Source organism: Ruminococcus sp. OA3 (genome assembly GCF_022440845.1).
Lineage (GTDB): Bacteria > Bacillota > Clostridia > Lachnospirales > Lachnospiraceae > Ruminococcus_G.
This window is the reverse complement of the sequence record NZ_JAKNTO010000001.1, coordinates 633,749-749,091: the sequence shown is the minus strand read 5'-3', so window position 1 is coordinate 749,091 and position 115,343 is coordinate 633,749. Positions and strand designations below refer to the sequence as shown.

The 115,343-nt window shown below is 43.1% G+C and carries 94 protein-coding genes, 9 tRNA genes and 3 rRNA genes (2 of these 106 running past the window's edge); 48 read left to right on the top strand and 58 right to left on the bottom strand.

Features of this window, described 5'->3' with window-relative positions; genetic code table 11:
• On the top strand, positions 1 to 112 hold the 3' end of the coding sequence (locus tag MCG98_RS03490) for an AraC family transcriptional regulator (RefSeq protein ID WP_240300448.1). It extends 746 nt beyond the left edge of the window; only the last 112 of its 858 coding nucleotides appear in the window; its start codon lies beyond the left edge, outside the window; its stop codon occupies positions 110 to 112.
• 74 nt (positions 113 to 186) lie between these two features.
• On the opposite strand, the gene MCG98_RS03485 is transcribed toward MCG98_RS03490, so the two are convergent.
• The 5 genes from MCG98_RS03485 to MCG98_RS03465 all read right to left on the bottom strand — a co-directional run bounded on the left by MCG98_RS03485 (position 187) and on the right by MCG98_RS03465 (position 6,542).
• Positions 187 to 1,494, bottom strand: coding sequence for a hypothetical protein (locus MCG98_RS03485; RefSeq protein ID WP_240300447.1), 1,308 nt, complete (start codon positions 1,492 to 1,494; stop codon positions 187 to 189).
• Positions 1,495 to 1,844: 350 nt separating this feature from the next.
• A complete protein-coding gene (locus tag MCG98_RS03480) occupies positions 1,845 to 3,359 on the bottom strand; it encodes a sugar ABC transporter ATP-binding protein (protein WP_240300446.1) in 1,515 nt (504 codons plus the stop codon).
• Between the two features lie 111 nt (positions 3,360 to 3,470).
• Positions 3,471 to 4,532 carry a sugar ABC transporter substrate-binding protein gene (locus MCG98_RS03475; RefSeq protein WP_240300445.1) on the bottom strand — a complete coding sequence of 354 codons (1,062 nt, stop codon included), beginning with the start codon at positions 4,530 to 4,532 and terminating at the stop codon, positions 3,471 to 3,473.
• Between the two features lie 75 nt (positions 4,533 to 4,607).
• Positions 4,608 to 5,582: an ABC transporter permease gene (locus MCG98_RS03470; protein WP_240300444.1), complete on the bottom strand. Its 975-nt coding sequence runs from the start codon at positions 5,580 to 5,582 to the stop codon at positions 4,608 to 4,610.
• Positions 5,583 to 6,542, bottom strand: coding sequence for an ABC transporter permease (locus MCG98_RS03465; RefSeq protein ID WP_240300443.1), 960 nt, complete (start codon positions 6,540 to 6,542; stop codon positions 5,583 to 5,585).
• 401 nt (positions 6,543 to 6,943) lie between these two features.
• Here MCG98_RS03465 and MCG98_RS03460 point away from each other — a divergent pair, with 401 nt between their 5' ends.
• From MCG98_RS03460 to MCG98_RS03450, 3 genes are all read left to right on the top strand, one after another.
• Positions 6,944 to 7,783 carry an AraC family transcriptional regulator gene (locus tag MCG98_RS03460; RefSeq protein ID WP_240300442.1) on the top strand — a complete coding sequence of 280 codons (840 nt, stop codon included), beginning with the start codon at positions 6,944 to 6,946 and terminating at the stop codon, positions 7,781 to 7,783.
• Positions 7,784 to 7,981: 198 nt separating this feature from the next.
• On the top strand, positions 7,982 to 8,956 hold the full coding sequence (locus MCG98_RS03455; protein ID WP_240300441.1) for a 2-hydroxyacid dehydrogenase: 975 nt from the start codon (positions 7,982 to 7,984) through the stop codon (positions 8,954 to 8,956).
• Positions 8,957 to 9,010: 54 nt separating this feature from the next.
• Positions 9,011 to 9,544, top strand: a complete 534-nt coding sequence (locus MCG98_RS03450) for a cob(I)yrinic acid a,c-diamide adenosyltransferase (RefSeq protein WP_240300440.1) — start codon at positions 9,011 to 9,013, stop codon at positions 9,542 to 9,544.
• Between the two features lie 101 nt (positions 9,545 to 9,645).
• Here MCG98_RS03450 and MCG98_RS03445 read toward each other — a convergent pair whose 3' ends face one another.
• The 5 genes from MCG98_RS03445 to MCG98_RS03425 all read right to left on the bottom strand — a co-directional run bounded on the left by MCG98_RS03445 (position 9,646) and on the right by MCG98_RS03425 (position 12,922).
• Positions 9,646 to 9,903: a GIY-YIG nuclease family protein gene (locus MCG98_RS03445; RefSeq protein WP_240300439.1), complete on the bottom strand. Its 258-nt coding sequence runs from the start codon at positions 9,901 to 9,903 to the stop codon at positions 9,646 to 9,648.
• Positions 9,904 to 10,094: 191 nt separating this feature from the next.
• On the bottom strand, positions 10,095 to 10,880 hold the full coding sequence (locus MCG98_RS03440; protein WP_240300438.1) for a M23 family metallopeptidase: 786 nt from the start codon (positions 10,878 to 10,880) through the stop codon (positions 10,095 to 10,097).
• Between the two features lie 62 nt (positions 10,881 to 10,942).
• The gene (locus MCG98_RS03435) at positions 10,943 to 11,818 is read right to left on the bottom strand and encodes a SpoIID/LytB domain-containing protein (protein WP_240300437.1); all 876 of its coding nucleotides are present in this window, start codon (positions 11,816 to 11,818) and stop codon (positions 10,943 to 10,945) included.
• A gap of 85 nt (positions 11,819 to 11,903) precedes the next feature.
• Positions 11,904 to 12,230, bottom strand: coding sequence for an AzlD domain-containing protein (locus MCG98_RS03430; protein ID WP_240300436.1), 327 nt, complete (start codon positions 12,228 to 12,230; stop codon positions 11,904 to 11,906).
• Entirely contained in the window at positions 12,227 to 12,922 is a 696-nt protein-coding gene (locus tag MCG98_RS03425; protein ID WP_240300435.1) for an AzlC family ABC transporter permease, read from the bottom strand. Before MCG98_RS03425 ends, MCG98_RS03430 begins: the two co-directional genes overlap by 4 nt.
• Positions 12,923 to 13,116: 194 nt before the next feature.
• Between MCG98_RS03425 and MCG98_RS18935 the strand changes: the two genes are divergently transcribed.
• From MCG98_RS18935 to MCG98_RS03405, 3 genes are read left to right on the top strand one after another with little or no spacing between them, the layout of a single operon-like run.
• The gene (locus MCG98_RS18935; protein WP_345891616.1) at positions 13,117 to 14,499 is read left to right on the top strand and encodes a GNAT family N-acetyltransferase; all 1,383 of its coding nucleotides are present in this window, start codon (positions 13,117 to 13,119) and stop codon (positions 14,497 to 14,499) included.
• Positions 14,496 to 15,530 carry a beta-eliminating lyase-related protein gene (locus tag MCG98_RS03410; RefSeq protein ID WP_240300434.1) on the top strand — a complete coding sequence of 345 codons (1,035 nt, stop codon included), beginning with the start codon at positions 14,496 to 14,498 and terminating at the stop codon, positions 15,528 to 15,530. The genes MCG98_RS18935 and MCG98_RS03410 overlap by 4 nt, the downstream gene beginning before the upstream one ends.
• Positions 15,531 to 15,559: 29 nt before the next feature.
• Entirely contained in the window at positions 15,560 to 16,510 is a 951-nt protein-coding gene (locus MCG98_RS03405; RefSeq protein WP_240300433.1) for a prepilin-type N-terminal cleavage/methylation domain-containing protein, read from the top strand.
• Between the two features lie 153 nt (positions 16,511 to 16,663).
• On the opposite strand, the gene MCG98_RS03400 is transcribed toward MCG98_RS03405, so the two are convergent.
• The 9 genes from MCG98_RS03400 to MCG98_RS03360 all read right to left on the bottom strand — a co-directional run bounded on the left by MCG98_RS03400 (position 16,664) and on the right by MCG98_RS03360 (position 29,575).
• Complete coding sequence (locus tag MCG98_RS03400) at positions 16,664 to 17,761, bottom strand: glycerol dehydrogenase (RefSeq protein ID WP_240300432.1); 1,098 nt, start codon at positions 17,759 to 17,761, stop codon at positions 16,664 to 16,666.
• Between the two features lie 120 nt (positions 17,762 to 17,881).
• Complete coding sequence (locus MCG98_RS03395) at positions 17,882 to 18,580, bottom strand: response regulator transcription factor (RefSeq protein WP_240300431.1); 699 nt, start codon at positions 18,578 to 18,580, stop codon at positions 17,882 to 17,884.
• Positions 18,573 to 21,272, bottom strand: coding sequence for a sensor histidine kinase KdpD (locus MCG98_RS03390; RefSeq protein ID WP_240300430.1), 2,700 nt, complete (start codon positions 21,270 to 21,272; stop codon positions 18,573 to 18,575). Before MCG98_RS03390 ends, MCG98_RS03395 begins: the two co-directional genes overlap by 8 nt.
• Complete coding sequence (locus tag MCG98_RS03385; protein WP_240300429.1) at positions 21,265 to 22,170, bottom strand: hypothetical protein; 906 nt, start codon at positions 22,168 to 22,170, stop codon at positions 21,265 to 21,267. The genes MCG98_RS03390 and MCG98_RS03385 overlap by 8 nt, the downstream gene beginning before the upstream one ends.
• A gap of 20 nt (positions 22,171 to 22,190) precedes the next feature.
• A complete protein-coding gene (gene kdpC / locus MCG98_RS03380) occupies positions 22,191 to 22,796 on the bottom strand; it encodes a potassium-transporting ATPase subunit KdpC (RefSeq protein WP_240300428.1) in 606 nt (201 codons plus the stop codon).
• A gap of 16 nt (positions 22,797 to 22,812) precedes the next feature.
• Positions 22,813 to 24,882, bottom strand: a complete 2,070-nt coding sequence (gene kdpB, locus MCG98_RS03375) for a potassium-transporting ATPase subunit KdpB (protein ID WP_240300427.1) — start codon at positions 24,880 to 24,882, stop codon at positions 22,813 to 22,815.
• Between the two features lie 13 nt (positions 24,883 to 24,895).
• Positions 24,896 to 26,716 carry a potassium-transporting ATPase subunit KdpA gene (gene kdpA / locus MCG98_RS03370; RefSeq protein WP_240300426.1) on the bottom strand — a complete coding sequence of 607 codons (1,821 nt, stop codon included), beginning with the start codon at positions 26,714 to 26,716 and terminating at the stop codon, positions 24,896 to 24,898.
• Between the two features lie 239 nt (positions 26,717 to 26,955).
• A complete protein-coding gene (locus MCG98_RS03365) occupies positions 26,956 to 28,353 on the bottom strand; it encodes an SLC13 family permease (protein ID WP_240300425.1) in 1,398 nt (465 codons plus the stop codon).
• 19 nt (positions 28,354 to 28,372) lie between these two features.
• Positions 28,373 to 29,575, bottom strand: coding sequence for an MFS transporter (locus tag MCG98_RS03360; RefSeq protein WP_240300424.1), 1,203 nt, complete (start codon positions 29,573 to 29,575; stop codon positions 28,373 to 28,375).
• Between the two features lie 389 nt (positions 29,576 to 29,964).
• Between MCG98_RS03360 and MCG98_RS03355 the strand changes: the two genes are divergently transcribed.
• Both MCG98_RS03355 and MCG98_RS03350 read left to right on the top strand, forming a co-directional pair.
• Positions 29,965 to 31,020: a uroporphyrinogen decarboxylase family protein gene (locus MCG98_RS03355; protein WP_240300423.1), complete on the top strand. Its 1,056-nt coding sequence runs from the start codon at positions 29,965 to 29,967 to the stop codon at positions 31,018 to 31,020.
• A gap of 39 nt (positions 31,021 to 31,059) precedes the next feature.
• Entirely contained in the window at positions 31,060 to 32,613 is a 1,554-nt protein-coding gene (locus tag MCG98_RS03350; protein ID WP_240300422.1) for a PucR family transcriptional regulator, read from the top strand.
• Between the two features lie 77 nt (positions 32,614 to 32,690).
• Here the strand turns inward: MCG98_RS03350 and MCG98_RS03345 are convergent, their stop codons facing one another.
• The 3 genes from MCG98_RS03345 to dapA all read right to left on the bottom strand — a co-directional run bounded on the left by MCG98_RS03345 (position 32,691) and on the right by dapA (position 37,222).
• On the bottom strand, positions 32,691 to 35,084 hold the full coding sequence (locus MCG98_RS03345; protein WP_240300421.1) for an ATP-binding protein: 2,394 nt from the start codon (positions 35,082 to 35,084) through the stop codon (positions 32,691 to 32,693).
• A gap of 110 nt (positions 35,085 to 35,194) precedes the next feature.
• Positions 35,195 to 36,115, bottom strand: coding sequence for a CorA family divalent cation transporter (locus MCG98_RS03340; protein WP_240300420.1), 921 nt, complete (start codon positions 36,113 to 36,115; stop codon positions 35,195 to 35,197).
• Between the two features lie 144 nt (positions 36,116 to 36,259).
• Entirely contained in the window at positions 36,260 to 37,222 is a 963-nt protein-coding gene (gene dapA / locus MCG98_RS03335) for a 4-hydroxy-tetrahydrodipicolinate synthase (protein ID WP_240300419.1), read from the bottom strand.
• Positions 37,223 to 37,335: 113 nt separating this feature from the next.
• On the opposite strand from dapA, the gene MCG98_RS03330 reads away from it, so the two are divergent.
• Complete coding sequence (locus MCG98_RS03330) at positions 37,336 to 38,262, top strand: tRNA-dihydrouridine synthase family protein (RefSeq protein WP_240300418.1); 927 nt, start codon at positions 37,336 to 37,338, stop codon at positions 38,260 to 38,262.
• Positions 38,263 to 38,409: 147 nt separating this feature from the next.
• On the opposite strand, the gene MCG98_RS03325 is transcribed toward MCG98_RS03330, so the two are convergent.
• Positions 38,410 to 38,682: a DUF6506 family protein gene (locus MCG98_RS03325; protein ID WP_240300417.1), complete on the bottom strand. Its 273-nt coding sequence runs from the start codon at positions 38,680 to 38,682 to the stop codon at positions 38,410 to 38,412.
• A 100-nt stretch (positions 38,683 to 38,782) separates the two neighbouring features.
• Between MCG98_RS03325 and MCG98_RS03320 the strand changes: the two genes are divergently transcribed.
• Positions 38,783 to 39,460, top strand: coding sequence for a Crp/Fnr family transcriptional regulator (locus MCG98_RS03320; RefSeq protein ID WP_240300416.1), 678 nt, complete (start codon positions 38,783 to 38,785; stop codon positions 39,458 to 39,460).
• On the opposite strand, the gene MCG98_RS03315 is transcribed toward MCG98_RS03320, so the two are convergent.
• Positions 39,453 to 40,373, bottom strand: a complete 921-nt coding sequence (locus MCG98_RS03315; RefSeq protein ID WP_240300415.1) for an AraC family transcriptional regulator — start codon at positions 40,371 to 40,373, stop codon at positions 39,453 to 39,455. The two genes, MCG98_RS03320 and MCG98_RS03315, sit on opposite strands and share 8 nt — an antisense overlap.
• A gap of 128 nt (positions 40,374 to 40,501) precedes the next feature.
• On the opposite strand from MCG98_RS03315, the gene MCG98_RS03310 reads away from it, so the two are divergent.
• On the top strand, positions 40,502 to 41,869 hold the full coding sequence (locus MCG98_RS03310) for an MATE family efflux transporter (RefSeq protein ID WP_240300414.1): 1,368 nt from the start codon (positions 40,502 to 40,504) through the stop codon (positions 41,867 to 41,869).
• Positions 41,870 to 41,924: 55 nt separating this feature from the next.
• Here MCG98_RS03310 and trxA read toward each other — a convergent pair whose 3' ends face one another.
• The 9 genes from trxA to MCG98_RS03265 all read right to left on the bottom strand — a co-directional run bounded on the left by trxA (position 41,925) and on the right by MCG98_RS03265 (position 50,776).
• Positions 41,925 to 42,236: a thioredoxin gene (gene trxA / locus MCG98_RS03305; RefSeq protein ID WP_240300413.1), complete on the bottom strand. Its 312-nt coding sequence runs from the start codon at positions 42,234 to 42,236 to the stop codon at positions 41,925 to 41,927.
• On the bottom strand, positions 42,208 to 42,819 hold the full coding sequence (locus MCG98_RS03300) for a 4Fe-4S binding protein (protein ID WP_240300412.1): 612 nt from the start codon (positions 42,817 to 42,819) through the stop codon (positions 42,208 to 42,210). Before MCG98_RS03300 ends, trxA begins: the two co-directional genes overlap by 29 nt.
• On the bottom strand, positions 42,816 to 43,034 hold the full coding sequence (locus tag MCG98_RS03295; protein WP_240300411.1) for a 4Fe-4S binding protein: 219 nt from the start codon (positions 43,032 to 43,034) through the stop codon (positions 42,816 to 42,818). The genes MCG98_RS03300 and MCG98_RS03295 overlap by 4 nt, the downstream gene beginning before the upstream one ends.
• Before the next feature lie 83 nt (positions 43,035 to 43,117).
• Positions 43,118 to 44,683, bottom strand: a complete 1,566-nt coding sequence (locus MCG98_RS03290; RefSeq protein ID WP_240300410.1) for a response regulator — start codon at positions 44,681 to 44,683, stop codon at positions 43,118 to 43,120.
• Between the two features lie 15 nt (positions 44,684 to 44,698).
• On the bottom strand, positions 44,699 to 46,441 hold the full coding sequence (locus MCG98_RS03285) for a sensor histidine kinase (RefSeq protein WP_240300409.1): 1,743 nt from the start codon (positions 46,439 to 46,441) through the stop codon (positions 44,699 to 44,701).
• 74 nt (positions 46,442 to 46,515) lie between these two features.
• Complete coding sequence (locus MCG98_RS03280; RefSeq protein ID WP_240300408.1) at positions 46,516 to 47,364, bottom strand: carbohydrate ABC transporter permease; 849 nt, start codon at positions 47,362 to 47,364, stop codon at positions 46,516 to 46,518.
• Between the two features lie 2 nt (positions 47,365 to 47,366).
• Positions 47,367 to 48,269 (bottom strand): sugar ABC transporter permease, encoded by a 903-nt coding sequence (locus MCG98_RS03275; RefSeq protein WP_240300407.1) that lies wholly within the window; start codon positions 48,267 to 48,269, stop codon positions 47,367 to 47,369.
• 13 nt (positions 48,270 to 48,282) lie between these two features.
• A complete protein-coding gene (locus MCG98_RS03270; protein ID WP_240300406.1) occupies positions 48,283 to 49,359 on the bottom strand; it encodes a hypothetical protein in 1,077 nt (358 codons plus the stop codon).
• Positions 49,360 to 49,417: 58 nt separating this feature from the next.
• On the bottom strand, positions 49,418 to 50,776 hold the full coding sequence (locus tag MCG98_RS03265) for an extracellular solute-binding protein (RefSeq protein ID WP_240300405.1): 1,359 nt from the start codon (positions 50,774 to 50,776) through the stop codon (positions 49,418 to 49,420).
• A 245-nt stretch (positions 50,777 to 51,021) separates the two neighbouring features.
• Between MCG98_RS03265 and ugpC the strand changes: the two genes are divergently transcribed.
• Both ugpC and MCG98_RS03255 read left to right on the top strand, forming a co-directional pair.
• Positions 51,022 to 52,134 carry a sn-glycerol-3-phosphate ABC transporter ATP-binding protein UgpC gene (gene ugpC / locus MCG98_RS03260; RefSeq protein ID WP_240300404.1) on the top strand — a complete coding sequence of 371 codons (1,113 nt, stop codon included), beginning with the start codon at positions 51,022 to 51,024 and terminating at the stop codon, positions 52,132 to 52,134.
• A 110-nt stretch (positions 52,135 to 52,244) separates the two neighbouring features.
• Complete coding sequence (locus tag MCG98_RS03255) at positions 52,245 to 53,120, top strand: hypothetical protein (RefSeq protein WP_240300403.1); 876 nt, start codon at positions 52,245 to 52,247, stop codon at positions 53,118 to 53,120.
• A gap of 180 nt (positions 53,121 to 53,300) precedes the next feature.
• Here MCG98_RS03255 and MCG98_RS03250 read toward each other — a convergent pair.
• The 20 genes from MCG98_RS03250 to dnaA form a co-directional block, all read right to left on the bottom strand.
• Positions 53,301 to 53,373 (bottom strand) — tRNA-Lys (locus MCG98_RS03250).
• A gap of 25 nt (positions 53,374 to 53,398) precedes the next feature.
• Positions 53,399 to 53,471, bottom strand: a tRNA-Phe gene (locus tag MCG98_RS03245).
• Between the two features lie 45 nt (positions 53,472 to 53,516).
• Positions 53,517 to 53,590 (bottom strand) — tRNA-Met (locus tag MCG98_RS03240).
• A 192-nt stretch (positions 53,591 to 53,782) separates the two neighbouring features.
• Positions 53,783 to 53,864: transfer RNA gene (locus MCG98_RS03235), tRNA-Tyr, on the bottom strand.
• Between the two features lie 30 nt (positions 53,865 to 53,894).
• Positions 53,895 to 53,967: transfer RNA gene (locus MCG98_RS03230), tRNA-Thr, on the bottom strand.
• 25 nt (positions 53,968 to 53,992) lie between these two features.
• Positions 53,993 to 54,065: transfer RNA gene (locus tag MCG98_RS03225), tRNA-Val, on the bottom strand.
• A 34-nt stretch (positions 54,066 to 54,099) separates the two neighbouring features.
• Positions 54,100 to 54,173: transfer RNA gene (locus tag MCG98_RS03220), tRNA-Asp, on the bottom strand.
• 200 nt (positions 54,174 to 54,373) lie between these two features.
• Positions 54,374 to 57,267 (bottom strand): 23S ribosomal RNA (locus MCG98_RS03215).
• 536 nt (positions 57,268 to 57,803) lie between these two features.
• Positions 57,804 to 57,921, bottom strand: a 5S ribosomal RNA gene (rrf, locus tag MCG98_RS03210).
• Between the two features lie 289 nt (positions 57,922 to 58,210).
• Positions 58,211 to 59,744, bottom strand: a 16S ribosomal RNA gene (locus tag MCG98_RS03205).
• Together the 16S, 23S and 5S rRNA genes with 8 tRNA genes alongside form the textbook arrangement of a ribosomal RNA operon.
• Before the next feature lie 250 nt (positions 59,745 to 59,994).
• Positions 59,995 to 60,082 (bottom strand) — tRNA-Ser (locus MCG98_RS03200).
• A gap of 93 nt (positions 60,083 to 60,175) precedes the next feature.
• Positions 60,176 to 60,886, bottom strand: coding sequence for a lysophospholipid acyltransferase family protein (locus tag MCG98_RS03195; RefSeq protein WP_275891219.1), 711 nt, complete (start codon positions 60,884 to 60,886; stop codon positions 60,176 to 60,178).
• A gap of 35 nt (positions 60,887 to 60,921) precedes the next feature.
• Positions 60,922 to 61,473, bottom strand: a complete 552-nt coding sequence (locus tag MCG98_RS03190) for a Fe-S-containing hydro-lyase (RefSeq protein WP_240288983.1) — start codon at positions 61,471 to 61,473, stop codon at positions 60,922 to 60,924.
• A 17-nt stretch (positions 61,474 to 61,490) separates the two neighbouring features.
• Positions 61,491 to 62,336: a fumarate hydratase gene (locus MCG98_RS03185; protein WP_240300402.1), complete on the bottom strand. Its 846-nt coding sequence runs from the start codon at positions 62,334 to 62,336 to the stop codon at positions 61,491 to 61,493.
• A gap of 265 nt (positions 62,337 to 62,601) precedes the next feature.
• On the bottom strand, positions 62,602 to 65,049 hold the full coding sequence (gene gyrA, locus MCG98_RS03180; RefSeq protein ID WP_240300401.1) for a DNA gyrase subunit A: 2,448 nt from the start codon (positions 65,047 to 65,049) through the stop codon (positions 62,602 to 62,604).
• A 72-nt stretch (positions 65,050 to 65,121) separates the two neighbouring features.
• The gene (gyrB, locus tag MCG98_RS03175; protein ID WP_240300400.1) at positions 65,122 to 67,038 is read right to left on the bottom strand and encodes a DNA topoisomerase (ATP-hydrolyzing) subunit B; all 1,917 of its coding nucleotides are present in this window, start codon (positions 67,036 to 67,038) and stop codon (positions 65,122 to 65,124) included.
• 47 nt (positions 67,039 to 67,085) lie between these two features.
• Entirely contained in the window at positions 67,086 to 68,171 is a 1,086-nt protein-coding gene (recF, locus tag MCG98_RS03170) for a DNA replication/repair protein RecF (RefSeq protein ID WP_240300399.1), read from the bottom strand.
• A 12-nt stretch (positions 68,172 to 68,183) separates the two neighbouring features.
• Entirely contained in the window at positions 68,184 to 68,393 is a 210-nt protein-coding gene (locus tag MCG98_RS03165) for an RNA-binding S4 domain-containing protein (RefSeq protein WP_240300398.1), read from the bottom strand.
• A gap of 14 nt (positions 68,394 to 68,407) precedes the next feature.
• On the bottom strand, positions 68,408 to 69,517 hold the full coding sequence (dnaN, locus tag MCG98_RS03160) for a DNA polymerase III subunit beta (protein WP_240300397.1): 1,110 nt from the start codon (positions 69,515 to 69,517) through the stop codon (positions 68,408 to 68,410).
• Between the two features lie 263 nt (positions 69,518 to 69,780).
• A complete protein-coding gene (gene dnaA / locus MCG98_RS03155; RefSeq protein ID WP_240300396.1) occupies positions 69,781 to 71,121 on the bottom strand; it encodes a chromosomal replication initiator protein DnaA in 1,341 nt (446 codons plus the stop codon).
• Between the two features lie 539 nt (positions 71,122 to 71,660).
• Here dnaA and rpmH point away from each other — a divergent pair.
• The 12 genes from rpmH to MCG98_RS03095 all read left to right on the top strand — a co-directional run bounded on the left by rpmH (position 71,661) and on the right by MCG98_RS03095 (position 83,645).
• Entirely contained in the window at positions 71,661 to 71,795 is a 135-nt protein-coding gene (gene rpmH, locus MCG98_RS03150) for a 50S ribosomal protein L34 (RefSeq protein ID WP_028528243.1), read from the top strand.
• Between the two features lie 62 nt (positions 71,796 to 71,857).
• Complete coding sequence (rnpA, locus tag MCG98_RS03145) at positions 71,858 to 72,214, top strand: ribonuclease P protein component (RefSeq protein ID WP_240300395.1); 357 nt, start codon at positions 71,858 to 71,860, stop codon at positions 72,212 to 72,214.
• Positions 72,195 to 72,404: a membrane protein insertion efficiency factor YidD gene (gene yidD, locus MCG98_RS03140; RefSeq protein WP_240300394.1), complete on the top strand. Its 210-nt coding sequence runs from the start codon at positions 72,195 to 72,197 to the stop codon at positions 72,402 to 72,404. The genes rnpA and yidD overlap by 20 nt, the downstream gene beginning before the upstream one ends.
• 21 nt (positions 72,405 to 72,425) lie before the next feature.
• Positions 72,426 to 73,712, top strand: coding sequence for a membrane protein insertase YidC (gene yidC / locus MCG98_RS03135; RefSeq protein ID WP_240300393.1), 1,287 nt, complete (start codon positions 72,426 to 72,428; stop codon positions 73,710 to 73,712).
• Between the two features lie 11 nt (positions 73,713 to 73,723).
• Entirely contained in the window at positions 73,724 to 74,569 is an 846-nt protein-coding gene (gene jag / locus MCG98_RS03130; RefSeq protein ID WP_240300392.1) for an RNA-binding cell elongation regulator Jag/EloR, read from the top strand.
• A 95-nt stretch (positions 74,570 to 74,664) separates the two neighbouring features.
• The gene (mnmE, locus tag MCG98_RS03125; RefSeq protein WP_345891615.1) at positions 74,665 to 76,062 is read left to right on the top strand and encodes a tRNA uridine-5-carboxymethylaminomethyl(34) synthesis GTPase MnmE; all 1,398 of its coding nucleotides are present in this window, start codon (positions 74,665 to 74,667) and stop codon (positions 76,060 to 76,062) included.
• Positions 76,063 to 76,074: 12 nt separating this feature from the next.
• Entirely contained in the window at positions 76,075 to 77,958 is a 1,884-nt protein-coding gene (mnmG, locus tag MCG98_RS03120) for a tRNA uridine-5-carboxymethylaminomethyl(34) synthesis enzyme MnmG (RefSeq protein WP_240300390.1), read from the top strand.
• Between the two features lie 26 nt (positions 77,959 to 77,984).
• Complete coding sequence (gene rsmG / locus MCG98_RS03115; protein WP_240289007.1) at positions 77,985 to 78,710, top strand: 16S rRNA (guanine(527)-N(7))-methyltransferase RsmG; 726 nt, start codon at positions 77,985 to 77,987, stop codon at positions 78,708 to 78,710.
• A 209-nt stretch (positions 78,711 to 78,919) separates the two neighbouring features.
• Complete coding sequence (locus MCG98_RS03110) at positions 78,920 to 79,912, top strand: ABC transporter ATP-binding protein (protein WP_240289006.1); 993 nt, start codon at positions 78,920 to 78,922, stop codon at positions 79,910 to 79,912.
• Positions 79,896 to 80,759, top strand: a complete 864-nt coding sequence (locus tag MCG98_RS03105; RefSeq protein ID WP_240289005.1) for an ABC transporter permease — start codon at positions 79,896 to 79,898, stop codon at positions 80,757 to 80,759. The genes MCG98_RS03110 and MCG98_RS03105 overlap by 17 nt, the downstream gene beginning before the upstream one ends.
• A 7-nt stretch (positions 80,760 to 80,766) precedes the next feature.
• Positions 80,767 to 82,233: a GldG family protein gene (locus MCG98_RS03100; RefSeq protein ID WP_240300389.1), complete on the top strand. Its 1,467-nt coding sequence runs from the start codon at positions 80,767 to 80,769 to the stop codon at positions 82,231 to 82,233.
• Positions 82,233 to 83,645 carry a DUF4340 domain-containing protein gene (locus tag MCG98_RS03095; protein ID WP_240289003.1) on the top strand — a complete coding sequence of 471 codons (1,413 nt, stop codon included), beginning with the start codon at positions 82,233 to 82,235 and terminating at the stop codon, positions 83,643 to 83,645. The genes MCG98_RS03100 and MCG98_RS03095 overlap by 1 nt, the downstream gene beginning before the upstream one ends.
• 49 nt (positions 83,646 to 83,694) lie before the next feature.
• On the opposite strand, the gene MCG98_RS03090 is transcribed toward MCG98_RS03095, so the two are convergent.
• On the bottom strand, positions 83,695 to 84,258 hold the full coding sequence (locus tag MCG98_RS03090) for a manganese efflux pump MntP family protein (protein WP_240289002.1): 564 nt from the start codon (positions 84,256 to 84,258) through the stop codon (positions 83,695 to 83,697).
• Positions 84,259 to 84,462: 204 nt separating this feature from the next.
• Positions 84,463 to 85,428 carry an alpha/beta fold hydrolase gene (locus tag MCG98_RS03085; protein ID WP_240300388.1) on the bottom strand — a complete coding sequence of 322 codons (966 nt, stop codon included), beginning with the start codon at positions 85,426 to 85,428 and terminating at the stop codon, positions 84,463 to 84,465.
• A gap of 333 nt (positions 85,429 to 85,761) precedes the next feature.
• Between MCG98_RS03085 and MCG98_RS03080 the strand changes: the two genes are divergently transcribed.
• From MCG98_RS03080 to MCG98_RS03020, 13 genes are all read left to right on the top strand, one after another.
• Positions 85,762 to 86,538 carry an AAA family ATPase gene (locus MCG98_RS03080; RefSeq protein WP_240300387.1) on the top strand — a complete coding sequence of 259 codons (777 nt, stop codon included), beginning with the start codon at positions 85,762 to 85,764 and terminating at the stop codon, positions 86,536 to 86,538.
• Positions 86,529 to 87,455: a ParB/RepB/Spo0J family partition protein gene (locus MCG98_RS03075; protein WP_240300386.1), complete on the top strand. Its 927-nt coding sequence runs from the start codon at positions 86,529 to 86,531 to the stop codon at positions 87,453 to 87,455. Before MCG98_RS03080 ends, MCG98_RS03075 begins: the two co-directional genes overlap by 10 nt.
• 16 nt (positions 87,456 to 87,471) lie before the next feature.
• On the top strand, positions 87,472 to 87,987 hold the full coding sequence (locus MCG98_RS03070; protein WP_240300385.1) for a DUF4446 family protein: 516 nt from the start codon (positions 87,472 to 87,474) through the stop codon (positions 87,985 to 87,987).
• Between the two features lie 112 nt (positions 87,988 to 88,099).
• Entirely contained in the window at positions 88,100 to 89,389 is a 1,290-nt protein-coding gene (serS, locus tag MCG98_RS03065) for a serine--tRNA ligase (protein WP_240300384.1), read from the top strand.
• A gap of 38 nt (positions 89,390 to 89,427) precedes the next feature.
• The gene (locus tag MCG98_RS03060) at positions 89,428 to 90,303 is read left to right on the top strand and encodes a DUF3881 family protein (protein ID WP_240300383.1); all 876 of its coding nucleotides are present in this window, start codon (positions 89,428 to 89,430) and stop codon (positions 90,301 to 90,303) included.
• 9 nt (positions 90,304 to 90,312) lie between these two features.
• A complete protein-coding gene (locus tag MCG98_RS03055) occupies positions 90,313 to 91,485 on the top strand; it encodes a phosphopentomutase (RefSeq protein ID WP_240300382.1) in 1,173 nt (390 codons plus the stop codon).
• A 14-nt stretch (positions 91,486 to 91,499) separates the two neighbouring features.
• Positions 91,500 to 92,153 carry a deoxyribose-phosphate aldolase gene (gene deoC, locus MCG98_RS03050; protein WP_240300381.1) on the top strand — a complete coding sequence of 218 codons (654 nt, stop codon included), beginning with the start codon at positions 91,500 to 91,502 and terminating at the stop codon, positions 92,151 to 92,153.
• Between the two features lie 97 nt (positions 92,154 to 92,250).
• Positions 92,251 to 92,880: a DUF305 domain-containing protein gene (locus MCG98_RS03045; RefSeq protein WP_240300380.1), complete on the top strand. Its 630-nt coding sequence runs from the start codon at positions 92,251 to 92,253 to the stop codon at positions 92,878 to 92,880.
• Between the two features lie 103 nt (positions 92,881 to 92,983).
• A tRNA-Arg gene (locus tag MCG98_RS03040) sits at positions 92,984 to 93,057 on the top strand.
• Between the two features lie 242 nt (positions 93,058 to 93,299).
• Entirely contained in the window at positions 93,300 to 94,379 is a 1,080-nt protein-coding gene (locus tag MCG98_RS03035; protein ID WP_240300379.1) for a sugar ABC transporter substrate-binding protein, read from the top strand.
• Positions 94,380 to 94,412: 33 nt separating this feature from the next.
• Positions 94,413 to 95,399, top strand: coding sequence for an ABC transporter permease (locus MCG98_RS03030; protein WP_240300378.1), 987 nt, complete (start codon positions 94,413 to 94,415; stop codon positions 95,397 to 95,399).
• A gap of 11 nt (positions 95,400 to 95,410) precedes the next feature.
• Positions 95,411 to 96,919 (top strand): sugar ABC transporter ATP-binding protein, encoded by a 1,509-nt coding sequence (locus MCG98_RS03025; protein ID WP_240300377.1) that lies wholly within the window; start codon positions 95,411 to 95,413, stop codon positions 96,917 to 96,919.
• Positions 96,912 to 97,889, top strand: coding sequence for an ABC transporter permease (locus MCG98_RS03020; protein ID WP_240300376.1), 978 nt, complete (start codon positions 96,912 to 96,914; stop codon positions 97,887 to 97,889). The genes MCG98_RS03025 and MCG98_RS03020 overlap by 8 nt, the downstream gene beginning before the upstream one ends.
• A gap of 57 nt (positions 97,890 to 97,946) precedes the next feature.
• On the opposite strand, the gene MCG98_RS03015 is transcribed toward MCG98_RS03020, so the two are convergent.
• Together MCG98_RS03015 and MCG98_RS18930 are read right to left on the bottom strand one after the other, a co-directional pair.
• Positions 97,947 to 98,972, bottom strand: coding sequence for a LacI family DNA-binding transcriptional regulator (locus MCG98_RS03015; protein WP_240300375.1), 1,026 nt, complete (start codon positions 98,970 to 98,972; stop codon positions 97,947 to 97,949).
• Positions 98,973 to 98,982: 10 nt separating this feature from the next.
• Positions 98,983 to 99,981, bottom strand: coding sequence for a LacI family DNA-binding transcriptional regulator (locus tag MCG98_RS18930; RefSeq protein ID WP_345891707.1), 999 nt, complete (start codon positions 99,979 to 99,981; stop codon positions 98,983 to 98,985).
• A gap of 309 nt (positions 99,982 to 100,290) precedes the next feature.
• On the opposite strand from MCG98_RS18930, the gene MCG98_RS03005 reads away from it, so the two are divergent.
• The 4 genes from MCG98_RS03005 (at position 100,291) to MCG98_RS02990 (ending at position 106,405) form a co-directional block, all read left to right on the top strand.
• The gene (locus tag MCG98_RS03005) at positions 100,291 to 102,213 is read left to right on the top strand and encodes a flavin reductase (protein ID WP_240300373.1); all 1,923 of its coding nucleotides are present in this window, start codon (positions 100,291 to 100,293) and stop codon (positions 102,211 to 102,213) included.
• A gap of 225 nt (positions 102,214 to 102,438) precedes the next feature.
• A complete protein-coding gene (locus MCG98_RS03000; RefSeq protein ID WP_240300372.1) occupies positions 102,439 to 104,064 on the top strand; it encodes a response regulator in 1,626 nt (541 codons plus the stop codon).
• A gap of 11 nt (positions 104,065 to 104,075) precedes the next feature.
• On the top strand, positions 104,076 to 105,071 hold the full coding sequence (locus tag MCG98_RS02995) for a histidine kinase (protein WP_240300371.1): 996 nt from the start codon (positions 104,076 to 104,078) through the stop codon (positions 105,069 to 105,071).
• 116 nt (positions 105,072 to 105,187) lie between these two features.
• Positions 105,188 to 106,405 carry a hypothetical protein gene (locus MCG98_RS02990; protein WP_345891614.1) on the top strand — a complete coding sequence of 406 codons (1,218 nt, stop codon included), beginning with the start codon at positions 105,188 to 105,190 and terminating at the stop codon, positions 106,403 to 106,405.
• Positions 106,406 to 106,415: 10 nt separating this feature from the next.
• On the opposite strand, the gene MCG98_RS02985 is transcribed toward MCG98_RS02990, so the two are convergent.
• Positions 106,416 to 107,309 (bottom strand): LysR family transcriptional regulator, encoded by an 894-nt coding sequence (locus tag MCG98_RS02985; protein ID WP_240300369.1) that lies wholly within the window; start codon positions 107,307 to 107,309, stop codon positions 106,416 to 106,418.
• A 195-nt stretch (positions 107,310 to 107,504) separates the two neighbouring features.
• On the opposite strand from MCG98_RS02985, the gene MCG98_RS02980 reads away from it, so the two are divergent.
• From MCG98_RS02980 to ileS, 5 genes are all read left to right on the top strand, one after another.
• A complete protein-coding gene (locus MCG98_RS02980; protein WP_240300368.1) occupies positions 107,505 to 109,268 on the top strand; it encodes an ABC transporter ATP-binding protein in 1,764 nt (587 codons plus the stop codon).
• Positions 109,265 to 111,136 carry an ABC transporter ATP-binding protein gene (locus MCG98_RS02975; protein ID WP_240300367.1) on the top strand — a complete coding sequence of 624 codons (1,872 nt, stop codon included), beginning with the start codon at positions 109,265 to 109,267 and terminating at the stop codon, positions 111,134 to 111,136. The genes MCG98_RS02980 and MCG98_RS02975 overlap by 4 nt, the downstream gene beginning before the upstream one ends.
• Positions 111,137 to 111,234: 98 nt before the next feature.
• Positions 111,235 to 112,728, top strand: coding sequence for a methyltransferase (locus tag MCG98_RS02970; RefSeq protein WP_240300366.1), 1,494 nt, complete (start codon positions 111,235 to 111,237; stop codon positions 112,726 to 112,728).
• A 129-nt stretch (positions 112,729 to 112,857) separates the two neighbouring features.
• Positions 112,858 to 113,835, top strand: coding sequence for a 3'-5' exonuclease (locus tag MCG98_RS02965; protein WP_240300365.1), 978 nt, complete (start codon positions 112,858 to 112,860; stop codon positions 113,833 to 113,835).
• 346 nt (positions 113,836 to 114,181) lie between these two features.
• A protein-coding gene (gene ileS / locus MCG98_RS02960; RefSeq protein ID WP_240300364.1) for an isoleucine--tRNA ligase crosses the window boundary here: on the top strand, positions 114,182 to 115,343 show its beginning. It continues 1,994 nt past the right edge of the window; the window shows 1,162 of its 3,156 coding nt (coding positions 1-1,162); its start codon is at positions 114,182 to 114,184; its stop codon lies beyond the right edge, outside the window.

Below are 115,343 nucleotides of genomic sequence, written 5' to 3'. Positions count from 1 at the left end.
CATAAAGGAAATTGCCGATGAATTGGGTTATGCCCACAGTGCCAGCTTTACCAGTGTTTTTACCGAAAAAACCGGCTGTTCACCCAGACAGTACCGTAAATTGATGAATTAAAGCCTTCGGCGGACATGAGGAGAGGCCGCTGCAAAAAGCAGCGGCCTTTTATTTAAGAAGAGTATTTATACTTATTAGCGTGTTTCTTCAATCCATCTGCGGACATCTTTAACCCATGCATTGAATCTCATTGGATCGTTCTGGCATGTATGTGTATCTTTCAGTACGATCTCCACGCAGTTCTTGTCTTTTGTAACATTCAGCATGTTCTTTACGTAGCCTTCCATGAACTCTGTCTTATCTGGCATGTAGTTGTTCAGGTAGTAAGATGGGTTTGGTTTCCAGGAGTATACATAATCCTTACCCATTCTGTCAGAACACTTCTGAATATCTGCCCACGGAGACACAGAAATTCTTCTCAGGCAGTCAAACTGTTTGATATACTGCAGCTTGTCTTCAATCGGCTCACAGCATCCATAAGCTGTCAGTCCGAATCTGTCTGCGACTTTTTTCTCATGTTTCTGTACAAATTCCCAGTGCTGTTCCGGTCCTACCATAGTGAACTCCTGGGATTCTGTCATACCGAAGAAGTTCTTCAGGTCTGTACATACGCTGTCATCGTTTGGAATTTCATGTGTATATGTCTGTCCGCCTGATCCGCTGTATGCCTGATTACCATTACATGTAAGCAGACCCTGCTCCAGATACTGATCCAGAAGTCCGTTATAGCCCTCTTCCATGATTGCCATGGCTTCATGCAGCATTTCCGGTTCTTCATAGATATCGTACATAACCTGCTCAAGGCCACGGAAGTCAGAATATGTTTCCATCATCGCAATGTAAAGGAATTTAAGACCTACAAGACGTACATCCAGGATATCTCCAAGTACGTCCTGATGCAGTTTCAGTTTTTCCATCGTTTCTTTTTCGTGATAAATGACTTCCGGTGTGCCCAGTCTTGACAGCTGATCCGGTTCGTCGATGATCGGTTCAAAGTGTTTCGCACCGGCATCAAAATTAAAGTCATTTCTCCATGCCAGCGGCACATCACCGAGGCAGTTATCACGGAAACTTACATTAGCAAATGCTGCATTCTTGTGATTCGGATTTAATTTATCCCAGCCTGTATCGGTAATAATTTTTCTTACTTCCCAGATATCATGCACGGGTACATCATCGTTGATCACATTGGCGCGGAACAGCTTTGCACGCAGGAACCATTCCATCTCTCTAGCCTCGTCACATTCGCACTGCAGAGATTCCGGTGTGATGATCTCTCTCCAGGACATCTCCGGGAATACTGCAACTACAGGATCTGTCGTTTTCAGTTCATTGTGGTTGTACCACAGTTCTTCTCTTGTTTTCATCTCCGGTCTCTGGGAAACTTCTTTTACCTGTTTTGCCAGCTCACGGATAATCTCTCTCTCTTTTGATGTAATCATCTTGCTTTTCCTCCTTTAATTTCCTCTCTGCCTTTTATGTAATTCTCATTCACATTTCAAGGAATTTGCTCTTAGTTCTTCCTTGAATCTGATGTCATTGTACTCTATTATTCATTCCGTTAAAATACTATGTCTTGCCAAATCATGCACTAATCTTGCTTTTCACAGTGCCCCACTTCATTTCCCGATTATAACTTGTTTTCTGGTAATTACATATTTTTTATATTGCATTGATAATAACTGCTTTTACGGTTTCTTGCTTTATAACAAAAAACGATCATACGCCGTTATGCCTTCCGGCAATACCGGCGAATGATCGCTTTTCATATATTTTATTTCTAGTAGGAAAGTTATGCCTGTTGCGTGGAATCCGTGATAAGAATTGCTCTCATCAGTGTTTCCTCTGTGATCTCATCACCCACGAGTTCTCCTGTCAGATTACCCTGTGCGATCGTCAGTACCCGGTTGCTGATTCCCATGACCTCCGGCATCTCCGAGGAAATGATGATGACCGCCAGCCCTTCTTTCTCCGCCAGCTCTGCGATCAGTCTGTATATCTCTGATTTCGACCCTACATCGATACCACGCGTCGGCTCATCCAGAATCAGCAGTTTCGGACCGATCGTCATCCATTTCCCCAGTACTACCTTCTGCTGGTTTCCCCCGGATAGATTTCCAACCGGCTGCTCGGAACTCGGTGAGCTGATCTGCAGCTTGTCATGATATTCTTTATAAATCTCATACGATGCCTTCATATCCACAAAGCCCGCCTTTGAGATCATCGGCAGTTTCGCCAGCGCCATGTTGTCACGGCACGACTGCTCCAGCACCAGGCCCTGTTCCTTACGGTTCTCCGTAACAAACCCGATCTTTGCCTTTACCGCATCCACACTGGACCGGATCTTCTGCTCCTTGCCTTCCAGGTAGATCTTTCCCGAATCCGCCTTGCGGATACCGAAGATTGTCTCCATGATCTCTGTACGTCCCGCTCCTACCAGGCCGTAGAATCCCACAACCTCCCCGGCATGGACGTTAAAGGAAATATCCTTAAAATATCCCTTCAGGGACAGGTTTTCTACCCGCAGCACTTCTTCCTTCGGGTTCCATTTACATTTATAGTAGTAATTGTCGAGGGAACGGCCGATCATACTGTTTACGATGTCGTCCAGCTCGATGTCTTTGGTCACAAATTCACCGGTCGGTTTTCCATCCCTCATCACCAGCACACGGTCGCTGATCTCGAAGATCTCATCCATCTTGTGGCTGATATATACCATACCAACACCCTGGGTTTTCAGTTTGTTGACAATCTTAAACAGAGAATTCTTTTCTTTTTCTGTCAGGGAAGACGTCGGCTCATCCAGCACGAGGATCTTTGCGCCCAGGGCGATTCCACGGGCGATCTCCACCATCTGCTGCTGTGCGATCGGCAGTGCCGAGATCGTGTCCGTCGGTTTTGCCGGGCACTCCAGTTCATCCAGAACCTTCTGTGCATCCGCATTCATCTTCTTCCAGTCAATCCTGCCGCCTTTTTTCGGCAGGCTGCCCAGATACAGGTTCTCTGCTACGGTTAAATCCATTACTAAGGATAATTCCTGGAAAATTAAGACAACACCATCATTTTTCGCCTCAATAGGACTATTGTAGCGAACAGGTTTCCCCTGGTAAATGATCTCACCCGAACCCTCATCAGCGTGGTATACTCCGGAAAGCACTTTCATCAGTGTTGACTTTCCCGCACCGTTCTCTCCGCACAGTGCCAGTACCTCGCCGTATTTCAGATTCAAATGAGCATGATCCAATGCCTTAACACCGGGAAAAGTTTTACTGATATCTTTCATTTCAAGAACATATTCATTGCTCATTTACATTTCCTCCGGTTTTACATTCAAAATGAATATCTCTTTGCCGGAGCCGCTTACACGGCTCGGCAAAGTAATTATTAGCTTTTACTACAATTTAAGGAGTGCCCAATTCTACCATTCTTCCAGTCCGAGAGAATCCACGTTATCCGGTGTTGCTACCGGTGTTTCAATGTAGTTATAGAATTCTTCCGGTTCTTCGCCTGCTGCCAGCTTCACTGCCATATCCAGTGCTGCTTTTGCATCAAAATGCGGTGACTGCATAGCTGTAGCCTGAATTTTTCCATCTTTTACATACTGTACAGTTTCGTAGCTTCCAGCTGCTGCTGCAAAGATCTTAACATCATCCTGACGTCCTGCTGCTTCGATTGCATTCCATGCACCGAATGCCGCATTGTCATCGAATGTGAAGACTGCATCAAGCTCACCCTTGCCATATTTAACAAGGTAGTTTTCCATTACCTGCTGGCATTTTTCACGGTTACCTTCACCTGTCTGGCTGTCAAGTACCTGGATATTTGTTCCTTCGATACCTTCTTTCAGACCCTGAGAACGTTCCAGAGATGTTGTGTATCCTGCAGGTCCTGCAATTTCAACGATCTTAGCATCATTTCCAAGAGCTTCAACCATAGCCTGTGCAGACTGCTTTCCTTCTTCTACATTTGAAGGTCCAACGTAGCATTTGATGAATTCTTCACCGGATTCAGCAACATTTGTGTTTGCTGTCAGACACGGGATACCAGCTTTATTGATTGCTCTTACAGAAGCAACAGCTGTCTCACCGTTAACCGGCCATACGATGATAACATCGCATTTCATGTTGATCAGGTCCTGAATCTGGTTAGCCTGTGTTGTAGCATCACCCTTCGGGTCAAGGATCTGAAGGTCAACGCCTTTTTCTTTCGCATAGGAATTCATTGTGTCGTAGTAAGAAGTCTGGTATGGGTCCTGTCCGGAGTTGTTTACAACCATACCGATTTTTGCGCTGCTTGCATCGCCAGAAGCTGCCGCATCATCTTTGGACGCGTCATCTGCTGCTGCATCATCCTTGGATGCGTCGTCTGTTGTCGCTGCATCATTTGTTGCTGCTGAATCTTTGCTGCTGCCGCCGCATCCGGTCAGGAGCATAGATGCTACCAACGCTGCGCTGATTACTGCTAATAATTTTTTCTTCATTTCTCTTCCTCCTGTTTCTTGAAATGATATTTTATTAAAATGCTCTCGCATGATAATACAAAAAGGGTTACAAAGCTATTCTAGGTTTGCTTTTTTGGTTTTCTTATGCATCATGACCTTATCCAGGTACAGGACCCCGATCATGATCAGGCCCGTCACCAGACGGTTCACGTATGTCTGTACGTTCAGAAGGTTCATCATATTGTTGATCACTCCCAGCAGCATGATACCTCCTAAGGTATACCAGATGTTTCCTACTCCCCCTGTCAGCTTACATCCGCCCAGTACAACGCCCGCAATTACCAGCATGTGCATATCCGGCCATCCCAGCGTCGGGGTCGAGGAGCCTGCAAACGCTGCATACAGGATTCCTCCCAGTGCTCCTGTAAAACCGCAGATCACAAAGTTGATAAACGTTGTCCGTTTATAATTGATTCCTGCATTAAACGCAGAGTTCTCGTTTCCTCCTACCGCATAGGTATTTCGCCCATGTGTCGTATATTTCAGCACATAGTGCGCCAGAAGCAGCAGTACGATGAAGATAATGCTGATATACGATAACGGCCCGATCTTTCCCGCTCCGAAATCAATGAATGCCCACCCTGCATCCGTATGGTTCGGGATCAGGGACTGCTCCGCATGGTATATGTATCCGAATCCCCGGCACCCAAGCATCATCGCCAGGGTAACGACGAATGCGTTGATTCTTGCATATGCTACCAGGAATCCGTTGATGGCGCCTACCAGGCACCCTACCAGCAATGCCACGATGATTCCGGGGATCATTCCGATGCTCCCTTCCAGGCCACAGGCAAGGGATGCTGCCAATGCTACCAACGTACACGTTGACATATCAAAGTAGCTGTTGATGATTACAAATGTCATACCTATCGCCATAATACCCTTCATGGCGTTCTGGTTAAAGACGTTGAACAGGTTGTTCACGTTCAGAAATCCAGGCACGAAGATGACTGCAAATACGAAAAATACAATCCAGATTGGTATGATCGTGTTCTTAGACAGAAATTTTTTAATGTTTCCCCAGCTCATTTACACACCCTTCTTTCTTTTTGTCATGATATCCATATATACCGCTATCAGAATTACTACACACTGTGCCACCCACTGCAGGTAATAAGGCAGACCCACGATCACGAATCCGTTTTTCAGGATACCAAGGATCATCACTCCCACGAAAGTCTTATAGACACTTCCGCTTCCTCCGCTTAAGGATGCACCTCCAAGGATGACTCCTGAGATAACATCAAATTCATAAGTTTCACCGATCGTAGCCTGCGCCGCCGCACCCCGCGAACACAGCATGATCGCACCCACTGCCGTCGCAAGGCCCGACAGTACAAACGTCTTCAGGATCACCAGCTTATCGTTGATTCCACTGTAACGGCACGCTTCATCATTTCCTCCCACCGACATCACATGATGCCCGTATACGGTCTTGGTCAGCACGATTCCCATGATGATGATAAACAGCGCCATGATGATGGTGGAAATCGGGACCGGGCCGATACTTCCCTTTCCGATCTTTGTAAACCACGCGTTGCTGTCTGCCATCTGCACAAACTGGCCGTTCGTATACATCATCGCCAGCGCCTGCAGTACGTTCATCATACCCAGGGTAACGATCATGGAATTCAGCCTGAGATACCCGCACAGATATCCGCTGATCACACCGGATGCCATACCGACTACCAGCGTCACGAGGATCGCCGGGACCGGCCCGATCTTGTCATGCAGGTCAATACAGATGACGCTGCACAGTGACAGCAGGGAGCCGACGGACAGGTCGAAGTTCCCTCCGATGATGACGAATGTCATACCTGCACCCATTACGGCGATGGTGGCCACCTGCCTGAAAATCAGAATAAAGTTGTCTGGCGTACGAAACTGTTTGGATATTACCGCAAATACCACATAGACCAGAATCATCGCAAACACTATACCCTGCTTTTTCAGAGTGGTCAAAAAATTCTTGTTGCTTTGAGACTCCATTACACATAACCTCCCACTTCCTTAAATTTCTCTATAGTACGCTTTCCGCGTTTAGAGCACATTAAAAACCCAAAAGTTGATTTATCCTGTTTTTTCAGGATTTTGTCCTAGTTTCAATCACATGCATTTTGTTGTCCATAAAAAACAACTTTTTATGAACTTCCTGTAAATTTCAACGATGTATCGTCATTATTCCTAAACAATCCGTTCATGTTTTGTTCATGTTTGGTATTATAGTCTAAATACATATGAAAACCAATGTGCAAATTTGCTATGCCATTCATCTATCTTGCTTTTTTATAAAATTTATGTTAAGATTTGCACAACAAATCTAACCAAAGTCACTGTTTTATTATAATATTAGCCATTTATTTTAATTTTTTAAACGAAGGAGAATTTTTATGAAAAGTGTCGATCCCGGAATTCTGGACCATTCTATTTGTTTTTCTTTTACCCCTTCAGCTCTGGCAGAACAACTTTATTTCTATATGACATGGTGCGGTCATTACTTTTCAACGTCACGTTATATGATGAAACGCGACTATTATCCGCCGCTGCTTGTCATGTATATCCGCGAAGGCATCATGCATGTCGAGCATATGAATCAAAAATTCGATGCGCAAAAAGGAGACGTTGTTTTGATCGACTGCTCCAATCCCCATTACTATCAGGCTGAGAACGGACTGGAATTTACATTTATGCATTTTGACGGTTCCAATTCTCATGAGATCGTAGAGCATATTCTCTCTGTGCGGGGACCGCTGATTCGTTCAAAAAACAATCTTCTGATCGGAAATTTTCTCTACAATACAGTTTATTTTTATGAAAACGGCGGTATTGAAAACATGTTTGCCACTTCCATGCGCATTTATAAGCTGCTGCAGATGCTGAACGATCTGGATGATTACAGTACACCGTCAGAAGAAAGTCCTGTACACATAGCGATACGCTATATCCGTGATAATGTAGGGAAAAAAATAACGCTCCAGGAACTTGCAGATCTCTCTAATCTGAGTATCTACTATTTTTCACACCGTTTTAAAGATGAGACCGGATACTCGCCAATGGATTATGTTATCAATTCAAGGATGGATAAAGCTAAAATTCTCCTGATAAGAACCTCAAAGACAATTACAGAAATCGCATATGAAGTCGGATATGGCAGCAGCGGCAGTTTTATTAATATTTTTTCAGACAAAGTAGGCTGTTCACCTAAGATTTACCGCCGGCTTATGCGCTAACCTCTGTTTTTTGTATCTTATGCCAGTTTTTTTATTGATTTCTTTTCATATATTGTACGTTTTTACTGTATCATAATTTATAGCCTCATAAATAGCACATATTAATGCCTGTTTCCGCATTTTTTACTTGTATATCTAAATCTGAATATTCCCGGTGTATTCTCCGCATAATCATAGTAAAAAGACCTGGAGGACATTATGAATATTGCATTTTACAGTACAAAACCTTATGACAGGCTCTGGTTTGAGCCCATGTCACATCAATATGATTTTAAGATTCATTTTCTGGAAAGTCCACTGAAAGATTCTTCCATTCCGCTGGCGTCAGGTTGTGAGGCAATCTGCATTTTTGTCAACGACACCGTCACAGCTGAAATGATTGACAAGTTATGCCGCCTTGGCGTTAAGGCAATCCTGCTGCGCAGCGCGGGTTACAATCACGTTGACCTGGATGCCGCACGCGGACGCATTCATGTACTTCGTGTTCCAAGCTATTCACCGGATGCAGTCGCAGAATACGCGATGGCTCTTTTGCTGACGGTAAACCGCTATACGCACAGGGCATATACCCGAACGCGGGATTTTAACATGAGCATCAACGGATTGATGGGGCAGACCCTGTTTGGCCGCACGGCAGGTATCATCGGAACCGGAAAGATTGGACAGTCCATGATACGAATCTGTCAGGGATTTGGAATGAATGTTTTGGCATATGATCCTTACCCAAACGCTTCTCTGAACATCACATACACTGACAGAGAAACGCTTTTCGCCCAGTCAGACATTATTTCCCTTCACTGTCCGCTGACCGATGATACACATTATCTGATTAATCAGTCGGCTATATCCCAAATGAAGGATGAAGTTTATTTAATCAACACATCACGCGGTGCATTGATCGATACCGCTGCACTGATCGAGGGACTTGCTGGCAAAAAGTTCGCAGGTGTAGGCCTGGATGTATACGAGGAAGAGGACGGAGTCTTTTATGAGGATCGTTCAAATGATATTATAAATGATGAGAATCTGATTCGGCTGACTGCTTTTCCAAATGTTCTGATCACCTCACATATGGGCTTTTTCACCCGTGAGGCCATGGAAGCCATCGCCACTGTTACCCTTGAAAATGCCGATGCATTTGCAAACGGCAGAGAACTTGCCAATGAGCTTTAAGCCTGATATACTTTCTATAACGGTAATTATAATTATATTAGAAAGGAAGTTATTATGGAAAAGCAGACAGGATGCATCCACATCTACTGTGGGGACGGCAAAGGAAAGACCACCACAGGAATGGGGCTTTCCACGCGTGCAGCCGGGTACGGATATAAGGTATTGATCTATCAGTTCATGAAGAATAATTCTACCAGTGAACGGAAGATCCTTGAAAAGGTTCCAAATATCAGGTTCGTAGATGGGCTGGAGTGTGAAAAGTTCAGTTTTCAGATGACGGAAGATGAGAAAAAAGAACGAAAAGACTACTATGAAAATCAGTTTAAAATGCTCACACAGATGATAGGCGATGAAAACTTTGATATGGTATTCTTTGATGAGCTTATCTACACGATCAGGGCAGGATTATTTAATGAAGAACTTCTTGTTGATTATCTTAAAAACAAACCGGAAAATCTGGAAATTATCCTGACAGGACAAAATCCGAGTCAGAACTTAATCGATCTGGCGGATTATGTTTCAGAAATTCGTAAAATCAAACATCCATTTGATCAGGGGCTCTGCTCCAGAAAAGGAATTGAAAAATAAAGTTTATGGCTGCACCATAGACTTTAACCGCAAACGGAACAGGGGGCCAGAAGGCCCCCTGTTATAATTAAATGCCCGCTGCCTGCGGGAATAAAGTTTATTCACACTTTCAATTCCATATTCTCACGGCATAATTTTATTTTTTGTGCGCGTGTCATCTGTTTAATCGCGTATTCCCTGCGCATCGCCTCTTCTTTCGTCTCAAACGACTCATAGTGTACGAGCGTCACAGGCCTGCGGCTTTTTGTATAGCGTGCTCCCTGTCCGGCATTATGAGCGCTGATGCGTTTATCCAGATTGTTTGTCCATCCGGTGTAAAGACTGCCGTCTTTACATTTTACAATGTACGTATAATTCATGATTATTCTTCCCCGGGCTATGTACAGTTTTGCAAACAAATGTCTGCAAAACCGTTTATACTAAAGCAATCGATAAAGGGTACATCACTCATGGTGTAAAAAATATATCTGTAAAAAATTCGATTGCGAATTTTACACTGCCCTTTCATCTATACTTTATTATACGATATTCCCCTCGTTTTGTGAAAAGATTATTCTTCTTCTGTCGGGAGATACATGAACGGATCAACTGCTGTTCCGTCTTTTGTGAGAGCAAAATACAGATTTGTTCCTTCAGACGAATAGTATTTTGTCGGCTGTGCAACAGTACCGATCACCGTTCCTGCTGTGATCGTCTGCTCAGGAGCAACGGATACATCCTTCAGCTGTCCATAAACTGCCTGATAGCCATTTCCCATATCCATGGTCACAGTCATACCTGTCTCGGAATCCTCCTCAACTGATAATACCTTGCTGTTGGCAGCCGCAAGTACCTGCTGGTCAGCTTCCGCACTCAGGATCACTGCCGGATTATACTTGTAAACTTCCAGTGTCGGAAAATATACTGCCCCGTCCATGCTGTAATCAATCAGGACATCGCCGGATACCGGCCATTCCATAACGGTATTGTCGTTGAAATCAAGAGAGGGCAGAACTTCCTGTACATCCTGAGCTGCCGTCTCATCTGCAGCTGTCTCGTCCTGTACTTCAGTATTATCCGCCGTTTCTGCGTTTTCATCCGTTCCATCATCTTCTGTGCCTTCCATCTGTGCCTCAGCATTGGAAGTGTTAACGTCTGTACTTTCTGTTTCTTCATTTTCCGCAGCTTCTCCATCTGATAGAGGCGTCTCCTCTGCCAGTTCCTCATTCCTGATCTGCGTATCCTGTTTTGTGTTTCCTTTCTGGTCCGCCCGGTACATGCCGATACCAGCTGCAACGACAGCCAGCAGCAGGATTCCGCTGACAGCCAGCCTTAAATTTCTTTCTTTTCTCATCATATTCTTCACCTCTAACAGTTTAAGTATTTCTCTTATAGATTTCCCGAATATGACGTTTCTATTCACTTTTTCGTTACAAGAATTTCCGTTTCCGGAAAATAATGTTCCAGAATTTCACGATATGTACTCCCTTCCCGGGCCATGCATCCGGCACCATACTGACTCATCCCAAGCCCGTGACCGGCTCCTCTGCACAAAAAACGTACTTTTCCGTCCAACTGTTCAACCACAAAACTGGCAGACGGCAAACGCAGCATCTGACGCAGCTCTTCTCCGGTACAAGTCTGGCTTCCGATTTTTACACTTATAACATAATCGGCATCATCCCGCTCTGCCACCTCGATAACGTCCCCGGCGGAAGCAGAATATGTAATCCCGAAGTCCCGGAACTCTTTCTCCAGAAACGCCGGCGTAAAATAATGTCCGGTCAGATAATCATCCGCCTCCTGATCCCTCACACTTTCTACTCCCGTTAAATAATTATAGGAAGCATCCTGCAATACACTTTCTGCACTTCTGGTCTTTCCAGTGCTGAGGCGATGAAATACCCCAAAACAGATTTCTCCATCATGTGCAAGTACTTCTCCCCTGGTAGCGATGACTGCCCGCTGGATCAGTTCATACTGTTTTTCAAAGTTTCTGTTCTCCATATCAGATTTCAGATTCTGGGCAATCTGCTCCAGTTGCTTTTTCGTCATGGAACCTTCTTTTACCTGACGGACAAATGTACTTCTGGCCAGCACGACCTGGGCCTTGACAGCCTCCAGCGGACAATCCGCAGCCACCTGCCGGTAGACAATTCCTGCCAGATAATTTTCCGCATCCGGCTCTTTCTCTATTGTGATCGACTGTCTGCCCGAAAGCAGAAATGTGATAATAACCGGTACCAGTAAAAATATGAGAACCGCCGTAACAACAAAAGAAAAACGCTCTTTCATCTGCAGACCTGATCGCTGTGTGTACTTATTATATTATATCTCAGGACAGAATGTCTCATACCTCATACTGTTATGTGCCGGCTTCTCAGAATACAAGCTGCACCAGCAGCATATATAAAATCGTCCCTCCGCCAATGCTCAACAAAAGATGATGTTTCCATTTATGTATAAAAATCACGAATGCCGCAGCGATCACTTCAGGCACACCAAAAGGCGCCTGAAGAAACGATACAGACTTAAAACAATACACCACCAGCATGCCGATAATTGCAAACGGAAGAACTTCACCCAGATAAAGAATAAATTCCGGCGTCCTTTTATTGCCCGGAAACATTGCAAACGGCAGCACTCTTGTCAGTACGGTTACCGCTGCGATAACAAGGACTGTAATCAGCGCCTGTGTGGATGTCATACCGTCTCCCCCCTTTTCTTCAATCGCCCGTGCAGACCCACGAGACTCAGAAATATCCCGGCCATTGATGCGATGATGAACCAGTCCCGGCCAAATACGATCAAACACAGCAGTGTAATTCCGAGACCCAGAAGCGCAGGTATATGGTTCTCTGTGCTCTCCCACTGTTCAATAAAAATCACGATAAATAATGCGGTCATGGCAAAATCAATCCCTGTGGAATTAAATTTTATAATACTGCCAGCTACATTTCCAATGACAGAACCCGTCACCCAATACAGCTGGTTCAGTACTGCGATGCAGAACATAAACCATTTGCGGTCAACACCCTGCGGTGGTTCTGATGCACAGAGAAGAGAATAAGTCTCATCCGTCAGCGAAAAGATCATATACGGTTTGAGCTTACCGCTAATTTTAAATTTATCCAGCATGGATAATCCGTAAAAAATGTGACGCGCATTGACCATAAGCGTCACCAGCATGGCAGATGCCGGGTTAAACGCTCCCGCCAGCAGGTCAATTGCCACAAACTGCATGGACCCTGCGTAGATAAAAAGACTCATGAGGAGTGCCCACCCCACATGGTATCCCTTGCTCCCAAGCAGCACACCAAATGCGATCCCCAGGAAAATATACCCCATCAACACGGGAAGTGTATATGGGAATGCCACTTTTAATGTTCTTTTGTTCATAAATAACTCCCCCGTTCAATAATGACACTAATGTCAACTGTTACATTATATCGGGGGGAATTATCTTTGTCAATTGCGGTAATTTCCTGTAACAACTGCATTTTCATTGCCTGTTCAGCATCATTTGTTATATAATAAAAAAAATGGCTGTTATCAGTGCATATGCAGGACAGCCGGAAACGGAGGATCATGCGATGCAGCGTTTGCGTAAAGATCAAAAAATACGGATTGCGCCCCTGTTTAAAAACTTTCATCAGTCCATGGTTCATTCCTGCCTGGAAAACCGGATGGGCTGTGCATACGCAGATAATACTGACGCTCCCGTTTCCGCACAGATCATCATTGGGGCTTTCAGTTTCCTGGCGGGAAGGCCAGATGAAAATCTGGTCCGCAACATTCCACCGGACTATGATGCATCCGAAATCCTTATGATTCCCGAAAATGAAACCTGGGATTCTTTAATTGAACTGGTCTGGGGCAGGCGTGCCCGAAGGTTTACCCGATATGCTATTAAAAAAGAACCCGGCGTTTTTAATGATTTTTTGTTAAATGAGTTTATTAACAGGCTTCCTGATGGCTATTCACTGCAGATGATCGATGAAAATATTTATCAGCTTACCTTCCGGGAAGACTGGTCCAGGGATTTATGTGCTTTATTCCCTTCCTACGAAAATTACAGGGAACATGGTATCGGCGCCGGTGTATTATATAAAGGCCTCCTGGTGTCGGGGGCATCCTCCTATGCAGTCAGCAACGGCAGTATAGAAATTGAAGTGGATACCAGACCGGAATACCGCAAAAAGGGGCTTGCTCTCGCATGCTGTGCAAAATTGATTCTGGAATGCCGGCAGCGTGGCCTGTATCCAGGATGGGATGCACACGATCTCAGATCCGTATCACTTGCAGAAAGGCTGGGGTACCATCTGGATTACAGCTATACTGCATATTGCGTGACAGTCCCCCGTAAAAATCCTGTGGCTGCAATACTGCTTGATATGCCACTGCAGGAGCTTTGGACGCTGTTTCCGATCATTCTGAGAGAGCATAACACACAATACAAAAAATGGTATCGTATGGAAAAAAACTGTTTGCTTCAGCTTATTGAAAAGGACCAGGTAATTCAGATTCACCATATCGGCAGCACCTCCGTGGAGGGACTGATAGCCAAGCCAATTGTTGATATACTGATGGAAATTGCAGAAGACTGCAATATTGTAGAACTCAAATCCACGCTTGAATCGAGCGGATGGATATGTATGTCTGAGAGCTATATGCCCGAACTGAAACTTGTATTTAATAAGGGATATACACCAAATGGTTTCGCCAGCCAGGTGTATCATCTTCACATACGCTATTTCGGGGATTGGGATGAACTCTATTTCAGGGATTACCTGATACTGCACGAGAATATCTCCCGGGATTATGCAGTGTTAAAGCAGAAGCTTGCCATGGAATACAAAAATGACCGGGATTCCTACACAAAGGCAAAGACTGCATTTATAAAAGAATATACGCAAAAAGCACGTGCGGAATTTAAAAACCGCTACGCGCCGGATAGACGGAGGATTTTTTCATGATACGATTTGAATCTGATTATGCCGAAGGTGCACATCCGTTAATCATACAAAGGTTATGTGATACAAACATGGAGCAGACCCCCGGCTACGGTGTCGACTGTCACTGTGACGCCGCCCGAAGACATATTAAAAAAGCCTGTCTTTCACCTGACGCAGACATACACTTTCTGGTGGGTGGTACGCAGACAAACACAACGGTGATCTCTTCCATACTGCGTCCGCATCAGGGAGTCATCTGCGCCTCTACAGGACATATAAATGTCCATGAAAGCGGTGCCATTGAAGCATCCGGCCATAAGGTCCTGTCTCTGCCGTGTGATGATGGCAAGATTACCGCACAGCAGATTGAGGATTTTATACTGGGGCATTTTCATGATGAAAATTTTGAGCATATGGTCCAGCCCGGTATGGTCTACCTGTCCTGGCCGACGGAAAACGGCACCCTTTATTCAAAAAATGAACTGGTAGCCATAAACAGCGTATGCCGCCGCTGCCGGATACCACTGTACATCGACGGCGCCAGAATGGGTTATGGGCTCATGGCTGATTCCTGTGATCTTGCGCTGCCAGACTTTTCCAGACTTGCAGACGTCTTTTATATCGGCGGAACAAAAGTCGGCGCACTGTTCGGTGAAGCTGTTGTCATCACAGATTCTGCCCTGAAGACAGACTTCCGATATCTTATCAAGCAAAACGGCGGAATGCTGGCAAAAGGCAGGCTGCTTGGCATTCAGTTTGAAACTTTGTTCGAAGACGGACTGTATTACAGGATAGCCAAACATGCGGTTACTCAGGCCATGCGCATTAAGCAGGCGTTCCTCAGCAAAGGAATTCCTCTTTTATATGATTCTTTTACCAATCAGCAGTTTCCAGTTCTTGATCAGATACAGATTGACCAGCTTTCCAGGCGTTATTCTTTCTGCTTCTGGGAACGGATTGATGAAAAGCGCTCTGCCGTCCGGTTCTGTACGAGCTGGGCAACTTCGGAAACCGATGTGGATCAGCTCCTCAGTGATATCGAACATCTTTAAAACTAAAGGGAAAGTTTTTGGTGAGACTTATGAAAAAGAAATTAGACAAGAATAACAGGGGGTTCACTCTGGTTGAACTTATTGTGGTTATCGTTATTATTCTGGTCCTGGCAGCCGTTATGGTACCATCTATACTACGTTACGTTAACAAAGCAAAGGAAGCCTCTTATATTTCAGAGTGCAGTACCGTCGTAACAATGGCGAATATCCATGCCGCAGAAGTTTACTCCCGCCTTGGCAGCGACAGTCTGCAAACTGTTTTAAACCGGCCAGAGGAGCGGAAAGCGATTACCGAAGCGGCTGGTGTGAGTGGCAGTATCAATTACATCAGATGCGATGCAGCTACCGATACTGTTATACAGCTGGAGTATGTTGCAAAAGATGGAACCGTGGTACTCTATGATGTATCTGCAGATCCACAATACAGGATTATGGACCGCGAAAATGGCATTCTGACCGGAAGTACAGCACAGGACTATCTGAATTCCCTGCAGTCACTTCTGAACCTTGTTGGGGGAACAGCCAGTGCTGATGCAATCAAGGCCCTTTATCCGCAGGAAGAATATCCGGATTTGTATTATAGTAACGGAAACCTGAAAACAAATCTGGACTCCCAGTATCTGCAGCTGTACATGAAGGCCAAGAACAAGGGCTCCTATCCTCCTGTTGATACGAGCACACTTCCGCAGGAACTGCAGAATCTGGACACAGGAAAAATTCTGCAAAACCAGGTTTGGATTCCGATGATGATCAAGGACAGTGAAGGTAACTCCATTACCGTCATGGCTTCCGGTAATTTTTCAGACCAGAATAAAAATTATGGCGCAGCGCATGCGTCTGTCATTTACAATCCTGTTGATCAAAGTTATTACTATCATGCAAACTATTCAGGAACCCAAATTAATACCAAGTACCTTAGCGATCAGAATCCAAGCTGGGATGACATTATCGGAAACGATTCATGGAAAAAGCTCGAATAAATTATTGAAAGCGCTCAATCGTCATTGGGCGCTTTCACCTGTTTCATCTGCTCTTTTCTCCAATATTTTCTCAGATAATCCCCTGACAGCATCAGGAATCACATCCAGAACAATAGAAATGCCTAAGGTAAAAAACCATGTGGAATCAATCGTTTATTCCTCTGTAAAACATCTTCCAAGTGCATCCGCCGCCATGATCGCGGCATATACATCTTCGGGAGTAACCTCAAAAGGCATATTACAGAGGGTATCACCCTCTGCTGCGGCAAGCCTGGCAACTTCCATGATTTCCTCAGATTTAACTTCCGTGATTCCAAGCTCTTCAAGCGTGGTGGGAAGTCCTACAGCCTGGCAGAATTCCAGTACCTCTTCTATCTCCTCCATGTCAGCATTCTCAAGCACAAGCTGAACCAGTGTACCGAATGCCACTTTCTCTCCATGATACAACCCATGTGTCTCTTTAATCACCGTCAGCCCATTGTGGATTGCATGTGCCCCGGCAAGCCCCCCGCTCTCAAATCCGATTCCGGACAGATACGTATTGGCCTCAATCACATTTTCCACAGCCTTGGTACACACCTTCTCCTCCGCCGCGATCGCTGCACTTACTCCATTCTCCATCAGCGTGTCATAACAAAGCCGAGCCAGCGCCAGCGCTGCTAGCGTGCTCTTTCCGCCTACACAGTTTACCGCATCTGACTGCCTGCAGGCTCTCGCCTCGAAGTATGTGGCAAGCGCATCCCCCATACCGGAGATCAACAGTCTTGCAGGTGCCCTGCTCACAATATCCGTGTCAACCAGCACAATATCCGGGCTGGACGGCAGAAACAGATATTTTTCAAAAACTCCATCCACTGAATAGATAACGGAAAGGGCGCTGCACGGTGCATCGGTAGAGGCAATCGTCGGCACGATAACCACAGGAATACCCGCATAAAAGCCGACTGCTTTTGCCGTATCATGAATCTTACCGCCGCCGACGCCTGCGATCATATCACAGCCGGCTGCCTTTACAATTTCTATGATCCGGTTGATCTCTGTCATACAGCATTCACCGTTAAATATTTCAAACACAATCTCAATTTCAGTATCCTTCTGACCTTCCGTGATCGCTGCCTCCACACGTTTTTTCCCCGATGAGCTGACCAGGATACAAAGTTTTTTCCCATAGTTTTGAGCAAAAGAACATAAATTTCTGATCTCACCCTTGCCCTGAATATATCTGCTTGGACTTGCAATAATCTGTGCCATAATCTCTACCTCCATAATAATTCAACTGGTTTACCTGTTATTATTTTAACATTATGCCACTCACACGCTGATTTGTCAATTAACTCTCTGCAAAGCCCGCATATAATCCGGATGGATTCTTCAGACGCGCAGCATCCGGTATCCCACTCCGACATGTGTCTGAATATACTGTGGGATTGTCGGATCTTTTTCAATCTTTTTGCGCAGTGTGGCCATGTGAACACGGAGCGAGGCAACATCATTTTCCCAGGCACTTCCCCAGATTTCTCTCGTGATATAGGCATGGGTCAGTACTTTGCCCACATTTTTACACAGCAGGCACAGAAGCCTGTATTCGATAGGTGTCAGATGCAGCTCCAAATCATCCATATACGCACATCCGGAAGCGTAGTCAACCGTCAGACTGCCATTATGAAAAACGGAAGCTTCCTCCGCCGTCTGTCCCTGCACATAATTCAGCCTTCGAAAAGTCACCCTGAGTCTCGCCAGCAGTTCTTCCACGGAAAAGGGTTTTGTCAGATAATCATCTGCGCCGGCATCCAGTGCGTAAATTTTGTCCATATCCTCACTCCGTGCGCTGATAACAATGATCGGCATATTTGACCAGGATCGGATCTTCTTTATGATCTCCACCCCATCCATATCAGGAAGCCCCAGATCCAGCAGAACCACATCCGGCTTATGAGAAACCGCTTCCACAATTGCGGCCTCGCCTGTTGCCGCGGTGTGATATTTATAGTCCTGTGTCCCCAGTGTGGTTGTTATCAGGTTCCGAACTGCCGCATCATCTTCTACTACAAGAACCATTGGTTTATTCATGTAACGTTACCTCCTCTGCCGGCAGTGTAAACCGAAACAGCGCACCCTTTGGATTGTTATCACATACAGAAATTTCTCCGCCGTGGGCGTTTATAATAGACTTACAGAGCGCAAGTCCCAGACCCATGCTCCGTCTGCTGTCCGCCACCTTTACATTTGCCGTATAAAACATATCGAATATTCTCTGTTTTGCCTCATCCGATATTCCATCGCCGTTATCAGATATTTCAATCACCGCCCAGCTTCCCTCTCTGCGTGTTCTTACATCGATCTGTGATCCTGACGGCGTATATTTGACTGCATTGTCCACGATATTCATTATCACCTGCATAATGAGCCGTGCATCTATTTTAACCAGGATAAAGTCTTCTGACTGTGTTACTATAATTTCATGCTCCACACTGCGCCGGTTGATATGATGCATCGCCTCTGTCACCACTTCATCGAGTAATTCTGTGGTCAGATTCAGATGCATGGTCCCGTCTTCAATCCTGGTAACCGAAAGCAGATTCTCCACCAGATTGATAAGCCACAGGGAATCATCATAGATATCAGAATAGAGCTGTCTGCGCTGTCCCATATCCAGATGCTCCTCACTGGCCAGTAAAATTCCGGCATTTCCGGAAATGGAAGTCAGCGGAGTTCGCAGGTCATGTGAAATGGAACGAAGCAGATTGGCCCTCAGCTGTTCATTTCTGGCAAGAGCTGCAGCTTCCTGACGGTCTTTTATAGCCATGTCTTTCTCAAGCGCCAGTGCACATTCTCCCAGGATTGACAGTATCACACTGTTCTCAAAAGAATCCAGCGGCCGGTTATGTACCGCGATTCCTACGACGCCGTATACCTTATCGGTGATGCGGACTGCCAGGTACATACAGACGGCACTTCCCAGCGTATTTGTACCGGCACCCGCATGTTTGTTGTTTTTAAATACCCATGCTGCCACCGCCTGTTCATTGTCTGTTGTATAAATACCTTTTTCCGTCTGCTCACCGTCGGCCATAAAGACCTGAGGTTTAGCCAGTGTTCCATCCTCAGCACGGTAAAATACAAGATTCCGCTTCAAAAGTTTCACCAGTTGCTGTGCTGTCACGGATATAATATCTGATACCTGCTCTGCCTGTGCCAGCATCTGATTAGTCTCAAGCAGGATCCGGGTCCTGTAAGCCGACTGTGCAGCCTGGAACGCCTGGCGCTTGATCTTGACTGCAAGAGAACTTGTGATAAACGCGGCGATAAACATCACCACAAACGTAACCGGATATCCGCTGTCGTACGCCTGAAACGTAAAGCGCGGCACAGTAAAGAAAAAGTTAAATACAAACACACAGAATACTGAAAGTATCAGACTGAAAATCCTCCGGGATGTGATTACAGAGGTGACCAGCACACACAGGATATAAATGGTGATAATATTAGCTTCGCTGAATCCACACTCATAAAACACAGTTCCTATGGCTGTAGCCCCGGCAAGCATAGCGAGAGTCTTTAACAGGTCGGGCAGCAGGTTGCCCCGCCCGTCCCCCTTCAGTATATGTGCGGCTTTGTAAGCTGGCGTATTCTTATCCGGAATGATATATACGTCAAGATTGGGGGAATATGTGATCAGCTGTTCTGTCAGGGACTGACGCCCAAAAATGCTTCTTCTTCTGGCGCTGGACCTTCCCACTACTACCTTGGAAACGCCAGAAAGCCTTGCAAATTCTGAAATCTGCAAAGCAATATTGTCCCCATATGTCGTCTCAATATGAGCTCCCAGCTGCTGCGCCAGCTTCATGTTTTTCCTCAGCCGTTCTTTATTCTCACCCTCCATTCTGGAAAAATCGGGGGTTTCCACAAACAGCGCCGTAAAATTTCCTTTAAAGGCATTTGCCATTCTGGCTGCTGTTCGTATCAGCCTGGCATTCGTAGGTGACGAGGACAGACACACCATGATGTGCTCATCCGTATAGTAATCGCTGCTCTGTGACTGCTTGATTTTATCCGATATCCGGTTAATGCGGTCAGCTGTTCTTCGGAGCGCTATTTCCCTCAGCGCCACCAGATTCTCCGTCGTAAAAAAATTCCCCAGCGCCCTGCGCGCCTGGTGTTCTTTATAAATTTTGCCCTCATTCAGACGCTCGATCAGTTCTTCCGGTTCAATATCAACCAGAGATACCTGATCTGCCCGGTCGAATACGTGATCCGGAATCCTTTCCCTGACCAGTACACCGGTTATGGATGCCACAATGTCATTCAGGCTCTCGATATGCTGGACATTGACTGTGGTATAGACATCAATTCCGTTATTCAGCAGTTCTTCCACATCCTGATACCGTTTCAGATGACGGCAGCCTTCCGCATTCGTATGCGCCAGCTCATCCACCAGAATCAGCTGCGGTTTCCTCTCTATTGCAGCATCCAGATCCAATTCTTTCAGCCTGATGCCCTTATGTTCAATTTCCTGGTTTTGCAGACATTCCAGCCCCTTTAGAAGCTGCATGGTCTGAGGTCTGGTATGTGGTTCCACATATCCGACAATGACATCCACACCACGACGTTTTTCTGCATGAGCAGCCTTCAGCATCGCATACGTTTTCCCCACACCGGCAGCATAGCCAAAGAAAATTCGTAAGTGTCCCCGGTTCCTGTCCTGAGTTTCCTCTTCAATTTTTTTAAGCAGCAGATCAGGGTTTGCTCTTATATCATCCATTTGGGCCTCCTTTCTTTATATAAGGCCTGGGGAACAGCAGTTTTAAAAATAAACGCTCAGCGGTACTGTCACTGTCATAGTTATAGTACATTCTTTTGTTTTCTCCGTTTATCACAGCAAAACCGTTTTTTTCATCGTATAAAATTCGGACTCCCAGCTGATCTAAAGCAAGCCTCAACGCCATTTCCCAGGAAAACATCGTCAGTCTCTGTTCATCTTCCATCAACTTCCATACCTCATCAAACTCGATCGGACTGTACCGTTCCTGCAGAAACAGCATCCACAATTCTTTTTTCTGTGAAACAGTCAGTGACGCTGTACACGATGTTCTCTTCCAGTCCCCCGCCATAGGGATGTACCGGAAATACGTGTCCTGATTATATTGTGGGTAATCAGCAAATACATGCTCCAAAAAATAAGTGCGCCGCACGGCAAGCAGCTCATTTCTATAATCCATATCACATAAAATCCGATAAAATTCCTTTTGTATATCTTCTGCAGGTGTTTTAATTTTAACACAAATATTCAGCATTTCATCAAAATCTCCTGAAGATATATCTTTTTTTATCCACTCCATTTCCGCTTTATACTGCGACATTCTGGCAATAAGCTCTCCGCTTTCTGATTCGTTCACAGTCCCATAAACAGAAACAGGATACTTTTCCGATACCAACGCCATGGAAGCACCATACTCATCAAAAAATAGCTCGGAGCTGTAACAGGTGAATTCATAATACACCCAGAGAGTATCCTTTCCAGACAAAAAGATCTGAGGATTTGTGCCCATTTCTGAACCGATCGCGTAGATCATATTAAAAAGTTCAGTTTCCGGTTTTATGCCCGGGTTAATCCCGGGCATCTTCCGGCTTTGTGTCCATGCCGTATGTTTTTTATGCATAAGGTTCCTCCTGGATTACTTTATTTCAGAATTCCGTCGAGCATCAGATTAACTTTCAGGACATTGACTGTCTTTTCGCCAAATACGCCCAGTACTTTGCCCTTTGTACAGCTTTCTATAATTTCCCTGACCTCATCCTCAGCCATATCACGGCTGTCTGCGATTCTCGCCACCTGATATTCGGCTGCGTCCGGTGAAATATGAGGATCGAGCCCGCTGCCAGAATTCGTTACAAGGTCAACAGGGATGGGCTCATCAGCATTTGCAGGATTGGCTGCCCGCAGTTTGTCGACTCTCTCGGCTACAAGCGCCTGAAATTCTTCTCCTGCCGGACTTAAGTTTGAGGGAGCCGAATACATCAGATGATTTCCGTCCGCATCCGTAAATGTGGATACATCAACGCTCATAATACGTCCCCACATATGGCTGTCATCCGTATACTGCTGCCCCAGCAGCTCGCTTCCGTATTTTTTTCCGTCAACTTCGATGATACTGCCATTTGCATTATCATGAAAAAATATCTGTGCGATTCCGGTCACAATTCCTGTGTAGACCACACCGCAGAGTATTGTAAATATCAATACACAGACAGCTGCACGAGGCAGACTTGATTTTAATGTCTTCATAAATCCTCTCTCCTTCTTATACCAGTCCAAACATCACAAGAATCATATCGATCAGCTTGATAAAGATAAACGGCGCGATTAAACCGCCGACTCCGTACACCAGCAGATTTCTGCCAAGCAGCCTGCCCGCTGACACTTCACGGTATTTAACTCCTTTTAATGCCAGTGGAATCAATGCCACAATGATCAGCGCATTATAAATAATCGCCGATAAAATTGCACTCTGCGGAGAGTTCAGTCCCATAATATTGAGTGCTGAGAGTCCCGGATATAATCCGACAAACAGTGCCGGTATGATTGCAAAATATTTTGCCACATCGTTGGCTATGGAGAATGTTGTCAGACTTCCCCTCGTCATCAGCAGCTGTTTACCTATTCTGACAATATCTATAAGCTTCGTAGGTGATGAATCCAGATCGACCATGTTGCCGGCTTCTTTTGCTGCCTGCGTGCCTGAATTCATCGCCACCGCCACATCAGCCTGAGCCAGTGCAGGAGCGTCATTCGTTCCGTCTCCTGTCATGGCGACCAGATGACCTTTTTTCTGAAGGTCCCGGATCATTTCCAGCTTTCCTTCAGGTGTTGCTTCTGCCAGAAAATCATCCACCCCCGCTTCGGCTGCAATTGCGGCTGCAGTCAGCGGATTGTCACCAGTAATCATAATCGTCTTGATTCCCATTTTCCTGAGATCCGCAAATTTTTCCGAGACCCCCTGTTTGATAATATCTTTCAGATGGATGACTCCCATAATCCTGTGATTTTTGGCAACTACCAGCGGAGTTCCTCCCTGATTGGAAATCTTCTTAACAACTTCGTCGCACTGACTGCTGTAGGTTCCTTTAGCAGCTTCAACATAAGCTTTGACAGCATCTGCTGCACCTTTGCGGATCTCATTGCCATCAAAATCCACACCGCTCATCCTGGTCCTGGCAGAGAAGGGAACAAAAGTCATGCTCTTATCATGCAGACTGCGTCCCCGAATGCCAAACTGCTCCTTTGCCAGAATCACGACGCTTCTTCCCTCCGGTGTTTCATCTGCCAGCGAGGCGATCTGTGCGGCATCTGCCAGCTCCCTGTCGGAACATCCGTCTACCGGGATGAACTCATGTGCCTGCCGGTTTCCCAGTGTGATGGTTCCTGTCTTATCCAGCATCAGAATGTCAACATCACCTGCCGCCTCAATCGCACGGCCGCTCATTGCCAGCACATTGGCCTGATTCAGCCGGCTCATACCCGCAATTCCGATCGCTGACAGGAGCGCACCGATTGTAGTAGGTGCAAGGCATACCAGCAATGCCACTAATGTGGTAACAGATGTCGGGTTCGATATTCCCGCCTGGTCAGCAGAAAACATAGAGAACGTATACAGAGAAAGTGTAACCAGAATGAAAATAATGGACAACGCCACCAGAAAAATCTGAAGAGCCATCTCATTTGGCGTTTTCTTTCTTGAAGCCCCCTCAACCATGGCAATCATTTTATCCAGAAAGCTCTCTCCTGCCTCACTCGTCACTTCCACCACGATCCAGTCAGAAAGAACCGTTGTTCCTCCTGTCACTGCACTCCGGTCTCCGCCGCTTTCACGGATGACCGGGGCAGACTCACCGGTAATGGCACTCTCATCAACAGAAGCTGCACCTTCGATAACCTCGCCGTCTGCAGGAATCTGCTGTCCTGCCTTTACGATTACAATATCCCCTTTTTTCAGAGAAACCGACGGAACCTCCGTGATACGGTCCTTTTCTCCGGGGCTTAGTATCTTATACGCCGTCACATCACGTTTTGCCGCACGCAGGGAGTCTGCCTGAGCTTTTCCCCTCCCCTCAGCGATTGCTTCTGCAAAATTGGCAAACAGTACGGTAAGCCAGAGAATGACTGCAATTGCCAGTGTAAATCCTGACGAAGCGTCCTGGATCCCGAACAAGGATATGATCCACAGAACAGTTGTCAGTACTGCTGATATATATACCAGCAGCATGACGGGATTTTGTGCCTGTGTTTTTGGTTTTAATTTGATAAATGAATCTTTTATCGCTCTCGCTATCATTTTTTTATCTGCAAGAGCCGTCTTTGATTTTTCAGTCATCTTTCATTCCCTCCTAAATTACACTGCTGACGAACTCAGCGATTGGCCCCAGCGCCAGTGCGGGGAAGAAGCTGAGCGCACCTACCAGAAGTACAATGATAATCAGCAGAAACACAAACATTGCATTCGTAGTCGACAGCGTTCCTGCCGTCACCGCAATTTTCTTTTTGCCTGCCAGACTTCCGGCGATCGCCAGTGTGCCAATCAGTGGAATAAATCTTACAAACAGCATAACCAGGCCAATTGTAACATTTAGAAATACCGTATTGGCTCCGAATCCTGCAAATGCAGATCCATTGTTACCGCCCGCTGATGAATAGGTGTAGAGCAGCTCAGAGAATCCATGTGCTCCCGGATTGTTCAGACTGTCAGCCACTTCAGGGACTGCTGCCGCGACGCCGCTTCCCACCAGAATGGCGATTGGTGTTGCCAGGCAGACCAGAACCGCCCATTTCATTTCATAAGGTTCAATCTTCTTGCCCAGAAATTCCGGCGTACGGCCAACCATCAATCCCGCGATAAATACTGTCAGAATAGCGAATGCCAGCATACCGTACAGTCCGCACCCCGTTCCTCCGAAGATTACTTCTCCCAGCTGCATCAGCAGCATCGGTATCATTCCTCCTATGGGTGTGTAGCTGTCATGCATGGAGTTCACTGACCCGTTGGAAGCTGCTGTCGTGAATGTCGCCCAGGTGGATGAAGTTGCGATGCCAAACCGCGTCTCCTTGCCTTCCATATTTCCTCCTGCCTGGCCATCCGTCACACCCGTCATCACCGCCCCATCCTGTGTAAGCTGCGGTGTTGCCATCTGCTCATTTACAGCCACGATACTCAGCGCTATAACCAGGCAGATAAACATGGATGCAAAAATTGCAATTCCCTGTTTTTTGTTTTTCACATTTCTGCCAAACGTAAAGCACAGTGCTGCCGGTATCAAAAGCAGTGATATCATCTCAAGTAAGTTCGTAAACGCATTTGGATTTTCCAGTGGATGCGCAGAGTTTACACCGTAAAATCCTCCCCCGTTTGTACCGGTCTGTTTGATGGCAACCTGGCTTGCTGCAGGTCCAAGCGGTACGATCTGTTCTGTTATAATTTCAGCATCAGGCACAAGCGCGCCATCCAGCATAACTGTTTCTGCCTCTTCATCGATGTCTGCTCCTTCTATAATCTCACCTTCTGCATCCACTGCAATAGGCTCGACCAGCTGAACAGTCTCAGCCGGTTTTAAATTTTGAACAACACCTCCTCCGACAAGGCAGACAGCAACGATCAGGTTAAGCGGAATCAGAATATGAACAACGGTTCTTGTCAGATCCACCCAGAAACTTCCAAGTCCCTTTTCCTTTACCTTCGTAAATCCCCGAATCATGGCAAACAGTACGGCAATACCGGTGGCCGCCGATACAAAGTTCTGTACAGTCAGTCCCAGTGCCTGTGTGAGATAGCTCAAAGTGCTTTCACCGCTGTATGCCTGCCAGTTTGTATTTGTTACAAAACTGACCGCGGTATTAAAGGATAGATCCCAGGGCACCCCGTTTAGTCCCTGCGGGTTGCCGGGCAGGAATCCCTGCAGCATCTGCAGCAGAAACAGAAATATAAGTCCAACACCGGAAAATAAAAGTGCACAGACCGCATACTTTTTCCAGCTCATCTGTTCATCTGCCTTCACCTTCATGAGCCTGTAAATGCCACGTTCACAGGGATTTAAAAATTTTGATAAGAATGTTTTTTCGCCATTCATAACCTTGCCTATGTATCCGCCGAGCGGTATGGCAAGTACAACCAGAATGACAAGATATAAAATATACTGTAACACTGTTCCTGTCATTGATTGTCACCTCTCATTAGAATCACTACGTAATAAATTAAAAGTGCCACTGCGATAATTCCTATCGCCGCTATGATGATTTGCATATCGTATCCCTCCTTTATGTGTCGAAGTATACGCCTGTAGGATTAAAAATGGTGTTAGGAATTTTCGCAGCAGTATTAAGAAAGTATAAAGAAAAACTGCCGGCAGGTAAAACCCGCCGGCAGAAAGATTGATGTGTATGAATGACTGATCAGTCACATTAGAAAACTATATATCAGAGGACACCACAGCGCACACAGCAGTGCCAGAATCAGCAGGATCGGTGCTGTAGCTTTCGGCATATCAGTCATCTGGAAGTATCCGCTGCTGTAAGCGAGAAGCGGCACAGTGTCAATCGGCAGCAGATAACAGTTTGTGGCACAGAAACACAGTGTAATAATTAAGATAACCGGATGAATCCCGCAGTTCATCGCCACTACGATCAGCGGCCCCGCCAGAACCTGTATCAACGCCCCGGAAATCGGGATGACAAGCAGCATCAGGATAACAAAAACTGCAGTGACAAAAACCATTACAAAAGCAGGAAGCGCCAGATTGGACGGGAATATGGTATTAACAAACCATGTGCTGAGCCCGTTTTCGCTGATAATATTTCCCAGTGAGATAACGGACGCCGTCACAAATACTACATCCCAGTTTGTGCTTTTTTTAAATTCCTCCCAATCCAGTATTCGAACCCCCGGGAGAAACATAATCGCCACTCCCAAAACGGCCACCACATAGAGATTGATTGCGCTGATCCATGATGAAAGTATCCACAGGACAATCATGCTGCCCATAATCACTATTATTTTTGCCTCCTGGCGATTCGGCTTTTTTGTTACACGGGTGGACTCGATAAATTCTTCAAAAAGCTCCTGTTCCATCTCGGCCGGCGGAAACACCCTTGTGATAATCAGCCATGCGGCGGGAATCAGAATCAGTCCAACAGGCACACCGTAAGAAGCCCATTCCACAAAGGAGATACTGTAACCAGCCATGGTCTTGAGCGTGGAGATTGCTACCAGATTGGGTGAAGAACCTACGGGTGTCATAATGCCGCCTATCATGGCAGCCACGGGGATTGCAATCATATAGGTTCTTCCCGTCTGCTTTCTCTCTGTTTCATTCGCGTACAACTGCAGAAATGAGATTCCGATTGTTACAAACATTGCGGTAACCGGTACGTTTGAGATAAAGGCTGATACAACTGCCGTGGCAAACATCAGTCCCAGCAGTGTGGTTTTAATGGATTTGCCGAAAATCTTCATCATAAAATACAGAATCCGCCTGGAAATGGGAGAATTCGATACTGCTGCTGACATGCCAAACGATGCCAGAATAAACATTACCGGTGGTGCAGCCATTCCGCTGATGGCTGACGTCAGGGAAGGAGCCGCACCCAGGACAAAGTACAGCATCATAAAAATCAATGAAGTCAGTCCCAGTGGAAGCGCACCTGTACTCAGACAAATGAGAAGCGCCAGCGTACATCCCAGCGTCCGGGTACCGGCGGGTGTCAGACCTGCCGGTACCGGGACGAAAAACATAACAATCAGAATCAACACTGCAAGGATAAGTCCGTATTTTCTTTTTGCAGTTAATTCTTCCATGAATTTTCTCCTACCGACTCTATTTCAGTCCTTTTAATGTGAGCATACAGATCATTGGAATAATGGAAACGACTGCAAACGTCATGTAGGCTCCCGAATATCCGAGTGTAGTGGCAGCGATAATGCCGAATATGGTGGCACCGAAGAAAGAACCGATCTTAGTGCCGGTGTTCAGCGCAGAGCAGCACATCGCATAATTTTCCTTTTCAATCACGTCACTTCCCGCCGTATAAAACAGTCCCATTGTGATGGACGGAATACCCTGCAGCCAGATACAGATATTCAGTGCCATACCGGCAGGAAGAACTGCGATTAAAACTCTTGAGACAGCCATCCATGCGAAGCAGATCACAAAGAGCCATTTGCGGGTGTGTAATGCATCGGAGAGCCAGCCGCCCAGCAGTGAACAGACCGCACCTACCAGCGCGCAGACCGAGACAAGGGACCCTGCTGCTGCTGCATCCATTCCCTTTGTCTGTATCAGATATGCGGGAGTCATGGTGAGGACTGCAACAGCAGATGCCATCATAAACATCCCGCCGATAAAAATCCGGAGAATTCTTGGGTCCACCAGAGCCTTCAATGTCTGTCCCAGAGACGGACTGTCCTTACCCTCAGTTCTTGCCGGCGGTGCAACATCGTCTGTGATGGTGATCAGCCATACGATCAGCATGATAACACACCAGATATTGGTGAACCACCATGCCGGAGAGACATTATCGGGGCTTGCAATACGGGGAACAAGATTATACATCAGCAGTTGTGAAAGGGTGCCCGCCATAATGTAGGCCCCGTTTGCCTTTCCCCGCATTTCCGGAACAAACAGGCAGGCGATCACATAGGGACATGCAATGGAAATCCCCGCACCGCCAGCCCCTACGATCAGCTGAGAGATCAGCATCATATAAAAGTTTGCCGTGAAGAACGTCCCCAGTACGGAACCTCCGAGAACAAGAGTAATTCCGAAAAGCCCCATCTTTCTGGGACCGAGCTTATTCATTACAACACCCAGCGGAATAGTAATGAAGATACCCAGAAGATTAACCGAGGAAGTGAGCAGTCCGCCCTTGTCTGTGCCAATTCCCATTCCTTCCATCAGATAGGTAAGTACCGGGCTGATCTTATACTGGCAGTTGCCATAGCACATAAAGAACAGAACCATGATTACAATGTAAACATATGGATTTAATTTTCTTTTTGTTGAAACAGTATCATTCGTCATAGTATTTTCCCCCTTTAAATACTTTTGTGAAATAAACGTATTCAGGCAACGCCGCAAGCTATATTACCTAAAAACATTATATAATAGCGTCTAAAATTATGAAATATTCACAATGTGACTTATTTTTTTCTGAACATGTGCAGAGTGTACATTCAGATTCCGAAAAAGAAGGAAGTATACCTATTATAATTTATAACGGAATCGTTTTTTATGTACAGGCTGTACACGGAATCAACCGTATTTTCTGCGCAAAACAGAAACTCAGCGACAGCCGATGGTTTGACATTTTAAAGCCGCCGTGCTTAAATAAAACTAGAAACACCTCGGGTTTATGCCGCAAGCGTAATGCCTGTCATTATATCTATCATGACAGAAAGCGAGGAATACTTATGACTAACAGAAAAAAAAATTTTATCATCGAATCTCGAATGGTACCTCAGCCATGTGCGCTGCACGAGTTTCCATATCCCATTTCCCAAAAGGAAAACTATAAGCTCTGTATGGAACATAAGCTTCCCTATTGGGTTCCTATGAAGGACATTGATAACGATATGACCTTCTGTCCCCATGACCTCGACCGCCCTGCTTTTGGCACAGATGGAAAAGACTGGTTCGGGGTAAGTTGGACATATGTGGATCAGGTAGGCGGCCAGATGGTGACACCCGATACATTCATAATGGAAAAACCTTCCCAGTGGAGAGAGAAACTAAGATTTCCAGATCTGAATCAGATGGATTTCACTGTGGGGTCACAGGAGGCCAGGACCAAAACAGATCCCCATAAGATTACCGGTTATGTGATGCAGGATGGCCTGTTTGAACGGCTGCTCTCCCTGTGTACGGCTGAAGAAGCCTTGAGCTGGCTTCTGGAGGAACCGGAGGATGCGGCAGAGTTCTTTGAAGCAGTGGCCGATTATAAAATTGCTCTTCTGGAGAAACTTGTCCGAGAGTGGGCTCCCTTTGACCTGCTGATTAATTCTGATGACTGGGGAACCCAGATCAGTACTTTTATGGCACCGTCTGTTTTTGAAAAACTGCTTCTACCACCCATGAAGAGAATCGCTGATAAGGTTCATGAGCTGGGACTGTACTGGGACTGCCACAGCTGTGGAAAAACAGAAACTCTGGTACCTTATATGGTAGAACTGGGGTTTCATTTCTGGGAAGCACAGGGTATGAATGATCTGAAGACAGTAAAGCAAAAATACGGAAATAATCTGGCAATTCAGTTTACTTTGGATCCCTATGTACTTCAGAACCCCGAGATTACAGAGGAAGAAGTGCGGGGCTATGTGCGTCAGGTAATCGATACGCTGGGGGAAGGCGGGGGACTGATCCTGGCATTTAAGGCACTGACTCCTATGGTGTATACGGCTGTTACCACTGAAATCTTTGAATACAGTTCAAAGAAATATGCCCGGGAAAGGGCCGGTATGGAAAAATAATTGTAGTGTCAAAAATATACGGGGCAGGAGGAATACAGGGTGTATCTGAGTATGAATATTGTCCGGCACGAGCTGGCAAAGCAGTTTTCTCTTACAGGATCACAGTCCGTTTTTGAACGCCATGCAAATTTAAGAAGCGCAGCCATGCTCACCAGTACAGCGCCGGAACCTCAGGTTCTCTATGTTGCAGAGGCAAGGCGGCTTCCTGTTCGCTGGAAATTTCAATCCCATGCCTCCCTTATTATCTCGGGTCAGATCCCGGAGGATTATTTTCAAAATGCGCAGGTGGATTATATCTGTGTGGACGATCATCGTTTTCCAGTCGTGCTGAATGCAGTGCTGCATATCTTTCAAACCTACGATATTTTTGATGAAAATCTGAAAAGCAGTATTATAAAGGATATAGCACCGCACCTTCTCTGTAACCTGATCTGTAGTTTTGTAAAGTTGCCGCTTGTTGTATTTGACAGCTTTCTGCGGGTTCACTATATTTCAGAAAATGCCCAGAACCTGATGGACTGGGAACTGGACCCTGTTACCGGCATGCGGCTGCTTCCCACAGATTTTATCAATCAGCTGAATCTGGTCTATACGGAGACGGCAGAGGATTTTATAGAGGGGGCAGTCCTGCTCAGGGATGACCGTCTGCCTTATAATTTGATCTGTACCATGGACGGCAGGAAGGATTATATCCTTGTGGTATTTGAGATGGATATACCGCTTGACATAAGCATCGTAGAAGTGATTGGATATCTTAACCACTATGTGTTGATGAGTTTTGAGAACTCCACACTGAAATCTTTCGTACCGGACAGCCTGTCCGCCGTGATTCAGTCCATGCTGGAGGGAACGAGGCTGAGCAGAATCGAATTGCAAAATCAGCTGGATGCTGTGGGATGGGACATGGAGGATACCTGTTGCTGTATCTCCATGCACAGCCTGACAGAACAGCGTAATCCCAAATATATCAGTACCTTTTGTCTGAAGCTGGAAAGCCTGTTCTCCGCCTGCGTTGTGTTCCCTTACAATGAACGCGTGGTAGCAATCGTGAACCTGGACCGGTCAAAATGTCCCTATTTTGATATTCAGCGGAGGATCAGTCTGTTGCTGCGCGATGGCCTGATGAAAGCCGGTGTCAGCTTTAAATATTGGAATTTTGAGACAACTCCAATTTATTTTCAGCAGGCCTGTTGTGCCTATGATATGGGTAAACTGTACAATCCCACAATATGGTGCTACAATTTTTCCGAGTATGCACTTCAGTATTTTATGCATTTTGGTTCCAGTCGTCTGCCGCCACGACATCTCTGTCATCCCGGGCTGGTGGAACTGCACAGGTATGACGTTAAAAATGGGACGGAGCTTTTAAATACTCTGGAGACTTATGTGAAAAATAACTGTAACGCAGTGACAGCAGCCAATCTGCTTTATATTCACCGCAATACCTTTTATCAGCGCCTGTGCCGAATTCAGGAAATGCTTCATTTGAACCTGGATGATCCGGATGAACGGTTGTATCTGATGATTTCCACGAAACTGATCAGTATGTATTACTACGAACTTGAAAATGGTTTCTTTTTCCCAAGTGAATAATGAAAGCTGCAAAGCGGATAATATTTCTTAATATCCACTTTGCAGCAGCCTGGCTGAATTCCCGTTACTTCTCTGTTCTATTTGCTGGTGTCATAATAAAAGTTCTCTGTTGACCGGCGATTTTTGTTTTTCCACTGAACACAGTATTCCAATACCTTTCTCAGGCGGTCTATTTCGATCGGTTTCGCCATATGCCCATTCATCCCCGCCTGCCTTGTCTTTTTTACATCTTCGGGAAATGCATCTGCCGTCATAGCGATAATCGGAAGTTCCCCGATTCCCTCTTTCCCTGAAGCCCGGATTTTTTCTGTCGCCTCAAAACCGTTCATCACTGGCATTTGAACATCCATAAATACAAGATCATAATAGAAAGGAGGATTGTTCAGCACCATGTTTACAGCGCAGCTGCCGTTTTCTACAACATCTGCCCTGGCCCCCAGAAATTCCAGCATCTCCCGTGCAATCTGTTGATTCAGTTCATTATCTTCTGCCAGCAGCACACGAACCCCCTTGAAATTCTCAATCTGTCTTACCATTTCTTCTTTTTGTGTCCGCTGCAGAACGTACTTTTTCATCATGCACAGAGTAACGATGAAACGGGTTCCCCTTCCGTACTCGCTCTCTGTCTCTATTTTCCCCTCCATCATATCCAGAATTGTTTTCACAATCGTAAGTCCCAGACCTGTACCAGGTATTTTATTAATTCTTGTATCGTCGCCCCTGCTGAACGGCTCAAAGATATGTTCCAGATAATCTTTTTTAATTCCTATCCCATTATCCTCTATGATGAATCGATACGTTCCCATATACGCCTCATCCTTTGTCAGTTCTTCCAGGCGGACCCTGATTTTCCCCCGAAAGCCCGTATATTTTACTGCATTTTCAAGAATGTTGATCAGTATCTGGCGAAGCCTCTGTTCATCTCCCAACACAAGCGAATGAAAATCATCCGGTATTTCCACGATAAGTTTCTGTGCATTTTGCTGGATCGCAGGCTGCATCATTAAAACAACTTCCTGAACCAGTCCGCATAGATCAAACTCTGTCTCATCCAGCTGCATCTTACCACTTTCAATCCTGCTCATATCCAGCACTTCATTGATCAGCTTCAGAAGATGGTTACTGGAAATTTCAATCTTTTCCAGATACTCTATCAATTTCTCTTTATCATTAATATTGATTTGCGCAAGAGCTGTCATGCCCATGATAGCATTCATCGGTGTGCGGATATCATGACTCATCCTTGAAAGAAAATTACTTTTCGCTCTGTTTGCACTCTCAGCCTTTTGAAGCGCTTCTTCCATCATAAGTTTTGACTTCCGCTCTTTCTCCAGAAACTCCTCCTGCTTCTGACGCTCCTCATCGATATTTTTTGACAGCGTAATCTCCAGTACATCGTCTGTATATGGACTGTCTACTTTCACAACCTGTGTAGAATTCCAGTGGTAGCACCCATCATCGCCAAGCTGGCGCATTTCCATCGTAACACTGTTTTGTCCCTGAGCAAACGCTTTCAGTAGTGCATCACGGGAAAACTTTCTTCTGAATTCTTCCCTGAAATCAGGATCCAGTGTCGAAACTTCTACTTCCATCAGTTCATCAAAATTTCCGCTGGGTGCAGCCTTTTTGACTGAAAATTCATCATACTCCAGCATATGATATGTATTTTTTGTCAGATTGGCAGATATCAGCATCTGAAATGCCAGTCTGGCAGCTGTTGCAAGCTGACTGATCTCAGTGTTTTTTTCCACTTCCTGCTGATATTCTTCTTGAATATCCCGAAAAACCAGTACACACCAGCATTCATTATTCGCCAGCTGATCAATCCTGACCGCCATGAATTCTACCATATGATAAACACCATCATCCATTAAGCGCCGAAGCCTTCTTATTATTCGCCTCCTGCCTTCGCCAAAAATCCGAAGCATCGCATCACGTGAAAAATGATCATCAAAATCCTGCCAGTCATCCGGGTGTATCGTCTTCGCAGAATAGTTTTTATTTTCGATACCAAATTGTCCCCTCTCCGGTATATCTGTCCACAGCATATCTTTCTGGCAGTTTACATAAAAATCTTTCGTCAGATTTGCAATGATACACTCTCCGAATACGGTCACGAGACTCTGCATGTACATTTTTTCTATCTGTTCAATTCCCTGTTTTTCCTCGTTCCCCCATGTATGGGGGTTCAATGTAATCATGCAGGCAGGGATTTCATCGTCCCACTGTATTTCTCTGACACTGATGGTCACCATCTGTCCCATTATTTCACTGTATCGAATAATCCGGCACGGACAGTATTCATCACCGTCAGGAAAAACCTGCCTGCACGTCATTCCCAGCACTATATCCGGACGGAGGTTCTTCACTGTTTGATTATAATACAGTAGCGTACGATTCTCTTTCTTAATAACATAAACACCTGTATCATCCAGAGAGTCTAATATCTTTAACAGATTTTGATTCCGCATCTTCTCCTCCCCTTTCCTGGAGATTACATAGGCCATTCTTACAAAGCTATATTTATAATTATACAGAAGATTGAAAGGTTTTTCCACAGTAAAGCGAAAAAGTTTTTCTTTTATAAAAACCAGCCCTTTTTCTTAAAGTACCAGATCTCCACAGTCACCAGAATAACGGATATACCGATAACCACTGCATACCCAAGCTCCCAGTGCAGCTCCGGCATCCTGTCAAAGTTCATGCCATACCAGCCTGTGAGCAGGGTCAGCGGCATGAAGATCGTCGTGACAACCGTCAAAAGCTGCATCACTTTATTCTGACGCATTTGAATCTGTGTCTGATACAGTTCACGTATCTGCAGTGAATACTCTCTCAGATTCTGTGCATTTGCCAGTATCCGTGACATCCTCCCGGAAAACTGATGAAACAGCCTGCACGAATCTCTGGAAAGCATCTCATTATAATTCTCGCTCATAGTCTCGCACATATCAATCATCTGATTGTAATATGAATGAAGACGAAGAAGTTCTTTTCTGATCTTTAATATAGATTTGGAGATATCCTCCCCGTCATACTGCATCAGCTCTTCTTCCAGCTTAGTCATTCCTTCTTCATACTCCTGAAGAAAACGGGTTTCATCACGGATCAGAAACTCAAGAAACTCATAAAAAAAGTATCCCAGATGAAGTTTTTCAACAGTCTGGGCCTGTTCCATTTCCTCTATAATTCCAGACACGGTCTGAGTGTTATCCACAAACACCAGACTGTCCTTTTTCATATGCCATGCAAAACAGATTTCTCTGTGTGCCAGGTCCCCTTTATCCGGAATTACCAGCGTACCAATGATACTGTCTTTTAAAAAATCAGCCTTGCTGTGCTGAAAATTATTAATACTCTGCAAAAACAACCGGTCTTCATGGCCGGCTGTCATCTGCTGTTCATATTCTTCTTTTGTCAATACTTCAATCAGAGCTTCACCCTCGGCTGTTTTCTCCTCCGGGCGCAGCTTTATAATCTGCCGGTTCAGACGATAACGCATAATTTCACCTCACAAACAGCCGGATACCATCTACAGAGTGTCCCCGATCTTAAAACACACACTTCCAGTTTCTCCAGCCAACATCTATAATATTCTTTCAGAATATCAGGATTGTGCGCAGATGGCAATATTTTTTATATTTCTCTACAGATTCCGCGTCGGTATCGCTCCCGCATATCCCGGGCGGTGAATGGTAACAGATCCTGGTCTTTCCCTGTTCTTCAGCAAACCGTATCGATAAAGCACTGCAGACATCTTTTCTGCCATCGTTGAATCCATATCGCAAAGTGGAAGGCGGCAGTGACCTACATTATATCCCATTTCCCTCATCGCCTGTTTGACAGGAATAGGATTTACATCCAAAAACAATGCTTCGATCAATTCCAGGTATTTCAGCTGCAGATTATCACTTTCTTCACTGTTTCCCTGAAAATATGACTCGCAAATGTCATGTGTTTCTCTGGGCAGAATGTTGGACAATACAGAAATTACTCCTTTGGCTCCCAATGCCAGCGCAGATGTAATCTGATCATCATTGCCGGAATAAATCGCAAGGTTATCTTTGCAGAGTGATGCAATCTTAGCCATCTGTGAAAAATTTCCGCTGGCCTCCTTCGCAGCCACAATATTGTCGATCTCACTCAGCCTCTTATATGTCGCGGGAAATATATTGACACCGGTCCTTGATGGTACATTATAAAGAATGACCGGAAGCTGTGACGCCTTCGCACATTCTGAAAAATGTAGAAACAGCCCCTGCTGTGAAGCTTTATTATAATATGGTGTCACATGAAGCAGCGCATCTGCCCCCACATGTTCGCACTCTTTTGAAAGATATACAGCGTGAGATGTATTGTTGCTTCCGGCACCTGCGATTACCGGAATTCTTTTATTCACACAGCGGACAGCATATTCTACCAGTTCTATATGTTCTTTATCCGTAAGCGTAGAACCCTCTCCTGTTGTGCCCGCAATAATAAGGGCATCCGCATCTCCCCTGATCTGCATTTCAATCAGTTCTTTAAATACCGGATAATTAATTGATCCGTCATCTCTCATTGGTGTTATAAGTGCTGTTCCCACACCTTTAAATATCACTTTTTTCATTCGAATATCCTCCCTGAGTTTTTGGTTTTAAGCTATTATAGTCGTCATTTCATAAATATTGTGATAAGATAGATCATATCGGTATTAAGATTTTAAAAACGGGAGAATTGTAAATGAAATTTTATCTGGCACCCATGGAGGGACTTACAACATATATTTACCGCACGGCATATCACAGATATTTTCATCCCATGGATAAATATTTTACGCCGTTTATCGTACCTCATATCAATAAGGATTTTAATTCCAGAGAAAAAAATGAAATCCTGCCTGAACATAACCGCGGGCAAAATCTTATTCCTCAGATATTGACCAACAATGCGGCTGATTTTCTCCGCACCGCCAATGCGCTGAGAAAATTCGGATATGAAGAAGTCAATCTGAACCTTGGATGTCCATCAAAGACCGTTGTCTCCAAAGGAAGAGGTTCCGGGTTTCTGGCAAAGACACAGGAGCTTGACCAGTTTTTGGATACAATATTTTCAGAAACTGATATTAATGTCTCCATCAAAACCAGAATCGGCAAAGACAGCTCCGAAGAATTCTATGAGCTGATCACAATCTTTAATAAATATCCCCTTACTGAGCTGATCGTTCACCCGCGAACTCAGCAGGATTTCTACAAAAACAAACCGAATCTCGATATCTTTGCTGATACGTTAAAGCTTTGCCGCCATCATATCTGCTATAACGGTCATATTTTAACACGGGAAGATTATATTAATTTTGTGGAACGTTTTCCATCCGTCGATACGTTGATGGTTGGGAGAGGTATACTCGGGAATCCGGGACTTTTAAATGATATATTGAAACAGAAACCTGTGGATATTGACACACTTAGGATGTTTCATGATGAACTTTATGCCAATTATCAGGGGATTTTCAGCGGTGACCGAAATGTTTTATTTAAAATGAAAGAATTGTGGTCCTACATGATTCAGTTATTTCCGGAAAGCGAAAAATATGCAAAGAAGATCAGAAAATCCGAACGCCTGTGGCAGTATGAACGGGCCGTATCTGATCTTTTCAGTCTGACATAAGGAGACCGGGGCCTTTCGGCCCCGGCAACGTATGAAAAAGAAAAAAACTTATAAAAGGTAATGACCTTTTTACAAGATCTATCATAACGCCAAAATGTGATGATTCTGTGATAACAGATTGAAAGAAATGTGAAGAATTATGTAAATTTAATGTTCCAGATTAACAATATATGAAACCGGAATGCGGTGATTAATATAATCACTTATGACCCTGGCTCCCTTTTCCTGGAACGCACCGCACAGTTCAATTTTATCAACTTCTTTTTTATCAACCAGTTTTTTTGCCTGCTCACATGCATCTGTCATATCTTTAACACCGATCATAATAGATTTACATGCCGGGGTTTCCATTGCCACATGATGCTTGGATGAATCATGATCCGAGGACATGACTAAAAAGACGAACTTAAATTGTTTCATAAAGGAGTCTCCTTTGATTTTATTTTTATATCTCAAAAATTATAACACGCTGAAAATAAGCGGTCAATAACATTACAGTCATTATGAGAAGGAGGTATCTATGTTAACCAGCGTACAATCTGAATTTTTGTTAAAAGAATACTTTCCTGTATGGGATTCATTAACCAGGGAGGAACAGTTAAATATTATTAATAATTCGGCATTAAAAGAATATGGGAAAGGTGAGCTGCTTCATCAGGGAGATATGGACTGTGTCGGTCTCTTCATCATTAACACAGGAAAGATCCGTACCTACCTGCTGTCCGATGACGGTAAGGAAGTTACTCTGTACCGCCTGGGACATGGAGATACCTGTATTCTGTCCGCATCCTGTGCCCTTGCTACTATCACTTTTGATGTTTATATTGAAGCAGAGGAGAAAACACAGGTTCTACTTATCAGTTCATCTTTCTTCTCTTCTTTGATGGAAAAGAATATTTATGTTGAATGCTTTTCCTATAAACTTGCAACGGAACGATTTTCTGACGTGATGTGGGCAATGCAGCAGATCCTCTTTATGAATCTTGACCAGCGTCTGGCAATTTTCCTCTGGGATGAACTGTCACGATCAGAGGGAAATGTAATCCATATTACCCATGAACAGATTGCACGGTATATTGGAAGTGCCCGGGAAGTGGTGTCCCGAATGCTGAAATATTTTGTTGCTGATGGGATCGTGGAACTTTCGCGCGGCGGCATCCGTATCGTAGATAAAAAAAGGCTCCGGAAACTCATATAGACGTCCTGTTTGATAACTCCCGGTACTCTCCGGGAGACATCCCGCATTTCTCCTTAAATAGCTTTCCCATATAGCTGGGACTGTTAAAACCACAGGACAGACAAATATCCAGAATTGTCTTATCCGTACCCGTCAGCAGCTGTGCTGCCTGAGAAAGCCGATACTCACAGAGATATTCTGCAGGCGTCTTTTTAACAATTTCTTTAAAGCACCTGAAGCACTCCCTCCTGCTGATATTTGCAGCTTTTGCAATATGATCTACGGTAATACCTTCCGAATAATGATCATGGATGCAGGACAGCATCAGACGGGCCCGCTGTTCCTGTATCAGATCCCTCTTCGGCACCTTCGGAAATTCTTTGAATCTGGAAATCTCAGTTAATAAAAGACGCCATATACAATAAATAATTTCGATGCACTGAAGTTCATATCCCAGCTCCCCGGGATTCAGTCTGTATAAACGGTGTATCTCATCAAAAATCAATTTGCCTGAAGGATCATCATGGGAAAAATACAGACCCGGCAGCGGAAATCGGATGACGGGCAGTATATTTTTCTGATACACAGTATCGGAAGGCTGCATGTTAAAAAAATATGTGGGAAATAAAAAACAGAACATCAGAGAATCCGGTTTTGTCTGTCTCCCCATATGCAAAGCCCTTGAATTCACAAATACAACATCGCCCTCCCGCATGATCTTTGATTCCCTCTCATCATACGTCTGGTGCACATAGTATTCTATCTCGCCTCTTAAAACAATCGCAAATTCATATGAATCATGCCAATGATAATTAAACTCACCGTTCATGTAATCATTAAAATGGTCTTCATCCAAAAAAACCGGCAGCGATCCGCTTGGATATTTTACTTTTTCCAGCAGGTTATCATCTACCGGCACAGTTTTGTGTTCCATGGCACGCACACTCCTTTTTTGGCACTATTTTTTTATCATCTGGCGTAATGCTGGGTGTCCAAACAGTTGTTTTGACGCTATTATTATATCAGACTATAAATGAGACCACAACTGGAAAGGAACCGTGTATGAACCGGGTAAAAGATATGACATCGGGCAATCCAACAAAGCTTTTGCTTTTATTTGCCCTTCCGCTGATTTTTGGAAATCTTGGCCAGCAACTGTATATGATCGTGGACGCCATTATTGTAGGCCAGGGCGTCGGTGTAAAAGCACTGGCGGCTGTCGGAGCAACGGACTGGACTTACTGGCTAATCTTGTGGACTGTGCAGGCTTTAACACAGGGATTCGGTGCCTGTATCGCTAAACATTTTGGAGAGAAAGATCATGTAAAACTGAGAAAATCCATTGCCATGTCGGTCATCCTGTGTGTTGGGATCGGGATCCTTCTCACATTTACCGCACTTCTGATGGTTTTACCGATGCTTAATATTCTACAGACACCATCTGATATATTCGAGGGGGCTTCCTCATACCTCTTCACGTTGTTCAGCGGAACCCTGATCGTAATGTCTTATAATATGATCTCCTCCATTCTCCGGGCTTTTGGAGACGGAAAAACTCCGCTGATCGCCATGGGAATCGCTGCCGGTACAAATATTGCACTGGATCTGCTTTTTGTCATGGTATTTCGCTGGGGAATCACAGGTGCAGCGGCTGCTACTCTGATCGCACAACTGATAGCATTCTTATATTGCCTATCAGCACTAAAGCGTATTGACTTTATCAGGCTGCAGCCTTCGGACTGGAAGACAGACAAAATGATTATCCGGGAGTTATGCCGAATGGGATTTCCGCTGGCACTGCAGCACGTTTTGATCGCGGTGGGAGGTATGATCCTCCAATCCAGGATCAACCTTCAGGGATTTATTTTTGTTGCAGGATTTACAGCTACAAATAAACTGTACGGTCTTTTGGAAAGTGCAGCAATCTCCCTTGGCTATGCAACCACAACTTTCATGGCTCAGAATTACGGTGCCGGACAGGGTGACCGTATTCATAAAGGATTAAAAAGTGTGGCACTCATTGCATTATTAATGTCTGTGTGCAGTGCAGTCCCCGCCATCCTGGGTGGAAAACATATCCTGAAGCTTTTTATCTCATCTTCTGATGCCAGCGCACCTGAAGTACTCGCCGTCGCTTACCAGTATCTCCTCATCATGGGAGTCCTGCTTTTTGTCCTGTACTTTCTGCATGGATTCAGGAGTATACTTCAGGGACTGGGAGACGCAATCAGCCCGATGATATCCGGAATTATTGAATTTTTTATGCGAATTTCAGCGGCTCTGATTCTGACCGGATTCTGGGGAAATGTCATGCTGTTTCTTGCAGAACCTCTCGCCTGGATCGGGGCCGCAGCATATGTTATCGCTGCCTGCTGGTTCAGATTCAGAAAAATACCGCATGTTAACGTTGTGTTGAATAAAACAACCTAAAATCAGGGAGCTGCACCGTCCAATCAGGTTCTTCGGCACTGCAGCTCCCTGTTATTTACTCCTGAATCATATCCAAAATGGCTTCTTTCGGCTGAACTCCAACCGATGTCTTTACCACCTTCTGATCTTTTATCACCGCCAGTGTGGGGATACTCATAATCCGGAATTCCTGAGCCAGTTCCGGCTCTTCATCCACATTTATTTTCCCTATCTTTGCGTGATCCACTTCCTGCGCAATTTCATCCACAACCGGTGAAACCATCCGGCATGGTCCGCACCAGGATGCCCAGAAGTCCAGCAGTACCGGTTTATCAGAATTTAAAACTTCTTGTTTAAAGTTATCCCTCGTTATCGTTAATACTGACATAATTCTTCTCTCCTTTTTTAGATTTTGCTTTACAGATCAACTGTGTCATTGTTCCCATCGGGCAGTACACACACCAGGAACGCGGTTTAAACAACACCATTGTGATAAGTCCCAACACAGTTGAAGTCAACATAACACTATAAAATCCAAATGAAAACTGAGCGATCCAGGGAGTCACCGAGACCGGATAAGCCCAGTGCCATGGAAGCTTTATACTCCAGAGCAGTTTTACAATCTGCTTTAACTCTCCCGTACCTGAAAATACCATCCAGGTATTCCAGATCATGCCAAAAAACATGATAAAGAAAAAAATCAAAAAACCATACCGGAATCCTTTGCTTTTCATCCAGTTTGGGATATCCTTACGGCGCGACAACCCTATTCTTCCTCCGAGAAGTGAAAACAGCTGCCCTCTCCCACAGTATCTGTTACAGTAAGCTTTGCTTCCCCCTATAATCGCTATCGCAAGCGGAGCAAAGAAACAGATTAAACCGATCCATGCAAACAGGATATTAAAGAATCCGAGGATCAGGTAGATCGATGAAAAAATCCAGAGATAATCATACCAGTGTTTCTTTTTCATACCTCCACCTCCGTGATTGTGATAACGCTGGCAGGACAGATGGTCCTGCATTTTCCGCAGCCGACACACAGTGTTTTGTCAACTTCTGCGGTAATGCCCTTCACGACTGTTATTGCGTATTTGGGACACTCCTTAACACAACAACCGCACGCCACACAGTGGTCTGTATCTATCACGGCCTTCTTCAATTTTTTCTTTATACCAGGACTGTTCACTTGTAAAACCCTCCATAACTTTCATTTGTTATGGTTATTTTAACTCAAAAGAATCAGTATTTCTGTGATGAAGTCACATAACATCATGATTGATTTCTAACAATTTCACGATATGCTGTAGGAGACATTCCGCTGAACTTTTTAAATGCAAGTGAAAAATAATTCTTATCCTGGTATCCGACAAGCAGTGCTATCTCACCTGTTTTAAGACTGGTAGATTCCAGCAGACTCTGTGCTTTTTCCATGCGAAGCCTGATGATATAATCATTGCATCCCTGATGTGCTGTTTTTTTAAATAATCTGGAAAAATAAGAAGGCGTCAAAAAAAGCATCTGAGCAATACCTGTTACCGACAACTCCTCAGATAAATGATTCTTAATGTATATCTGCGCCTGACCCACCAGTTCATGAATCGCTGCCTCCTCTTTATCATGCATTCCCTCGATAAATTTTTTTGTTTCTCTCAGAATTTCCTCTGTTTTAGCCGGCATGATCATTTCCATATACGCACGTACCATGTCCCCTTTGATCTCTCCATGATTGGCAATATGCGTATAGTAGACAGACATGGCAAGTTCGAAGCAACAACGCCTTATATGCTCGGCAGACAGGCTGTAAGATTCTGTCATCCTGCAGAAAGAAGAAAATGCATGCATGATTGTTTCCGAATCTCCCTGATTCACCACGATGGCATGTTTAATCTCTCCAAAAACATCCCAGAACATCTGATTTTTGTGCTGCTTCTGAGTATCCTGAATAATATCGCGGAAACTCTGATGTTCCTGTTCCAGAAGGAGAACTGCATCGTTATATGAAATAAACAGCTGTGCAAATCCAGTGACTGCACTTCCCAGTACAATCTTCTGTGAAATACCAAATTCATCTTTCAACAGATGAATCAGCTCCTCTACACGTGAGGACACATCATCATTTTTTCCGTTCAAAAAGAAGGCGATGACGATACGATCATCTTCATCCTGAAAAGTGATGCCAAGTTCCCGCAGGTCTATATTATGATTACAAAAATCCCGTATCATAAACGCACGATACTTTTCCTCCTCCTGTTTTTCATAAGACCCGACCTGCGGTATCAGGACTGCAATCTGCATAGCCTGGTGAAGATCATATTGATACGTCCCGCAGATTTTTTGAGCTGTGGCTGAAGCCTGTTCCTGATTATTGACCAGATCACACATCATCTTATTCAGCTGCTCCTGTTCATTGCTTCCAATGATTCTGCGCATGACACCGGCCATCTTCTGCCGCTTTTGCTGCGCATCCAGTGCTTCTGTCTGCCTTCTGATAAGTTCAGCCATATCATCTTCATCTACAGGTTTTAACAGAAAGTCCACTACATCCATCTTCAGACATTTATGAGCATATTCAAATTCATCATATCCTGTAAGCACAATGATACGGATATCCGGATATTGTTCATTTACGATTTTAATCAGTTCAAGTCCTGACATACTCCCCATCTGAATATCCGTGATCATAATATGAATTGTCTGTTCTTTCAGGAGTTCCAGTGCTTCCTGCCCGCTGCCTGCGGTAAATACCTGGTCAACTCCTGCCCGATCCCACGCAATCACTTTTTTCATACCCATCCGGATTATTTTTTCATCATCTACTATCAATACCTGATACAACTTTTTCTCACTCCTTTAATCCTTTGGCAACCGTATATCGACCGTTATTCCACCTTCAACATTTACCTGATAATGCAGCCCATACTGTTCCCCGAAGAGCAGCTCGATCCTTTTATTGACGTTGCGGACACCGTATCCGAAGTTCTCATCGTATTTAGAAATAGAACGGTTCATCTCCTCAATATCCTCCGGACTCATGCCCTGTCCATTGTCCATCAGACTAAGTATCATGATATCCTTCTCTTCCCTGACAGAGAGTATGACCATACCTTTCTTTCCTGATTCCGTCTTCATTCCATGATAAATGGCATTTTCAATCAACGGCTGAAGTGTCATCTTCGGTATTTTGACACTGTAGTATTCTTCACCGATACAATATCTGGCGTCCAGAATATTTTCATAACGTATATTTTGGATAATCAGATAACTTTTGATGTGTTCCAGTTCTTCGCCCAGGGTTATGACATCTTTCCCTCTGCTCAAACATGCCCTGTAATAATTTGCCAGCGCCTTAACAAAAGTAGAAATCTCTTTATTCCCCTCCGCTGCCGCCTGCCAGTGGATACAATCCAGTGCATTATAGAGAAAATGAGGCTTAATCTGAGACTGAAGTGCATTAAACTTGATCTGTTCAATCTGGTGCTGTTCCAGCTTCACCTGCTCAAGCAGTTCATTCATCTCATCCATCATATGATTAAATCCCTTGCTGATCGTCACGAAGTCCTGGCCTGAATGAGCTTCATTGATCCTGACATCCAGATTACCCTCTGATACCTGCTCCATCTTGGTCACCAGTTTCTCCATCGGTTTATAAAACTGTTTTACGACTTTGGATACCATAAATACAGTGATTGCAACGATGATCAGAACTGTGACAAATAAAAAGGTCATAGTAATCACGCTGTCTTTCATCAATGCGATATTACTGATCGTTCCCATCACATACAGGTCACTGTCTGCCACTTTCTGATAGACATACAACTTTCCTGATTCTGAGAAATCACCGCTGTTTCCGCCAATTGTATGGCCAAGCTTCAATCTTTTTCCCAGCAGTCCCTTTTCCTCACTAAACAAGACATGTCCTTTTTGATCTGTAAGATAAATGTCAAATTCAAGGTCCCCCACCGTCTGATGCTTCAGAAAACCAAAGGCATCCTCCTTAACGTTAAAACAAAGATTTCCTATTTTTTTCCCGATCTTATTCATATCATATATGGGCTGATAAAAAGATATTGTATAATCATCCTTCCCAAAATAAGCATTTCCATAAGAAAAGACCAGTTCTCCTTTTCCCCACGGTATACTTTGTTTAAGATCATCTTTATATTCCTGATTAAAATGGCTCTTTGTGATAGGCTGACCGCGGTAAATATATGCTTTTTCAGACTTATAAAGCGCAATAAAATTCATATCAGTCTGTTGATACAGCACGCGCATCAGCGTATTCAGGTTATCTTCCTTGGCTGCACCTAAACGGCCGTTGTCACTGTCTTCTTTCAAATACAGCTGAATACTCTCATCCGGTATCAGCGAAAGTGCAATATTATAGTAACTGCTGACGGCAGAATCGAGACTTTTTGAAACGGTCTCTACATTTGTCTTTACCAGTCCCTGTGATTTTCTTTTTATTGATGTTATAGAAGAAATGGTTGAAATCGTCAGCACAACGCTTGCACTGACAATGATCCCCATGATCAGAAATAATTTAATTTTTTTATCCAGCGTCATTCTCTGAAATCTGGCAATCCATTTTCTCATCACGGGGATCCTCCTGTTGTACATATATTTAATTTTCATTATACCAAGGATTCAGAAGTAAAACTATATGATTCTTATCCCTTCACAGCTCCTGCTGCCATTCCTTCAATCAGTTTGTCCTTTGTAAAAATAAACAGAATGATCATCGGAACCACCGTCAGTGTCAGCACTGCCAGTATCATCGGAGTATTCATCGTGTACTGCCCCTTAAACTCCCAGATGGAAAGTGGAAGCGTCCGGTTGATTTTTTCCTGTGTCAGCGTATATGCAAATGAAAATTCATTCCAGATATTGACACCATTGTAGATCGCGAGTGTTGCCAGACCGGGCTTGCACATTGGCAGCATAATACGGAAAAATATCTGTATTTTGCTGCATCCGTCTATCATTGCGGCCTCTTCCATTTCCCTTGGAATTTCTTTCATAAAACCAGTCAGTATAAATACGGAAATCGGAAGCCCAAACGCCACATATGGCCCTATCAGCGCCCATATGGTATCATACAGACCTATATTTGTGGTCATTTTAAATACCGGGATCAATGTGATATGTATTGGGATAGACATACAAGCCACAATGACCGCAAATAAAATTCCGGAAAAGCGGAATCTGAATCTTGACAGCGGATAAGATGCCGCTGCCGACAGTGCCAGCAGTATCACCAGTGAAACCAACAGTACGATGACACTGTTCAGGAAGTACTTCCAGAACCCGCCAGTCAGAATTTCGATATAATTAGCAGGATACCATGACTCAGGCAGTGTAAATACACCACTTGACAGAATCTCGAATCTGTCTTTAAAAGAGTTAATGACCATGTAGATAAACGGGACAATCGCGATCACCAGCCAGATTACGGCGAGGGCACCGGCAATACCCCATGATACAATTTTCTTACCCTTTGCTTTCTTATACTGATCCATCGTCAATCCTCCTTTCGTGCTGTCAGTTTCATCGTGATAATAGAAAATACGGTGATGAGCAGGAACATACCTGCTGCAATTGTGGAGCCATAGCCCATATTATATTTCACAAAGGAATTCTTATACATATATGTCGCCATCAATTCTGTGGCAGTTCCCGGTCCTCCGTTAGTCATAACATAGATCAGATCAAAATACTTCAAGGATCCAACCAATGCCAGCACCGATGCCTTACTGATTGAAGGCTTCAGAAGCGGCAGCGCAATTCTCCAGAAATACTGGCCTCTGGTCGCACCATCAATTCTGGCAGCCTCGAACACCTCTGTAGAAATCCCCGAAAAAGATGCCAGGAAAAACACCATATAAAAGGGAACGCTCTGCCAGCTGATAACACCCATGACCGCGAACAGTGCTCTTTTCGGATGTCCCAGCAGATCAATATTTCCCCCTCCCAGTGCCTGAGAGATTGTGCTGATAACTCCGCCGTTGGTAGCTAAAATATAATTAAACAAAAACCCTACTGCTACAGATGACATTAACATCGGGATAAACCATATTATTTTAAATACATTTCCTTTTTTTCCTACAAAATTCAGGAAAGTTGCCAGCGCAAGGGATATAGGAAGCTGTAGAATAATTGCAAAAACCACCAGAATTACATTATTAAAAAATGCCTTCCAAAAGCTTGCGTCAACAATCAGCTTTTTCCAGTTCTCAAACTGAATAAATGTTTTTTCAGCAGAAATGCCGTTCCATTTGTAAAAACTTGTAATGAAAGTATCGATTACAGGGTAAAAGATAAAGATTGTCAGAATCACAAACACCGGAATCAGGAATATGGCTGCGACCCGCACAGTCTCTCTCTGCCTGCTTTTTGCAAGGCTACATTGCTTTTTTTTATTCATAAGATTACCTTCTTTATTCTCTGGTCAGCCGTTCGGCCAGTTTTATCATCTCATTGGCTTCGTCTTTATCTTTCGTGTTAACTGTGATAAACAGGCCTTTTGATGAAAGGTTTTCAAGCATCGGCTTTACTTCTTCAGGTTTTAGCTGCAAAAGCAGTCCGCATCCCGCCTCCTGTATTCTTCTCAGGACAGGTATATAGTTAAGCGGTGACGGCTGTCCAACGACGCTTGTCCACTGAATCATCCGGAGTCTGTCCAGGGAAAGCAGCGTATCCAGATGACGTATCTGTTCTACTCCGTCAAAATGGTACAGCGCATAATCTACAAAGGCAGACTGTTTTTCCAGTTCTTCACGAATGAATGTCTCATAATATTCATTGGAGAACATCACGGACATATCAGCCTGCATCTGGTTATGAAATCCTGGCGCCCAGGTATTCAGCCATCCGATGCTGCTGCCTCCAAAATTATAGTCTTTCAGATAATTGTATATTTCAGAAGTACTTTTCTCCCAGATGGCCTGAATCCGGCGCAGACATTCAATGACTGTCTCTTCATCAGAAATCATATCGAGCAGTGTGCTGGTAGCAGTGCGAAGACTTCCAAGCACATCGATATTACCGCTGATATCCGGCATAGATACCAGATACTCCCCGTCTGCCTCTTCACAGAGATATTTCGCCGCATCAAAGGTCTGCCGGTACAGATAACTGTTTGGATCCAGTACGATTTTTTCGGGATCCAGTTCATCCTCCATAATTGGGTGGTACCACATCGTATCTGTATAATCCACCTCTACACCTCTCACAAATGCCGCATGACCGGAAGGTCCCATATTCAGATTTATCAAAGGAAACGCATCCCCTGCAAAATATGTATTGGCGAACTTTTTCATATGACGTTTCCAGATCATCTCAGGATCCGTCAGAAAATATTTTCGGTCCATACTTTCATCTGATGGTGTATAAAATTCAGCATTAGTCTCTTCATCAAAGGCAAATGCACTGATGCAGCATCTGTCTATGATCTCACCATCCCAGAGGGCTGTAAAACGTTTTTGTATTTTTTCAAATTTTTCAATTTCCAACATACTGCTCTCCTCATAGACAGAGGCTGCCATTGTTACAGCAGCAGCCTCTATTCCCTGTTTATTCAGATTTTTCGCTGTTATACTCTTCCATTGCTGCCTGAAGCTGTTTTGCCGCTTCCTCCGGTGTCATTGTCAGTCCGAACAATTCCTGACAGGTATCCAGATGCACTGTTGATACTGCCGGCGGCAGGTACTGATCATACCAGAGCTGTGTCGCAGAAGCCGCCTCAATTTTTGTGACAATTTCTTTTTCCAGCTCACCTTCAATCAATGCATCAACACCCTTGACCGGTGCAATCTTCCCTGCATCTACCATCTTCTGTGTGTAATCGTCCTCAAAATAGTAATTCAACAGTTCGAATGCCGCTTCGAGTTTCTCTCCCTCACAGTTAAAGCTGAGGAACTGATCTCCCATCGTTCCGATCTGAATGGATGCATCTGCGTCCGAATCATCAACTGCCGGGAATGGGAACCAGCCCAGCTTGTTATAGAACTCCTCACTGTCAGCTTTATAGGTTCCAGACTCCCAGGAGCCGATCATTTTCATTGCCGCTTCTTCAGAATAGAACAGCTGTTTCGACTGTCCGTCACCTTCACTTAAACTGTTAACACCCTCCGGGAAGTACCCGTTTTGAACCCACTCCTGTATTTTTTCTCCGGCATAGATAAAGCTTTCATCCTCAAAGCTGCCACTTCCGTCAACTGCAGCGCTGAACGGTTCCAGTCCGCCTTTTCTTGTTGCAAGATTCATAAAATACATGGAACCTGTCCATTTAGGAGCATTTGCCAGCGCAAACGGAATCTTTCCATTTTCCACCAGAGTATCACATACCTTCTCTAATTCAGAAACTGTCTTTGGTACTTCAAGATTATACTGTGCAAAGATATCTTTATTATAGTAAATTCCGGATACTGAGACGTTGATCATACCAACACCATACAATTTGTCTTTGTATTTTCCCTGTGCAATCGTAGCATCCAGAATCTTATCTTTCCAGGGTGCCTTTTCGTACAGTTCATCCAGTGGCTGCGCAAATCCCGCTTCAACATATTCATTCATCGGGCCACCGGACCAGTTCGTATAGATATCCGGGCATTCACCTGAACTCATGGCAATCAGCAGCTTTTCCTTATAAGCATCTGCTTCCATGGCTACATTCTCTATCCTGTAGCCTGATTTCGTGTTCTCATTAAATGCCTCTGTAGCATCCTCATACAGAGAAATATCCGGTTCATCTGTACCGATATGCCAGAAAGTGATGACCTTGTCATCATCGCTCTCCTCCGCTGCCTGTGAAGACTCCTGCCCTTCTGCAGTTTTTTCTTCTGTTTTTCCGCTGCTCCCGCATCCGGAAAGCATCCCGCCTGCCAGAACAACCGCCATTGTCAATCCAATCCACTTATTAGCTTTTCGCATGTTCTTTCTCCTTCATCATTTTTGTGCAGTACTGCTTGCTATGTGTTTTGATGGGTATAGATTACCACCATCTATTCAGATTTCCAATTAAGATAAATGATATGTCCAATATAATATTTTGTCTTCTTGTGTACAAGGTCAAATATTTCAAGAAAGCTTGACTGATTTTTATATGTTCATGGTGAATGGTATTTTTTATACTATAGAAAAAGGAACTACTGATCACGGAAACGGAGGAAAAATATATGGCAAGCCTGTCATTAACACACATTAACAAAACATACCCCAATGGATTTGAAGCGGTAAAAGATTTCAATCTGGAAATTGAAGATAAAGAATTTATTATTTTCGTAGGACCTTCCGGATGCGGTAAATCCACCACGCTGCGCATGATCGCCGGTCTTGAAGAGATTTCATCCGGTGAATTAAAAATCGATGAGCAACTTGTCAATGATGTTGAACCTAAAGACAGAGACATCGCAATGGTCTTTCAAAACTATGCCCTTTATCCGCATATGACCGTATATGACAATATGGCATTTGGACTAAAAATGCGTAAAGTTCCCAAAGATAAGATCAAAGAAATGGTTCTTGAGGCTGCCCGCATTCTGGATCTTGAAGATCTGCTGAAACGAAAGCCAAAAGCTCTTTCCGGCGGACAGCGACAGCGTGTTGCAATGGGGAGGGCAATTGTCAGAAATCCTAAGGTATTCCTAATGGATGAACCCCTTTCCAATCTGGATGCCAAGCTGAGAGTTCAGATGCGTATTGAGATCTCAAAGCTTCATCAGAAACTGGGTTCCACCATCATTTATGTAACACACGATCAGACAGAGGCCATGACACTTGGAACAAGAATCGTTGTAATGAAAGACGGCGTGATCCAGCAGGTGGCGTCTCCAAAGGAATTGTATGCACACCCCTGTAATAAATTTGTGGCGGGATTTATCGGCTCACCGCAGATGAATTTTCTGGATGGTGTTATCTCCAGTGAAAATGGGAACGTTTATATTACAATTGGAAAGTGTAAACTACTGATCCCCCCGTCAAGAGCAAAGGCGCTGACAGATAATCAATATATTGGCAAAACCGTTACTCTCGGTATTCGTCCGGAAAACATTCATGATTCTCAGATTTTCCTGGAAACCACGCCGCAAAATGCAGTAGAATCTACTGTTAAGGTATCAGAGCTTTTGGGTGCTGAGGTCTACCTGTATTTTGATGTCGAAGGCACTCAGGTTACTGCACGTGTCAACCCGCGTACAGACCTTAAAGCAGGGGATTCTGTCAGAGTAAATTTTGATATGGAAAAAGCACACTTCTTTGATAAGGATACAGAATTGATCATTAATGTATAGCAGAAAAAAACCTTGAATATCAACTTGTTCAAGGTTTTTTCGTTATATTATTTATAAAAACGGTAATACTTAACAATACACACATTACTGCTGCGGCACGGGAGGTATACATGAATCATATCATCAAAAAACGCTCGTATTTTGAAGGATGGTATCTGAAACAACAGACGGGACATAAATCGATTGCGCTGATCCCATCCTTTCATACGGATGATGACAGGCAGATATCCGCCAGGCTTCAGATTATTACAGAAGATCGTTCCCTGGTGGTTACATTCCCTTCCATAACAATGGATGTGAAACGAAACCATTTTTATGTGCGCATGGGTAACTGCATCTTTTCAGACAAAGGCTGCCGTCTTTCCATACGGGAACAGGGTGTGAATCTTACAGGAAAACTGCGTTATGATTCGGTGGTAAAACCAGCATATAATATTATGGGACCGTTTTGTCTTCTTCCCGGAATGCAGTGCAGGCACAGCATTTTCAGCCTGAATCACCGAGTTGATGGTAAGCTGATATTAGATGAAGAAGACTTTCTGTTTCAAAATGGAACTGGTTATATTGAAGGGGACAGAGGTCAGTCTTTTCCGGACAACTATTTGTGGACACAATATAATGACGACAAAACCTGTATTATGCTGGCTGCAGCCAGTATTCCAGTCTTAAAGTTAAGCTTCTGCGGATGTATAGGAATCGTATGGCTGAATGGCAGGGAATACCGAATCGCAACTTATCTCGGAGCAAGAGTCATCTATGCGGACAAAAAGAAAATCGTAGTAAAACAAAAAGACAGTGTCCTATCGGTACAGCTTATTAAAGGAACACCCCATTCCCTGCAGGCGCCTGTTCAGGGAAAAATGGACCGTACCATCCATGAAAGTCTGGCGTGTACTGTAAAATACCGTTTTACCAGGTGCGGAAAAGTTATGTATGAAGCAATCTGTCCAAATGCAAGCTTTGAAGCAGATATTTATCATGCGTAGATATCACAACATTCAGAATCAATATTATAAGCGGACATTCGCAATATCAACAGGATGCGAATGTCCGCTTAGATAATTATAAAATCTTTTATATAGATATATATACATTTTAATCTGGAAAGACTGAAACAAAAACACAAAAATAGCGCAAACCCTTGGATTTACGCCATTTTTTCCTTATGAGACATCGGGGATTCGAACCCCGGACAACTTGATTAAAAGTCAAGTGCTCTACCAACTGAGCTAATATCCCATTTTACCTGTCATAAGTCAGGTAATGCCTGGTTCCGGAATCGAACCAGAGACACGAGGATTTTCAGTCCTCTGCTCTACCAACTGAGCTAACCAGGCATGTACAAAATATAAAATTATTTTGTTTGAATCTTCAAACAATAATTGCGGGAGTAGGATTTGAACCTACGACCTTCGGGTTATGAGCCCGACGAGCTTCCAGACTGCTCCATCCCGCGATAATATATAAACTTGTATGTTCTCTCAACTAAATTCGCACTAAAGTGCTCATTAAGGTTCGTGAACCACCTCGCACTAAGTTCATGCGGCGCCTGATGGCTTGCATTCACTAAGTTGCTTTCGGTGAGTGTATGGAGAAGGATTCGAACCGTTTTGGTTTTGAACCAAAAAGATTTGTTTCTTTCTCTCAATGGATGGAGAAGGATTCGAACCTTCGAAGGCGTTGCCAACAGATTTACAGTCTGCCCCCTTTGGCCACTCGGGAATCCATCCAAATTATTATTACTCATTGTTTCCAATGAAAGCCGATGATCGGACTCGAACCGATAACCTGCTGATTACAAATCAGCTGCTCTGCCAATTGAGCCACATCGGCACACCTAGTCATCTTAAAAAAAGAATGGGACCTATAGGGCTCGAACCTATGACCCTCTGCTTGTAAGGCAGATGCTCTCCCAGCTGAGCTAAGATCCCATCACAATATAAATATAACTTAAGAGTTATATAACGACCCAGAAGGGACTCGAACCCTCGACCTTCGCCGTGACAGGGCGACGCTCTAACCAACTGAGCCACTGGGCCTTTCTTAGAAGGATATACCTTCAAAACCGCATACACTATTACATCCATCCACGCTTCTACCGTCTTCTTTCGGGTCATTCGATCTCCGCTTCTCTTGCTTCCTTCTGCTTATGCAGGGGAAGTTCGATCTCGCTTTGCTCTATCGAACGACCTTCACACTAAGTTCCTGCTTCGACTTCGTCTTGCACTCCCTAAGTGTTCAGGTCAAACCCTCGACCGATTAGTAGCAGTCAGCTCCATACATTGCTGCACTTCCACCTCTGCCCTATCTACCTCGTCGTCTTCAAGGGGTCTTACTACTTTACGTATGGGATATCTCATCTTGAGGGGGGCTTCACGCTTAGATGCCTTCAGCGTTTATCCCTTCCCGACTTGGCTACCCGGCCATGCTCCTGGCGGAACAACCGGTACACCAGTGGTCAGTCCAACCCGGTCCTCTCGTACTAAGGTCAGCTCCTCTCAAATATCCTACGCCCACGCCGGATAGGGACCGAACTGTCTCACGACGTTCTGAACCCAGCTCGCGTACCGCTTTAATGGGCGAACAGCCCAACCCTTGGGACCTACTACAGCCCCAGGATGCGATGAGCCGACATCGAGGTGCCAAACCACTCCGTCGATGTGAACTCTTGGGAGTGATAAGCCTGTTATCCCCAGGGTAGCTTTTATCCGTTGAGCGATGGCATTCCCACTTAAAACCACCGGATCACTAAGTCCTACTTTCGTACCTGCTCCACCCGTCGGTGTCGCAGTCAAGCTCCCTTCTGCCTTTGCACTCTGCGAATGGTTTCCAACCATTCTGAGGGAACCTTTGAGCGCCTCCGATACCCTTTCGGAGGCGACCGCCCCAGTCAAACTCCCCACCTGACATTGTCCCCCAGCCGGGTCACGGCTGTTGGTTAGAAATCCAATACTGCAAGGGTGGTATCCCAACATTGACTCCACACAAACTGGCGTTCGTGCTTCTTCGTCTCCCACCTATCCTGTACATGCAATACCGAATCCCAGTATCAAGCTGGAGTAAAGCTCCATGGGGTCTTTCCGTCCTGGCGCAGGTAACCAGCATCTTCACTGGTACTTCAATTTCACCGGATGCATTGTCGAGACAGTGCTCAAATCATTACGCCTTTCGTGCGGGTCGGAACTTACCCGACAAGGAATTTCGCTACCTTAGGACCGTTATAGTTACGGCCGCCGTTTACTGGGGCTTAAATTCAAAGCTTCGCCTTGCGGCTAACCTCTCCTCTTAACCTTCCAGCACCGGGCAGGCGTCAGCCCATATACCTCACCTTTCGGTTTTGCATAGACCTGTGTTTTTGCTAAACAGTTGCTTGAGCCTATTCTCTGCGGCCATCTTTCGATGGCACCCCTTCTCCCGAAGTTACGGGGTCATTTTGCCGAGTTCCTTAACAATGCTTCTTCCGTCGGCCTTAGGATTCTCTCCTCATCCACCTGTGTCGGTTTACGGTACGGGTACACGGTAAACAATAGCGGCTTTTCTTGATACATGGCTCATGCACTTCCCTACTTTATTTCGGTCCGCATCACGCCTTCGGATTGTAAGGCGGATTTGCCTGCCTTACTCCTACCTCGCTTGCCCCTGGATTCCATTCCAGGGTTGCACTTTCCACATATGTCCCCACAGTTCTGTTACCTTGCAGTACAGGAATCTCAACCTGTTGTCCATCGACTACGGCTTTCGCCCTCGCCTTAGGCCCCGACTTACCCAGAGCAGATCAGCTTTACTCTGGAAACCTTGGATATTCGGCCGAGAGGATTCTCACCTCTCTCTCGCTACTCATTCCGGCATTCTCTCTTCAAGACTCTCCACGGCTCCTTACGGTACCGCTTCTTCGCGTCTTCAATGCTCCTCTACCGATGGTATTGCTACCATCCCACGGCTTCGGTGTTGTGTTTCAGCCCCGGACATTTTCGGCGCAGGACCTCTCGACTAGTGAGCTATTACGCACTCTTTGAATGTATGGCTGCTTCTGAGCCAACATCCTAGTTGTCTTCGAAATCCCACATCCTTTTCCACTTAACACACACTTTGGGACCTTAGCCGGTGGTCTGGGCTCTTTCCCTTTTGACTATCCAACTTATCTCGTATAGTCTGACTCCCATGAATCATCTTACTGGCATTCGGAGTTTGATATTCTTCGGTAAGCTTTGACGCCCCCTAGGAAATTCAGTGCTCTACCTCCAAAAGACTCTCATGAGGCTAGCCCTAAAGCTATTTCGAGGAGAACCAGCTATCTCCGGGTTCGATTGGAATTTCTCCCCTATCCACACCTCATCGCCACCCTTTTCAACGGATGTGCGTTCGGTCCTCCATTGCCTTTTACGGCAACTTCAACCTGGACATGGATAGATCACCCGGTTTCGGGTCTACTCTGACTGACTTAATCGCCCTATTAAGACTTGGTTTCCCTTCGGCTCCACACCTTGAAGTGCTTAACCTTGCCAGCCAGCGTAACTCGCCGGACCGTTCTACAAAAAGTACGCGGTTCCACCTGTAAAGTGGTTCCACAGTTTGTAAACACAGGGTTTCAGGTTCTCTTTCACTCCCCTCCCGGGGTCCTTTTCACCTTTCCTTCACAGTACTATGCGCTATCGGTCACTAAGGAGTATTTAGCCTTGGGGGGTGGTCCCCCCGACTTCCCGCAAGGTTTCTCGTGTCTCGCGGTACTTTGGATCCTGCTCGCTCTCGCCTGCTTTCGTATACGGGGCTTTCACCCTCTCTGGCTGGCTTTCCCAAAACCATTCTACTAGCATTGAAGTCACTTTCTGCAGTCCGTAACCCCAGCATGCACGCATGCTGGTTTAGGCTCCTTCCATTTCGCTCGCCGCTACTTTGGAAATCGATGTTTCTTTCTTTTCCTCCGGGTACTTAGATGTTTCAGTTCCCCGGGTTCCCCTCCATACGTTATGAATTGGCGTATGGATACATACCGTTTGGGTATGCAGGTTTCCCCATTCAGAGATCTCCGGATCGTAGGATATTTGCTCCTCCCCGAAGCTTTTCGCAGCTTATCACGTCTTTCATCGGCTCTTAGTGCCAAGGCATCCACCCTGCGCTCTTTCTTGTTTGACCTTCCTGCTCCAATAGCGTTTGGAACAGTCGGTACTTGCGATGCTTTCGCATCGAGCGTTTCGTTTCATTGCGTTTACAATGTTTGATTCACCACATGCATCTCTGCCTGTGGTTCCTCGGATGTCTTTTCCTATCTCTAACGTTTCTTGCTTATCAGCTTCGCTGATAAGAGATGTTATCAATATAGATATTTTCGTATATGCGGTTTTCAAGGTACATACGCGAAACACTTCCCTGATGGGAACACAGGAAACAAGGTTTGTGCGGTCAGGTTCGCCTGTCCGTGCAAAGATTCTTTCATGTATTGGCATGTAATGTCACGACTGAGGGATCTTTGATCCCGATGTCCGCTCACATCGTCCGCCTTCGTCTCGCCGGCTGTTTTATCAGCCATCAGAAACAACAAACTTCTTTGTTCTCTCTGATCACTGGTAAAACCAGTTATGTAAAACAACACTTCCCTGCTGTTGTAGGTTGGCACGCTTCTGTGGGTGCCCGTTTTATCTCAAAAAGCGTTTCCCACACTTTTTAAAGGGTTCTGGCAGCCACCTACTCTCCCACACCGTCACCAGTGCAGTACCATCGGCCGCTTAAGTCTTAACCATCGTGTTCGGGATGGGTACGGGTGTTTCCCCTAAGCGCATCGCCACCAGAAGCTTTGAACACTTAGCGAGGCCCTTTTGAGCTTAGTGTGAAAGCTGTTCCACGTCAGTGGAACTTCCTCTGCTTACGTTGTGTAGTAAGCTGCTCTTTTTTTCCTCACCAGTGCGTTATCTCTTCGATAACTCAACAGTAAAACACATCTCTTCACCGTGGTCACTAACCTTATGCTTCGCTTTCGCTCGCATTCGCTAAGTGTCCAGGCGGGCTTTCGCACTAGATTCGACCTTCGCCTTCCGGCTCGTTCTCATCAAATGCTCAATGCCTACTTCTTCTTCCTTAGAAAGGAGGTGATCCAGCCGCACCTTCCGATACGGCTACCTTGTTACGACTTCACCCCAGTTATCGGCTCCACCTTCGACTGCTCCCTCCTTACGGTTGGGTCACAGGCTTCGGGCATATCCGACTCCCATGGTGTGACGGGCGGTGTGTACAAGACCCGGGAACGTATTCACCGCGACATTCTGATTCGCGATTACTAGCGATTCCAGCTTCATGTAGTCGAGTTGCAGACTACAATCCGAACTGAGACGTTATTTTTGGGATTTGCTGACACTCGCGTGATCGCTTCCCTTTGTTTACGCCATTGTAGCACGTGTGTAGCCCAAATCATAAGGGGCATGATGATTTGACGTCATCCCCACCTTCCTCCAGGTTATCCCTGGCAGTCTCCCTAGAGTGCCCAACTTCACTTGCTGGCTACTAAGGATAAGGGTTGCGCTCGTTGCGGGACTTAACCCAACATCTCACGACACGAGCTGACGACAACCATGCACCACCTGTCTTAACTGCCCCGTAGGGAAGGCCCCGTTACGGACCGGTCAGTTAGATGTCAAGACTTGGTAAGGTTCTTCGCGTTGCTTCGAATTAAACCACATGCTCCACCGCTTGTGCGGGTCCCCGTCAATTCCTTTGAGTTTCATTCTTGCGAACGTACTCCCCAGGTGGTATACTTATTGCGTTTGCTGCGGCACCGAAGGGCTTTGCCCCCCGACACCTAGTATACATCGTTTACGGCGTGGACTACCAGGGTATCTAATCCTGTTTGCTCCCCACGCTTTCGAGCCTCAACGTCAGTGATCGTCCAGTAAGCCGCCTTCGCCACTGGTGTTCCTCCTAATATCTACGCATTTCACCGCTACACTAGGAATTCCACTTACCTCTCCGACACTCCAGCTTAATAGTTTCCAATGCAGTCCAGGGGTTGAGCCCCCGCCTTTCACATCAGACTTACTATGCCGTCTACGCTCCCTTTACACCCAGTAAATCCGGATAACGCTTGCCCCCTACGTATTACCGCGGCTGCTGGCACGTAGTTAGCCGGGGCTTCTTAGTCAGGTACCGTCATTTTCTTCCCTGCTGATAGAGCTTTACATACCGAAATACTTCTTCGCTCACGCGGCGTCGCTGCATCAGGGTTTCCCCCATTGTGCAATATTCCCCACTGCTGCCTCCCGTAGGAGTTTGGGCCGTGTCTCAGTCCCAATGTGGCCGGTCACCCTCTCAGGTCGGCTACTGATCGCGGGCTTGGTGGGCCGTTACCCCACCAACTACCTAATCAGACGCGGGTCCATCGTATACCACCGGAGTTTTTCACACCGAGTCATGCGACTCTGTGCGCTTATGCGGTATTAGCAGTCATTTCTAACTGTTATCCCCCTGTATACGGCAGGTTACCCACGCGTTACTCACCCGTCCGCCACTCAGTCACATAATACTTCTTTCCGAAGATGTCCGTTTTATGTGCTTCGTTCGACTTGCATGTGTTAAGCACGCCGCCAGCGTTCATCCTGAGCCAGGATCAAACTCTCAAATTAAGTGTTCGTTCCAGTTCAAGATAACTCTTGGCTATCTTATCCCTTTTACTGTTGGTTTTGACTTTTCGTCAATTTAATGAAATTCTTTTTTAGAATTTTCAAGGATGTGTTTTACTGTTCAGTTATCAAAGTTCATTGTTTGCTGTGCTTGTCTGTATCAGCGACAGCTATAATAGAATATCATATGATTGATTGTCTGTCAATACTTTTTTAAAAACTTTTTGTTTTTTATTTCCAGGTCTTAAAAAGACGGAGAAGGAGGGATTTGAACCCTCGCGCCGCGTAAACGGCCTATACCCTTAGCAGGGGCACCTCTTCAGCCACTTGAGTACTTCTCCTCAATCTGAATTACCTTTAATAATATGATATTTTACGCGTTCACTCATTTGTGACGCATTGATTATTATACAAAAGTAGTAAATGTTTGTCAATCATTTTTTAGCAGATTCTTCAATTTTTTTATTTATTTTTTCCTGTATCATTTTTTTAACTGTTTTTGCGATTTCAACCGACTTTAAATCCTTGTAATCTTCATAATATAATGGCTTTAAATAATGTACCTGAACCGTCACCGGTTCTATCGAATTGGTATCAAATGGTTTATAAGAATCTATAACTGCAACGGGGACGATCGGACACTTGGCTTTAATAGCCGCCTTAAAACTTCCACCCTTAAAATCCTGAAGATTATTCCCATTCCTGGAGCGTGTCCCTTCTGCAAAAATCACATAGTTGATTCCATTTTTTACATCCTCAGCCATATCCAGTATCACCTTCATAGCCTGACGCACATCTTCTCTGTCAATTGCCCTTGCACGCATCACCGAAAACACCTGCTTGAGGAACGGAATATTTTGAACTTCTTTTTTCATCACTACACTGAAAGGATGGTTACAGCTCTCAACAAAAGCTAGCACATCAAATAATCCCTGATGATTAGGATAAAGGATAAACCCATCCTCACTCGGAAGATGATCCAGGCCAGTCGCCTGAATCGTCACTCTTCCTCCTTTATTGGCATTGACTGTTATCTTCTTCAACAGTGAAAATCTTTCTTCCACTGTATGTTTGTCGTTCTTTCTTCCATATAACACAAGCTGTAAAAACCAGTATGGGGCAAATAATATATTATTTAACACCATCAACATAATTCTCTTCACTATCTTCTTTTCACTTTCTACTCTGCTTTGTAATTTTGTATTGCAGTCTCATACAGATTATTTCCTTCAGAATCAATAACAACAATTACCGGGAAATTTTCTACCGTCATCTTTCGGATAGCTTCTGTTCCAAGATCATCATATGCAATAACTTCGGAATCAACAATACACTTTGACAGTAATGCTCCCGCACCTCCGACAGCTGCAAAGTAAACAGAATTGTTTCTTATTATAGCCTGTCTTACATCTTCTGTCCTTTTTCCCTTTCCAATCATACCACCCATGCCCAGATCAAGCAGTTTTGGAGTATACTTATCCATTCTGCTCGCTGTAGTAGGTCCCGCTGATCCTATTACCCTTCCCTCTCTGGCTGGAGAAGGTCCCATATAATATATAATGTTTCTTTCTATATCGAGAGGAAGTTCTTCCTTATTCTGAATTGCCTCAAACATTTTTTTATGAGCAGCATCTCTCGCACTGTAAATAGTTCCTGTTAAATATACATAATCGCCGGATTTTAATTTCCTGGTCTCTTCCTTTGTCATTGGAACTTTAATATGTCTGTCCATGATATACTCACCTTTCTCTAAATTGTTCTCACTACATGCCGATTTACATGGCAGCAGATGTTAACACCAACAGGAAGCCCTGCAATATGTGTAGGATATGTATTGATATTGACAGCCAGTGCAGTTACTCTGCCTCCTAAACCGCCGGGACCAATTCCGAGACCGTTAATTGTCTGAAGCAGTTCCTCTTCCAGTTCTTTAACATAAGGTATAGACGAATGTTCATTTACATTCCTTGTCAGCGCCTGTTTTGCCATAATTGCACATTTTTCAAAAGTTCCTCCTATGCCTATGCCCACCACCATTGGAGGACATGCATTTGGTCCGGCATCTTTTACGGCTGTGAGGACAGCATCTTTTACGCCATCAATTCCATCTGCCGGTTTTAACATGAATATACGGCTCATATTTTCACTTCCAAATCCTTTGGGTGCAACAGTTATTTTTACTTTATCCCCAGGTACAATTGTATAATGTATGATTCCCGGTGTATTGTCTTTCGTATTTTCCCGAATCAATGGGTCATTCACTACTGATTTTCTTAAAAATCCTTCCACATACCCCTGTCTGACACCTTCATTTACGGCAGCTTCCAACTCACCGCCAATAAAGTGTACATCCTGTCCAATTTCAAGGAAAATTACAGCCATTCCCGTATCCTGACAAATAGGGATCATATCTTCCTCTGCTATTTTTAAATTTTCCTGAAGCTGATGTAAAATCTGTCTGCCAAGCTCAGACTCTTCCATATTTACTGCTTCCTTCATGCGGCAGTCCATATCTTCAGAAAGCACATGATTAGCCTGTATACACATATCTTTGATATTTTCCGTTAATTTATTCACATTTATCTCACGGATCATGTTTTTTCTCTCCTTTTTTTCGTCATGCTCTTTTTATTATCATCTATTAAAATAAAAATTGCAACCGTAAATTATGCAGTACAAGCTGTCCTTCTGCACAAAGATTTTCCTTAAATAAAATTTTATCCACATCCATATGGTATATACTATAAAATCCTGTGGATCTTCTGGACAGCAGTCCTGATTCATGGATGATAAAAAGCCGGTTATCTGAAAAAAAAACAGCACCGGCAACAGCCGGTACTGTTTCATTCATTAACAATAATTATTCTATTTTTTCTCTGACTTTTGCGATACTTGCAACTGCTATCTTCTCATCAACATTCATCAGTTTTACTCCCGATGTAATCCTGCCGAGAATCGAAATATCTGCGCAGGCAATTCGGATAATAATACCTTCTGTCGTTATCAGCATGATTTCGTTTTCCTCATTGACAGCTTTTACTCCTACCACATTACCTGTCTTTTCGGTAATCTTATAACATTTGACACCTTTACCGCCACGGTTCTGAGGCGTAAATTCTCCAACAGATGTTCTCTTTCCGAGTCCATGTTCAGAGACAATCAGCAGATAATCACCCTGCGTATTCAGCTGCATGCCGATCACTTCATCCTGATCACTCAGATTCATACCGCGTACACCCATGGAAACTCTGCCTGTACTGCGGACATCCGTCTCATGGAATCGAATACACTGTCCAAATTTTGTGATAAGAATAATATCCTTTTTGTTATTGGTAGCTTTCACTTCAATCAGCTCGTCCTCATCCCTCAGAGATATCGCAGCAAGCCCTGTCTTCCTTACATTCGCATAATCCTGAATCGGTGTCTTTTTCACGAGTCCCTTTTTTGTCGCCATAAAGAGGTAATTGCCCTCCTTATATTCACGGATAGGAATCACGGCTGTTATTTTTTCTCCCGGAGACAGCTGCAGCAGATTAATGATAGCGACTCCTCTTGCTGTTCTCCCTGATTCTGGAATTTCATATGCCTTGAGACGATAAACTTTTCCTGTATTAGTAAAGAACATCAGATAATGGTGTGTTGTCGTCATCAGCAGATCTTCGATATAATCATCTTCAATAGTCTGCATTCCCTTAATTCCTTTTCCGCCGCGATTCTGACTGCGGAAATTATCAACTGAAATTCTCTTGATATAACCGAGCTTAGTCATTGTAATAACTGTGTTTTCTTTTGGAATCAGATCTTCCATGGAAATATCATACTCATCGAATCCAATACTTGTTCTTCTGTCATCCCCATATTTCTCAGAAATAAGCAGAATCTCCTGACGAATAACACGCAGCAGAAGTTTTCTGTCCGCCAGTATTGCCTTTAACTCACGGATTTTGTCCATCAGTTCTGCATACTCTGCTTCCAGCTTTTCTCTTTCCAGACCAGTCAGTGCGCGCAGACGCATATCTACGATGGCCTGTGCCTGCACATCACTCAGTTCAAATTCCTGAATCAGGGATTCTTTTGCAATCTGAACATTTTTTGATCCTCTGATAATCTGAATGACACGGTCAATATTATCAAGGGCTTTTAACAATCCCTCTAAAATATGTGCCCTCTCTTCGGCTTTATTCAGATCGTATTTTGTTCTTCTGGTAACAACATCCTCCTGATGCATCAGATAATGTTTAAGTATCTCCAGAAGATTCATGACTTTAGGCTGATTATTCTGGAGCGCCAGCATAATAATACCAAATGTATCCTGCATCTGTGTATGTTTATAAAGCTGATTTAATATAACATTCGCATTGGCATCACGGCGCAGTTCAATACAGATTCTCATGCCCTCTCTGTTAGAATGGTCATTTAAATCTGTGATACCATCAATCTTTTTATCACGTACCAGCTCGGCAATCTTTTCAATCAGTCTTGCCTTATTTACCATATACGGCAGTTCTGTCACGATGATCTGGCTCTTTCCATTCGGCAGCGTTTCAATATCAGTAACCGCTCGTACCCTGACTTTTCCTCTACCTGTCCTGTATGCCTCCTCGAAACCGCGGGCTCCAAGAATCGTAGCACCTGTGGGAAAATCAGGTCCCTTTATAATACCCAGTATCTCATCAATCTCGGTTTCTCTGTCTTCTTCTATCACATTATCAATGATTTTTACCACAGCACTGATAACCTCACGCAAATTGTGAGGAGGTATATTGGTAGCCATTCCAACCGCGATACCAGAAGTTCCATTTACCAGTAAATTGGGGTACCTTGCCGGAAGAACAACCGGTTCTTTTTCAGTCTCATCAAAGTTTGGCGCAAAATCAACTGTATTCTTATTAATATCCGCCAACATTTCCATTGAAATCTTACTCAGACGGGCCTCTGTATACCGCATTGCAGCAGCACCGTCACCATCGACTGATCCGAAATTTCCATGTCCATCTACCAGCGGATATCTCGTTGACCACTCCTGTGCCATATTTACCAGCGCACCATAAATGGAGCTGTCACCATGTGGATGATACTTACCCATCGTATCACCGACAATACGCGCACATTTTCTATGTGGCTTGTCAGGTCCGTTATTTAGTTCAATCATGGAATAAAGAACTCTTCTTTGTACCGGTTTCAAACCATCTCTTACATCCGGAAGTGCACGTGCTGCAATAACACTCATGGCATAATCGATATAAGAATTTTCCATTGTTTTTTTCAGATCGACGTCATGAATTTTATCGAAAATATTTTCTTCCATTTTACCTCCAGTGCCACACTCTTATGCGGCTTCGCTAAGATTCAGCTTCGTTAAGTTACTTTTGACCCGGTCTCATATATCCAGATTCTTGACATATTTCGCATTTGCTTCAATGAATTCCCGGCGTGGCTCTACTTTATCGCCCATCAATGTTGTAAAGGTAAGGTCTACTTCCGATGATGATTCTTCATCCATTGTAACACGAAGCAGAATTCTTTTTTCCGGATCCATCGTAGTCTCCCATAACTGATCGGCATCCATCTCGCCGAGTCCCTTATATCTCTGAATTTTATTGTTACCGTCTCTTCCAATCTCGACGAGAATATTATTCAGTTCATCATCCGAGTAGGCGTACCATGCCTTTTTATTTTTTTCAATCTTATAAAGCGGCGGCTGTGCCAGATAGACATATCCCTGTTTTATAAGTTCCGGCATAAACCTGTACAAAAAAGTCAATAACAGTGTGGCAATATGCGCTCCGTCTACATCGGCATCTGTCATGATAATAATTTTGTGGTATCGCAGTTTTGATATATCGAAATCATCATGTATTCCTGTACCAAATGCTGTTATCATCGCCTTAATCTCTGCATTCGCATAAATCTTATCGAGACGTGCTTTTTCAACATTTAGAATTTTTCCTCTGAGTGGAAGGATCGCCTGTGTTGAACGGCTTCTTGCAGTTTTTGCAGAACCACCGGCAGAATCACCCTCAACGATATAAATCTCGCAGTTTGCCGGATCTTTATCAGAACAATCTGCAAGTTTACCAGGTAAAGACATACTTTCCAGAGCAGATTTTCTTCTCGTCAGATCCCTTGCTTTTCTTGCCGCATCCCTTGCCCTCTGTGCCATCAAAGACTTTTCTACTGTCTGCTTTGCAACAGAAGGATTCTGTTCCAGAAATAGTGTCAGCTGATTGCTCACAATACTATCTACAGCTCCCCTGGCCTCACTGTTTCCAAGCTTCTGTTTGGTCTGTCCTTCAAACTGAGGGTCCTCAATCTTAACACTGATGATAGCAGTCAAACCTTCACGGATATCTTCACCACTTAGATTTGATTCACTGTCCTTCAACAGTTTATTTTTCCTGGCATAGTCATTAAATGTCTTCGTCAATGCATTTCTGAACCCCACTATATGAGTTCCGCCCTCAGGTGTCGTGATATTATTAACAAACCCATACGTGTTTTCTGTATAAGAATCATTGTGCTGCATGGCTACTTCCACCATAACGCCGTCTCTTTCTCCCTCACAGTAGATAATATCCTGATAAAGAGCAGTTTTACTTCGATTCAGATATGTGACGAATTCCTTAATACCACCTTCATAGTGAAATTCCTTTTCAACAATCTCCTCTTCTCTCTCATCACAGATCTTAATATAAAGTCCCCTTGTCAAAAATGCCATTTCCCGAAAACGCTGTTTTAAAATATCAAAATCGAAGACAGTCTCTTCAAAAATTTGCTTATCAGGAAGGAACGTAACCATCGTACCCGTCTTATCCAGCTCACATTCTCCGACAACTTTTAATTTATAAATGACATGTCCGCGCTCATAACGCTGTTTGTAAATTTTTCCTTCGCTGTAAATAGTAACCTCCAGCCATTCTGAAAGTGCATTCACAACGGATGCACCTACACCGTGCAGACCCCCTGATACTTTGTATCCTCCACCTCCGAATTTTCCGCCCGCATGCAGTATGGTAAATACAACCTCTACCGCTGGGATTCCCGCTTTATGGTTGATTCCTACAGGAATTCCACGTCCGTCATCAATTACAGTAACCGAATTGTCCTTATGAATTGTAACTTCTATTTTATCACAAAATCCTGCCAGGGCTTCATCAACGGCATTATCTACAATTTCGTAGACCAGATGATGCAGACCTCTGCTCGAGGTACTTCCGATATACATACCAGGCCTTTTTCTGACTGCTTCCAAACCTTCCAGAATTTGAATTTGATCTGCTCCGTATTCTGTGCCCATATAATTCCTCCTACTTTTTATACCCGCGGGTTGACACCCGGTGAACATCAATTATTTTTAAAAACATTACCATCCATCACTTTAAAAACCTTATTTATTTTAAACTGATTGCTGACAAACTCATCCAGCCCAGTGCAGGTAATAAGTGTTTGAATATTATGAATATTCTTTAATAAATAGTTTTGCCTGCTACTGTCCAGTTCAGACAAAACATCATCTAATAATAAAATCGGCGTATCCCTGATTATTTTTTTTACAAGATAAATTTCAGACAATTTAAGTGACAGAGCCGCTGTCCTCTGTTGCCCCTGCGAACCATATTTACGAATATCAATATCATTTATTTTAACACCAAGATCATCTCTGTGAGGACCGACTGACGTCTGACGGAATTTGAAATCCTTATCTCTGCTTTTTTTTAATTCAGCAGAAAAAACATCCTCCTCCGTATTTGGCTCATAGATCAGATTCAGTATTTCTTTTTCCCCCGTGAGGTTCTTATGTATGTCAATAATAGTGTCATTCAGTTCCTCAATAAATCTTCTGCGGGACTTTATGATTCTCAATCCATAATCCAACAGCTGTTCGTCCCAGACATCCATCGTATCGGCAAGGTCCGGGTAAAAAGAAATGTCTTTGAGCAGTTTATTTCTCTGATTCAATATTCTGTTATAATTCATCAGATCTGTCAAATATAGTTTATCCAGTTGACATAATTCTGAATCAACAAATCTTCTTCTTTCAGAAGGTCCATTTTTTATAATATTCAGATCTTCCGGAGAAAAGAAAACAATATTTATGATACCAAAAAGCTCTGATGCCTTTTTTATTGGAATACCATTAATCGCAATTCCCTTGGATTTATTCTTTTTAAGATGCATGTCAATTCGATAGGACATGTCGTGTTTTCTGACAAGCATTCTGATATGCGATTCGTCCCTGTCGAAATGTATGATTTCTCTGTCTTTACTTCCCCTGTGGGATTTTGTCGTTGCGCACAGATAGATAGATTCCAGAATGTTTGTCTTTCCCTGTGCATTATCCCCATATAGGATATTAGTACCCGAATCCAGATCCATATGAAGAGAATCGTAATTTCTGAAGTTACTCAATTCCAAAGTTTCTATCTGCATCGTCTACCACAACTACTTAACAATTTTAATGTCAGTCCCTTCAAATGTGACAATATCACCTTCATAGAGCTTACGCCCTCTTCTTATGTCAACCTCACCATTTACTTTAACAAGGCCATCCTGAATCACATACTTCGCCTCAACCCCGTCTTCGACCAGATTTGCCGCTTTGATAGCCTGACCAAGTTTGATAAAATCACTATTCAGTTTAATGGTTTCCATATTTTCACCTTCTCCTATCTTGCCGCATTAAAGTTAACCGGCAGAATGAGATAAATATAATTTTCCATGTCATCTTTGATAAAACATGGTGCTTTTGCATTTACCAGATAAATAGAAATTGTCTCGTCATCGATCACTTTCAGGGCATCCATCAAGAATTTCGGATTAAAACCAATCAGAATGTCTTTTCCCTCTTTCTCAATATCAATATCCTCATCCATGGAACCAATCTGTGAATTGATCTTCAGCTGCATATTTCCTTCCTGTATGTCTATGATGATAGGCTTTTTATCTCCTTCTTTTACAAGAAGTGTCGCTCTGTCGATACAATTTAAGAATTCTTTCTTATTGATCATCACTTTCGTTTCATAGTCGCTGGAAAGCATCTGATCAATTTTAAAATATTCTCCTTCGATCAGCCTTGAAACAACAACTGTATCATCAAATTCAAAGACAATATGATTTTCCGTAAAGAAAATCTGAACCATGTCTTCCATCTCTCCCGATAAAATCTTACTGATCTCATTCAGTGTTTTTCCTGGTACTACCACTTTTTTGTCCGAATAACTTTCTCTCAGCTCGATTTTTCGGATCGCAATCCGGTGTCCGTCAAGAGAGATGATCTTCATAATATTATTTTTAATCTCAAATAATTCACCCGTCATCAGTTTATTATTTTCGTTAGCAGCGATTGAGAATATCGTCTGACGGATCGTCTCTTTTAAAGTAAACTGAGAAATTTCCACGCAGTCATTCTTTTCAATGATAGGAAGATAGGCAAAATCTTCTCCGTCTTTGCCGGGGATTGTAAACTTTGCCTTTTCACAGGAAATTGTTGTATTTAATTTATCATCTGTTTTAATAATGACATCACTGTCCGGGAGTTTTCTCACGATCTCGGAAAAAATACGGGCATCTAAAGCCACGATACCTTTTTCTTCAATCGCTCCATTGACTTTTGTCTCGATACCAAGTTCCATATCGTTGGCTGTGAATTTAATTTCATTTGTGGAAGCATCTATGAGGATACATTCCAAGATAGGCATGGTTGTTTTGGATGGAACAGCTTTTAGTGTAATGTTAACACTCTTAAGTAATTCAGATTTAGAGCAGATTAACTTCATAATGTGTATAACTCCCTTCCTGTCAAAAGTGACTTTAAGAAAAATAAATTAATAACAAATCCGTAGTCTTAGCCGTAAGGGCTGTGGATTTGTGAAAATGTAGGTTAAAGCGCTGAAATACAGGCAAAATGTCAGTGGATAAGTATGTTAATGTAATGAAATTAAAGTGTGTACACATTGTTGATAATAAAAACAGTAAAATTATCCACAAAGTATCAACATACAATAAACACATTATCCACAAATAAATGTGTATAACTTTTTTAAGAAGGAGGATTGATCTTCTTCTTAAGCACGGAAATGGTGGTTTCCAGATCTGAGGAATTTTCCATTTCCTTTTCTATTTTTTTTATTGCATTAATAACTGTAGTGTGATCGCTTTTACCAAGCGCTTTTGCAACGCCTGCAAGAGTAAGCCCTGTCATTTCCCGGCAGAGATACATCACGATCTGACGTGGAAATGTAACTTTCTGACTTCTCTTGCTTCCTTTAATATCATCAGAAGTCACATCAAAGTGTTCGGCTACAGTTGTAATGATTAATTCTGGTGTAATGACCTTTTTTGCATCAGGTGAAATGATGTCTTTCAATACCTGTTCAGCCAGTTCCAGAGTGACTTCTCGTTTTTCCAGATTGGCGTAAGCCATTATTTTATTGAGAGAACCTTCCAGCTCACGGATATTTGATTTTATATTTGTTGCGATGTACTCAATAACGGAGTCATCGACGTTATATCCATCCAGTTCTTCCTTTTTTCGAAGAATTGCCATTCGTGTTTCATAATCAGGCGATGAAATATCAGCGATCAGACCCCATTCAAATCGGGAGCGTATCCTGTCTTCCAATATTTCCATATCCTTGGGTGGTTTATCGGATGATATGATAATTTGTTTTCTGGCACTGTGCAGAGCATTAAAGGTATGGAAGAATTCTTCCTGTGTTGATTCTTTACCTATGATAAATTGTACGTCATCAACCAGTAAAACATCAATATTCCTGTATTTTTCGCGGAATTTTGACATTGCCGTGTTATTGCCATTACGAATAGATTCAATGACTTCGTTTGTAAAGTCTTCACTCGTCACATAAAGAACCCTTTTAGAGGGGTCAGTCTGAAGAATAAAATGAGCAATCGAGTGCATAAGATGAGTTTTGCCGAGACCAACTCCTCCATATAAAAACAGAGGATTATAAATATCACCAGGAGATTCTGCTACAGCGAGTGAGGCAGCATGAGCAAATTTATTATTGCTTCCAACAACGAATGTATCAAATGTATATTTCTCATTCAGATTTGCATTGATCAGATTTTCATTGATGGCCTGCGGCTGTGTTATTACTTTCGGGATATCTTCCGGTATAATGAATTTTATTTCACAGCTAATTCCAGTTACTTCCGTAATAGCAACTTTAATAGGAAGTGTGTACTTCTTACTGATATAATTAATGAATTCTGTAGAAGGCACAAGAATGGTAACAACGTCATTTTCTACGCTATGTACCGTTAAAGGTTTTAACCATGTTGTAAATGATACATCTGAAAGTTCGTGTTCTTTTTTAACCATATCCAGAATATCATTCCACTTTTTTATAATAATGTTCATTTTAACAGTCCCCGTTTCCTATAAGTATAAACACAGCTTTGAACAATAAATTCAGTGATAATATATCGTATCACCCTAAGGGTCCTGCAGAACAGGACCCTCGCAAAATCTTATCAACGATTCATTTTAGATAATATCTCTACTTTATATTATAATAAAACGGGATTTTACGCAATGATTAATTCTGGAAGCTGGACAATAATCAGTTACCATAAAATGTAGTTATTGTTAGGAATGTGTATAAAGGTTTTTATTATTCACATTGATAAAACAGTGTAATTCAAATAAAAATTAAGGATGGTGCTCATATAACCACATAAAAATCGCATTTTATCCACAAGTTATCCACAAAATGTGGATAATATTACGTAAACTATGCGATATTTAAGAAAATAGAGGGTAAAGCAAAAAAAACCTGAATTTTACTTGACTTAAGGGAATAATATGAATATAATTGAAATGATGTTTTCGTGCATACATGAAGATTATAAATTACCATATATGATAGATATTTGGTTTTTAAAGGAGGTGCCAGAATTATGAAAATGACATTTCAGCCGAAAAAGAGATCCAGAGCTAAAGTTCACGGATTCAGAGCGAGAATGGCCACAAAAGGCGGAAGAAAAGTTTTAGCTGCAAGAAGATTAAAAGGAAGAAAAAGTTTATCAGCATAAGACCGCAGTTATGTGGTCTTTTCTTCTCTTATATTTTTGCTGTATATTAAGGGAATAATTCTATGAAAAATTCGGAGAGTTTAAAGAAAAACAGAGATTTTCAGTTGGTTTACAAAAACGGAACGTCGTTAGCTAATAAATATCTGGTAATGTATGTGTATAAAAACCAAATGGGAAAAAATCGTCTGGGCATATCTGTCAGTAAGAAGGTTGGAAATAGTATCGTTCGTCATAGATTGACCAGGCTGATCAGAGAAAGTTATCGGTTAAATGAAGAATTATTCCTAAATGGAATGGATATTGTAGTCATTGCGAGGGTAAATGCAAAAGACAAAGATTATGCACATATTGAAAGTGCATTGATGCATCTGGGAAAAATGCATCAGATTTTGAAGAAAAATGAAAATAATACTGATTAAAATGATTAAGTTTTATCAAAAATATTTATCACCTTTAAAGAGAACATGCTGTCCGTATACGCCAACCTGTTCAAATTACGGATTAGAAGCAATTCAAAAATATGGGGCTTTCAAAGGAAGTATATTAGCAATATGGAGAATATTACGTTGTAATCCCTTCTCGAAAGGCGGCTATGACCCGGTTCCATAAAGTACAAGGAGGAAAATTGGTTTGGATATCTTTTTGACAAAATCAACAATGCCGATTATCGGATGGATAGCTGATATTCTCGGATATGTTATCAGTGGGATATATTGGTGCCTGGAACAGATAGGGATTCCTAACATTGGTATTGCGATTATTTTATTTACCTTTGTAATGTATCTTCTGATGACACCCCTGCAGATAAAACAACAGAAATTCTCAAAACTTAACAGCATTATGATGCCTGAGATTCAGAAAGTACAGCAGAAATATAAAGGCAAAAAAGATCAGAAATCCATGGAAAAGATGCAGGAAGAGACACAGGCAATTTACCAGAAATATGGCGTGTCACCGACTGGAAGCTGTGGTCAGATGCTGATCACATTGCCTGTTATGTTTGCACTGTATCAGGTTATCTATCATATTCCTGGCTATATTTCCAGTGTAAGAGAAGTATTTACCGGCCTTGTGACAAAAATCACATCAATTCCTAATTTTACAGAGATCCTTCAGACTTTTATAGATGAAAATAAAATTACAACAACAAAGCTCGCTGTAGAAAATGGTGTTGCAAGTACGAATTCGATCATTGATATGTTGTATAATCTGACGACAAATCAGTGGGAATCGATTGCTCATGTGGCTGATTTCAGTGGTTTTACAAATATTATTAATACAACAAAAGATAGTATTACAAATGTTAATATGTTTTTGGGATTAAACATCTCAGATACACCTTTTATTCTGATTAAAGATGGATTTTCTTCAGGAAAATGGCTTCTCGTAATCGGGGCAATATTGATACCGGTTCTTGCATGGCTGACGCAGTGGCTTAACTATAAACTGATGCCGCAGCCGGCGACAGTTTCTAATGGAGATACACCCAGTGCGATGGATGCATCCATGAAAAGTATGAACACTGTTATGCCGATCATGTCCGCATTTTTCTGTGTTACTTTCCCGGTTGGTATCGGTATTTACTGGATTGCAGGTGCTGTATTCAGAAGTATTCAGCAGTTGATCATCAACAGGCATATGTCAAAAATCGATATGGATGATCTTATTAAGAAAAATCAGGAGAAAGCACAGAAGAAACGCGAGAAAAAAGGACTTCCTCCTCAGAAGATCACACAGCAGGCTACTCAGAATGTACGCAGAATCAATGAGCCGGTAAGCGCTGATTCTGCTGAAGAGAGAGAAGAGGCAGTCAGGAAGGCAACCGAATATTACAACAGTGGAAATGTGAAGCCGAATAGTATTGCTTCGAAAGCAAATATGGTTAAACAGTTTGATGAAAAGAACAAGAAGAAATAGGGGGATTGGTTATGGATTTTATTGAAATTTCCGCAAAAACCGTTGACGATGCAATTACCAAAGCATGTCTTACTTTGGAAACCTCCAGTGATAATCTTGAAATACAGGTTGTGCGGGAAGGAAGTTCCGGATTTTTAGGATTTGGAAGTAAACCGGCGATTATCAAAGCTCGAAGAAAAGAAGTTGTTGAGCCTGTCGAAGAAATAAAACCTGTTAAGCCTGAAGTTAAGAAAGAGCCAAAAAAAGAATTTAAAAAAGAGATGAAACAGGAGAAAAAACCTGTTAAATCTGAGAAGAAACAAGAAAAACCCAAGCCCGCTGAAAAACCACAGATGGTAGAAAAAGCACCGGCTCCTGAGAAAAAAGAATATGTAATCGTTGAGAGAACGTCAGAGGAAATTAAATTCATTGAAGATGCAGCACGTGAATTTTTGGACAGTGTATTTAAAGCAATGGAAGTTCCTGTCGATATTGCTATCGAATATCAGAAAAATACAGGAAACCTTGATATTGATTTTTCCGGAGCTGATATGGGAATGCTGATCGGAAAGCGCGGACAGACCCTGGATTCACTTCAGTATCTGACAAGCCTGGTGGTAAATAAAGGTCAGGAACATTATATTCGTGTGAAGCTGGATACAGAGAATTACAGAAGCCGCAGAAAAGATACGTTGGAAAATCTGGCGAAAAATATTGCTTATAAAGTGAGAAAAACCAGAAAACCAGTTGCACTGGAACCAATGAATCCTTATGAGAGAAGAATTATTCATTCTGTACTTCAGGGGAATAAATATGTAGAGACATACAGCGAAGGCAGTGAGCCTTACAGACATGTTGTAGTAACATTAAAAAAATAGGAGGCCATGAGCCTTTCATAGTACCTCACCTAAATTTTTTTGAATTTAAGTGAGGTATTTATGTTTTGACAAAGCTTTTTTGCTTGAAGGGAGTAATGAAGATGACAGTTTCATCTAACGATACGATAGCTGCTGTCGCAACTGCCATGAGTCCGTCTGGAATCGGTATTGTCCGCATGAGTGGTGAAGATTCGCTTGCGGTTATCAGCAGGATTTTTCAGCCTGAAAAAGTAGATAAGGATATCAGTAAGGTTGATACTCATACCATTCATTATGGTCATATATTTGATAAAGATGAAATGATAGATGAGGTTCTGGTCATGATTATGAAAGGACCTCACAGTTATACAGGGGAAGATACGGTTGAAATTGACTGTCACGGAGGCGTACTGGCTGTAAAAAAAGTGTTGGAAGCAGCAGTCAGATATGGAGCGCGCCCTGCACAGCCGGGTGAATTTACCAGGCGTGCTTTTTTAAATGGAAGGATTGATCTGTCAAAAGCCGAAGCGGTGATTGATGTGATCAATGCAAAAAGTGAGTATGCGCTGAAGAGTTCACTGAGTCAGCTGAAGGGATCACTGGAACAGAGGATTAAGGAAATACGTCAGAGTATTATTTATCAGATTGCTTTTATAGAATCGGCACTGGATGATCCGGAACATATCAGTATCGATAGGTATGGAGAACAACTAAAAGAAATCCTGATGACAGAGAAGGGTAAAATTCAGGAATTGATAGATTCTGCCGACGAAGGCAGGATGATTCAGGAAGGAATAAAAACAGTAATTGTAGGAAAACCAAATGCGGGGAAGTCTTCTCTTCTGAATCTGCTCGTGGGTGAGGAAAAAGCGATTGTTACAGATGTCGCAGGTACTACAAGAGATGTTCTGGAAGAGACGATCATACTTCAGGGAATTTCACTGCGTATCATCGATACGGCAGGTATACGCAGCACCGAGGATGTAGTGGAAAAGATAGGTGTAGGCCGTGCAAAGGAACGTGCAAAGGAAGCGGATCTTATCCTTTATGTCGTTGATTCATCGGTACCCCTGGATAAGAATGATGAAGAAATTATTGAGATGATTCGGACCGGTAAGAAAAAAGCAATCGTATTGCTGAACAAATCAGACCTGAACCTTAAGGTATCAGCGGATGACATGAAACATTATCTCCCGGTTCCTGTGATATCCATATCAGCCAAGGAGGAGACCGGACTGAAAGAACTGGAAGAATGTATGAAAGATATGTTCTTTTTGGGAGAGTTATCATTTAATGATGAGATTTATATCACGAACATGAGACATAAAGCAGCACTTGAGGAGACAAAAAGAAGTATTGAGCTGGTTGAACGAAGTATTGAAGATGGAATGCCGGAGGATTTTTTCTCTATTGATCTTAGGAACGCATATGAATCTCTTGGAAGTATCACGGGGGAAGCAGTGGGAGAAGATCTGGTAAATGAGATTTTTGGGAAGTTCTGTACAGGCAAATAGCGGGAGAAGAGAATGAATACGTTAGTAGAGAAATATGATGTTGCGGTGATAGGAGCGGGTCACGCAGGATGTGAAGCGGCGCTTGCCTGTGCACGGCTGGGGATGGAGACCATTATTTTTACTGTCAGTGTGGACAGTATCGCACTGATGCCGTGTAATCCTAATATCGGTGGAAGTTCAAAAGGACACCTGGTGAGAGAGATTGATGCACTTGGCGGGGAGATGGGCAAGAATATTGATAAAACATTTATACAGTCAAAAATGTTGAACAAGTCAAAAGGACCTGCAGTGCATTCACTCAGGGCACAGGCTGACAAGCATGCGTATAGTGAACGTATGCGCAGCATACTGGAGAATCAGGAACGCCTGACGGTAAAACAGGCGGAAGTGACAGAACTGATCGTGGAAGGCGGCGTGATAAAAGGTGTAAAAACATTTTCAAAAGCGACGTATCTGTGCAGTGCAGTCATACTGTGTACCGGAACCTATCTGAAGGCAAGATGCATCTATGGGGATATCAGTAATTTTACTGGGCCAAATGGTCTTCAGGCTGCCAACCATCTGACGGATTCGCTGAAGAAAAATGGAATTGAAATACTGCGGTTTAAGACAGGAACACCTGCAAGAATAGACAGGAGAAGTATTGATTTTACAAAGATGGAAGAGCAGTTCGGAGATGAAAGAGTCGTTCCGTTTTCCTTTTCCACGGATCCGGAGAAAGTGCAGATTAATCAGGTATCGTGCTGGCTCACTTATACAAATGAAAAAACACATGAAATCATACGAAAAAATCTGGACCGTTCACCTTTGTACTCAGGAATGATAGAAGGAACGGGACCCAGATACTGTCCTTCGATTGAGGATAAAGTTGTGAAATTTTCGGATAAAAACCGCCATCAGGTTTTCCTGGAACCCGAAGGACTGTATACGAATGAAATGTATGTGGGAGGAATGTCGAGTTCTCTTCCAGAAGATGTACAGCATGAGATGTATCATTCTGTGCCAGGGCTTGAGAATGCAAAGATCGTAAGAAATGCTTATGCGATCGAATATGACTGTATCAATCCGCGTCAGCTTCGCCCATCACTTGAGTTTAAAAGTATAAAGGGGCTTTTCAGCGGAGGACAGTTTAATGGAAGCTCAGGATATGAAGAAGCCGCCGCACAGGGCCTGATAGCGGGAATCAATGCGGTACATCAGATTAAGGGAAAAGAACCTTTGATCCTGGATCGTTCCGAGTCTTATATTGGTGTATTGATCGATGATCTTGTGACGAAGGAAAATAGGGAGCCCTACCGTATGATGACAAGTCGTGCGGAATACCGGCTGTTGTTAAGGCAGGATAATGCAGACATTCGGCTCAGGAAAAAGGGATATGAAGTGGGATTGATCAGTGAGGAGGATTATCAGAGACTGATAACAAAAGAACGACAGATTGAAGAAGAGATAAAAAGAGTAGAGAATACAAATATAGGGGCTTCAAGGGAAGTACAGAGCCTTTTGGAAAAGAAAAACAGTACGGTCCTAAAATCAGGAACTACCTTGGGAGAATTGATTCGAAGACCGGAACTAAGTTATGATGAACTTAAAGAGATAGACGTTGCAAGACCGAAACTTCCCTGTGATGTAACAGAACAGGTAAATATTAATATAAAATACAATGGATATATTAAAAGACAGTTAAAGCAGGTAGAGCAGTTTAAAAAGATGGAATCAAAAAAGATTCCGGAAAATATCGACTACGGTGAGATCAGGAGTCTTCGTATTGAAGCAGTTCAGAAACTGAATCTGTACCGTCCGGAAAATATAGGGCAGGCCTCCAGAATATCAGGTGTCTCACCTGCAGATATCTCTGTTCTTCTGGTATATCTTCAGGGATATCATAAACAGTCATAAAATCAGAGGACGGAAGGAGAGATGTAATGCTGGAAAAAGACCTGACTTATTTAAAAAAGGGTGTTGAACAGTTAAATATAACACTGAGTGATCATCAGTATCATCAGTTCGCATTATATTACGATATACTGATAGAATGGAATAAAGTAATGAATCTGACTGGTATCACAGAGTGGGACGAAGTAGTGGTCAAGCACTTTATTGACAGTCTGGCGATTGTTAAAGCATGTGATATGAAACAGATAAAAAATGTGATTGATATCGGGACAGGGGCCGGATTTCCCGGAATTCCATTGAAAATAGCGTTTCCCGATGTTGAATGTGTGCTCCTTGACTCACTTGCAAAGAGGATTAAATTCCTGGATGAAGTGGTCCTGGCTTTGAACCTGTCAGGTATCCGAAATGTGCATGGCAGAGCAGAGGATTATGCAAAACAGAAAGATTACAGAGAATCATTCGGGCTTTGTGTATCGCGGGCGGTTGCAGGGCTTCATATACTTTCTGAGTATTGTCTCCCGTTTGTGGCAGAAGGAGGTTTTTTTATTCCATATAAATCAGGAAGAATTGATGAGGAAGTACAGGTGTCCGGGAGGGCAGTGAAAGTGCTTGGGGGCGAGATTACTTCCCGGATTAAATTTCAGCTTGCAGATACTGATATGGAACGATCGTTTGTAGTGATAAAGAAAATAAAACAAACACCCGGGAAGTATCCCCGCAAAGCAGGAATGCCTTCTAAGGAGCCGATATTATAAATTAAAAAAACATAAAGAATATAGCTGGCTCTACACTGGCACATTTATAATGCCTCTGTAGGGCCTATTGTCTTTGTTTTACAGGAAAATTGTAGCATGAATTCATAAAAAAAACACAATTTTTTCGGATGTTTAACACAATTAAAACGTAAAATGAATAGGAATATGTGGGGTTTTGAGCCCTGATCATTAAAAGGAGGGAAATTGATTTGATAGAAGTAAAAAATCTGGTGAAACGGTACGGTGACCATCTTGCGGTGGATAACCTTTCGTTCACAGTAGAAAAAGGCCAGATTTACGGATTTTTAGGTCCAAACGGTGCCGGAAAATCTACAACGATGAATATCATTACGGGATATATTGCTTCTACGGAGGGAGAAGTGATTATAAACGGACACAATATCCTGGATGAGCCCGGGGAGGCAAAAAAGAGTATTGGGTATCTTCCGGAACAGCCGCCTCTTTATTTTGATATGACAGTGATAGAGTATCTGAAGTTTGCTGCTGAACTTAAGAAGATATCAAAAGCAGACAGACAGCGGCTGATCGAAGAAGTCATGGAACTTGTGAAGATCACAGATATGCAGAGCCGTCTGATCAAGAATCTGTCCAAAGGATATAAGCAGCGGGTGGGCCTGGCACAGGCGATTCTCGGTTATCCTGAGATTATTATTCTGGATGAACCTACAGTGGGTCTGGATCCGAAACAAATCATTGAAATTCGTGATCTGATTAAAAGTCTGAGTGAGAAGCATACCGTGATTTTGAGTTCACACATTTTGTCAGAGGTAAGTGCAGTTTGTGATTATGTGATGATCATAGCACATGGTAAACTGGTAGCGAGTGATACTCCGGAAAATCTGAGTAAGCTTATGATAGGATCTAATGAATTAGAATTGACGATAAAAACAGACAGAGAAAATGTGTATGAAATACTTAATTCCATATCTGAAATAGAAGAAATGTCGGCTAATGAATCTCAGGAGGAGGGAGCAGTTGATATTTCTATTAAGACTGCTGAAGACACAGATATACGTGAAAAACTCTTTTATTTATTTGCTGAAAAGAAATGTCCGATTATAAGAATGGAATCCAGCAGACTGTCACTGGAAGATGTATTCCTCGAGTTGACGGAGGATAGCCAGGAGGAGACAGAAGAGGTCTGGGAACAGGAGGTGGAAGAAGATGCGGGCAATTTATAAAAAAGAGCTGAAAAGCTATCTTACTTCAATGATCGGTTATGTTTTTATGTTTTTTATACTGCTGATGACAGGTATTTACTTTACAGCATATAATCTGCAGGCGGCATATCCAATATTCGGTATTACGTTAAGTTCTATTACCTTTATATTTTTGATCGCAGTACCGATTCTTACAATGCGTGTTCTGGCGGAAGAGAGGAAGCAGAAGACGGATCAGATGCTTTTGACATCCCCGGTTTCTGTGAAGGATATTATTATTGGTAAATATCTTGCACTCGTGACTATTTATATGGTCCCTATGGTGATAATCTGTTGTTATCCAATCGTTATGAAAAGTTTTGGTACGGTTTCACTTCCAATGGCGTATACTTCTATTTTGGGCTTTGTTCTACTTGGATGTGGAAATATTGCAGTTGGTATGTTCCTGTCTTCTGTGACAGAAAGCCAGGTTATCGCAGCAGTGATGTCGTTTATCATATTATTTATCTGTTATATGACAGATGGAATTGCATCTTTCTTTTCAGATACGGCGATGACTTCCATGATTGCCTTTGTTGTTCTGGTATTAATACTGACAGCGATCATTTATATGATGATAAAAAATGTGTTTATCAGTACTGTCATTGGACTTATCGGTGAAATTATTGTTGTCGCATGTTATCTCGTTAAGTCTTCCATGTTTGAAGGTGCATTTCAAAACTTTTTAAATATTTTCAATATCAACAGCCACCTGAGTAATTTTGTTGACGGTATTTTGGATTTGACAGGAGTCGTTTATTTTCTGTCTGTTATTGGAATCTTTTTATTCCTGTCCATGCAGTCAATATTAAAGAGACGGTGGAGTTAGGAGGTTAATGATGAAGTTAAACATGAAGTTTAATAAAGAGAAAATATTTAAAAATGATGGAAAAAAGAAGTTAAAGAATGGTTCATACAGTGTGATACTCTCTTTGATAGTGATAGCTGCAGTTATTATCATTAATTTAATAGTATCAGAGATACCTTCTCAATATACACAAATTGATTTGAGTGCGGCAAAGTTATACACGGTGAGCGATGATACAAAAGAATACCTGAATACCCTGGATCAGGATGTGACGATTTATTATATCGCACAGAGCGGACAGGAAGATGATACAATCGATAAATTGCTGACGAGATATGACGATCTGTCAAAACATATTAAAGTTGAGAAAAAAGATCCAGTACTTCATCCAAAGTTTACCTCTCAGTATACGGATCAGGAACTCGCTGACAACAGTGTGATTGTGGTCTGCGGTGAAAAATCAAAGGTAATTGATAATGGGCAGATGTACGAGTCGGAAGTAAACTATCAGACTTACTCCTCGAGTATTACAGCTTTTGATGGGGAGGGTCAGGTGACAAGTGCGATAGAATATGTTACATCAGATGATCTCCCGGTACTTTATACACTGGAAGGACACGGTGAACTGGAATTATCCACAACGGTTACAGATGCGATTGCAAAACAGAATGTAGAAGTAAAGACATTGAATCTGATGACAGAAGAAAATGTCCCTGAAGACGCGGAGGGTATTATGATCGCGGCACCTGCGAGTGATTTGTCTGAAGAAGAGGCGGATAAAGTCATTGACTATCTGGAGAATGGCGGAAATGCAATTATATTTTCTGATTACAGCGAGACAGATATGCCAAATTTCCAGAAAGTACTTGAAAATTACGGTGTGAAAACAGTAGATGGTGTAGTTTTGGAAGGCAACAGTAAAAATTATGGCTACCAGATGCCCTATTATCTGCTTCCAAATGTTAATGAATCGGATGTGACGGAAGATGTGATAGACAGTGGAAAATATGTTATGGTGCCGATTGCTCAGGGAATTGAAAAACTGGATCAGGTCAGGGATACTCTGACTCTTACTCCGATTCTTACAACGTCCGATAAGGCATACAGTAAGACGGATATTCAGAATATGGAGAATTATGAAAAGGCAGATGGAGACATAGAAGGTCCTTTTGATGTTGGCATGTATATCACTGAGAGTATAGATGATGATAAGGAGACTAAAATTATCTACTATTCTTCTTCCAGTATCTTGAATGATAATGTCAATCAAATGGTATCAGGTGGAAATCTGGAGCTGGTTACTGAATCAATAGCTGCTGTTTGTAAGAGCGGAGATGAAACATCTGTTTCTATCCAAAGCAAAAGCCTGCAGACAGATTATCTGACACTGACGAATTATAATGCCAGCTTCTGGATGATCATGTCCATCATTATTTTGCCTGGATTGTGTCTCGTATGCGGACTGGTAATTTGGCTGAAGAGGAGAAAACAGTGATGAAAAAAAGAAAGGTCGTTAATTTGATCATTCTTCTGGCTGTTCTGGTTTTTTTGGCTGTCACCTATATTTTATTAAAAAACCACAATCAGGCGGAGGAAGAGGCTGAAGAAAGTGAAGAAACATCAGAGATTATGTCTGTGAATGTGGATAACATTAAAAGTATCGGTTTTAAGATTTCAGGGGAGGATGTCGTCTTTGTTAAAAATGAAGATGCCTGGGCATTGGAAAGTGATGACAGTTTTCCTGTAAAGGCAGATCAGATGACAGTTCTGACGGATGCGTTGACAGAGGTGACGGCAAACAGGACACTTGAAAACGTGGAAGATCTGAGTGAATATGGTCTGGATAAGCCCCAAAACGTAATACAGATTGTAACAAAGGATGACGGAAATATAAAAATAACAGTCGGCAATTCGAATGAATCGACGGGTAGCTGTTACGTATATCTCAATGATGATAAGAATACGGTTTATACGACGGACAGTGATCTGTCAACGGTATTTGCAGGTAGTCTGATGAATTATGCAGAGGGTGAAAATTATCCGACGATCGTGGGAAGTAATGTAGAAAAAGTTGAGCTTGATCAGGGACAGCACTCATTTGTTCTGCAGAATTCTGATACTGCTGATTCAGGGTGGTCCTATACGGATGCATCCGGTAATGTTTCAGATGCTGAGAGCTCTGCTGTAAGCTCACTTCAGTCAGCAATCGCAGGATTCACATATGCTAATTATTATGATTACAATTGTGAGAATCCTGCAGAGTATGGACTTGAGAAACCGTATGCGACATTGAAAGTCACATATACAGTGAGTGAAGAAACAGATGAATCCACAGAAGAGACAAAGACCGTTGAAAAGAGTATGGTCTTGTATATAGGTAATGAGGATGGTAATGGCAACCGTTATACATCCGTTGAAGGGTCCAGTGAAGTGCATGCGATCTCATCAGAATCACTTTCTCAGGTTTTGGATGGTGCAATCGAAAATGTGGAAAACCTGACAGTCAGCAATATATTTTTAAAAGATTTGGAAAGCCTGACAGTTAATTATGGTGGAAGTGCACACACATTTACGCTGGATACTGTGACATCGGAAGATGATGAAGAAGAGAGTAAGACAGTATATTATATGGATGGAGAAGAGATGGATACACTCGGATTCAGCACCTTCTATAATAATGTGGTTGCTGTCACTGCGCAGGAAATGGCCGAAGAGGGAACCCTGCCAAAAGGAGATGCAGAACTGTCATTTGATTTTATTAAGAAAGACGGATCAACAGTCAGCGTAAAATATTACCCATATGATTCAAATTTTTATCTGGCTCAGCGCCAGGATGATAAAAATTATCTCGTTAATAAAATGAAGGTAAGAAATCTTATCAGAGAATATCAGGAGTTGATTAGTTAAACAAAAATGACTGCCCCAATCAGTTTGTACTGATGGGCAGTCATTTTTTTTAAAACAAAATACCAAGATGTTCAAAAAGAATCTTTAAACCTAACAATATTAAAATAATCCCGCCTGCAAGCTCAGCTTTTGATTTATACTTTGTGCCAAATAAGCTGCCAACTTTAACTCCGATCATAGATATACAAAAGGTAATAATTCCTATAAATGAAACGGCAGCTGTAATATTGACTTGTAAAAAGGCAAAGGTTATTCCGACGGCCAAAGCATCTATGCTTGTCGCAATTGCTAATATCAGCATATCTTTAAATTCCAGTGAAGGATCAGCACATTCCTCATCCTTTGTCACCGCCTCTTTGATCATACTGATACCGATCAGGGATAATAAAACGAAAGCTATCCAATGATCAAATGCAGTTATGTAATCTTTAAATTGGATACCAAGAAAATAACCGAACAGAGGCATTAATGCCTGAAAACCTCCAAACCAGAGGCCCACCAGTATACAATTTTTCAATTTAACCTGACGTAAAGCCAGGCCCTTACAGACGGATACTGCAAATGCATCCATAGAAAGTCCAACTGCTAATGTAAATAGTGTCCAAATACTCATTTTTTTCTCCTTCTTTGCCTTCAATATAAAACGAGACACATAGACAATAACTTTTTGTAAGCTATTGTCTATGAGTCTCGTTATTTCATGTAATACCGGATTTTCATCAGTATGTCGATATTACCACGGGTGTTATGCCGCCAACTACTCCCTCATAGAGTTTTTCATCAGTAATAATGAATATACTAAAAAAACGACTTAATGTCAAGAGCCATAGGAAAAGAAAATACCAATTGTCTCCAAAACTTTTTCTGGGTTTTCCATATGTGGCATTTGACATGTTTTTGGAATCAACTCCGATTCAATAGAAGAGTTCAGGGAGGTATAAAGAGCAATAGTTTCCTGTATTCCTTCCTTTTTTTCTCCTGATAAGATGAATATGCTGTTATTAATTTCTTTTAACGCATGTGCAATATTGCAGTAGACATATCTTCCGGACATACTTGATTGCAGGTATTTCCCGTCTCCGTTTCCTTTGTGTGCGGCTTCATAATATGTGTCAACTGATAAGTGATCCGCATGAAAGGGATTAAACAAATATTGCTCCGTAAAAAGCAATTCAATATTGGGTCTGCAGACTAGAATATGATACACTAGTGTTCCAAGTATTGGAATCTCAAGTAAAAACTTAGCAACTTTAGATTGTTTGGTTGGAGACTGATTTAATACGGCAAGATCTTCGGGACTAATTAACATTAATTTTTCAAAAACATTGTCATCATTCAGACATGCCATAATGGTGAATGACGCTGAGAGTCCAGTGGAGATAACGTTAGTTTTTTGACGTATCACATTCTTAACAAAATCGGTGATTAATTGAACATATAAAAAGTTGGTGTAAGTTATTTTTGGTTTATCAGAACGTCCACATCCTAATAAATCCAAAGTGTAAACGGTATAATGTTTTTCCAACGCAGCCACTAGTTTTTTCCATTCATAGTTGCTGCTGCTTGGGTGCAAATCATGTATCAAAAGAAGTGGTTTTCCTTCTCCTGATTTCGTATAATAAATATTACCGAAACGCCATTTATAGAAATTGTCTTCTTTGGCAGGCAAAAGGTTTTTTATAACTGCAGATGCAGAAATAACCCGGTTAATGACATGCATTACTACGGTAGACATTGTTATCAAAATACTGGTCGTCAGTAATTTTTTCTTGTATTTCTTCATGTTTTACCTCCATGTTGCATTTACTGCGGCTTTAATCAGGGATAGGTGTAAGCTTCTTTCAACCTTTCTCCTGTTGTATCAAATTTAAAACCTATTTATATTATAAGCGATTAAGGGAAAAGATACAATGAATTTTTATCTTTATTCCCCAAAACAATGAATCGAGAAATATGGCTGATCAACATAATTGTTTCACGTGAAACATTTTCCAATATTGTAAAAACTGTGTTAAAAGTGTTTCACGTGAAACATTTGTATAGAAAACCTACTGTATTAATGGTATAATTATCACAGTGACAATATGTTTATTGTCAATACAGAAAGGAGAAAACATTGAGTAGAGCTATAGCAATTGCAAATCAAAAAGGCGGCGTTGGAAAATCTACTACAGCAATCAACCTTTCTGCATGTCTGGCGGAGATGAATAAGAAAGTGCTGACTATCGACATTGATCCTCAGGGTAATACAACGAGTGGGCTTGGTGTGGATAAAAATCAGGTTGAAAATACAGTTTATGAACTTTTATTAGGTGAATGTGAATTGGAAGACTGTATGATATCATTGGAATATGGAAATCTTACATTGATACCATCCAATGTTAATCTTGCCGGTGCAGAAATTGAGCTTATTGGGGTAGATGACAAGGAATACATTTTAAAAAATGAAATTCAAAAAATTAAGGATGATTATGATTTTGTTATCATTGATTGCCCGCCGTCATTGAATATGTTGACTATCAATGCGATGACAACTGCAAATACAGTGCTGGTTCCTATACAATGTGAATATTATGCTTTGGAAGGATTATCCCAATTAATACACACCATTGAGTTAGTGCAGGAACGTCTAAATCCACAATTAGAAATTGAGGGTGTTGTATTTACTATGTATGATGCCAGAACAAATCTGTCACTGCAGGTAGTGGAAAATGTGAAGAATAATCTCCAGCAGACTATTTATAAAACTATAATACCCAGAAATGTAAGATTGGCTGAGGCGCCTAGTTATGGTATGCCGATTAATTATTACGATGGAAAATCAGCCGGAGCAGAGAGTTATCGTCTGTTGGCTGAAGAAGTAATACACAGGGAGGATGACGAATGGCCGTAAAGAAAAGTGGACTGGGAAAGGGATTAGATTCGTTAATTCCATCTTCATCTACCAGGAACAATTCAAAAACTGCTAATACAGCTAATGGTGAAGCAGAACCAAAAATTATTGAAAAAATAGTGGAAAAGCCAATTGAAATAAAATTAAAAATAAATGAAGTGGAACCAAACAGGGAACAGCCAAGAAAAGCCTTTGACGAGGATGCCCTTTTGGAACTCGCTGATTCTATCAAACAGTTTGGAATTTTGCAGCCGTTACTGGTTCAGAAAAAAGGAAAGTATTATGAAATTATAGCAGGGGAAAGAAGATGGCGCGCGGCGAAAATGGCGGGGCTTAAAGAAGTACCAGTCGTAATTAAAGAATTTAATGATCAGGAGATTGTGGAAATATCATTAATTGAAAATATTCAGCGGGAGAATTTGAATCCAATAGAAGAGGCAATTGCCTATAAACGGCTGATGACTGAATTTTCATTAAAACAGGACGAAATCGCCGACCGTGTATCAAAAAGTCGTACAGCAGTGACAAATTCAATGCGTCTTCTAAAGTTGGATGAACGTGTACAGCAAATGGTAATTGATGAAATGCTGTCTACAGGTCATGCCAGGTCACTTTTGAGTCTGGAGGAGGCGGAAATGCAGTATTCCGTAGCTATGAAGATTTTTGATGAAAAGCTGAGTGTAAGAGAAACTGAGAAATTGGTAAAAAGTCTTTTGAATCCCAAAAGACAAAAGAAAAAAGAAGTAGATTCAGCATCTGATGTGATTTATCAGAATCTGGAGGAAAAGATAAAATCTATTGTTGGGACAAAAGTTCAGATTCAAAGAAAAAGTGACAATAAGGGAAAAATTGAAATTGAGTATTACTCGGAAGCAGAATTGGAACGTCTGATCGAGTTGTTTGAGTCAATAAGATAAGGGAGTATAAATACATATGAGTAATTTTTTTGAAAACATTGGAATTGATCAGGGAATTATGATTTTAATTTTAATTGTTCTTGTATTGATTTTGATGTTAATGACATTGAATCTTTCCCTGGGGCTGCACCGTCTGAAAAGAAAATACATGATTTTTATGAAAGGGAAGGACGCTCAGTCACTGGAGCGACAGTTTATTAATAAGTTTCGTGAAATTGACAGATTATCTACATTGACAGATGTACAGATGAATGATTTTAAGGTGTTGAAGTCTGATTTTGAAAAAACATTGACTAAATATGGTATTGTAAAATACGATGCATTTGATGACGTTGGAGGCAAACTAAGTTTTGTGTTATCCATGTTGGACCAGAATAATACGGGGTTTGTGTTGAACGCAATTCATAGCAGGGAAAACTGTTTTCTCTATATTAAAGAGATTGTAAAAGGGGAATCTTATATTATGCTCAGTGAGGAAGAGGTTGAAGCTCTAAGGAGAGCAGTTACATATGGAAGTGACACTGTTAATTAATTATGTAAACTAATTATGTAAAATAATATTTAAAAATCTCATGATTCGATACTTGAAAAAAGGTTGATACTATTATAAGATAAGGAAAGCATTCAGTAAATAGGAGGACGTTATGTTAGACATAAGATTTGTCAGAGAAAATCCGGATATCGTAAAGCAGAATATTAAAAATAAATTTCAGGATCATAAAGTGTCGCTGGTAGATGAGGTCATTGTACTAGATCAGGAAAACAGGAATATTAAGCAGGAAGTGGAATCACTCAGGGCAGAAAAGAATAAGATTTCTAAGAAGATCGGTATGCTGATGGCACAGGGAAAAAAAGATGAAGCCGAGGAAGTGAAGATTTCTGTGGAAGCCTCAGGAGCCAGAATCGAGGCATTGAGTGCACAGGAACGGGAAGTAGAAGAAAAAATCAAAAAAATCATGATGATGATCCCGAATATGATTGATCCTTCTGTACCGATCGGAAAAGATGACAGTGAGAATGTTGAGGTTCAAAGATATGGGGAACCTGTGGTACCGGATTTTGAAATTCCTTACCATGCAGAAATTATGGAAAGGTTTGATGGTCTGGATCTGGACAGTGCCCGCAAGGTGGCTGGAAATGGATTTTATTACCTGATGGGGGATATCGCACGCCTGCACTCCGCTGTTATCTCTTATGCAAGAGATTTTATGATCAACAGAGGATTTACGTACTGTGTGCCGCCGTTTATGATCAGAAGCGATGTCGTGACAGGTGTTATGAGCTTCGCTGAGATGGATTCCATGATGTATAAGATTGAGGGAGAGGATTTATATCTGATCGGTACGAGTGAACATTCCATGATTGGAAAATTTATTGATACGATCGTTCAGGAAGAGGATCTTCCTCAGACATTGACCAGTTATTCACCGTGCTTCAGAAAAGAAAAGGGTGCACATGGAATTGAAGAGCGCGGTGTTTACAGGATTCATCAGTTTGAAAAACAGGAAATGATCGTTGTCTGCAAACCAGAGGAAAGCAAAGAGTGGTTTGATAAATTGTGGCAGAATACCGTTGATTTGTTCCGCTCTCTGGATATTCCGGTGAGGACTTTAGAGTGCTGCTCCGGGGATCTGGCAGATCTGAAGGTGAAGTCTGTAGATGTGGAAGCGTGGTCTCCAAGACAGAAAAAATATTTTGAGGTGGGAAGCTGCTCAAATCTGGGAGATGCTCAGGCCAGGAGACTGAAAATCCGTGTAAATGGAAAAGATGGAAAGTATTTTGCACATACATTGAATAATACGGTGGTTGCTCCACCCCGTATGCTGATTGCATTTCTTGAAAACAACCTGAATGCGGACGGGACTGTCAGAATACCGGAAGCACTGCGTCCTTATGTTGGGGGAATGGAAGTTATTGAACCAAAGAAAAAATAATAATAAAAAGAAAAATAATATAGAAAGGGGGTGCCCTTATGCATAGCTATTTAAAAGCAATCGGGTTTTCTGAAGTTGGCAGTAAAAAAGAGCTTAATAAAATTCTGGATATGGTCATCTCAAACTACGATGAGAAAATGGTGGTGGAGCATGACGGTAATCATCTCTTTGCTGAAATGTCCAAGTCATTTGGATATGACTGTGGTATTACGGTTTGTGGAGAGTATGACGAGAACAATGAATTCCAGATGGAGTATTATTATCCTTACTTTCATGGCACAGATGTTTCGACAAAGGAAGGCGTCATTATTGAAAAACATGCCGGTAAAGAATCATTTGCCGGGGCATGCGATGATGTGCGGATCGGGGTCACCCTGATTTTTTATCTGTTGAATGCAGGTGAATATCTGAATGAAAAAGAGAAAGGGTTCTTAGCCGGTGGAGATACAACCGTAACACTTTCCGGTCTTGCTATAGAAGGGAAAATTCTGCTCCCTGTAAAGAAAGACCGTCAGCAGGTTGAAGAAGATAAGAAAACGATGACAAACAGGAATCACCTGATCGCTGCTGCGAGAAATGGGGATGAGGAAGCCATGGAAAGCCTGACGATGGAGGACATTGATACGTATACCATGATTTCACGCCGCATTCAGCAGGAGGATGTATTTACCATTGTGGATTCCTACTTCATGCCATACGGAGTTGAATGTGATCAGTATAACGTGATGGGTGATATCGTTGATTTTGTGGAATCCACGAATGTACTTACAAAGGAAAAAATGTATCAGATCAGCTTGAACTGTAATGATATCAAGTTTGATGTATGCATTAACCAGAAGGATCTGTTGGGAGAGCCGGAGATAGGCCGCAGGTTTAAGGCGGTTATCTGGCTTCAGGGATTTTTGAATTTTTAAGAGGTTAATATGAGGATAAAGCGTGTTTTTTTGATTGTGCTGGACAGCTTTGGAATCGGAGAGATGCCGGACGCGGCAGATTATAAGGATGTGGGCAGTAATACTTTAGGTACCATTGCTGCCTCCGAAGTGTATCATACACCGAATATGAAGAAACTGGGACTTTATAATATAGAAGGAGTATCCTGCTGTGAGAGTGAAAATTCTCCGGCAGGAGCTTTTGCGCGTATGAAGGAAGCTTCCAGAGGGAAAGATACTACGATTGGACACTGGGAAATTGCCGGTATTATATCAGAACAGGCGATGCCAACGTATCCGGAAGGGTTTCCTGAGGATGTGCTGAACACATTTGAGAAAGAAACCGGACGAGGGGTGCTGTGCAACCGGCCGTATTCTGGAACGGAGGTTATCAAGGACTACGGCGAAGAACATTTAAAGAGTGGAAAACTTATCGTATACACCTCTGCGGACAGTGTTTTCCAAATTGCTGCTCATGAGGATATCATACCGGTCAAAACGCTTTACGAGTATTGCCGGATCGCGAGAGAAATTCTGCAGGGTGAACACGGAGTGGGAAGAGTGATTGCCAGGCCGTTTATTGGAAAAGCACCTGATTTTCAAAGAACAAAGAATCGCCATGATTTCTCTCTGATTCCTCCTTCGAATACAATGCTGGATTATATTAAAAATGCCGGGATGTCGGTGATCGCAGTCGGAAAAATCAACGATATTTTTGCCGGTAAGGGAATTACAAAAACTTCTTCGATACAGAATAATGATGATGGCATGAGGCAGACAGAAGAAATCGCAGAAACAGATTTTCAGGGACTTTGCTTTGTAAATTTAGTAGACTTTGATATGTTGTACGGGCACCGCAATGATATCGATGGTTACGCAAAAGCAGTGACCAGATTTGACAGCTGGCTGGGAGGATTTCTTAATAAGATGAGAGATGAAGATGTGCTGATAATCACCGGGGATCATGGCTGTGATCCCGGAACTCCCAGTACGGATCACTCAAGAGAGTATACACCACTTCTTGTATATGGAAAAGCTGTCAGGGAAAACTGCGATCTGGGAACGAGAAACAGTTTCTCAGACATTGCAGCGACAGTGCTTGAGATGTTAGGAATTCCCGGAAAAACAGGAGGAACAGGTTTTTTTAACGAGATAAAAAGATAAAACAGGAGGATGACATGAAAGAGTTGGATTTGTTGCATTATGTGGATCACACACAGTTGAAAGCGTTTGCATTGTGGACGGATATTGAAAAGTTATGTGAGGAAGCGGTTAAATACCAGACGGCAAGCGTCTGTATCCCGCCGTGCTATATTGCGCGTGTCCATGAGAAATATGGGGACCAGATCAATATTTGTACGGTTGTGGGTTTTCCGCTTGGGTATTCCGTGACAGAGGCAAAAGTGGCAGAGACAAAACAGGCATTGGAGGACGGTGCCAGTGAGATTGATATGGTCATCAACATTACGGATGTGAAAAACGGTGATTATAATAAGGTGGAAAAAGAAATTTCTGCTATGAAAAAAGTGGTGGGAGATAAAATTCTGAAGGTTATCATAGAAACATGTTACCTGACACAGGACGAGAAAATAGCAATGTGTAAGGCTGTGACGAATGCAGGCGCCGATTATATTAAGACATCTACGGGGTTTGGAACAGGTGGAGCTACTATTGAAGATGTGGAATTGTTTAAGCAGCATATTGGTCCTGATGTGAAGATCAAGGCGGCGGGCGGAGTTCGCACGGTCGATGACCTCCGGGCGTTTATCGACGCCGGCTGCAGCCGTGTGGGAACCAGCTCTGCGGTGAAGCTTGTCACGGAGAGCCTGTAGGATAAGGATCGTGTATCGGAGGATTTATTTTCCTCTGTGATACATAAGAAACGGTATATGGTCAATAATATGGATAAATAGTTTTCGGAGGTTAGTCATGAAGAAATATTTATTTATTACCATATTGACCGGTATGATGCTTTTTCTGTTTGGATGTGAGAAAAAAGATGACAGCAAACTGGAATCCTACCTCACGGAAGAAAAGGGATACATGGATCTGATGATGGAAAATATGGACAATGTGGAAGACACCGGCAACGCGTCTCTCGACTTTCTGTACGGCATGATTCCGCACCACGAGGCCGCGATTGATATGTCCAGGAGTTACCTCAAGCATGCAGGGGATAAAGCCAGATTCAGCGAGATGGCGAATGATATCATCAGCGCACAGGACCAGGAAATTGATCAGATGAACGATATGATAAAAAGAATTGAAAAATCGGGCCAGACAGATTTTGATCAGGAACAGGATTACCTGAAGAAATACAATAAAATGATGCTGGAACATCACGAAGGTCATAACGATACGAATGCGGGCGATCTGGACACGGCTTTTGCCATGGGAATGTCCATGCACCATCAGATGGCAATTGATATGGCGGAGGCGATCGTGTACAACACAGGAGACGAGGAAGTCATAGAGTTTGCCAACAATATTATTTCTCTGCAGAAACAGGAGATGGCCGACATGCAGAAGTTTCTGGATGGTGAGGGACATGCACATTGAGCGGTCATTATAAAAAATAAAAAATTTAATTAATTGTTGAAACAGGCAGCGTAAAATAGTATAATGATATAGCAGCTGATTGGTTGCTATATCATTTTTATCTGTCGCTATAGCTCAGCTGGATAGAGCGACCGCCTCCTAAGCGGTAGGCCGGAGGTTCAAATCCTCTTAGCGACGTTTAAAAGACGCCGAAAACTTTGAAAAAGGTTTTCGGCGTCTTTTGTTTTCCAGAGAACACAGTTTTTTGGAAAAAAGTGCACTAAATCTAATAATTAGTGCACTAAATATTAGTTAAAATATGAATAATGTTTACAAACAAAAAAGCCAATGTTAATATAAATTATACAAAACAAAAGCGATATCGCGAGCGAAAATGTACAGAATAACATATGAAAAAGAATGATGAGAAAGGAAAGAATATGAAAAAAAGAATATTTGCATTATTGATGGCGGGAGTCATGGTTTTGTCGATGGCAGCATGCGGCGGCGGATCAAAAGAGGAGTCTCAGTCTGCGGAAAATGGAAGCACTGATGAAGGTGCATCAGAAGGAGCCGACAAAGCAGCAGGGGAAGAAAGTTCTTCAGGTGATACGATTAAAGTAGGAATGTCTTTCAATGCACTGATGAACGACGTATTTGTCAAAACCGATGAATACACAAAACAGTTCGGATCAGAGAGCAATCCGAAAGTTGAATTTATTGTTACCTCTGCAGATAACGATGTCAGCAAACAGATCTCAGATGTAAAGGATTTGATCAGTCAGAAGGTGGATGTGATGTGTATCTGTCCGGAGGATGTGGCAGCCACGGATACAATGATCAAAGAATGTCAGGATGCCGGAATTCCGGTGATGATTCAAAACAGACCGTATAACCCGGATGGGCAGTATAAACCGGATACCTTCGTGGGTGTTGACGCAGAAGACCAGGGGTTTGCTTCTGTAAAATCTGTATTTGACCAGATGATTGAGGAGGGAGAAACAGAGTTGAATCTGGTTATCTGCAGTGGTTCCACTTCGGATCAGAATTCTGTTGACCGCATCAATGGTGTGAAGCGGGCGGTTGATGAATATGCGGACAAAGGTGCCAAAATTGTCACAGACCTGGACACTGACTGGGATCCGGACTGGCTGGAATCAAATCTGCCGAGTACGATGAGAGCGAACCCGGATGCAAACTGTATCTACATCGCGTCTGACTTCCTTCTTCCGGCGGCAAAAGCCGCTCTTCAGTCTACAAATCAGTGGATCAAAAACGGAGAAGAGGGACATATCTGGTTTGCCGCAACGGATGTATATAAGGAAGGACTGGATGCAATCAGTGAGGGATATGTTGATGCGGATTCACTGATGGATATTGTGAGTATGTCCCAGACGATCGTGGATCAGTGTATCGCGCTGGCAAAGGGTGAAAAAGTGGAAGAGACTTACGTAAAAGGACCAGTATATACGCGTGAAAACTATCAGGACGAAGAGCTGACGAAACTGCTCTGGAGCTGATCATCAGGAACAAAAGGATTGTGAGGAAATAATATGAGTAGTCAGACGGCTAAAACGGCTAAACCGGTTCATAATTGGATGCAGACAGTATTGTCGGATAGAAAGAAAGCCCTTGATATGGCAACAGCAGCAGCGGCATTGATCTTTGTGATTATACTTTCTGCAGCAGTACCAAATTTTTTAAGTCTGAATAATATTATTAATGTTTTGGAACAGCTCACGACCGTTGGTATGTTATGTTTGGGAATGACGTTTATCTTAATCATCGGGGGCATTGATTTATCAATGCCCGCCGTACTGATGGCGGCGACAATACCGGGGGCGTTGTTCATGTCAAAGACAGGAAATGTAGTTATCGGTATCCTCATCATTTTTGGCGTCGGCGCGGTATTTGGGATGATCAATGGTGTGGCGGTCGCAAAAGCCAGGATGATTCCATTTATCGTAACGCTGTCTACACAGATCATTGCCAATGGTTTTGCTGTTATGATAACAAATTCAAAAAGTGTTTTCGGACTTCCGGATGTATTTCTGTTTCTTGGAATTAAGATAGGCATTGTACCCATCTCGATTCCAATCTTCTTTATCGTGGCGGTTATCAGTCACATGATTCTTAAGAAAACAAAGTATGGAAGAATTTTTTATATGATTGGTCAGAATGAGGAAACAGCCCGGGTATCCGGTATCAGAACAGATCGGTATATCTTCTGCACATATATGATAGCAGGCATCTATGCCTGTATGGCAGGAATTCTGCTTGCGGCGCGTACAAATATGGCAGGGGCCACAATGGTCGGAAATACCATGCTGACCGATACGATCAGTGCTGCAGTCATTGGGGGTGCAAGTTTATCCGGCGGAAAAGGCAATATACTGGGATCTGTATTGGGGGCACTGTTTATCACAGTGATCAGTAACTTTATTAATTTGATGGGATATACATATTATGTTGGATTGATCATCAAGGGTGTTCTGATTGTGATTATCATTGCATTAGACTGTTTAAGAAACAGAGATTGAGAGGGACAATTATGCTGGAGATGAATCATATAACAAAGCAGTTTCCTGGCGTTTTAGCCCTTGATGACGTTACGTTAAAGGCTGAACCCGGAAAAGTACTGGCATTGATCGGAATCAACGGTGCAGGAAAGTCGACACTGATGAATATTCTCGGTGGTATTTTAAAACAGGATAAGGGCGATGTTCTGATCGATGGAAAAAGTATCACGATGAATTCGCCGAAGGATGCAGAAAAAAATGGAATTGCATTTATCCATCAGGAGCCGTTGTTTTTTGCGTCAATGAGCGTTGCACAGAACGTCTTTATCGGAAACCTGTTCAAAGGTGCCGTGCCTGTTCTGACTGACAATGCAAAGGTGGAAGAAGAGGCAAAAAAATATCTGGAACTCCTCGGGGCAAATGATATCAACCCCCACTCTGCGATGGAAGACATCACCATCGGCGCAAGACAAATGGTGGAGATTGCCCGTGCCCTGGCTATGGGTGCCAATATCATTATTTTTGATGAACCGACTTCTTCCTTAAGCCTGCATGAGAAAAATAAACTCTTTGAGGTGATTAACAGACTGAAGAATGAAGGTAAGATCATCATCTATATTTCGCATTTTCTGGATGAAATCACAGTATTATGCGATGATTACCTGGTGCTTCGCGACGGGGTTAGGAGCGGTACCGGTGTGGTAGAGGGACTTCAGAAAGCGGATTTGGTGACCATGATCATTGGGCAGAAACCGGCTGCGGCTGAGAAGAAAGAAACGGCTCACAGGACCGATGAGGTGATTTTAAAGGTCAATCAGATCATCAGCGGGAATCTGCTGAGAGGGGTAAGCTTTGAATTAAGAAAAGGTGAAATCCTGGGAATCTGGGGACTGATGGGATCCGGTCGTACGGAACTGGTGCGTGCCATGCTTGGACTGGATCGTGCCGATGCAGGAGATGTTTTTTTTAAGGAGGAAGGGGGGGCTTTGACAAAGATCAGGAAAAATACCCTTCTTAAAAAGATTGGCTATGTAACTGAGAGCAGACATTATGACGGCCTGTTTTTAAATATGGATATTACGAACAACTGTACGGCGGCTAAGCTGGACAGCTACTGCTCCAAACGGTTAAAATTTGTTAATGTAAATAAGGAAGCAGAGGAGACCAGGGATCTGATCAGGAAGCTGAATATTAAAGTGCCGGACGAGAAGACCCTTGCGTCTCAGCTCTCCGGAGGAAATCAGCAGAAAGTAGTTTTCGCAAAATGGCTGAACAAGAAAGCGCCGGTGCTGGTCCTGGACGAGCCGACGAGGGGCGTTGATGTCGGTTCCAAAATGGAAATCTACAAAACAATCAAAAAAATAGCGGCAGAGGGGACTTCTGTCCTGCTGATCTCATCGGAGGTCGATGAGATGGTGGATTTATCGGATCGAGTCATTGTTCTTCAGGGTGGAAAGATCGTTGAGAGTGTGGAAGGATCTGATATTAACAATAATAACCTGATGGAATTAGCACTTGGTGGAGGAGATGCACATGAATGAAGCAGCGATTACAGTGAAAAAGAAGTTTGATGTCTCGAATTTCCTGCTTTCCTATGGGTTTTATATTTTATTTGTTGTCATGTTCATAGTCTGTGGAATCATTTCTCCGTACTTTCTGACCAGAGATAATCTGATGCAGATTATGTGGGGGGCAACGACTTTGCTGGTGGTTGCCGCCGGCGGAACGTCTGTCATCGTCACGGGCAATATGGATATGAGTGTCGGATCAGTGGCGCTCTGCAGTTCAGCAATCGCGGTGTATGCGATGAATCACGGCGCCGGATTTGTCCAGATGGTGATTCTGATCTTTGTGGTAGGTGCGGTCATCGGCGCAATCAATGGCATCCTGGTTACCTACTGTAAGCTGAATTCCATGCTGGCGACCCTGGGAATGATGATACTTTTGCGTGGAATCGCGCTGAACATCACAAACGGCGGTGCACAGACCAGCCTTCCGCCGGAGTTTAAGATGATCGCTGATTCCAGGGTTTTTGGTATATCGATTTTGATCCTTGTGTCACTGATCATACTGCTGGTGTTCCAGTGTGTGCTGCGAAAGACCAGATTTGGTGCATACTGTTACGCCATCGGATGCAGCGAGGAGTCGGCAAAGCGCATCGGTCTTCCGTTAAAGAGAGTGAAGATGGCGGTTTATATTCTGTCAGGAATATGTGCCGCCTTTGTGGGATTTGTCGCCTGCTGTAAGGTAGGGACTTACAGCGGAACCATAGGAAACGAGATGGAATTCGACGTCGTCACGGTGTGTGTGATGGGAGGCACCAGTCTTCTGGGAGGACGCGGAAATATTTTCCCGGGGACATTTATCGGAGTTGTGTTACTGTATCTGATCAATAACATTCTGGCTTTGACGGGCGCATCACCTTATATCTATCCGTTTGCGAAAGGTCTGGTGATTTTTGCGGCGATGTATGTGGACGCATTAAAGAATTTCAGGAAGAAAAGGATTTAGACTACATAAGCTGAAAAAAGCGTAAGCGATGAGCTGTCAATTCATCGCTTATGCTTTTTAAGTTAGGTCTTTTACGGAATCTCTTTCTACAAAGACAGGAGAGATCGTACTTTTAACAACCGGAAGGTCCGGATATTCCATTAACCGGAACAGGCGCTGCACCGCTTCGGCCGCCATACCGCGAAAATCCAGAGAGATTGTGGTCAGATTCGGCTTCAGCAGGGTTGAAATGTCCGCATTGTCAAAACCAATGATGGAAAGATCGTCCGGAACAGCGTAGCCAGCCTGCTGCATCCCTGCCATTGCAGAGATGGCCATATAATCATTATCTGCAAAAAAAACAGTGGGAAGGTCCGTGTTTTCCTTCAGATACTTCTGCAGATCTTCCTGCAGAAACTCCGACTGCATTCTTACTTCAGCCAGATAGTTTTTTAAAAAAGGCATTCTAAAGTAATCCAGAATTTCGTAAAAACAGCGCCAGCGGTCTGGCAGGCATCCATAGGGCATGTTGCTTTTGATGTGTCCGATCTTTCGATGTCCTTTTTTATAAAGATAGTCGACTGCCTGGTACAGGCCGATATAGTTATCCACATTGACGCTGTCGATAGGGGATTCCGGAAAATAGCCGTCGAGAAGGACAAAGGGCTTTCGGCACATAGACCGGTTGAAGAGAACCCTTTCGTAGAGCTCGATTCCCAAAAGTATCACGCCGTCGATACCATCTGTGTTTGCCAGTGTATCACCGAGAGAATCACTGGTAACGCTTTTGGTTATGACATTGCAGTCTTGTCTGTTGCAGATTTCTTCAATGGCATTGAGATAGAGTGTCAATACATTGTTGTTTCTGAGAAACAGGTAGCGCTCACTGATATAATATAAAAATAAAATGGTCTGTTGTTTCGGCAGATCAGGACCCTTTTTCAGGTCCTCGGCGGCATCCTCTTTAATGGAGTAACCGTTTTGAATTAAAATCTTTGTGATCTTTTCCCGGAGTTCTTTTCGAACTCCGGGTTTGTTGTTGAGCACATAAGAAACAGCAGTAGGTGATATGTTTAGTTCTGCTGCGATTTCTCTGATTGTCATAATTGCCTCCTCATATGATTTTTTTCACGGAATCCCGTTCGACAAACTTTGTTGTTACGGTGAGCTTAGTTACAGGAAGACCCGGATCCTCAATAAGATTCATAAGATGTCGGATGGCTACCCGTGCCATGGCACCAAAGTCTACTCTCGAGGTGGTAAGGTGCGGTTTTAATAACGTACAAATATCCAGATCGTCGAAACCAACAATCGATATATCCTCCGGAACGGAATATCCTGACCGTGTGATTGCCTGTATGGAGGAAACTGCAAGAAAGTCATTATCGGCAAAAAAAACGGTGGGCAGATCTTCTGCATTTGAAAAAAAATGAGTGACCTCATCCTGAATTAATCCGGACTCTGCGCTTACTTCCAGGATGTCTTTCTTGCTGAGTGTCATGCCAAATCGGGCCAGTGCAGCATAGAGGCTGTTTGTTCTGTCGCGAAGACAGCCGAAGGGCATGCGGCTTTTGATATACCCGATCCGTCTGTGGCCCATGTCACAGATATGCTTCACCAGCTGACAGACACCATAGGTATTGTCAATATTGACGGTGCTGATGGGATCTTCAGGACATAATCCGTCCAATATGACAATGGGCTTCCCACAGGAATAGAATGCGGGAGAAGGTTTGTGATAATATTCTGTCCCGAGCATCAGGATGCCGTCTATCTCCGGCAGATTCTGTCTGTCCAGCATGGAGTCAAGGGTGTGGCAGGTTGCCTGCCTGAAGATAAAACGATGACCGCCCGCCTGGCAGTACTGTTCTATCTGGTGAAGCGTAAGAGGAAGTATATCATTGTTCCTCAGAGATTGATAATTAGCGCTTTGGTAGTAGAGAAATAAAAGATTCCTTGGCTTTGCAGAAACCAGTGTTGGATTATGCTTTATGATATAACCGTTTTTTAGCAAAACAGACTTGATCTCTTCTCTTAATTCGTCGCGCACCCCGTTTTTATTGTTCAGCACATTGGAAACTGTGGAGGGGGATACCCCAAACTGTGCCGCGATTTCTCGAATGGTAATAGGTCGTCACCTCTTATCGTGTTTTTTTTATTATATCGTAGGAAACATGGATAGTCAATCAGATGTTAAGAGTTTAGTAAACAAAAAACAAGCGAAAACATCCGGGTTGTTCGATAATAAAAAGGAAAAGGGAAAAAGTGGGGAATCAAAGAAAAAAGTGTTGACAAAACTAAATGTTCACCCTATAATAAACTTAACATAAGTAATAAGTAAAGAAAATATTAAAATTAACAAAACATCGATGGAAATGGATAACTGGTAATCCGAAAATTAATTGAGACAGGAGGAATAAAGATGAGTTTTTCGTATTTTGATGTACAGAGCATATTTGAAGAGACCGAGAGAGAGCAGAAGGGGGATTTCACCGAGTGCCTGGAGACGTATGAGACGACAGGATTCAGCCACAGATGGATTCAGCCGCCGGTAGCATGTTACTTTGTCACGACGATGGATAAGAAGGGCAATGTAAACTGTACTCCTGTGTCCATGGGAACAGCGTTCCAGTCTGCGCCGCCTAACATGAGATGGTGTTATGCCTTTGCGATGAACAATGACCGTGACGGAAGAAAGAACCTGGATGAAACGGGAGAATGCGTCATCAGCTATTATCCATATGAACTGCTTCGTGAGAGTACCATTGTTGGTTTGCCAATGCCGAAAGGGATCAATGAGATCGACGTGGCAGGGCTGACACCGCTCCCGTCTAAGAAAGTAAAACCGTATGGCATCGCAGAATGCGTATCCAACCTGGAGGCAAAAGTAATCGAAACTGTCCGCGTAGACGGCTCCACCCTGTATGTGTTTGAGGTCGTGGCAGTCAGTGTTAAGACAGACTATATGGAGCGGGACAAAGTCACACCGCATGAGCCGGGTCTTGGAGCGGCTGACCTTCTGTTCGAAGTATCCATCAAAGGGAACCCGCCGCGTCTGAATTATACGCGTATGGATAAACTGGTCTATCCGACACCGGATGATATCGGATGCGATGCGCGCTGGATCGGTACATTTGAGGAATGGATGGATTCTGAGGAAAAGCGTGGGAAGATTGATGCCGAAACCAGGGAAAAGATCCTGAGCTTAAATGATAAATGGAAACGGGATCCGGATCCGGTTTCAAATGCAAAGGTAAAAAAGAAACTAACGAAGCATCTGAAAAAAATCTGCAGTGATACAACAGATCTGAAGAAACAATTAAAAAAAAACAAAACAAAAGTGGTAAGTGAGCAGCAGAAAGATCATGAGGCAATTCGGAATAAAGTGGGATATTATGATTTCACACACAATCTGCTGAAAGTGACAGGCAGTGATGCGGCAGCATTTTTGAATAAAATGTTTGTTGCCGATATATCCGGTGCAGGTGTGGGAACCGCAAAATATACGACAATGCTGAACGAAGGCGGAGAGATCATCGACGATGTGATAGTGTTCCATATCGATGCGAATACATACTGGGTATCAACACTGTACATTGATGAGTTGATCGCATGGTTTGACCGGCACCGCACTTATGAGGCCGTGTCTTACACAGATATCACGGACATTACGTCCATGTGTGCGGTGCAGGGACCAAACTCCAGGGAAGTGATGAATAAGATACTGAAAGATCCGATTGATGAACTGAAACATTTTCACATCGGGGATAATCAGATCGGCGCCATGAAAGTTAAGATTGCCCGCAGCGGATATACGGGGGAACTGGGATATGAGATTTACTGTGCGCCGTCGGATGCAGCCCACATTGAACAGGCACTGGAGAAATATGGACGTGAACATGGCATCAGAAAAATCGATACGGATGTAATCGTGACAAGTATTCCGCGTGAGAAGGGTTATGTTCTGATGAGTGATCTGGCGGGAACAAATCCCCTGGAGGCAGGGTTTGGCTGGACGGTTGACTGGAATAAAGAATTTGTCGGAAAAGAAGCTCTTCGGCAGGCAAAGAAAAAGGGGGTTACACGTTCCCTGGTTGGTTTTCTGGTACCGGAAGTTTCTGCGCATGTTCAGACCGGAGATGACGTGAAAGTCAATGGCAGGAATGTGGGTAAGGTTACGATGTTTACCTATGGATATACGATTGGTCAGAATATAGGATTTGCCCTGATCGATACCGATATGGCTAAAATAGGAGATGCTGCTGTGATCGGTAATTCCAATACGGGAGCAATTCTGACCGAACGCTGCTTCTATGACGTTTCAAATTCCCGGGTCAGAGGATAACACGATTTAAGCTTTTGTAAGCTTTCAAAAGGAGTACAATCAGTGAGGAAGTCTGATTGTACTCCTCCTTCCATTTGCCGGACTTATGATTTGTAAAGTAAAATATACCAAAATTGAGTCGATTGTGTTTACTTGATTAATATGATAGTATAAAGAAAAGATTGGTAAACAGTGCTTTTGCAGTCTGTTTGCGGTCTGTCTCTGCATGATTTGAGAGGTGAGAATATGCAAAAGCTTTTGATCGTTGAAGATGAAAAAAGTATCTTTTTCCTGTTAAACAGTTGTATTTTATATGAGGAACTGGGATTGGAACTGGCAGGTTATGCGGAAAATGGACAGATGGCATACGATATGATTATGGAAAAACGTCCGGATATTGTAATCACAGACATTACGATGCCGATCACAGATGGCCTGGAGCTGATCGAAAAGGTACAAAAGCAGCACGTAAATCCCAGGTTTATCATTGTATCAGGATATGCACAGTTTGAGTTTGCAAAAAAAGCGGTTAAACTGGGTGTGAGAGATTATTTGCTGAAACCGATTAATTCCAACGAATTGAATAAATCTCTGGCACAGCTGACTCAGGAAATTTCTGAGAGTAGAAGTGAGAGAACGCTGCTGCAGAGTGCTGATAACCATAAAGAAAAAGTCCGGACATCATTTATCATGAGCATCTTATACAGGGATGTTGATTTTCATGATGTGACGGTACAACAGATCAATCGGGATTATTTTTACTCTTTTCAGGAGGGTTATTTTTGTTCTGTTGTGGTGAAGGTTGATTATTATTCGGATATTGTCATTGGGATTAAAAATCACATTACAGAGCATCTTATGATGATCATCCGAGACTCATTTTCTGACATTTGTTATGAAATCGGTGTAACAGAACATCAGGAGAACATTTATGTCATATTAAACCTGGAAGAAAGTAAACAGAAAAGGGAAGAGATGACAGCTCTGTGCAAGCGGGTTCTGGTTAGTGGAAAAAAGCTGACAGAAGCTTATGCAGATACCGGTATTACCGTGTGTATTGGAAAAACAGTCTCAGATGTTTCTGCGCTGTGTGACTCGTTTGATGCGGCACTCCACTTACTGGATATGCGAATTGTACGAGGGGTAGACCGGGTGTTGGACATCCATGAGTCTGGTTATAAGGAAAGTATGGAAGAGAGTAAATATGTTTTGCCTGCTTCCCTTCTTCACGGGCTGGTTGAGAAAGTGGAATGTAATGAGCTTAAAGAAATCGAGGTAAAAATATCGACGATTTTTCAGGATGTATTGAATTTTTGCAAACGGGAAGATGTTTCAGTCTGCAAAACACTTCGGGGCGTGCTGCTAAATGTGCTTTCTGTTGTAAAACAAAAAGGTAATTTCCCGAATGAATTTATGGATATCTATCAGGAATTATCATTAGAGATCAATAAATGTTCGAGATCTTGTGATATTATAAGATTTTTACCCGAGAAGATGACTGCAGGCATGTTGAAATTCCGGAGAGAGGAACAGTCAGAGGGTTCTCTTATCATGAAACGGGTTCTGGAGTATATTTCCCGGAATTATGATAAACAGCTGAAGCTTGAGGAGGTCGCAGAACAGGTATTCATCACGCCGGCATATCTGGGAATTATCTTTAAAAAAGAGACCGGGAAAAATTTTACAGCGTATCTTACGGATCTGCGCATGGAAAAAGCGAAAGAACTTCTGCTTGATGTGAGAATCAATATTAATGAAATCACCTATAAGGTAGGGTATCATAACGTGAGGTATTTCAGCAGAACCTTCAAAGAGTATGTTGGAATAACACCGAAAGAATACAGGAAGATTCATGCGAACAGAAAATATTAGAGGGAATAAATGTGAAAAGTTCTAGGACCAGGTTTCCAATAAAATACCTGTTTATGCTGCCTTATCTTTTGCTTCTGGCAGTGGGAATCTATTATCATAACGGTATACTGTTGTCGGGGATTTTTATTATATGCGTCAGCGGATTTTGCATATACAGGCAGCTGTTTAGCAAAGTTGTAATGAAGATAGACGCGATAAAAGAACATTATACGTTAAGTGTCCCGGAAGACATCGATAAAGACTATATCAAATATCTTTGTTTTATTCTTGATATGGTAGATCACACGCTGGATATGGAGTATTCGAATCAGCTGATGAGAAAGCAGGCGGAATTTGACAGTATGAAAAGTCAGATCAATCCTCATTTTCTCTATAATACGCTGGATTCCATACGGGGGTATGCTCTGCAGGAAAAGGCACCAATCGCAGCGGATATGATCGAAATCCTGTCAAGGATCTTCCGTTATACGATCAGCCAGAAAAATGACATTATTATGATAAGAGAAGAACTGGCAATGGCCAGAGATTATCTGGCAATACAAAAATATCGTCTGAGCAATGAGGTTGTTTTGAATGTAACGATTCAAAATGATGAGGAACAGTTACCGGATTACCGCGTTCCCAAACTGATTATACAGCCGTTTATCGAAAATGCTGTGAAGCATGGGATGAAAGATAATGTTCAGGATTTTCATATTGACATCGATGTAAGTGCTGTTGGCGGCAGGATGCTCATTTCCGTTACAGATGATGGATGCGGAATGACTGCGGAACAGTTGGCATCCTTAAATGAAAAGCTGTATTCCAACGAGTATGGGAAGAGCGGTTCGAGTGTGAAATCTCAAAAGGGAAGCGGTATTGCAATCGTCAATGTGAACGCAAGAATCAAACTGCTTTACGGTGAAAAGTTTGGAGTTACAGCGTACAGCACTCAGGGAGTCGGGAGCTGTTTTGAAATTACAATGCCATATGACAGGGAGCATCAGGTATGCACAGTGAGATTTTGAGAATCGAACATTTAAGTAAAAGTAATCATTCGCAAAATGTATTGCGGTCGGTATCCTTTCAGGTCTTGCCTGGAAAAAAGGTGGCGCTTCTTTCTAATCCACTGGAAAAGCAATGTATGATAGACATTCTTTTCAGAGGCGATCATCCGGACACCGGAAAGATCTTTGCAAACGATATGTTATGCGGCAAAAGCATCCCTGAGAATCTTGAGAAAGCTGGAATTTATTACATAGCTTCCAGGATGGATTTAATACCGAACATGACAGTGGCAAGAAATATGTTTCTCAGTCTCCCCAGGCTGATCCCCAATATCTGGATTAAGGACAGGGTATTGATTAAGGAAGTATCCAGACTGTTAATGGAATACCATATGCAGGACATCTCTCCGAAGGCGCGCTTAAAATCGTTATCTTACTGCCAGATACTATGTCTGGAAATCATCATAGCGGTTCAAAGGGGAGCAAAATTAATTGTTTTCGATGATGTGTTTAATCAGATTGGTGAAAATGGTTTCAAAGACATTGAGAAAATGATTGAGTTTTTAAATGAAAAGAATATCAGCGTATTGCTTTTTTCTAATCGATATCATACCTTATTTGCTTCTTTTGACTCTCTGGTCATTCTGCAAAATGGGGTGACAACCGGAGTCCTGAAACGGGATAACATTACATTTCATAACTTTGTGCGGTATTATTCTCCGACAGTGACACAAAAAACAACGGGTAAGACTTTGAGAAAGTCCGTTTTGTCTATTAAAAACAGAGATTTAGAATTCTCAATGGACAGAGGAGATATCTTAGGCGTGTGGAGCATGGACGGGGATTATCTGATGCAGGTTGGAAAACAAAAATGGGAACTGTTGTCCGGGAAAAATGAAAATGGAATCGATATTGCGGTCTCAATGAATGGTTACAGGCCGGATAAAATCTATAAGGATATGAGCCTGGTCGATAATATCACATACCTGGCGAATGATAAAGTCAGCAATCCTCTGGGGTTTATGAATAAAAGACTGCAGCATCATATGGCACATTATGCTTTGGAATTAATTCATTCGGAATATCTGATGGACCGGTATAAAAACAGACAGAATTTAAAAGGGATTACCCTGATCGATCAGTTAAAGGTGATCACTGCGAAATGGCTGTGTGTCACTCCGCAGGTCTTCATTTATATCAACCCTTTTATCATATTGGATGAGTCAACGATCCTGGAGTTCCGGGAGATTCTGGAGGATCTGTCAGGATTAAAAATTTCGGTTATCATCATGTCAGTCAACCATGCATGGCTGGAACTGACATGTGATATGGTGGTTTCCGTTGGGAAGAAATAAGATTACAATTTTAGATAGACAAACCGGCATTAAAAAAAATCCTCATTAATTCGATAAACCTCTTTGTAACCGCTTTATTCTTCACAGCCTGGCTGTAAATGCCATAGGAAGAGACCGCGCCGCCTTTTAACGGAAGGTAGGTCAGTTCTGGGTCTCTCAGCGGCAAAATATCAGGCAGCAGTGTAAAACCGATTCCCGCCTTGAGAAAAACAAGTGCACTTTCCAGCCGTTCACAAAAATAGACATCAGATGCCGGACGGGTTCCTGGAATGGTACTCTGAAGATCTGTGACCGCACGTGGATTCTGCCGGAGGTCACATACGACCGCGGGTCCTTCTTTCAGATCGTCGGCGGTGACATATGTTCTGGATGCAAGCGAATGTTCAGGTGACATAACACAGACAGCAGGTGTCCTGGTGAGCTCCGTATAAGTTCCCAGTTTACGCCTGCTGTCTTTTTCTTTATAACACAACAGCACATCGATGGTATGGTCCTCCAGATGATTTTGAAGTACCGGCAGAGGTGCCGATTTGATAATGGGATGCATAGCTGGAAACTCGTTGTGCAGAGTATGGATGATGGATGGTAACATCATCAGTTCCTGGGGGGAGGGGCATCCGACAGCAAATGGAAAACTGTCACTTTCTGAATTGATCGTAAGACGAACCCTGGCTGAGGTCATGAGGTTTAAAATATTTCTGGCGTCGCCGATGAAGTTCCAGCCTGCAGAGGTAAGCTCTACCGTTCTGGTAGTCCGGTTAAAGAGCCTGATATTCAGCTCTGTTTCCAGGGAATTGATCTGATGTGTGACTGCGGGCTGTGTGATATGCAGCTTCTCTGCAGCTCTTGCAAAGCTGAGGCTGTCAGCCACAGCTAAAAAACTTTCCAATTGTACGGTATTCATAAGAATAATCTCCTCTTTTAAAAATCAATATAAAAACTGCAACAATATTAATAAAATATATTTATTAATAATAACATTTTTGAATTTCACTTACAACCTGAAACAGAATAAAATGATTAAAGTAATACTTGGGTATCGGGGGTCAGAATACCTTTTGACCCCAATATCATAATCATAAAAAACACGGAGGAAATTATGGTAAAAACATTATTAGGACAGGTGAGGCAATATAAAAAAGATTCTCTGCTGTCCCCGCTTTTCGCTGCGCTGGAAGTTGTGATGGAGGTGTTGATTCCATTTATCACTGCAATTATCATCGATCGCGGAATAGAAGCAGGGAACATTAAAAATGTGTACAGTTATGGCGGACTGATGTTGATTCTCGCGATGTTCAGCCTGCTGTTCGGAGTGCTGGCGGGAAAATACGCAGCAAGTGCATCATCCGGATTTGCCTGTAATCTGCGGGATGGAATGTATGAGAACATACAGACGTTTTCATTTTCAAATATTGACCGTTACAGTACCGCAGGTCTTGTGACGAGAATGACAACGGATGTCACAAATGTACAGAATGCATATCAGATGATTCTGAGGATCGCAGTGCGTTCGCCTGTGATGCTGGTCAGCAGCCTGGTGATGTGCATGATTATTAATGTGAAGCTGAGCATGATATTTGTTGTAGCAATTGTTGTCCTTGCAGCAGTTCTTGTGCTGATCATGCTCAGGACCATGAAGCTGTTTGATGAAGTGTTTAAAAAATATGACGCTTTAAATATCAGCGTACAGGAAAATGTATCTGCGATCCGGGTAGTTAAGGCATATGTGAGAGAATCGTATGAAAATGAAAAATTTGAGAAAGCGGCTCAGAATCTATACAAACTGTTTGTGAAAGCGGAGGGAATCCTGGCATTCAATAACCCTGTCATGATGCTGGTTGTCTACGGCTGTATTATCGGACTGTCCTGGTTCGGGGCAAAGTACATCGTGATTGGTGGGCTGACTACGGGTGAACTCACCTCCATGTTCAGCTATATAATGTCGATTCTGATGTCGCTGATGATGCTGTCGATGGTATTCGTGATGATCACAATGAGTCTGGCAAGCGGCCGGCGTATCTCTGAAGTTCTGAACGAAAAACCCGATATCGTAAACCCTCTGAATCCGGTAAATGAGATCACGGACGGAAGCATCGATTTTAACCACGTGAACTTTTCATACCGGGAAGACAGCGAGGAGGCGGCGCTGTCAGATATAGACCTCCATATAAGGTCCGGCGAGACGATCGGAATTATCGGCGGTACCGGCTGTGGAAAATCCAGCCTGGTAAATCTGATCAGCCGTCTCTATGACGTGTCGGACGGCTCCGTCTGTGTAGGCGGAAAGGATGTGAGAGAATATGATCTGGAAACACTGCGTGATCAGGTGGCTGTGGTCCTGCAGAAGAATGTTTTATTTTCCGGTACAATTCTGGAAAATCTGCGCTGGGGTAATGAAAACGCAACGGAGGAGGAATGTACCGAGGTATGCAGACAGGCATGCGCAGACGAATTTATTCAGCGTTTTCCTGATAAGTACCATACCTGTATTGAGCAGGGAGGATCAAACGTCTCCGGGGGACAGAAACAGAGGCTGTGCATTGCAAGAGCGCTGCTGAAGAAGCCAAAGGTCCTGATCCTTGATGACTCTACAAGTGCAGTTGATACTGCCACAGATGCGAAAATCCGGGACGCATTTACACGGAAGATCCCGGGGGTGACGAAGCTGATCATTGCCCAGCGTATTTTAAGCGTGCAGGATGCGGACCGGATCCTTGTGCTGGATGACGGAAGAATCAGCGGCATAGATACGCATGAGCAGCTTCTTGCGACCAATGATATTTACCGGGAAATATATGAAACGCAGATTAAGGGAGGCGGCGACTTTGATCAGGCATCAGGGAAGGAGGGTGAACAGTTATGAAAAGCAGGGATACGATGAAAGCATTAAAAAAGGTGCTTGCCTATATGATAAAAAGTTACAGACTTGCATTTACGGTGGTGGTTCTCTGTATTCTGGGTACCGCACTTGCCACATTAAAGGGTACTTTGTTCATGCAGAAGTTAATTGATGACTATATCGTTCCGATGACTCAGACTGCCGATCCTGATTTCGGTCCGCTTGCAAAAGCACTTCTGTCGCTGGCTGCAATCTACGCAATTGGTATATTATGTGCCTATGCATATAACCGTATCATGGTCAATATTTCACAGGGGACCCTGCGCAACCTGAGAATTGAACTTTTTACGCACATGGAATCCCTGCCTGTCAGATATTTTGACACCCATGCACATGGGGATATCATGTCGGTGTACACAAATGATGTGGACACATTAAGACAACTTATCAGTCAGAGTATTCCTCAGGTACTGAACTCGGCGGTAACTCTCTGCAGCACGCTGATCAGTATGATCGTCTTGAATGTTCCTCTCACGGTTATAACGCTTATGATTGTGGCAGTCATGCTGTTTGCAACCCTGAAATTAAGCAGAAAGTCCGGAGCGTACTTTGGCAGGCAGCAGAAGAATCTGGGACAGGTAAACGGATATATTGAAGAGATGATGGAGGGACAGAAGGTAGTGAAAGTGTTCTGTCATGAGGATCAGGCGCTTCAGAATTTCCGAAAGATCAATGATGAGCTGAGAGAAAGTGCGAATCAGGCGAATAAATTTGCCAATATCCTGATGCCGGTCAATTCTAATCTGGGTCATATCAGTTATGTGCTCTGCGCGGTACTGGGCGCAGTGATCGCACTCACCACACAGATTGGGCTGACGCTGGGCACTCTGGTATCATTTCTTACCTTAAATAAAAACTTCACGATGCCGATCGGACAGATCAGCCAGCAGCTGAACAGTATCGTAATGGGAATGGCAGGGGCAGAGCGTATCTTTGATCTTCTGGATGAAACACCGGAGGTGGATGAAGGTTACGTGGAACTGGTAAACGCAAGAGAAGAAGCGGATGGAACGATATGCGAGACGGATAAGAGAACCGGAATGTGGGCATGGAAACACCCGCACCAGGCTGACGGGACGGTGACTTATGTAAAGCTGGAGGGAGATGTGACCTTTCATGATGTGGATTTTGGATATGATGAAAATAAAATGATCCTCCACAATATAGAACTATATGCGACACCGGGACAAAAAATTGCATTTGTTGGAAGTACCGGGGCAGGAAAGACCACAATAACAAATCTGATCAACCGGTTTTATGATATCCAGGACGGAAAGATACGGTATGACAATATAAACGTCAATAAGATAAAAAAAGCAGACCTGCGCCGCTCCCTGGGCATGGTGCTGCAGGATACCCATTTATTCACCGGCACGGTTATGGATAACATCCGTTACGGGAAGCTGGATGCCACGGACGAAGAGTGTATTGCTGCCTCAAAACTTGCAAATGCCCATGTGTTTATTAAACACCTTCCGCACGGATACCAGACTATGCTGACCGGAGACGGGGGAAACTTAAGCCAGGGGCAGCGTCAGCTGCTCGCAATTGCCAGAGTGGCAGTCGCTGATCCGCCGGTACTGATCCTGGATGAGGCAACATCCTCAATTGATACCCGTACAGAGATTCTGGTTCAGAAGGGGATGGATGAGCTGATGAAGGGAAGAACTACATTTGTGATTGCGCACCGGCTTTCGACTGTAAGAAATTCAGACTGTATCATGGTACTGGAACAGGGGCGCATTATCGAAAGGGGGACTCATGAGCAGCTGATAGAAGAACAGGGGAAATATTACCATCTGTATACCGGCAATTTTGCGGAGCATTCTTAGTTAACGTCTCTTTCTTTTTAAATTATTTAAATGTAATGGTAAGAATATGTTATAGTAATAAAATAAGAATAAAAATAAGATGGAAATACAGGAGACGTATGATAAGAACATATTGGAACCAGATCATGGAAAACCAGGAAGTGAGACAGAACTTAAGCAGACTGAGACAGGAATTAAAAAAAGATGGAAACCGGGCGCGGATGATTCATGTGATAGAAGGAAATGAGGACAGACTGGCGGATTTATTGAACGCAGAGGATGCGAAAACACGCAAAAATGCGGCATTGCTGATGGGGGATCTTGGAAAGCAGGAATTTTTGCAGCCTGTTTATAATGCCTATGAAAAAGAGCAGCAGAGGTTTGCCAGAAGTTCCTATCTGACAGCTATGAGAAATTTTGACTGCAAGGATCATCTGGAGATGCTGAAAGCACGGCTGGAAGTTCTGTCTGCAGAAAAACCTGAAACTGAAAATGAAAAACACATGATGGAAGAAATGCGTGAACTGACTTCACTGATCGTCGGAACAGAAGGCGTTTCTCAGCACTGTTTTACTGGATGGGATGAATCGTATGATGTTATTTTACTGACAAACAGAAACTTTGCTGAAGTTACCAAAACAGAACTGGAAGAACTGGAACCGGGTGCCAGTACCAGGATATTCGGAGCGGGGGTGAGGGCAAAAGTTGAAAATCTGCGCTGGGTCAGGGACCTTCGGACTTACCAGGAACTTTTATTCGTCATCAGGGGTATGGCCAGCTGCAGAATGGATGCGGCAAAGGCGGCAGAGACGATCGTGGCGTCAGATTTCCTGAATTTTTTAAACAGAAGCCACAGTGGAAAAGAACCGTATTATTTCCGTGTGGAGTTCAAGAGCAAACGCCCGCTGGATGAAAAGAGCGCATTTGTGAAGAAGCTGTCCGGTCAGATCGAAAAACTTTCCGGCAGAAAGCTGATCAATACGACATCGAATTACGAGGTGGAACTTCGCCTGATTGAGAACAAAGAGGGGAACTGCAATCTGCTGGTGAAACTGTTTACGTTGAAAGATGATCGGTTTTCTTATCGCCGGGAAGTGATTCCCATGAGTATCAGGCCCGTGAATGCGGCGCTGACTGTGGCACTCGCAAAAGAATACATGAAAAAAGACGCACAGGTTCTGGATCCTTTCTGCGGGGTTGGAACGATGCTGATTGAGCGCCATAAAGCGGTTGCTGCGGGCTCCTCATACGGTCTGGACATTCTGGAAGAAGCGGTTGACAAAGCAAAGATCAATTCAGAAGCGGCGCATCAGGTCATTCATTACATTAACCGGGATTTCTTCCGCTTTACACATGAATATTTATTTGACGAAGTAATTACCAATATGCCGTTTAAGATGGGAAGAACGACGGAAGATGATATCCTGGAACTGTACGGACATTTTTTTCGTTCCGTTAAACAGTATCTGAAAGAGAATGCGACGCTGATCCTCTACTCGCACAATCGCGACCATATCAGGCAAATGGCAGGCAGAAATGGGTTCAAAGTGATGAAAGAGTGTGAGATATCCAAAAAAGAAGGAACTTACGTATGCGTGTTAGGGTCAGTCTAAGGTCTTAGGTCTGACAGATATCAATTGATTCCTTATTCTATCTATGCTACGATATAAGAGTTATGAACATTGCCATACAGAGACAGACGCACCGTTTTGTATGGCAGTGGATAGAATGGAGACATCGTCATGAATTATATTGTATTTGACCTGGAATGGAATCAATGCCCGTTTGGAAAGGACAGGGAGAACCCCCGCCTTCCCTTTGAGATTATTGAAATAGGGGCAGTAAAGCTTGATGAGGGAAAAAAAGTGCTGGGAGAATTCCACCGGCTGATTCATCCCATGGTCTACAAAAGAATACATTTCAGAACAAAAGAAATCCTGGGGATGAGCATGAAAATGCTGGAATCGGGTGACTTTTTTTATGATGCGATCAAAGACTTTCTGGAGTGGTGCGGTGAAGACTACAGGTTTTGCTCCTGGGGAAGCATGGATTTGACAGAGCTTCAGCGAAACATGAAATATTACGGTCTGCTGGATCTGATCAAAGGACCCATACGGTACTATGATGTCCAGAAATTATTCAGTCTGGAATATGAGGATGGCAAAAGCAGGCGGTCTTTGGAATATGGAATCGATTACCTGAACATTGAAAAGACAAGAGATTTTCACCATGCTCTGACAGATGCGTATTATACAGCTGATATCCTGGCACGGATTGATGAGGATATGATGCGGATGAATGACTCGATCGACTGCTACCAGAACCCACAATCCAGGGAAGAAGAGATTCATGTCATCAGTGAGAGTTATGAAAAATATATTTCACGCGAATTCGAGAGTAAGGAAGATGCGATGAAGGAGCGTGAAATCAGTGCAAGCAGGTGCTTTCTGTGCGGCAAAAATGTGCGGAAAAAAATTCGGTGGTTTTCCATCAATTCCAAGAGTTATTACTGTGTGGCATACTGTGGAAAGCATGGTTATCTGAAAGGCAAGATCCGGATGAAGAAGGCGGAAGATGGGAAGTTTTATGTTGTAAAAACTATAAAACTTGCAGGAGAAGATGAAGCGGTTGAAATCCGGGAAAAGCGGGATATCTTAAAAAGAAAACGAAGTCAGAAAAAGAAAGAGGCAAAACAGCGATTAACCATTGACAATCTGTAAATAATATACGTATAATATAGCAAAGTGTGCGGTTAAAACTGCCGTCAGCCGACGGTATCAGCGCAAAAGGAAAAATAACTGAGACGGAGACAGTAGTCTGTTTTGAAGTTTGAAAGCGAGCCGGAGATGGTGAAAGACCGGTATCAGTAGAAACAGAGGAAAATCACTCCTGAGTTGCCAATCTGAAAAGGATGACAGTCCCCAAGTAAGAGATGCCGGAATTCCCCCGTTACAGGGAACGCGTATGGTAGTATGTTGTAACAGGTGGCTGCGAAGCTTTTGGCTCTCGTCCTATTACAGGACGGGAGCTTCATTTATTTTACCAGGATAAGGAGGAACAAACAGCATGTATAAGAAAGTGTCAACAAATCTCAATTTTGTAGACAGGGAAAAAGACGTTGAGAAATTTTGGAGTGACCATCAGATCTTCGAAAAGAGTATGGAGAACAGAAAAGAATGTCCGACATATACATTTTACGATGGACCGCCTACGGCTAACGGAAAGCCTCATATCGGACATGTGCTCACGCGCGTGATCAAGGATATGATTCCGCGTTACCGCACGATGAAGGGGTATATGGTTCCACGTAAAGCCGGATGGGATACCCACGGGCTTCCGGTAGAACTCGAAGTTGAAAAACTACTTGGACTGGACGGAAAGGAACAGATTGAAGAATACGGTCTGGAGCCTTTCATCAAACATTGTAAAGAGAGTGTCTGGAAATATAAAGGGATGTGGGAAGATTTTTCCAACCAGGTAGGGTTCTGGGCTGATATGGAAAATCCTTATGTGACCTATGAAAATGATTTTATAGAATCGGAATGGTGGGCGCTGAAACAGATATGGGAGAAAGACCTTCTCTATAAAGGATATAAGATCGTACCTTACTGTCCGAGATGCGGAACCCCACTTTCCAGCCATGAGGTAGCGCAGGGGTATAAAGATGTAAAAGAACGTTCAGCGATCGTTCGGTTTAAGGTAAAAGAAGAAGATGCCTATATTCTGGCGTGGACCACAACACCGTGGACTTTGCCATCCAATGTCGGACTCTGTGTGAACCCGGAGGAAACATATGTAAAAGTTAAGGCGGCAGACGGTTATACGTATTATTTAGCGGAGGCTCTGCTTGACACCGTTCTCGGAGGACTGGCAGAAGAAGGAAAGCCGGCATATGAAGTTCTGGAAACGTACAAAGGACAGGAACTGGAATATAAGGAATACGAGCCACTGTATGATTTTGTTACACCGATATGTGAAAAACAGAAGAAAAAATCTCATTTTATAACGTGTGACGGTTATGTAACGCTCACTGACGGCACCGGTGTCGTTCATATCGCTCCGGCATTCGGTGAGGATGATGCGAATGTGGGAAGAAAGTATGATCTGCCGTTCGTGCAGCTGGTTGATGACAAGGGTGAGATGACAAAAGAGACGCCGTGGGCCGGTACCTTCTGTAAAAAAGCGGACCCTGCGATCCTGCAGGATCTGAAAGACAGGGCGCTTCTGT

What these genes read in the sequence shown, in the direction of transcription:
- MCG98_RS03485 (WP_240300447.1), bottom strand. Translation starts at nt 1,494, where the DNA reads ATGATTACATCAAAAGAGAGAGAGATTATCCGTGAGCTGGCAAAACAG.
- MCG98_RS03480 (WP_240300446.1), bottom strand. Translation starts at nt 3,359, where the DNA reads ATGAGCAATGAATATGTTCTTGAAATGAAAGATATCAGTAAAACTTTT.
- MCG98_RS03475 (WP_240300445.1), bottom strand. Translation starts at nt 4,532, where the DNA reads ATGAAGAAAAAATTATTAGCAGTAATCAGCGCAGCGTTGGTAGCATCT.
- MCG98_RS03470 (WP_240300444.1), bottom strand. Translation starts at nt 5,582, where the DNA reads ATGAGCTGGGGAAACATTAAAAAATTTCTGTCTAAGAACACGATCATA.
- MCG98_RS03465 (WP_240300443.1), bottom strand. Translation starts at nt 6,542, where the DNA reads ATGGAGTCTCAAAGCAACAAGAATTTTTTGACCACTCTGAAAAAGCAG.
- MCG98_RS03460 (WP_240300442.1), top strand. Translation starts at nt 6,944, where the DNA reads ATGAAAAGTGTCGATCCCGGAATTCTGGACCATTCTATTTGTTTTTCT.
- MCG98_RS03455 (WP_240300441.1), top strand. Translation starts at nt 7,982, where the DNA reads ATGAATATTGCATTTTACAGTACAAAACCTTATGACAGGCTCTGGTTT.
- MCG98_RS03450 (WP_240300440.1), top strand. Translation starts at nt 9,011, where the DNA reads ATGGAAAAGCAGACAGGATGCATCCACATCTACTGTGGGGACGGCAAA.
- MCG98_RS03445 (WP_240300439.1), bottom strand. Translation starts at nt 9,903, where the DNA reads ATGAATTATACGTACATTGTAAAATGTAAAGACGGCAGTCTTTACACC.
- MCG98_RS03440 (WP_240300438.1), bottom strand. Translation starts at nt 10,880, where the DNA reads ATGATGAGAAAAGAAAGAAATTTAAGGCTGGCTGTCAGCGGAATCCTG.
- MCG98_RS03435 (WP_240300437.1), bottom strand. Translation starts at nt 11,818, where the DNA reads ATGAAAGAGCGTTTTTCTTTTGTTGTTACGGCGGTTCTCATATTTTTA.
- MCG98_RS03430 (WP_240300436.1), bottom strand. Translation starts at nt 12,230, where the DNA reads ATGACATCCACACAGGCGCTGATTACAGTCCTTGTTATCGCAGCGGTA.
- MCG98_RS03425 (WP_240300435.1), bottom strand. Translation starts at nt 12,922, where the DNA reads ATGAACAAAAGAACATTAAAAGTGGCATTCCCATATACACTTCCCGTG.
- MCG98_RS18935 (WP_345891616.1), top strand. Translation starts at nt 13,117, where the DNA reads ATGCAGCGTTTGCGTAAAGATCAAAAAATACGGATTGCGCCCCTGTTT.
- MCG98_RS03410 (WP_240300434.1), top strand. Translation starts at nt 14,496, where the DNA reads ATGATACGATTTGAATCTGATTATGCCGAAGGTGCACATCCGTTAATC.
- MCG98_RS03405 (WP_240300433.1), top strand. Translation starts at nt 15,560, where the DNA reads ATGAAAAAGAAATTAGACAAGAATAACAGGGGGTTCACTCTGGTTGAA.
- MCG98_RS03400 (WP_240300432.1), bottom strand. Translation starts at nt 17,761, where the DNA reads ATGGCACAGATTATTGCAAGTCCAAGCAGATATATTCAGGGCAAGGGT.
- MCG98_RS03395 (WP_240300431.1), bottom strand. Translation starts at nt 18,580, where the DNA reads ATGAATAAACCAATGGTTCTTGTAGTAGAAGATGATGCGGCAGTTCGG.
- MCG98_RS03390 (WP_240300430.1), bottom strand. Translation starts at nt 21,272, where the DNA reads ATGGATGATATAAGAGCAAACCCTGATCTGCTGCTTAAAAAAATTGAA.
- MCG98_RS03385 (WP_240300429.1), bottom strand. Translation starts at nt 22,170, where the DNA reads ATGCATAAAAAACATACGGCATGGACACAAAGCCGGAAGATGCCCGGG.
- kdpC (WP_240300428.1), bottom strand. Translation starts at nt 22,796, where the DNA reads ATGAAGACATTAAAATCAAGTCTGCCTCGTGCAGCTGTCTGTGTATTG.
- kdpB (WP_240300427.1), bottom strand. Translation starts at nt 24,882, where the DNA reads ATGACTGAAAAATCAAAGACGGCTCTTGCAGATAAAAAAATGATAGCG.
- kdpA (WP_240300426.1), bottom strand. Translation starts at nt 26,716, where the DNA reads ATGACAGGAACAGTGTTACAGTATATTTTATATCTTGTCATTCTGGTT.
- MCG98_RS03365 (WP_240300425.1), bottom strand. Translation starts at nt 28,353, where the DNA reads ATGGAAGAATTAACTGCAAAAAGAAAATACGGACTTATCCTTGCAGTG.
- MCG98_RS03360 (WP_240300424.1), bottom strand. Translation starts at nt 29,575, where the DNA reads ATGACGAATGATACTGTTTCAACAAAAAGAAAATTAAATCCATATGTT.
- MCG98_RS03355 (WP_240300423.1), top strand. Translation starts at nt 29,965, where the DNA reads ATGACTAACAGAAAAAAAAATTTTATCATCGAATCTCGAATGGTACCT.
- MCG98_RS03345 (WP_240300421.1), bottom strand. Translation starts at nt 35,084, where the DNA reads ATGCGGAATCAAAATCTGTTAAAGATATTAGACTCTCTGGATGATACA.
- MCG98_RS03340 (WP_240300420.1), bottom strand. Translation starts at nt 36,115, where the DNA reads ATGCGTTATCGTCTGAACCGGCAGATTATAAAGCTGCGCCCGGAGGAG.
- dapA (WP_240300419.1), bottom strand. Translation starts at nt 37,222, where the DNA reads ATGAAAAAAGTGATATTTAAAGGTGTGGGAACAGCACTTATAACACCA.
- MCG98_RS03330 (WP_240300418.1), top strand. Translation starts at nt 37,336, where the DNA reads ATGAAATTTTATCTGGCACCCATGGAGGGACTTACAACATATATTTAC.
- MCG98_RS03325 (WP_240300417.1), bottom strand. Translation starts at nt 38,682, where the DNA reads ATGAAACAATTTAAGTTCGTCTTTTTAGTCATGTCCTCGGATCATGAT.
- MCG98_RS03320 (WP_240300416.1), top strand. Translation starts at nt 38,783, where the DNA reads ATGTTAACCAGCGTACAATCTGAATTTTTGTTAAAAGAATACTTTCCT.
- MCG98_RS03315 (WP_240300415.1), bottom strand. Translation starts at nt 40,373, where the DNA reads ATGGAACACAAAACTGTGCCGGTAGATGATAACCTGCTGGAAAAAGTA.
- MCG98_RS03310 (WP_240300414.1), top strand. Translation starts at nt 40,502, where the DNA reads ATGAACCGGGTAAAAGATATGACATCGGGCAATCCAACAAAGCTTTTG.
- trxA (WP_240300413.1), bottom strand. Translation starts at nt 42,236, where the DNA reads ATGTCAGTATTAACGATAACGAGGGATAACTTTAAACAAGAAGTTTTA.
- MCG98_RS03300 (WP_240300412.1), bottom strand. Translation starts at nt 42,819, where the DNA reads ATGAAAAAGAAACACTGGTATGATTATCTCTGGATTTTTTCATCGATC.
- MCG98_RS03285 (WP_240300409.1), bottom strand. Translation starts at nt 46,441, where the DNA reads ATGAGAAAATGGATTGCCAGATTTCAGAGAATGACGCTGGATAAAAAA.
- MCG98_RS03280 (WP_240300408.1), bottom strand. Translation starts at nt 47,364, where the DNA reads ATGGATCAGTATAAGAAAGCAAAGGGTAAGAAAATTGTATCATGGGGT.
- MCG98_RS03275 (WP_240300407.1), bottom strand. Translation starts at nt 48,269, where the DNA reads ATGAATAAAAAAAAGCAATGTAGCCTTGCAAAAAGCAGGCAGAGAGAG.
- MCG98_RS03270 (WP_240300406.1), bottom strand. Translation starts at nt 49,359, where the DNA reads ATGTTGGAAATTGAAAAATTTGAAAAAATACAAAAACGTTTTACAGCC.
- MCG98_RS03265 (WP_240300405.1), bottom strand. Translation starts at nt 50,776, where the DNA reads ATGCGAAAAGCTAATAAGTGGATTGGATTGACAATGGCGGTTGTTCTG.
- ugpC (WP_240300404.1), top strand. Translation starts at nt 51,022, where the DNA reads ATGGCAAGCCTGTCATTAACACACATTAACAAAACATACCCCAATGGA.
- MCG98_RS03255 (WP_240300403.1), top strand. Translation starts at nt 52,245, where the DNA reads ATGAATCATATCATCAAAAAACGCTCGTATTTTGAAGGATGGTATCTG.
- MCG98_RS03195 (WP_275891219.1), bottom strand. Translation starts at nt 60,886, where the DNA reads ATGGTGTTAAATAATATATTATTTGCCCCATACTGGTTTTTACAGCTT.
- MCG98_RS03190 (WP_240288983.1), bottom strand. Translation starts at nt 61,473, where the DNA reads ATGGACAGACATATTAAAGTTCCAATGACAAAGGAAGAGACCAGGAAA.
- MCG98_RS03185 (WP_240300402.1), bottom strand. Translation starts at nt 62,336, where the DNA reads ATGATCCGTGAGATAAATGTGAATAAATTAACGGAAAATATCAAAGAT.
- gyrA (WP_240300401.1), bottom strand. Translation starts at nt 65,049, where the DNA reads ATGGAAGAAAATATTTTCGATAAAATTCATGACGTCGATCTGAAAAAA.
- gyrB (WP_240300400.1), bottom strand. Translation starts at nt 67,038, where the DNA reads ATGGGCACAGAATACGGAGCAGATCAAATTCAAATTCTGGAAGGTTTG.
- recF (WP_240300399.1), bottom strand. Translation starts at nt 68,171, where the DNA reads ATGCAGATAGAAACTTTGGAATTGAGTAACTTCAGAAATTACGATTCT.
- MCG98_RS03165 (WP_240300398.1), bottom strand. Translation starts at nt 68,393, where the DNA reads ATGGAAACCATTAAACTGAATAGTGATTTTATCAAACTTGGTCAGGCT.
- dnaN (WP_240300397.1), bottom strand. Translation starts at nt 69,517, where the DNA reads ATGAAGTTAATCTGCTCTAAATCTGAATTACTTAAGAGTGTTAACATT.
- dnaA (WP_240300396.1), bottom strand. Translation starts at nt 71,121, where the DNA reads ATGAACATTATTATAAAAAAGTGGAATGATATTCTGGATATGGTTAAA.
- rpmH (WP_028528243.1), top strand. Translation starts at nt 71,661, where the DNA reads ATGAAAATGACATTTCAGCCGAAAAAGAGATCCAGAGCTAAAGTTCAC.
- rnpA (WP_240300395.1), top strand. Translation starts at nt 71,858, where the DNA reads ATGAAAAATTCGGAGAGTTTAAAGAAAAACAGAGATTTTCAGTTGGTT.
- yidD (WP_240300394.1), top strand. Translation starts at nt 72,195, where the DNA reads ATGAAAATAATACTGATTAAAATGATTAAGTTTTATCAAAAATATTTA.
- jag (WP_240300392.1), top strand. Translation starts at nt 73,724, where the DNA reads ATGGATTTTATTGAAATTTCCGCAAAAACCGTTGACGATGCAATTACC.
- mnmE (WP_345891615.1), top strand. Translation starts at nt 74,665, where the DNA reads ATGAAGATGACAGTTTCATCTAACGATACGATAGCTGCTGTCGCAACT.
- mnmG (WP_240300390.1), top strand. Translation starts at nt 76,075, where the DNA reads ATGAATACGTTAGTAGAGAAATATGATGTTGCGGTGATAGGAGCGGGT.
- rsmG (WP_240289007.1), top strand. Translation starts at nt 77,985, where the DNA reads ATGCTGGAAAAAGACCTGACTTATTTAAAAAAGGGTGTTGAACAGTTA.
- MCG98_RS03105 (WP_240289005.1), top strand. Translation starts at nt 79,896, where the DNA reads ATGCGGGCAATTTATAAAAAAGAGCTGAAAAGCTATCTTACTTCAATG.
- MCG98_RS03100 (WP_240300389.1), top strand. Translation starts at nt 80,767, where the DNA reads ATGATGAAGTTAAACATGAAGTTTAATAAAGAGAAAATATTTAAAAAT.
- MCG98_RS03095 (WP_240289003.1), top strand. Translation starts at nt 82,233, where the DNA reads ATGAAAAAAAGAAAGGTCGTTAATTTGATCATTCTTCTGGCTGTTCTG.
- MCG98_RS03090 (WP_240289002.1), bottom strand. Translation starts at nt 84,258, where the DNA reads ATGAGTATTTGGACACTATTTACATTAGCAGTTGGACTTTCTATGGAT.
- MCG98_RS03085 (WP_240300388.1), bottom strand. Translation starts at nt 85,428, where the DNA reads ATGAAGAAATACAAGAAAAAATTACTGACGACCAGTATTTTGATAACA.
- MCG98_RS03075 (WP_240300386.1), top strand. Translation starts at nt 86,529, where the DNA reads ATGGCCGTAAAGAAAAGTGGACTGGGAAAGGGATTAGATTCGTTAATT.
- MCG98_RS03070 (WP_240300385.1), top strand. Translation starts at nt 87,472, where the DNA reads ATGAGTAATTTTTTTGAAAACATTGGAATTGATCAGGGAATTATGATT.
- serS (WP_240300384.1), top strand. Translation starts at nt 88,100, where the DNA reads ATGTTAGACATAAGATTTGTCAGAGAAAATCCGGATATCGTAAAGCAG.
- MCG98_RS03060 (WP_240300383.1), top strand. Translation starts at nt 89,428, where the DNA reads ATGCATAGCTATTTAAAAGCAATCGGGTTTTCTGAAGTTGGCAGTAAA.
- MCG98_RS03055 (WP_240300382.1), top strand. Translation starts at nt 90,313, where the DNA reads ATGAGGATAAAGCGTGTTTTTTTGATTGTGCTGGACAGCTTTGGAATC.
- deoC (WP_240300381.1), top strand. Translation starts at nt 91,500, where the DNA reads ATGAAAGAGTTGGATTTGTTGCATTATGTGGATCACACACAGTTGAAA.
- MCG98_RS03045 (WP_240300380.1), top strand. Translation starts at nt 92,251, where the DNA reads ATGAAGAAATATTTATTTATTACCATATTGACCGGTATGATGCTTTTT.
- MCG98_RS03035 (WP_240300379.1), top strand. Translation starts at nt 93,300, where the DNA reads ATGAAAAAAAGAATATTTGCATTATTGATGGCGGGAGTCATGGTTTTG.
- MCG98_RS03030 (WP_240300378.1), top strand. Translation starts at nt 94,413, where the DNA reads ATGAGTAGTCAGACGGCTAAAACGGCTAAACCGGTTCATAATTGGATG.
- MCG98_RS03025 (WP_240300377.1), top strand. Translation starts at nt 95,411, where the DNA reads ATGCTGGAGATGAATCATATAACAAAGCAGTTTCCTGGCGTTTTAGCC.
- MCG98_RS03020 (WP_240300376.1), top strand. Translation starts at nt 96,912, where the DNA reads ATGAATGAAGCAGCGATTACAGTGAAAAAGAAGTTTGATGTCTCGAAT.
- MCG98_RS03015 (WP_240300375.1), bottom strand. Translation starts at nt 98,972, where the DNA reads ATGACAATCAGAGAAATCGCAGCAGAACTAAACATATCACCTACTGCT.
- MCG98_RS03005 (WP_240300373.1), top strand. Translation starts at nt 100,291, where the DNA reads ATGAGTTTTTCGTATTTTGATGTACAGAGCATATTTGAAGAGACCGAG.
- MCG98_RS03000 (WP_240300372.1), top strand. Translation starts at nt 102,439, where the DNA reads ATGCAAAAGCTTTTGATCGTTGAAGATGAAAAAAGTATCTTTTTCCTG.
- MCG98_RS02990 (WP_345891614.1), top strand. Translation starts at nt 105,188, where the DNA reads ATGATAGACATTCTTTTCAGAGGCGATCATCCGGACACCGGAAAGATC.
- MCG98_RS02985 (WP_240300369.1), bottom strand. Translation starts at nt 107,309, where the DNA reads ATGAATACCGTACAATTGGAAAGTTTTTTAGCTGTGGCTGACAGCCTC.
- MCG98_RS02980 (WP_240300368.1), top strand. Translation starts at nt 107,505, where the DNA reads ATGGTAAAAACATTATTAGGACAGGTGAGGCAATATAAAAAAGATTCT.
- MCG98_RS02975 (WP_240300367.1), top strand. Translation starts at nt 109,265, where the DNA reads ATGAAAAGCAGGGATACGATGAAAGCATTAAAAAAGGTGCTTGCCTAT.
- MCG98_RS02970 (WP_240300366.1), top strand. Translation starts at nt 111,235, where the DNA reads ATGATAAGAACATATTGGAACCAGATCATGGAAAACCAGGAAGTGAGA.
- MCG98_RS02965 (WP_240300365.1), top strand. Translation starts at nt 112,858, where the DNA reads ATGAATTATATTGTATTTGACCTGGAATGGAATCAATGCCCGTTTGGA.